Annotated in this window: 90 protein-coding genes (2 of these 90 running past the window's edge); 20 read left to right on the top strand and 70 right to left on the bottom strand. The window is 61.9% G+C overall.

Annotation, left to right across the window (positions count from 1 at the left end; all coding sequences use genetic code 11):
- From pbpC to E0L37_RS04280, 11 genes are all read right to left on the bottom strand, one after another.
- Positions 1-1,714, bottom strand: partial view of a penicillin-binding protein 1C gene (pbpC, locus tag E0L37_RS04330; protein ID WP_133490556.1) — the 5' portion only. 620 nt of this gene lie to the left of the window's left edge; 1,714 of the gene's 2,334 nt are visible here — the first part of the coding sequence; it begins with the start codon at positions 1,712-1,714; its stop codon lies off the left edge, out of view.
- 69 nt (positions 1,715-1,783) lie between these two features.
- Positions 1,784-7,354 carry an alpha-2-macroglobulin gene (locus tag E0L37_RS04325; protein ID WP_133490555.1) on the bottom strand — a complete coding sequence of 1,857 codons (5,571 nt, stop codon included), beginning with the start codon at positions 7,352-7,354 and terminating at the stop codon, positions 1,784-1,786.
- Between the two features lie 254 nt (positions 7,355-7,608).
- On the bottom strand, positions 7,609-8,979 hold the full coding sequence (gene pelG, locus E0L37_RS04320) for an exopolysaccharide Pel transporter PelG (RefSeq protein WP_097058005.1): 1,371 nt from the start codon (positions 8,977-8,979) through the stop codon (positions 7,609-7,611).
- On the bottom strand, positions 8,979-10,529 hold the full coding sequence (gene pelF, locus E0L37_RS04315; protein ID WP_097058004.1) for a GT4 family glycosyltransferase PelF: 1,551 nt from the start codon (positions 10,527-10,529) through the stop codon (positions 8,979-8,981). The genes pelG and pelF overlap by 1 nt, the downstream gene beginning before the upstream one ends.
- On the bottom strand, positions 10,526-11,521 hold the full coding sequence (locus E0L37_RS04310; protein ID WP_236563996.1) for a hypothetical protein: 996 nt from the start codon (positions 11,519-11,521) through the stop codon (positions 10,526-10,528). The genes pelF and E0L37_RS04310 overlap by 4 nt, the downstream gene beginning before the upstream one ends.
- Complete coding sequence (locus tag E0L37_RS04305) at positions 11,514-12,854, bottom strand: PelD GGDEF domain-containing protein (protein ID WP_133490554.1); 1,341 nt, start codon at positions 12,852-12,854, stop codon at positions 11,514-11,516. Before E0L37_RS04305 ends, E0L37_RS04310 begins: the two co-directional genes overlap by 8 nt.
- Positions 12,854-13,375 carry a hypothetical protein gene (locus E0L37_RS04300; RefSeq protein ID WP_133490553.1) on the bottom strand — a complete coding sequence of 174 codons (522 nt, stop codon included), beginning with the start codon at positions 13,373-13,375 and terminating at the stop codon, positions 12,854-12,856. Before E0L37_RS04300 ends, E0L37_RS04305 begins: the two co-directional genes overlap by 1 nt.
- Positions 13,376-13,386: 11 nt before the next feature.
- Positions 13,387-16,167, bottom strand: a complete 2,781-nt coding sequence (locus E0L37_RS04295) for a tetratricopeptide repeat protein (protein ID WP_133490552.1) — start codon at positions 16,165-16,167, stop codon at positions 13,387-13,389.
- Positions 16,164-17,045, bottom strand: coding sequence for a hypothetical protein (locus E0L37_RS04290; RefSeq protein ID WP_133490551.1), 882 nt, complete (start codon positions 17,043-17,045; stop codon positions 16,164-16,166). The genes E0L37_RS04295 and E0L37_RS04290 overlap by 4 nt, the downstream gene beginning before the upstream one ends.
- A complete protein-coding gene (locus tag E0L37_RS04285; protein ID WP_133490550.1) occupies positions 17,008-19,752 on the bottom strand; it encodes a bifunctional glycoside hydrolase 114/ polysaccharide deacetylase family protein in 2,745 nt (914 codons plus the stop codon). The genes E0L37_RS04290 and E0L37_RS04285 overlap by 38 nt, the downstream gene beginning before the upstream one ends.
- Before the next feature lie 154 nt (positions 19,753-19,906).
- Positions 19,907-20,467 (bottom strand): HNH endonuclease, encoded by a 561-nt coding sequence (locus tag E0L37_RS04280; protein ID WP_133490549.1) that lies wholly within the window; start codon positions 20,465-20,467, stop codon positions 19,907-19,909.
- Positions 20,468-20,909: 442 nt separating this feature from the next.
- Here E0L37_RS04280 and E0L37_RS04275 point away from each other — a divergent pair, with 442 nt between their 5' ends.
- Together E0L37_RS04275 and E0L37_RS04270 are read left to right on the top strand one after the other, a co-directional pair.
- Positions 20,910-22,505 carry a GMC family oxidoreductase gene (locus tag E0L37_RS04275; protein ID WP_133490548.1) on the top strand — a complete coding sequence of 532 codons (1,596 nt, stop codon included), beginning with the start codon at positions 20,910-20,912 and terminating at the stop codon, positions 22,503-22,505.
- Between the two features lie 267 nt (positions 22,506-22,772).
- Positions 22,773-24,362: a hypothetical protein gene (locus E0L37_RS04270; protein ID WP_133490547.1), complete on the top strand. Its 1,590-nt coding sequence runs from the start codon at positions 22,773-22,775 to the stop codon at positions 24,360-24,362.
- Positions 24,363-24,433: 71 nt separating this feature from the next.
- Here the strand turns inward: E0L37_RS04270 and E0L37_RS04265 are convergent, their stop codons facing one another.
- The 3 genes from E0L37_RS04265 to trmH all read right to left on the bottom strand — a co-directional run bounded on the left by E0L37_RS04265 (position 24,434) and on the right by trmH (position 27,294).
- Positions 24,434-25,831: a DegQ family serine endoprotease gene (locus E0L37_RS04265; protein WP_133490546.1), complete on the bottom strand. Its 1,398-nt coding sequence runs from the start codon at positions 25,829-25,831 to the stop codon at positions 24,434-24,436.
- A 99-nt stretch (positions 25,832-25,930) separates the two neighbouring features.
- Entirely contained in the window at positions 25,931-26,593 is a 663-nt protein-coding gene (locus E0L37_RS04260; RefSeq protein WP_133490545.1) for a 50S ribosomal protein L11 methyltransferase, read from the bottom strand.
- Positions 26,590-27,294 (bottom strand): tRNA (guanosine(18)-2'-O)-methyltransferase TrmH, encoded by a 705-nt coding sequence (gene trmH, locus E0L37_RS04255; RefSeq protein WP_133490544.1) that lies wholly within the window; start codon positions 27,292-27,294, stop codon positions 26,590-26,592. Before trmH ends, E0L37_RS04260 begins: the two co-directional genes overlap by 4 nt.
- Before the next feature lie 96 nt (positions 27,295-27,390).
- Between trmH and E0L37_RS04250 the strand changes: the two genes are divergently transcribed.
- Entirely contained in the window at positions 27,391-28,590 is a 1,200-nt protein-coding gene (locus E0L37_RS04250; protein ID WP_133490543.1) for a CaiB/BaiF CoA-transferase family protein, read from the top strand.
- A 147-nt stretch (positions 28,591-28,737) separates the two neighbouring features.
- On the opposite strand, the gene E0L37_RS04245 is transcribed toward E0L37_RS04250, so the two are convergent.
- A complete protein-coding gene (locus tag E0L37_RS04245; RefSeq protein ID WP_133490542.1) occupies positions 28,738-29,178 on the bottom strand; it encodes a group III truncated hemoglobin in 441 nt (146 codons plus the stop codon).
- A complete protein-coding gene (locus tag E0L37_RS04240) occupies positions 29,175-29,492 on the bottom strand; it encodes a DUF962 domain-containing protein (RefSeq protein ID WP_133490541.1) in 318 nt (105 codons plus the stop codon). The genes E0L37_RS04245 and E0L37_RS04240 overlap by 4 nt, the downstream gene beginning before the upstream one ends.
- Before the next feature lie 150 nt (positions 29,493-29,642).
- On the opposite strand from E0L37_RS04240, the gene E0L37_RS04235 reads away from it, so the two are divergent.
- The gene (locus tag E0L37_RS04235) at positions 29,643-30,878 is read left to right on the top strand and encodes a serine hydrolase (RefSeq protein ID WP_133490540.1); all 1,236 of its coding nucleotides are present in this window, start codon (positions 29,643-29,645) and stop codon (positions 30,876-30,878) included.
- Between the two features lie 152 nt (positions 30,879-31,030).
- On the opposite strand, the gene E0L37_RS04230 is transcribed toward E0L37_RS04235, so the two are convergent.
- The 6 genes from E0L37_RS04230 to xerD all read right to left on the bottom strand — a co-directional run bounded on the left by E0L37_RS04230 (position 31,031) and on the right by xerD (position 38,021).
- A complete protein-coding gene (locus E0L37_RS04230; RefSeq protein ID WP_133490539.1) occupies positions 31,031-32,167 on the bottom strand; it encodes a hypothetical protein in 1,137 nt (378 codons plus the stop codon).
- A 257-nt stretch (positions 32,168-32,424) separates the two neighbouring features.
- A complete protein-coding gene (thrC, locus tag E0L37_RS04225) occupies positions 32,425-33,519 on the bottom strand; it encodes a threonine synthase (protein WP_133490538.1) in 1,095 nt (364 codons plus the stop codon).
- A gap of 89 nt (positions 33,520-33,608) precedes the next feature.
- The gene (locus E0L37_RS04220) at positions 33,609-34,910 is read right to left on the bottom strand and encodes a homoserine dehydrogenase (protein WP_133490537.1); all 1,302 of its coding nucleotides are present in this window, start codon (positions 34,908-34,910) and stop codon (positions 33,609-33,611) included.
- A 59-nt stretch (positions 34,911-34,969) separates the two neighbouring features.
- On the bottom strand, positions 34,970-36,163 hold the full coding sequence (gene alaC / locus E0L37_RS04215) for an alanine transaminase (RefSeq protein WP_133490536.1): 1,194 nt from the start codon (positions 36,161-36,163) through the stop codon (positions 34,970-34,972).
- 144 nt (positions 36,164-36,307) lie between these two features.
- The gene (locus E0L37_RS04210; protein WP_133490535.1) at positions 36,308-37,045 is read right to left on the bottom strand and encodes a thioredoxin fold domain-containing protein; all 738 of its coding nucleotides are present in this window, start codon (positions 37,043-37,045) and stop codon (positions 36,308-36,310) included.
- A gap of 64 nt (positions 37,046-37,109) precedes the next feature.
- Positions 37,110-38,021, bottom strand: coding sequence for a site-specific tyrosine recombinase XerD (xerD, locus tag E0L37_RS04205; RefSeq protein WP_133490534.1), 912 nt, complete (start codon positions 38,019-38,021; stop codon positions 37,110-37,112).
- 255 nt (positions 38,022-38,276) lie between these two features.
- On the opposite strand from xerD, the gene E0L37_RS04200 reads away from it, so the two are divergent.
- Entirely contained in the window at positions 38,277-38,537 is a 261-nt protein-coding gene (locus E0L37_RS04200; protein ID WP_022995502.1) for a GlsB/YeaQ/YmgE family stress response membrane protein, read from the top strand.
- Positions 38,538-38,696: 159 nt separating this feature from the next.
- Here E0L37_RS04200 and rplS read toward each other — a convergent pair whose 3' ends face one another.
- From rplS to ffh, 5 genes are all read right to left on the bottom strand, one after another.
- Positions 38,697-39,053: a 50S ribosomal protein L19 gene (gene rplS, locus E0L37_RS04195; protein ID WP_133490533.1), complete on the bottom strand. Its 357-nt coding sequence runs from the start codon at positions 39,051-39,053 to the stop codon at positions 38,697-38,699.
- Between the two features lie 15 nt (positions 39,054-39,068).
- On the bottom strand, positions 39,069-39,839 hold the full coding sequence (gene trmD / locus E0L37_RS04190) for a tRNA (guanosine(37)-N1)-methyltransferase TrmD (protein ID WP_133490532.1): 771 nt from the start codon (positions 39,837-39,839) through the stop codon (positions 39,069-39,071).
- 33 nt (positions 39,840-39,872) lie between these two features.
- Entirely contained in the window at positions 39,873-40,403 is a 531-nt protein-coding gene (rimM, locus tag E0L37_RS04185) for a ribosome maturation factor RimM (RefSeq protein ID WP_133490531.1), read from the bottom strand.
- A 26-nt stretch (positions 40,404-40,429) separates the two neighbouring features.
- Positions 40,430-40,684: a 30S ribosomal protein S16 gene (gene rpsP, locus E0L37_RS04180; protein ID WP_014993775.1), complete on the bottom strand. Its 255-nt coding sequence runs from the start codon at positions 40,682-40,684 to the stop codon at positions 40,430-40,432.
- A 298-nt stretch (positions 40,685-40,982) separates the two neighbouring features.
- Entirely contained in the window at positions 40,983-42,413 is a 1,431-nt protein-coding gene (gene ffh / locus E0L37_RS04175; protein WP_133490530.1) for a signal recognition particle protein, read from the bottom strand.
- 155 nt (positions 42,414-42,568) lie between these two features.
- Between ffh and E0L37_RS04170 the strand changes: the two genes are divergently transcribed.
- Together E0L37_RS04170 and E0L37_RS04165 are read left to right on the top strand one after the other, a co-directional pair.
- The gene (locus E0L37_RS04170) at positions 42,569-43,378 is read left to right on the top strand and encodes an inner membrane protein YpjD (protein WP_236563999.1); all 810 of its coding nucleotides are present in this window, start codon (positions 42,569-42,571) and stop codon (positions 43,376-43,378) included.
- 126 nt (positions 43,379-43,504) lie between these two features.
- The gene (locus E0L37_RS04165) at positions 43,505-44,746 is read left to right on the top strand and encodes an HlyC/CorC family transporter (protein WP_370450512.1); all 1,242 of its coding nucleotides are present in this window, start codon (positions 43,505-43,507) and stop codon (positions 44,744-44,746) included.
- Between the two features lie 154 nt (positions 44,747-44,900).
- Here the strand turns inward: E0L37_RS04165 and rssA are convergent, their stop codons facing one another.
- The 4 genes from rssA to E0L37_RS04145 are packed head-to-tail and all read right to left on the bottom strand — an operon-like array spanning position 44,901 to position 47,162.
- Positions 44,901-45,821, bottom strand: coding sequence for a patatin-like phospholipase RssA (rssA, locus tag E0L37_RS04160; RefSeq protein ID WP_133490528.1), 921 nt, complete (start codon positions 45,819-45,821; stop codon positions 44,901-44,903).
- A complete protein-coding gene (locus E0L37_RS04155; RefSeq protein ID WP_166642998.1) occupies positions 45,818-46,036 on the bottom strand; it encodes a DUF1289 domain-containing protein in 219 nt (72 codons plus the stop codon). Before E0L37_RS04155 ends, rssA begins: the two co-directional genes overlap by 4 nt.
- Positions 46,020-46,553: a gamma carbonic anhydrase family protein gene (locus E0L37_RS04150; protein ID WP_133490527.1), complete on the bottom strand. Its 534-nt coding sequence runs from the start codon at positions 46,551-46,553 to the stop codon at positions 46,020-46,022. The genes E0L37_RS04155 and E0L37_RS04150 overlap by 17 nt, the downstream gene beginning before the upstream one ends.
- A gap of 24 nt (positions 46,554-46,577) precedes the next feature.
- Complete coding sequence (locus E0L37_RS04145) at positions 46,578-47,162, bottom strand: CoA pyrophosphatase (RefSeq protein ID WP_133490526.1); 585 nt, start codon at positions 47,160-47,162, stop codon at positions 46,578-46,580.
- A gap of 187 nt (positions 47,163-47,349) precedes the next feature.
- On the opposite strand from E0L37_RS04145, the gene E0L37_RS04140 reads away from it, so the two are divergent.
- Positions 47,350-47,913: an NUDIX hydrolase gene (locus E0L37_RS04140; protein WP_133490525.1), complete on the top strand. Its 564-nt coding sequence runs from the start codon at positions 47,350-47,352 to the stop codon at positions 47,911-47,913.
- 49 nt (positions 47,914-47,962) lie between these two features.
- Here the strand turns inward: E0L37_RS04140 and E0L37_RS04135 are convergent, their stop codons facing one another.
- The 3 genes from E0L37_RS04135 to purL form a co-directional block, all read right to left on the bottom strand.
- Entirely contained in the window at positions 47,963-48,289 is a 327-nt protein-coding gene (locus E0L37_RS04135; protein ID WP_133490524.1) for a YqfO family protein, read from the bottom strand.
- 20 nt (positions 48,290-48,309) lie between these two features.
- Positions 48,310-49,017 carry a PaaI family thioesterase gene (locus E0L37_RS04130; protein ID WP_133490523.1) on the bottom strand — a complete coding sequence of 236 codons (708 nt, stop codon included), beginning with the start codon at positions 49,015-49,017 and terminating at the stop codon, positions 48,310-48,312.
- 154 nt (positions 49,018-49,171) lie between these two features.
- Entirely contained in the window at positions 49,172-53,065 is a 3,894-nt protein-coding gene (gene purL / locus E0L37_RS04125; RefSeq protein WP_133490522.1) for a phosphoribosylformylglycinamidine synthase, read from the bottom strand.
- A gap of 632 nt (positions 53,066-53,697) precedes the next feature.
- Between purL and mltF the strand changes: the two genes are divergently transcribed.
- Positions 53,698-55,104: a membrane-bound lytic murein transglycosylase MltF gene (mltF, locus tag E0L37_RS04120; protein ID WP_133490521.1), complete on the top strand. Its 1,407-nt coding sequence runs from the start codon at positions 53,698-53,700 to the stop codon at positions 55,102-55,104.
- 174 nt (positions 55,105-55,278) lie between these two features.
- Here the strand turns inward: mltF and tadA are convergent, their stop codons facing one another.
- On the bottom strand, positions 55,279-55,725 hold the full coding sequence (gene tadA, locus E0L37_RS04115) for a tRNA adenosine(34) deaminase TadA (RefSeq protein ID WP_133490520.1): 447 nt from the start codon (positions 55,723-55,725) through the stop codon (positions 55,279-55,281).
- A gap of 174 nt (positions 55,726-55,899) precedes the next feature.
- Here tadA and purT point away from each other — a divergent pair, with 174 nt between their 5' ends.
- Both purT and E0L37_RS04105 read left to right on the top strand, forming a co-directional pair.
- Positions 55,900-57,081, top strand: coding sequence for a formate-dependent phosphoribosylglycinamide formyltransferase (gene purT, locus E0L37_RS04110; protein ID WP_133490519.1), 1,182 nt, complete (start codon positions 55,900-55,902; stop codon positions 57,079-57,081).
- Positions 57,078-57,488 (top strand): TM2 domain-containing protein, encoded by a 411-nt coding sequence (locus E0L37_RS04105; protein ID WP_133490518.1) that lies wholly within the window; start codon positions 57,078-57,080, stop codon positions 57,486-57,488. Before purT ends, E0L37_RS04105 begins: the two co-directional genes overlap by 4 nt.
- Before the next feature lie 219 nt (positions 57,489-57,707).
- Here E0L37_RS04105 and E0L37_RS04100 read toward each other — a convergent pair whose 3' ends face one another.
- Positions 57,708-58,091 carry a DoxX family protein gene (locus E0L37_RS04100; RefSeq protein ID WP_133490517.1) on the bottom strand — a complete coding sequence of 128 codons (384 nt, stop codon included), beginning with the start codon at positions 58,089-58,091 and terminating at the stop codon, positions 57,708-57,710.
- A 457-nt stretch (positions 58,092-58,548) separates the two neighbouring features.
- Between E0L37_RS04100 and E0L37_RS04095 the strand changes: the two genes are divergently transcribed.
- The 5 genes from E0L37_RS04095 to E0L37_RS04075 all read left to right on the top strand — a co-directional run bounded on the left by E0L37_RS04095 (position 58,549) and on the right by E0L37_RS04075 (position 64,398).
- On the top strand, positions 58,549-59,172 hold the full coding sequence (locus E0L37_RS04095; RefSeq protein WP_133490516.1) for a TetR/AcrR family transcriptional regulator: 624 nt from the start codon (positions 58,549-58,551) through the stop codon (positions 59,170-59,172).
- 3 nt (positions 59,173-59,175) lie between these two features.
- A complete protein-coding gene (locus E0L37_RS04090) occupies positions 59,176-59,625 on the top strand; it encodes a PaaI family thioesterase (protein WP_205655577.1) in 450 nt (149 codons plus the stop codon).
- A gap of 6 nt (positions 59,626-59,631) precedes the next feature.
- Positions 59,632-61,014: an MATE family efflux transporter gene (locus E0L37_RS04085; protein ID WP_097057986.1), complete on the top strand. Its 1,383-nt coding sequence runs from the start codon at positions 59,632-59,634 to the stop codon at positions 61,012-61,014.
- Positions 61,015-61,016: 2 nt separating this feature from the next.
- Complete coding sequence (locus E0L37_RS04080) at positions 61,017-62,153, top strand: thiolase family protein (RefSeq protein ID WP_133490515.1); 1,137 nt, start codon at positions 61,017-61,019, stop codon at positions 62,151-62,153.
- A gap of 676 nt (positions 62,154-62,829) precedes the next feature.
- A complete protein-coding gene (locus E0L37_RS04075) occupies positions 62,830-64,398 on the top strand; it encodes a c-type cytochrome (protein WP_133490514.1) in 1,569 nt (522 codons plus the stop codon).
- A 106-nt stretch (positions 64,399-64,504) separates the two neighbouring features.
- On the opposite strand, the gene E0L37_RS04070 is transcribed toward E0L37_RS04075, so the two are convergent.
- Together E0L37_RS04070 and E0L37_RS04065 are read right to left on the bottom strand one after the other, a co-directional pair.
- Positions 64,505-66,025 carry an AMP-binding protein gene (locus tag E0L37_RS04070; protein ID WP_133490513.1) on the bottom strand — a complete coding sequence of 507 codons (1,521 nt, stop codon included), beginning with the start codon at positions 66,023-66,025 and terminating at the stop codon, positions 64,505-64,507.
- Between the two features lie 23 nt (positions 66,026-66,048).
- Positions 66,049-66,837, bottom strand: coding sequence for a crotonase/enoyl-CoA hydratase family protein (locus E0L37_RS04065; protein ID WP_055099097.1), 789 nt, complete (start codon positions 66,835-66,837; stop codon positions 66,049-66,051).
- An 88-nt stretch (positions 66,838-66,925) separates the two neighbouring features.
- Between E0L37_RS04065 and E0L37_RS04060 the strand changes: the two genes are divergently transcribed.
- Positions 66,926-67,747: a hypothetical protein gene (locus E0L37_RS04060; RefSeq protein WP_205655576.1), complete on the top strand. Its 822-nt coding sequence runs from the start codon at positions 66,926-66,928 to the stop codon at positions 67,745-67,747.
- 75 nt (positions 67,748-67,822) lie between these two features.
- On the opposite strand, the gene E0L37_RS04055 is transcribed toward E0L37_RS04060, so the two are convergent.
- The 12 genes from E0L37_RS04055 to E0L37_RS04000 all read right to left on the bottom strand — a co-directional run bounded on the left by E0L37_RS04055 (position 67,823) and on the right by E0L37_RS04000 (position 85,614).
- Positions 67,823-70,096 (bottom strand): ATP-dependent DNA helicase, encoded by a 2,274-nt coding sequence (locus tag E0L37_RS04055; RefSeq protein ID WP_133490512.1) that lies wholly within the window; start codon positions 70,094-70,096, stop codon positions 67,823-67,825.
- On the bottom strand, positions 70,093-71,769 hold the full coding sequence (locus E0L37_RS04050) for a VRR-NUC domain-containing protein (protein WP_166642997.1): 1,677 nt from the start codon (positions 71,767-71,769) through the stop codon (positions 70,093-70,095). Before E0L37_RS04050 ends, E0L37_RS04055 begins: the two co-directional genes overlap by 4 nt.
- Before the next feature lie 40 nt (positions 71,770-71,809).
- On the bottom strand, positions 71,810-73,438 hold the full coding sequence (locus E0L37_RS04045) for a dienelactone hydrolase (RefSeq protein WP_133490510.1): 1,629 nt from the start codon (positions 73,436-73,438) through the stop codon (positions 71,810-71,812).
- Positions 73,435-73,725 carry a DUF2218 domain-containing protein gene (locus E0L37_RS04040; protein ID WP_133490509.1) on the bottom strand — a complete coding sequence of 97 codons (291 nt, stop codon included), beginning with the start codon at positions 73,723-73,725 and terminating at the stop codon, positions 73,435-73,437. The genes E0L37_RS04045 and E0L37_RS04040 overlap by 4 nt, the downstream gene beginning before the upstream one ends.
- Positions 73,725-74,537, bottom strand: a complete 813-nt coding sequence (locus E0L37_RS04035; protein ID WP_133490508.1) for an ABC transporter ATP-binding protein — start codon at positions 74,535-74,537, stop codon at positions 73,725-73,727. The genes E0L37_RS04040 and E0L37_RS04035 overlap by 1 nt, the downstream gene beginning before the upstream one ends.
- A complete protein-coding gene (locus tag E0L37_RS04030) occupies positions 74,534-75,574 on the bottom strand; it encodes an iron ABC transporter permease (RefSeq protein WP_133490507.1) in 1,041 nt (346 codons plus the stop codon). Before E0L37_RS04030 ends, E0L37_RS04035 begins: the two co-directional genes overlap by 4 nt.
- Positions 75,567-76,745 (bottom strand): ABC transporter substrate-binding protein, encoded by a 1,179-nt coding sequence (locus tag E0L37_RS04025; RefSeq protein ID WP_133490506.1) that lies wholly within the window; start codon positions 76,743-76,745, stop codon positions 75,567-75,569. Before E0L37_RS04025 ends, E0L37_RS04030 begins: the two co-directional genes overlap by 8 nt.
- Before the next feature lie 53 nt (positions 76,746-76,798).
- Entirely contained in the window at positions 76,799-78,313 is a 1,515-nt protein-coding gene (locus E0L37_RS04020; protein WP_166642996.1) for a surface lipoprotein assembly modifier, read from the bottom strand.
- Between the two features lie 54 nt (positions 78,314-78,367).
- Positions 78,368-79,165: a factor H binding protein domain-containing protein gene (locus tag E0L37_RS04015; RefSeq protein WP_133490504.1), complete on the bottom strand. Its 798-nt coding sequence runs from the start codon at positions 79,163-79,165 to the stop codon at positions 78,368-78,370.
- 264 nt (positions 79,166-79,429) lie between these two features.
- Positions 79,430-81,088, bottom strand: a complete 1,659-nt coding sequence (locus tag E0L37_RS04010) for a hypothetical protein (protein ID WP_166642995.1) — start codon at positions 81,086-81,088, stop codon at positions 79,430-79,432.
- A 42-nt stretch (positions 81,089-81,130) separates the two neighbouring features.
- Positions 81,131-83,092 carry a hypothetical protein gene (locus tag E0L37_RS04005; RefSeq protein ID WP_133490502.1) on the bottom strand — a complete coding sequence of 654 codons (1,962 nt, stop codon included), beginning with the start codon at positions 83,090-83,092 and terminating at the stop codon, positions 81,131-81,133.
- 17 nt (positions 83,093-83,109) lie between these two features.
- Entirely contained in the window at positions 83,110-85,614 is a 2,505-nt protein-coding gene (locus tag E0L37_RS04000) for a TonB-dependent siderophore receptor (RefSeq protein WP_133490501.1), read from the bottom strand.
- Positions 85,615-85,928: 314 nt separating this feature from the next.
- Here E0L37_RS04000 and E0L37_RS03995 point away from each other — a divergent pair, with 314 nt between their 5' ends.
- A complete protein-coding gene (locus E0L37_RS03995) occupies positions 85,929-86,930 on the top strand; it encodes an AraC family transcriptional regulator (protein WP_166642994.1) in 1,002 nt (333 codons plus the stop codon).
- Between the two features lie 49 nt (positions 86,931-86,979).
- On the opposite strand, the gene E0L37_RS03990 is transcribed toward E0L37_RS03995, so the two are convergent.
- From E0L37_RS03990 to E0L37_RS03970, 5 genes are all read right to left on the bottom strand, one after another.
- The gene (locus E0L37_RS03990; RefSeq protein ID WP_133490499.1) at positions 86,980-87,903 is read right to left on the bottom strand and encodes a DUF6607 family protein; all 924 of its coding nucleotides are present in this window, start codon (positions 87,901-87,903) and stop codon (positions 86,980-86,982) included.
- Positions 87,904-87,979: 76 nt separating this feature from the next.
- A complete protein-coding gene (locus E0L37_RS03985) occupies positions 87,980-89,443 on the bottom strand; it encodes a porin family protein (RefSeq protein ID WP_166642993.1) in 1,464 nt (487 codons plus the stop codon).
- 124 nt (positions 89,444-89,567) lie between these two features.
- Positions 89,568-90,368, bottom strand: a complete 801-nt coding sequence (locus tag E0L37_RS03980) for a hypothetical protein (RefSeq protein ID WP_133490497.1) — start codon at positions 90,366-90,368, stop codon at positions 89,568-89,570.
- A 121-nt stretch (positions 90,369-90,489) separates the two neighbouring features.
- Positions 90,490-93,033, bottom strand: a complete 2,544-nt coding sequence (locus tag E0L37_RS03975; RefSeq protein ID WP_133490496.1) for a PKD domain-containing protein — start codon at positions 93,031-93,033, stop codon at positions 90,490-90,492.
- A 44-nt stretch (positions 93,034-93,077) separates the two neighbouring features.
- The gene (locus tag E0L37_RS03970) at positions 93,078-95,837 is read right to left on the bottom strand and encodes a TonB-dependent receptor domain-containing protein (protein WP_133490495.1); all 2,760 of its coding nucleotides are present in this window, start codon (positions 95,835-95,837) and stop codon (positions 93,078-93,080) included.
- 187 nt (positions 95,838-96,024) lie between these two features.
- On the opposite strand from E0L37_RS03970, the gene E0L37_RS03965 reads away from it, so the two are divergent.
- Both E0L37_RS03965 and E0L37_RS03960 read left to right on the top strand, forming a co-directional pair.
- Entirely contained in the window at positions 96,025-96,519 is a 495-nt protein-coding gene (locus E0L37_RS03965) for an RNA polymerase sigma factor (RefSeq protein ID WP_159660181.1), read from the top strand.
- Positions 96,516-97,496: a FecR domain-containing protein gene (locus E0L37_RS03960; RefSeq protein WP_133490493.1), complete on the top strand. Its 981-nt coding sequence runs from the start codon at positions 96,516-96,518 to the stop codon at positions 97,494-97,496. The genes E0L37_RS03965 and E0L37_RS03960 overlap by 4 nt, the downstream gene beginning before the upstream one ends.
- Positions 97,497-97,717: 221 nt before the next feature.
- On the opposite strand, the gene E0L37_RS03955 is transcribed toward E0L37_RS03960, so the two are convergent.
- The 15 genes from E0L37_RS03955 to exbD all read right to left on the bottom strand — a co-directional run.
- Positions 97,718-99,226 carry a surface lipoprotein assembly modifier gene (locus E0L37_RS03955; RefSeq protein WP_133490492.1) on the bottom strand — a complete coding sequence of 503 codons (1,509 nt, stop codon included), beginning with the start codon at positions 99,224-99,226 and terminating at the stop codon, positions 97,718-97,720.
- A gap of 100 nt (positions 99,227-99,326) precedes the next feature.
- Positions 99,327-100,133 (bottom strand): Slam-dependent surface lipoprotein, encoded by an 807-nt coding sequence (locus tag E0L37_RS03950; protein ID WP_133490491.1) that lies wholly within the window; start codon positions 100,131-100,133, stop codon positions 99,327-99,329.
- A 267-nt stretch (positions 100,134-100,400) separates the two neighbouring features.
- Entirely contained in the window at positions 100,401-102,962 is a 2,562-nt protein-coding gene (locus E0L37_RS03945; RefSeq protein WP_133490490.1) for a PKD domain-containing protein, read from the bottom strand.
- A gap of 281 nt (positions 102,963-103,243) precedes the next feature.
- Positions 103,244-105,991 carry a TonB-dependent receptor gene (locus E0L37_RS03940; RefSeq protein WP_133490489.1) on the bottom strand — a complete coding sequence of 916 codons (2,748 nt, stop codon included), beginning with the start codon at positions 105,989-105,991 and terminating at the stop codon, positions 103,244-103,246.
- Positions 105,992-106,113: 122 nt separating this feature from the next.
- On the bottom strand, positions 106,114-107,118 hold the full coding sequence (locus E0L37_RS03935) for a FecR domain-containing protein (RefSeq protein WP_133490488.1): 1,005 nt from the start codon (positions 107,116-107,118) through the stop codon (positions 106,114-106,116).
- Between the two features lie 43 nt (positions 107,119-107,161).
- The gene (locus tag E0L37_RS03930; RefSeq protein WP_159660187.1) at positions 107,162-107,680 is read right to left on the bottom strand and encodes a sigma-70 family RNA polymerase sigma factor; all 519 of its coding nucleotides are present in this window, start codon (positions 107,678-107,680) and stop codon (positions 107,162-107,164) included.
- 127 nt (positions 107,681-107,807) lie between these two features.
- A complete protein-coding gene (locus tag E0L37_RS03925) occupies positions 107,808-108,728 on the bottom strand; it encodes a metal ABC transporter permease (protein WP_133490486.1) in 921 nt (306 codons plus the stop codon).
- Complete coding sequence (locus E0L37_RS03920) at positions 108,725-109,585, bottom strand: metal ABC transporter permease (protein ID WP_133490485.1); 861 nt, start codon at positions 109,583-109,585, stop codon at positions 108,725-108,727. The genes E0L37_RS03925 and E0L37_RS03920 overlap by 4 nt, the downstream gene beginning before the upstream one ends.
- Positions 109,582-110,481, bottom strand: a complete 900-nt coding sequence (locus tag E0L37_RS03915; RefSeq protein ID WP_133490484.1) for a manganese/iron ABC transporter ATP-binding protein — start codon at positions 110,479-110,481, stop codon at positions 109,582-109,584. The genes E0L37_RS03920 and E0L37_RS03915 overlap by 4 nt, the downstream gene beginning before the upstream one ends.
- Positions 110,478-111,386, bottom strand: coding sequence for a metal ABC transporter substrate-binding protein (locus E0L37_RS03910; protein ID WP_133490483.1), 909 nt, complete (start codon positions 111,384-111,386; stop codon positions 110,478-110,480). Before E0L37_RS03910 ends, E0L37_RS03915 begins: the two co-directional genes overlap by 4 nt.
- Positions 111,387-111,497: 111 nt before the next feature.
- Positions 111,498-112,322, bottom strand: coding sequence for a heme ABC transporter ATP-binding protein (locus tag E0L37_RS03905; RefSeq protein ID WP_133490482.1), 825 nt, complete (start codon positions 112,320-112,322; stop codon positions 111,498-111,500).
- Between the two features lie 10 nt (positions 112,323-112,332).
- The gene (locus E0L37_RS03900) at positions 112,333-113,361 is read right to left on the bottom strand and encodes an iron ABC transporter permease (RefSeq protein ID WP_133490481.1); all 1,029 of its coding nucleotides are present in this window, start codon (positions 113,359-113,361) and stop codon (positions 112,333-112,335) included.
- Positions 113,361-114,209, bottom strand: coding sequence for a hemin ABC transporter substrate-binding protein (locus E0L37_RS03895; protein WP_159660190.1), 849 nt, complete (start codon positions 114,207-114,209; stop codon positions 113,361-113,363). The genes E0L37_RS03900 and E0L37_RS03895 overlap by 1 nt, the downstream gene beginning before the upstream one ends.
- Positions 114,210-114,334: 125 nt before the next feature.
- Positions 114,335-115,159: an energy transducer TonB gene (locus E0L37_RS03890; RefSeq protein WP_133490479.1), complete on the bottom strand. Its 825-nt coding sequence runs from the start codon at positions 115,157-115,159 to the stop codon at positions 114,335-114,337.
- Positions 115,156-115,343, bottom strand: the final stretch of a protein-coding gene (gene exbD, locus E0L37_RS03885) for a TonB system transport protein ExbD (protein WP_133490478.1). 247 nt of this gene lie beyond the right edge of the window; only the last 188 of its 435 coding nucleotides appear in the window; the start codon falls outside the window, past its right edge; its stop codon occupies positions 115,156-115,158. The genes E0L37_RS03890 and exbD overlap by 4 nt, the downstream gene beginning before the upstream one ends.

The raw sequence follows: 115,343 nt of genomic DNA, 5'->3' as shown, positions 1-115,343 counted from the left end.
TGAACAGATCCAGCATCAGCGGCGCCGCGGTGGTGGCGCCACCCAGTGCCGGGGCCGGCTCACCGTTGCCGTTGCCGGCCCAGACGCCCACCGTATAGTGGCCGTTGCTGCCGATCGCCCAGGCGTCGCGCAAGCCATAGCTGGTACCGGTCTTCCAGGCGATCGCCTGGCTGGAACGGTACAGCCGCCATTGCCGGGCGGTGCCAGGCCGGGCCACGTCGCGCAGTGCTTCCAACGTCAGCCAGGCCGCCCCCGCGCCGATCGGAAACGGCTCCGGCAGCGGCTGGACATCACTTAGCAACGTAACCGGCGCCGCCTGGCCGTCGCGGGCACTGGCCATCAGCCGGGCGTACAGCGCCGTCAGTTCCATCAACTTGCCTTCGGCGCCGCCCAGCACCAGAGTCAGACCATAGTTCTCGGCATCCCTGAACAGGGTGCTCATGCCCATGGCGCGCAACCGGTCGTGAAAGCGGGCCACGCCGTACTGGCGCAGCATGCGCACGGCGGGGATATTCAGCGACTGGGCCAGGGCCTCGTGGGCCGGCACCACGCCCCGGTATTCGCGGTCGAAGTTCTCCGGACTGTAACCGCCATAGTTGGTGGGCAAATCCGGCACCAGGGTATCCGGCAGCAGCAGCCCTTCCTGCAGCATCAGACCGTACAACAGCGGCTTGAGCACACTGCCAGTGGAACGGGGACGCCCGGCGATATCCACCGCCGCGCCGTATTCGCGGCGGTTGCCATGCGTGACATTGCCCACATAGGCGCGCACCGCCAGCTGGCGATGGTCGATCACCACCACCGCCAGATTATGCACCCCCTCCTTGGCCAGACGCCGCCCATGCTGCCCGCTGAGAGCATTTACCCTCCGTTGCAGCCCGGTGTCCAGAGTGGTGTGAATCAACGGCGAGCTGGTGTTGGCCGCCAGGGTATCCAGCAGATGCGGTGCCAGCGACGGCAGCCGCGCGGTATGCGGCAAGGGTTCCAACCGCGCCAACCGCAACTCGTCCGCATCGATCAGCCCCCTCTGCCGCAGCGCGCCAAGCAGACGATCCCGCTTGGCCAGCAATTGCTGGCGCTGCCGCCCCGGGTGGATCAGCGCCGGGCTGTTGGGCAGCACCGCCAGCAGCGCCGCTTCCGCCCAGCTCAGATCGTCCGGCGCGCGCTGGAAATAGCGCCACGCCGCCGCTCTCAGTCCCACCGTGTTGCCGCCGAACGGCGCCCGGCTGGCGTATTCCACCAGAATGCGGGACTTGCCCAGGCGCCATTCCAGTTGCAACGCCAGCAACGCCTCGCGGGCTTTTTCCCACAAGGTGCGGGGCGGATCGTCCCGCAACAGCCGGGCCAGTTGCATGGTCAGGGTGGAACCGCCACTGACCACCCTGCCGGCGCGAATGTTGGCCACGGTGGCCCGGGCCAGCGCCAACGGATCGACACCAGGGTGCCAACGGAAACGGCGGTCCTCGAAGGTCAGCAAGGCTTCACGGTACTTGTCCGGCAGCGCTTCCACCGGGGCGAAACGCCATTGCTGATCCGCGGCGATACGGGCGGCCAGGGGCCGACCGCCGCGATCCAGCATCAGCACCGCATAGTCGGTCCGTTGTAGCGACGCCGGTAAGGGCGAGAACTGCAACAACGCCAGCGCCACCAGCCCTACCAGCAGCAACGCCGCCAGGACACGCCAGCGGCGGCGGGAAAGAGACGGTTTGATCATCGCATTCCAGGCATGTTCCGGCAGTGTCAGGCAAAAGAGCCGGGCCGTCCGTGGCCCGGCTCGCGGGGGCTATTCGGCCACCACTTCCACCCATTGGCCACGTTCACGGGACTGAATAAAGCCCTGATACATGGCTTCCACCTGCCAGCCCGGCAGGTAGAAGCGGCCGGCGAACGAGGCGTTCAGTTCCACATTCACGGTTCGCGTGGCGCCGGGTTTCAGGGAGAAATAGCTCAACACCCGGTCGTCGCGCACGTCCTGATAATCCAAGGGCGCGTCCTCCTCGTCCTCGGCGTCGTCCACGCCGGCGGATGACAACCGCGAGGCAATCTGCCAACCGGACGGCACGATCTGCGTCAGCGCCAGATTTTCCAGGTGGCGGTTGGTGCGGTTGGTCACCTTCACCCGGGCGCGGAAATCAGTGCCCTGGGTCAGTTGTGCCGGATCCAGCGGCGAGCCATCCATCGACAGGAAGGCCACCGACAGGTCGAGTCCCTCGGACACCGCTTTTTCCTGCCCCGGAGCCGGGGTGCCCACGGTGGTCATGGTGGCGAACAAGCGACGGTCGCTGTCGTTGCGGACCACGATGGACTCGCCATCCTGATCAATCGCCAATGGCTGCTGGAACACCGGGTTGGTGGCGTGGGTTTCCTGCCAATCGCCTTCACCCCGCCGCCAGGCCAAATCATAACCGTCCTCGGCGCTGTCGTTACCGGCAAAACGCGCCATCGCCATCAGCGACCAGGCCAGGCTCTGGGTGGAGTACCAGCGGTCGGAGGCCAGGTCATCCGCCACGACGCGGGCTTCATCCCAGGCCCGGGCCTGATCTCCGCGGGCTTCCAGAACCATCATGCTGATGGCACGGTCACGCAGGGCGGAGCCAAAGGTGGGGCCGGGCTCATCGTAGTCACCGACGTCACCATCGACGGCGATCAATTCACCAGCCACGTCGGTCAGTCCCATTTGCTGATACGCCGCCGCCAACAACCAGCGTGCCGTGTAACGGCCATGCTGGTTGCGGCTGTCACTGACCGCCAGCGCACCGCGCAGACGGTTCATGGCACCGACTTCCGGTTCCCCGGCCAGAGCCAGGGTGTAGAGCCGGTAGGCCTGGCTGGCCCATTGCCAGGCGTACTGACCGGGGTCGCTGGCCAGCCGGCGCTGATAGCTCAGCCAGCCGTCGATCATCCGCGCCGGTACCGCGTAGCCGAGACGGCGCGCTTCCACCAGGAAGTGACCGGCGTAGGAGGTGCCCCAATCGCTGGCCTGGCCGCTGCCAGGCCAGTAACTGAAGGCGCCGTCGTTCAGTTGGAAGCGGCGCAGCCGGTCAATGGCGCCGGCGATGTTGTTCTGCACTTCCTGTTTCTCGGCGTCACTGAGGCCAACCAATTGATGCAGGTACAGTTGCGGCAACACCGTGGAAGTGGTTTGCTCGACGCAGCCGTGAGGATAGCGAATCAGGTATTCCAGCCGCCGCTCCAATCCCATGGCGGGCAGACTGCTGACCGTCAGGGCGCTTTGATTGGTGCCGGGCAGACCATGGGGGCGCCAGTCCAAAGCCCAGTTGTCTCCGGGTTCCAACACCTTGCGCTGTTCCCGGCTGGTGGGCGGGTTGGCGGTCCGGATCGGCAGGTTCACCTGCTCCCCGGCCTGCTCCTTACCCGCCTTGGCCGACACCGTGACCCGGGCGACCCCCACCTGGTCACCGGCTTCCAATGACAGCGTGGCAATCTTGTCCCCGGGTTCCTTGAAGGTCAGCCTGGCGGTGTCGCGTATCACTTTCAGTGGCGGCTCGGCCCGCAGGTTCAGATCCACATCGGTAATGGTGTCATCGGTGGCGAACACATTCACCGGCACCTGCAGGGATTCTCCCGGCCCCAGCACCCGTGGCAGCGTGGACAACAGCGTCAACGGCTGGGTCACGGTGACCGGGCTGTCGGCGTTGCCATAGGCGCGCAGCTGGCCGTCGCGTTGGCCCGCCACCACCATTACCCGTACCTCGCCCATATAGGCCGGCAGTTGAACCCTGTGTTCCTGCTCCGACTTGGCTTTCAGTTCGAACGGCCCGGCGAAGTACACCACCGGCGGGAACCGGCGGCGCTGAGCCTCGGAGCCGTCCATCAGGCCCTCCGAGCCACCCACCGCCAGCATCCGCTCCAGCTCCCCACCGTAGGCACCCACCACCTGATCGAACAGGTCCCAGGTGAGCACGCCCAGTGCTTCCCGTCGGTAAAAGGCCTCATGGGGATTCGGCGTCTGGAAATTGGTCAGGCCGAGCAGACCTTCGTCCACCACCGCCAGGGTATAGGTCATCGCCCTGCCCTGCTTCTCGGACACGGTCACCGTCAGTTCGCTTTCCGGACGCACTTCCTCGGGAGCCTGGATCTCCGGCTCGAGGCGGGTGGCCGGGTCCTCCACCAATAACGGCACGATGCCATAGAGACGGATTGGACGGTCATTGTCCCGGTCCTTGTGCGCTTGCAGCAGAGTGGCGTGTACATAAACATTGGGCGTCATATCCGCGGTCACCGGAATCTCCAGGGTGAAATTCTCCTGATCCCCGGGTTTCACCCAGTAATGACGCAGAACCCGCGACCCGCTTTCCAGACTGACCAGCAAGCGGCCGGCGCCGGACACCGGCACTTTCACCCGGGCCATCTCGCCCACCTGGTAATGCTCCTTGTCAGTGGACAACGCCAGCCGGGAGGCGGCATCGCCACCGCCGCCGCGCTGACCGCTCCAGCCCAGATAGACGGTCCGGGCCGCGCAATGACCGCCCTTATCGTCACATACCCGCACCAGGTAGCGCCCCCAATCGTAGTCCGGGCCGTTCAACCGCCACTGGACCCGCCCCTTGTCATTGGTGGTGAGCTGGGAGGACTTCACCTTGCGAGTGTGTGGATTACTGATGAAATTGGCGAGATCGTTGGCGCCCCGGTCCCACCACCAGCGCCAATCGATACGATAAACGCTGAGGGTGACGGAACGGGATTCCGGCTTCCCTTCCTGATCCAGGGTAAGCAGGTCCAGGCTGTGGTTTTGATCACGTCCCAGGGCTCCGCCCCAGCCGTCGCCATCCGGAACCCGCAACCCGACCCAATGCCGGTACGGTGCCACCGGCACCCGCTGTACCTGGGTACTGTAGTCGCCGCCATTCTCGAAAATACGCGTGGTCACCAGCGCTGACGCCATGCCCGGCGGCGTCACCGCCGGCACCGCCAGATTGACAGTGGCGTCGCCGGCATCGTCCAGGCGGCCCTCAAAGGCGGTGAACGGCTCCGCCTGCAGCGTGCGTGACGGATCCTTGAAGGTGTAGCCGGCGTACCCCGGGAACGGGTCGGCGCCGTTGAGCAGGCGCACCTTCACATCGGCCTTGAGGGCGCTGGCGCGGGCGCCGTTGAGCCATTGTCCGTGCAGCGCCAGCGGTGTGCTCTGACCGGCGAAAACCTGCCCGGGCGCGGTCAACTCGATACGCAACCGGTTGGGTTTGATCGCCTCCACCCGCAACCGGGTATCGAAGTCCCGCTCACCCAGGCGCGCCACCGCCCGCCAGTTACCGGTGGGAGCACTTTCCTCGGTTTTCAGGGTAAAGGTGTAGAACCCGTTCACGGGCTCGTTGTTGGTGTAGCTGGCAACTTTGTTGCCGCGCGGATCAAACCAGTCCACCGTGACCGGGTGGTCCGCCGGCATGCGCTGCCGCGGATCGTCCAACACGAACGTCAGATGAACGTCATCGCCGGGCCGCCAGACATCCCGTTCGCCATAAAAGAAGCCTTTGAGACCATCGAGCACCCGCTCACCGCCGGTGTCGAACTGGTTGGAAGGCAAGGCCCGATTGCGGGCCACCTTGAGATAGCCTTTTTCCTTGCCGTTTTTCGCCACCAGATAGAAAGGCGTGCCGGACAGCTTCAATTCGGCGATGCCGTTGTCACCACTGCTGGCACTGCCCAGGGACTGGTGTTGATAGTTGTAGGCGGTAACCCGGGTTCCCGCCAAGGGGGTGTTGCTGTCCAGGGCGGTGGTGACCACCAGCATATGGTCGTCTTCCCCCTGCTTGGCCAGCAGCCCCAAATTGGAGGCGATGAAAGCCCGGGAGGTCTCGGCCTGATCGTTGTAGGCGTAGTAGCTGTCACTGCAGGGGTTGTCACGTTCATCCCAGCGCAGATAACCGGCATCGTGGTAATACCGCCCTACTTCGTCGTCCTGTCCCGGCCCTTCGTAGTTGTCCGGCAGTTCGTTCTCACGCCGCGGACCGCCATCGCCGCATTGGTAGCGGATGCTCCGCGGGTCCACTTTGAGGGTGAGCAGGACCAGGCCATTGGGGTGTTTGGCCATCAGCTCGGTCAAGTCGAGCCGGTAACGTTGCCAGTCCCGTTCCTCGGACGGCGGCAACTCCAGGGTCTTCTGCCAGAGATAACGACCGGAGCGGGTATCCGGGTGCGGGTTGTCCAGATCACGGGATTGCAGATAGGACGTAATGTTGTTCTCGAACACCTCGAACGCCTGCACCTGGATGGCGCCGGCCGCTGCGGCCTCGAACGGCACGCTGAGCACCTCGCCCCGTGGCAGGATGGCGCCCTCGCCGACGAACCGCACGGCGGGCTTGGACATGCTCAATACCAGGGATTGCTTATACCCCGTCTCCAGGGTGTGGCGGGCGGCGCTGACCACGCCCGGCGCGATCTGCAATACCGCCTCCTGGTCCACCTCGTCGCTGGGGTACACCAGCAACCGGGAACCGTCGATCTGCACCCGGGCGCCCTTGCCGCCCAGGGCCACCATCCCCAGGAGATCCTGCCCGGCCTGCAGGGCCTCGGAAAACTGCACCACCACATGGCGGTCGGGGAAGCTCTCGGAACGGACCGAGGTAATCGCGAACTGTCCGGGCTGAGGCACCGTGTAGCTACGCTCGCCCGATCCCGATTCACCCACCGGTTCGCCGTCCCAGGCCAGCCGGACCTCCTCTCCGACGTCACGGCGGACCCCGGTTACCTCAAAGCGATGAGTCAGACTGCCGGACGGGTGTTCCCACACCACCGGCAGTGACGTTTCGCCCTGGCGGGCGGAGAGCACGGACTCCAGCGCCTGGTTATCCACCAGGTCCAGGGTGTCGATGCGCCCCCTCAGAACCATGGTGTCGGCGCCCTCCGCCGGCGCCAGCGCCTCGACCCGGATGGTCAGTTGCTGGCGCAGTACGGTCAGCGTGGTCTCCAGCGGAGGCAGGCTGTCATCAATGCCGGAAAGCCCTTGAGGGAACAACGTGACAGTGAAACTCTGATCACTGCGCATGGGTTCCAGGGGCCGCACTTCAAGCCGGTCCCGAGCGGTGAATACCGCCGTGAAGGACCGCTCCGGACGCAATTTCACCGCATCGGTCCGCGGCTTATTGAGCTCGCTTTGCTCCACCACCGGATGGGTGAAACGGAATACCAGGGGGGAACGGGCACCGGTTTCGCCCCGTGGCCAACTGTCCAGGTGAGTACGCCAACGGGGATCGGGCTCGCTGTCGGCGGCGGCCACGGGCTCGGCCTGCTCACTGTTATCCTTGGCGCCGGGCGCCGGGTCGTCGGAAGTGTCACAAGCCCATAAACCGAACAGGAGCAGAGACACGCCAATCAGGCGTAAAACGGAGCTTTGCATTCCTTGCCTACCTTATTGGATGGTGTAATGACGCTAAATTAGCATATTTCCAAACCCGGCCCCACGCTGTCGTCTGTGCACAAGAATTGACCACTCAAGCCGAAATCCCGGGCGATAAAGCAAATGTTTTTGCATTTCAGCCGCGCCATACTCAAAGCCGTCAACGAGGTCCCATCTGTTGACATCGGAGTTGTACTCCGTGATAGCTCTCCCGAGCCAAACGATTCACGGCGCCCCATGGGCGCCGTTTTTTTTTAGTGCAGCATAAATGTCTGGTATTCCAGCCGGCCCATGCTGCGGTTCACCAGCCACAATCCCGCCACCACACATACCCCCAGTGCCAGCAGGAAACCATACCCAAAAAAGGCCGGCCCCAGCTTCAGACTGATCAGAGTGAATACCACATTCAGCACCAGGAACGTGCCCGTCAGCCACACCAGCACCCGGCGCTGGTCCAGATAGCAGAACACATTGATGATGGCCAGGAACACCACCTGAAGCCCCGCCGCCACCAACTGCACCCGCAGTAACGGTAAGTAAAGCTCGGAGATACCCAGCGCGACAAAGATGTCCGGCGCCGCCACCATGATCAACAGGGCCGCGATCGCCTGTATCTTGATGATCTGGAACACACCGAGACGAATCGTCGCCACCATTTGGTTACGCATGTCTTCGATATAGGACAGTGATCCCCCTTCACGCACCGCATCGTAGAAATTGGTGTAGTACTCCACGAAGTCAGTCTCCATACGCACCAGGAACACCGCCATGCCAGGGATCAGAGACAAATAGGCGAGGAAAACCGGGATATCGTAAATGAGCGAGGCCCGCAACGGTCCGATCACATTACCGCCGGTGGATGGCGCCACCCAGAAAATAATCTTGTCAGCCCACACTCCCGCGTTGAAGAACAGTCCCACCAGCATCAGACTCGGATACAGCCAGCGCCGGTCAAACAGGTCAAACGCCACCGAACGGCTGGTGGGATAGCCACGCACGATCAACACCAACATACCGCCAAGCAGCGAAACCTGGCCAACCAGGAAGCCCAACATGAGCCCCTCCAGGTCCATGAAACGCAGCAGGTATGCCGCTCCAACGGTCAATGCATAACCCAATGCATAAAGCAAAACGATCGATCGGTACTGCTTCAAACCGGATAAAAAAATGGTGGCGATCCAGATATTGCTGACCACTACGAAGCTGGCCACCGCGACGATCCGGAACAACACGCTTTGCTGAGGAAACAGGAACACCGATACCAGCATCGACAACACTCCGGCTGCCGCTGTGACGACCAGCGTTACCCCGCCGAAGTTGGAAAGCACCATGGATTCCCGCTGCTCGAAAATACGATCAGCACAGAAACGGGTAAAGGCCAGTTGCAGGATACCGGTAAGAATCAGGCTGAAGGCGATAATGTAGGTAACAGTGACCTGAAACTCACTGATTGCCGTCGCCGGCGACACCACCGACACGCTGATCAGACCAACGATCAAGATGCCAAGAATCGACAGCACCCAGGGTCCCGAGCCGATCACTCCGGCGTAGGCATAGGCGCGCAACATCCCCAGCAGAGTATCCCGGCGCATCAGCTTGCGCAGTTCGAAACCGATCCCCGCCATCAGCAATCCTCTCCGTTCACGGACCGGATGCCTCCGGTGGGGCTCAACAAGGAACCATAAAGCTGTCGATAAGCATCAAACATGACGTTTTGGGTATAGAATCTCTCCACTCTACGGATACCGGCCCGCTGAGCCGCCCGCCAGCGCCGCGGATCTCCCAGCAGGTCAGCCACGGCGTTTCCCAATGCCTCCGGATTGGCGATACTGACAACTTCCCCGGCTTTACCCAGCGCCCGATCCTCCTCGCCAAAACCTTCAACCAACTGCCGACAGGAACCGACGTCCGTGGATACCGCCGGCACACCAGCGGCGAACCCTTCCAGTAACACCAGCGGCAGCGCCTCACTGATGGAGCTGAGTACCACCACCCCGACCTTCGGAAGCAAATCGGCAATTTTCTGGAAACCGAGGAAATGAACGTGATTTTCCAACTGCAAGCTCTGGATCAATGCCCGGCATTCTTCCGCGTACTCCGGGTCTTCATCCTCAGGGCCGGCGATCCAGCCTTCCGCAGCGGGTAGCCGGTTCACCAGGGTACGCATGGCACGCAAGAACGTCTTCACATCCTTGATCGGCACCACCCGGCCGATCAGGCAGGCCACCGCTGGAATGGCTTCACCGCGCCGCGCCCGTATCGCCTGCAGGGCCGGCAGGTTGATGCCATTGGGGATATTGCGGGTGCGCTCCGCGGGTGCGCCATCCTGAATCTGCCGCAGCCGGTTGGCTTCATAGAGCGCGACGATCTGATCCGCCGCCTGATAGCATTCCCTGCCCAGTTCCTCGAAGAAGTGAATCCATTTTTCGCGGAAATAGGCCATTTCCGCATTATTGCGCTCCGCCAACCCACGGTTATCGCTGATCCACTCACTTTGGAACAGATCGATCTTACGCTCTTTTGTATAAATACCATGTTCGGTCAAAAGCAATGGCTTACCGGTCCGGCGCTTGAGCATCGCGCCGAGGAAACCCGCATAACCAGTGGAAATACTGTGATACATACCGGCTGGAATCAGGTTTTCAGCGATGCGCTGCAACGTCCAGATCGGCGCATGCATGATTCGCACTGTCCAGAAGTAATCAACAAAAGAAGGGTCCCTGCTATAACGCCGGTAACTGTCGGAGATCAGGTTCCAACTCGCTTCACTCCGCAAGAAGGCTTGCTCCGACAGCGCGCCATGATCCCCCAACTCTGCAATCAGCTCGGAGAATAGACGGTTCCGGTCTCGGCTTACTCTCCGGCTGCGTACCGCCCGATGGAAACGGTCGACCTTCTCGAACATCTCCGGATTCCCACGCAGCGGCGCCTTCTTGACTTCACGATGCGCGTCATGGAGATAGTGCACTTCCAGATGCACCACATTTTCCGGAAGTTCGTACTTCATTTCGCCGTAATCTTCCCTCCGGCTGCCGACAAAACAACAAGCAAACCGGTACTCCGGAAACCCGCGGATAATCTGGTTGACCCAACTGGAAACGCCGCCGCTGACGAATGGAAAGGTCCCCTCCAGTAACAGACAGATATCGGCGCTGTCAGCGTGGGGCAGCTTCATGCGCGTCTCCAGTATCGGGCTGACTGATTCAGGGACGAAGACCGTGTGTTATCCGCGATGGCCCCCATGAGCTTGCGCACACGGGTATACTGTCCCCGCCACAAGGCCAGTTCGGCCAGCCAGGGGTTGACACGTGAGGCAGGCAATCCAAGCATGCGACAGGACATGAAACTCTGTTCCGCTTCCGTCAGCCGCCCTTGCGCCAGACAAATCCGTCCCTGCAACAGCCACATACCGCCATCGTCCGACTTTTCGCTCAATGCGACATCCACATAGTGGTAAGCGCGATCCAATGCCAATTGGCGGATGTCTCCCTGTACCAGGTCCTGATACACCAATTCCCAATACAACTCGGCCAGACGGCGATACAGACGATATTTACGGGAAAGCGTGGCGGAGTCCAAAAGCCGCATGGCACGGTCGATCTGCCGGGTGATGGCTTTCTCTTTCTGGTCGAGGATGCCGTAGGCCAGCAGCCGGATGTCATCAACCTGATCATCCAGGGTGTCCCTCAGCACTTCTCCGGTGGAACGGGTGGGCATGCGCCGTACCGTCATCATGCCCTGCAGGCGCAGCTCCGTCGGTGAATCGGAAGACAGCAACAGCGTCTTGAGGTCTTCCTGCCGGAAACCGCCGCCCGCGGGCATCGGCACCGGATTGAAAGCCGGCGCGGAAACGGTTACAAATGGCTCCTTGCGAAACGCCGCGGGCAGAAAATAGCCAACCAGAACACCGCCGAGAATAGCGACCAGCCCGAAGGCCGGAACAAAAAAGGCCAGACAGAATGTCAGTACCCAGGACCAGATCCTGGGTTTACGGAATCCACTGGGCAACAGAGCCCAGGCGCCACTGGCCAGCAGTAAGGATGCCACCGCGTGCAATCCCAGATACTTGATCAGCAACAGATCGTCACTGGAGCGGGATAACAACAAAACGAAAGCACCCGCTTCCAACAGCAGAGCATAGACAATCAGAAAACGAGGCTCATGCATGGGAGGCCTCCAGCACATCCCGTATTTGTTCCCCAACCGGGCGCCCATCCAAAAAGCGGTACGAAAATGCCACACTCGCTTGTGCCAGGGACCCCACATCGTAGTCGGTCCGCAACCAGTCATCGACACGACGCTGGAAGCTCTCGAAACCGTGCACACCGGTCATCGGCATCAGCAACACCAGATGGTACCGCTCCCAGTCCACCCACCAGTACCCGTCCATGGTGCGCCGGGTTCGATTCAGCGCTTCCACGATTTGCCGGGCCTTGTCGGTCTCGTTCGGCACGAACATGACCATCGCCGTGTCCACCTTACCAGCAGCCGCCAGACGGTTCAGCGCCACCAACTCACGACCGAACACGGGCGCCAGACTGGGCCATTCGCGGCACAAGGCCTCCACCTCGGGCCCGTGTTGCACGATGTCGGCATAAAAGTTCAGTAACAACCCCATCAATTGCAGATTCTCATGCGTGATCGAGAGAAAAGGCATGCGCTCGACCACCACCACGCCAACCAGCTCACCACTGCTGTTGATAACCGGAGCACAGACCCAGTAATTGCCGTCGTAACGATCCGTGCTTTCCCCCATTTGCACGTGGGCAAGAGTGCGATTGTCCAGAGCATAACGAAGTAGCCCGTCACTCAGATCAAGCGGTTGATTATCCCCAAGAACAGCAACAGGCGTGGTCTCCAGGTGCTCCCCCGCCAACTGATATACGGCGCCGCGCTGCAGTTGACAGTATTCCGCGAGCATGTTCAGCAATTCCTCGCCGCCGGGCAGACTTTGCTCCCGGCTGCCGTCCATGACCACGGTACGCAACCGCAGTAATGCGTCGCGCACGGTGTACGGTTTAGTCAGCAGATTCTCTTCAAGACGGTCATGGGAAAGACGCAACAGCACATGCCGTTGCGTGAGGTTGCGCAAGCGTTCCAATGCGTATCCGGCTTCACTCTCGGCACGGCGCAACCGTGTTCGCCACATGTCCGCGAATTCACCCGTAATCAAGACAATGATGTAGCCGCCAAGAAAAGTCAGTTCCGGAAATTCAAGTCCCGGATACAGCCCTACCGACTTGCAGCCAAACCACACTGCCAGCAGGGTCAACATCGCCAGCGACCCAAGCAACGATCCATAACGCAGTGCCACCAGCATCGCCGCCACCAGGCTCCAACGGATCCCCCCGGTGAGAAACAACGGATCCCCCGCGCGCACCAGAAAACCAATGGCGGTGGCCGCCAGTACCACCATAGGCGCTTCCAGCCAGGCCAGCACGCCCGGCCCCGGCGGCGCCAGGAAACGGACGAAGCGGTTGTCCCGGAGTTTACCGAGCATCAGTCCAGTACCGGTGCAAGCAGTTTATCAATCACGCGTTGTCCGGTTTCACCCAGCGACTGCCGCGCCCAACCCGCCCGGGAGCCGGTACCGCTATACAACAGCGCCCCTTTACCATCACGAATCTCCAGCATCACGCCCACCGCGGGCTCACCATCAACCCCGGTCTTATAGCGCCACTCATGCACCACACCGGACACCACATAGTCACCATCGCGCTGCGAGGCCCATTGCGTCATGGCGCGCTGGCTTGCCTCGGAAGCCGCCTCGAACAACAAACCATCCCCATCTTGCTGGCGATAGCTTTCCACCTGAGAGACGCCATGTTGCGCCAGCACCGCCTCGGTGATCGCTTGAGCCCGAAGCCCGGCCTGAGGAGTGGTGGTTCGGTTCACCATCGGCAGAACCAACCAGTGGGCATCGCGGGAGAGCTGGACATCCTGGCTTCCACGCACATGGGTGGTGCCGCACCCTGTCAGCATGACCAACCCCACACACAAGGCGAGCAGTGGCAATTTCATGGCGGTTTCTCCTAATAGTAGAACTGATATTCCAGCCCCAACCGGTAGCTGTCTTCTTGACCGCCTCCGGTATTCAGGCCCCGTTCGAAATAAAGTCTCCAGGCATCCCGGCCCAGCCACGGCCCTTCCGCTCCGACTCGCGCGACAAAACCGGTGCCTGACAAGCTGTTATCGGTGACACCGAATTCGCCCCAGGCCTGTATACGGTGCGGCCGTATATGAACATCCGGCATACCCAGCAAAAACGCCAGTTCGGTCTCATGATAGCTTTGCGGCACCGCCAGTGGATTACCAGTGGCGTGTATGACATCGATTCCGGGATCAACCGGGCGCTGTCCGGAAAAACCCGCCTGGGAATGACGAAGACGCACCCCCGGTGACCAGCGCGACAACCATGGCCTCCAACTGGTATACGCGGAGACCAGAGTACCCTCGCCAAGATCCCGGTCACGCAGATCCTGATAATCGTAATGAGCCAGGGAAACACCGTTCCACCAATGCGCCATGGGACGCCAGTTCGTTTCCAAGGCAACCCCGGAACGCTGTCCCATCAGCAATAATTCAGATGTCTCATCGGTGGGAGCCCGCCACTGGGCCTCGATACGCCAGTCGATGTCACGAAAGGGTTCTCCGCTGACACTGAACTCCAAATCCTGGCGGTTATAGCCAAACAAGGAGCGATGTCCGAACCGCAGGCTCAGTGCCCGTTTCCTGCCTTGATAGGCGACAGCCACGGTGAGCCGCTGCTCGTCCTCCGCGACCTGCAATTGTTGCTGGTCGTTACTACTGAACCGGCGCCGCGAGCCCTCCCAATCCAGATGCCAGCGCTCAGCGACGGGCCATCTCTGCCCCACCTGGAACAGATCCACATCCAACGGGCCGAGGTGACGCCGCTCAACACTCGATGCCACTTTATGAGACGCGGGCAATAACAGCGATTCCTGTTGCGGATGGCGGTCCGCCACTTCGGGGGCATGGTACTGCTGCCGCGCCAACTGGGCCGCGGCCCATCGCTCCCGGCCCAGAGTGTTATCCGCTTCCAGCCGCTCGCCGGCGGTCAGGGGGTCAGCCGCGTCGTCACGCAGTGTCCTGATTGCACCATGGTCGCTATCCAGGTAAGCCAATGCCAAGGCCGAGCCCGGCGGCAACGGCCGCCCCAGTAGCCGACCTTCACGCAGATACCAGAGGCGGGCCAGCTCCGGGGCGTCCACCGATAATGCCCATTGCGCCAACCACTCCGCCCGGGCCGCCTTCATCTCAGGCGGGGTATCCGCCCAGGCCCGCTGCTGAAACCGCAGCTGTTCATCCGCGCTGGCGAAGCGGGCCGCCAACGCGGACCGCATTTCCTCGAACAACAGGGTCTCGGCGGAGGTCATGTCTTCCGAAACAGGGGGAGAACGCCACAACTCACGCATCACCGGCCAAGCCTGATCCTCACGCCCCGACGCGATCAGTGCCTGGGCGTAGGACCAGCGGCGGGTCCACTGTCGCGGCGCCCGCCCGAGCATGGCCAATTCATAACGCAGCGCCTGCTCCGGCTGATCCAGCGCCATATGGGCAGCGGCCAGTGGCATCCAGAACCGTTCATCCTGGCGGGCACTTGGTTCCCAGCGCTCAAGTAACCCGGCCAGCGCTTCATCAGTACCGTCGCTGACATTTATCCATAGCCAGGCCACCCGGGTCTGCGTATCGTCCGGGTCCAGAATCAGGGCGCGCGACAGCGCCGCCCGGGCGCCCTCCAGATCCCCCCGGCCCTGCCGATAATCGGCCAGGAACCGCAAAAACGCCGGGTTTGCCGCCAGCCGTTCGAAGTTCGTGGAATCCAGATTGTTGAAGAAGTCATCAATCGCCTGGCGCTCGCCCCGGGCCGCCAGGGCCGCCAACATACCCACGGCCATGTCCGGACGCCCGGTCCGGTTCCAGAGCCGTTCCAGAATGGCGGCCACCCGGCGCGGTGCATGGAAACGCGCCAGAGCAATGTACTGGTAATAGTCCGCCACCGAAGCATCGCCGTTATCATCCAGACGCCGGTAGGAGTGCAAAGCGGTTTCCCAATCGCCCAGATCCATCGCCATTACCGCCAGCCGCCGGGTAACCCCGGCCTCGTAGGGCAAGGCTCCGGCATCCGCGCGCAATCCCCGGTAGGCCGTTTCCCGTTTCCCCTGCAACCACAGCAAGTCCGCTAACCGCGTCGCCATCTCAGACTCCACGCCATACCGATCCATATAACGCCGGTAATAGGAGGCCGCCGCGTCATCGTGTCCGATGTGTTCCGCTATCCGCTGTAATTCCTTCAGCACCGCACGCCCCGGATGGGAACTGTACCATTGCCTCAAAAACGCGAAGCCCTCTTCCGGCCGACCCAGCAATTCGTACTCCCGCACCACCTTTCCAACCAGATCGGGATTACCCGGATCAGCGCGCAGCATACGGCGCCGGGCCTTGAGCAGCAGTTCGAAATCGAAAGTTTGCGGCGCCAGGGTCAGAACATGGCGCCAGGCCTCCGCATCATGTCCTTCCTCCGCCAAACGCAACCACGCCGCCAGAGACGCTTCGGTGTCCCCCTGCCACCCGGTCACCAGCGCCATCCGTTCAATCCAGAGCGGATCGTCTGGGCGCCAATACAACGCGTTCTCGACTACCTGTCTGGCGCGGGGCAGGTTGCCACTGCCCACGAACACCTGGTAACCGCCTTCGTAGTAGCGGTGCTCATACGGCGCCGGCGGCTGTGCACTGGCTGCCACGGACTGCATCAGCAACAGAGTGGTTGGAATCAACCAGCGTCCATTCATGGTGTTCCCAACCCTTGATCCAGTTTCAGCAACAGGATCGCGTAACGTTCCGCCAACTGATATTCGCCAGCGGCCCGAGCCATGTTCATCAGTCGATACAGCACTTTCTGGTCGTTCAGAAACGGCGCCGCCTCACGTTGCCCCAGGGCGGCGGCTTCCCTGATCAGGCCTCCACTCTCCAGGCTCGATAGCGCGGCCAGGAAATAACGGCGGCGACCATAATGGTTCTCTTGTGACGCCATTGCCAACAGGTACTCATCCGCCGCCTCCCGATACTGTCCGCGGGCAAGCAAAGCCGCCGCTCCCCGGGCATACCAGGCCCCCGGATACGCCTGCCGGGCCGCCAGTTGGCGGTAGGCCTGGACCGCCGCGTCAGGCAGGTCGAGTATCAGCGCCATTTCCGCGTATCGCTCCAGTTGTCGCAACGACAAAGTCGTGCGGTCAACGCGCTCGAGGGCAGCGCGAGACTGCCCCCAAAGCGGGTCATCGCGGCGCTGCCGGGCTGGAATTTCCATCAGCGCCACAAACGGAAGCCGTGAGCGTAACCAGGCCTGTGTCGCGAGAGTCGATGGATCGCTGGCATGGCGGGAAAGATGGTCCAGTTGTTCCTCGGCTTGCTGGAGCAACCCCAGGTCCATCAGATTGCGCGCCAGTACCAGACGCACGCCAAAATCATCAGGCTTGGCCCGCAACCAGGCGTTGGTGTAGGACAACGTCACCGCATCCATGCGGGCGCTGCGCAGCGAGCCAGCGAGATCCCTTGGGAAAACCAGCCAGCACACCACGCCGATCAACAGAACCAGCGCCAGCAGTTCCGGCGGCCCCACTATTCGCCAGCGATCACGGGCGACACTGTAGCCGTAGCTCGTTGAGCTCACTGCGGTCACTCCTGTAACGATAACGATCACCTTCGCGGGACACGGGCCTGATACGGCGTTCGTTCTGGCGCAATTCACAACCGGGGGGCTGCTGCAGAGTGAACAACAACGGCAGCGCGCTTTTCAGCGAGAAAGTGATGCCCCCCGCATCGCGTTCAAACGCCGTCAAACGTCCGTTGGCATCCCATATCCCCGGCGCCGTTCCCTCCGTTCCGGGCTGCCAGCTGGCACGGCCTCCGGACAGGTGAAGGTAGGGCCCGGTGCCGCCGCTCTGATAGCCGGCCAGCCCCTGGCTGGTTCGAAGATCGGGTAATGCCACGCCTTCCGGGAGACGCAGGGTGCGCAATTCCCCTGCCCCCAGAACCCGCCACCGGTTTCCCTGGCGCGCCACCACCATGCGATTGAAATCAAGCACCTTTTTCACGTAGTCGGACGCGAACACGGGATTGACCGGCTGACTCAACGCCCAGTCGTAAACCTTTTTCAGCGACGCCAGGGACGCCTTCTTGCTGGCGATATAGGTGTGGTAGTAGATATCGATGGGTTTGAAGCGGATCGGTTCTCCGGTCAACTCAAACGTTTCAATGACGCGTTGAAACCCGTAAAACGGGCCGAGCCACTCTCCGGTGTACAGATTCTCGTTCTGGTTCGGAGCAAACACCTGATATTCGTCACCCTTGGGCACGCCGATCCCTTTGATCAGCGTCCAGGTAGACGCGCTTTCGGTGATCACCGTGTCGCTGCCGTTCATATTCAGAAGACCGGCCTTGCGAGTCAGTTCCAACGCTTTTTCCGGCGGGTTGGTATCGCCACTCCAGAGCACCATTTCCACCCTTTTGCCCGGCGGCAACAGATTTTCCTCGATATAACGGGCGGAGCCAGCCAATTCTCGTTCCAGATCCAGGGTGTAATCCGGCACAGCCAACCGCAGTGCCCCTTCGGAGCCCTGAGTCTCCGATGGATGAGCCGCTGCTTCATACCAATAGAACGGGTGTGAATAGGTGTGAGTAGCGGCTTCCACATGCCGCAACCTGAAAATACGCCGGGCGATGTCCTCCAGTTCCTCGGCCCTCTCCGGGTAGAGTCCGGTCCGCGCCACTTCCCCCTCAACCACGGAGATGGTGGTGGGTACGGGGTAACGCTTCAGTATTTCCTGCAGCAAAACCTCGCCAGCGGCCTGATCGCGATACCCCCTCACCTCCGCCAGACTGGGGAACCCGTCGCCATCCATATGCACAAAAAACAGTCTGCGGCCGTTTTCCGTGGTGACATCGGGGATTGGCATCGGTGGTAACTTCAATGCCTGACGCAGAAAGTCCAGCGGCTGAATCACCCACCGGTCCGTCACATCCGCATCGCTGATCGTAGGGAGAATCGAGCGTACTACATAAGGATCAAGCGCGTATCCCCCCCAACCGGTGATGGCCACCGGCATATAATCCTCCCCACCCGCCCCCAGGGTCAGCCAGGGCTCGGCATTGTCAGCACTGATCGGAGATGACACTTCCAGCAGCGCCGGCAGCGGCGTTTCGAAGCCGATCCCCGGCGCTTTTGTTATCACCCTCGGACTTTCCTGAGGCTCCGGATGCTGGCGCAGCCCGAACACCTCCGCGTCGGGATCCCCCGGGTCCACCGGCAATTGCCCGACCATGGCCACCGGCACCCCGGCACGGGCCTGCCGCGCCAGCCAGTGCCGGAAGGCCGGTGGTACTCCGGTATCATCATTGAACCAAGTGATAATACCGGCGTAACGACCGTTCAGTGTACCCGCTGGCATCGGCTCGCCCATATATCGGATATCCGGGACCAAACCGAGAAACTGCACCGGCATCAGGCCATAGCGGACCATTTCCGAACGCTCCCAGAGGCCGTCCTGGGCGACGTCATGGATCATCAACACGCGGCGTGGAACAACTTCCAGGTTGCTCACGCCAAGCATGTCCAGTGCTGGATTACTGACCCAGGGCACGACACCATGGCTCTGAATCCGCTGTGCGATGCTTCTGGCCCCGGCCCTGTCCTCAGGAGGAGCGTAATCAATGGCGATGGTGGGCAGACCATAGCGCTGCCGCACCTCCTCGAAACGGGCCAGCAACCATTCACGATCCTCGCCGGACACCGGCTGATAACGCCCGCTGTCAGGGCGCCAGCGCTGGTACAGGGACTCCGCCGCCACCGCATCCACATAGCGGTGAACCACCGGCAATAATTCGAATCCGCGGTTAAGTATGAAGCGGGCCCCGGGAAATGTTTCCCCCACCCGCCGGATCAGGGTCTCCAGCCCTTCACGCTGAGCGGCCCGTTCCGTGTCCGTTTCAACACCCAGTTGGTAGCTGTCCAGAGTATCGAAAAAAAAACGCCGATATCCCTGGCGCCATAGCGGCCGGATCACCTTTTCAATCAGATAATCCCTCAGTGCCGGCTCGGCCAGATCCAAGACCCGGGTCCGCCAATCCGGATTATCACCCAGGATCCACTCCGAGCGAATGCCAGCGGCATAGTCCCGTGAGGGCAGCACTTCACCGAGGCTGACATAAGCATACACCTGGCCAACCCGATCTGGCGGAGGGACAGGAGCCTGCGCCGGCTCGACCACCGCCATGTCAAAAGCGGCCAGTTCGTCCCAGGGAACCTCTGGCCCATAATAAAACGCCGCGGATGGCACCTGCGCCCGCAAGCCCGCGGCCACCGCGCATAAAAAAACCATGAAGAAAAGCCGCGCCAACATCGGGGAAAAGAGGCTCCGTTGCACTTATTAGTATCCAGTTCCTTATAGATACCAACATACTTGCGCGCCAAAGGTAAGAGAGACGGCATGAAAAAAACGTCAGTCTGTGCGGCGAGTGGAAACCAGATGTTAATCAGAGCAGACGACTGTCCTTACCGAACTGATTCCGCAAAAACGCCATCTGGTCACCACGAATACGATGGCTGTTGATCAGCGCCAGATACTCGGCCATGTTCGGCACATAAGGCAGCGCCAGCAACTCCATGCCGATTTCCTCCGGCAGGCGACTGCCCTTGTGTTGATTGCAGCGGCGACAGGCGGCCACGACGTTGAGCCAGTGGTCGCGGCCACCACGGGAAGTGGGGCAGATGTGATCACGGGTCAGTTGGGATTCGGGAAATGACTTGCCGCAATACAGACAAACATGCTGATCCCGGCGAAACAGCGCGCGATTGGTCAGCGGCGGACGGGTACGGCGGCGCGGGCTGGCCAGGCCATCGCAGGCAATGATGGAATGCAGGGACAAACGGGACCGATCGCCAGTGACGCGGCACAGTCCACCGCGCAGGCGATAGATCACATCCCCGAGCGTCCAGGTCACCAGACCTCGCGCGTACAAAGTGGCAGCGGCCTGCCAGTCCAGCCATTCCACCGGCGTGCCGGCCTTGTCCAATCGCAGAATGCGCTCACTCATAGGCACCCTCGCCTGTTCGACAAACTTCTCCCGCTGTGGCGGGACCATGAAAGCCTGTTATCGTGACGATTCTGCGACAGGGAATGGAAAAATGTCGGCGGGTCGTGGCCCGCTCCCCTTACAGGGGATGTGCGCGGAGAACTTCCGTTACCCTGGTCTCTGCTTAACCGACCCGAATCGGCTAAGCAGAAAGCAGTGCCTCGCGGCAAGCTGCGCAAAAGTTGTACTGTTGATATAAGTTGTATTGATCATAAACAGCGCTCCGCTCCCCCGCAAGCGCGCTGTCGCTGACTTTGCCGGCCTGGCGGTGTCCGGATTCGGCCAATAACACCGAGGCGCGGCGGGACTAGTATGCGAGGATAGTGAGACAGGACGCCCCCACGGTTCACTGCCGGGGGCAGCGGACCGGTCAGAGAGCCGATAACAACCAAGGGCGAGCGGCATGCAATACGATTACGTGATTGTCGGCGGGGGTTCCGCCGGCTGTGTATTGGCCAACCGGCTGTCGGAGAACCCCAACAACCGGGTGTGCCTGTTGGAAGCCGGGCCACCGGACAACAGCCTCTTTATTCGCATCCCCGCCGGCATCATCCTGCTGATGCGTTCCAACCGCCGGAACTGGCGTTACTACACCGTGCCACAAAAGGCGCTCAACAACCGTCAGATCTACATTCCCCGTGGTAAAACCCTGGGCGGCTCCTCCGCGGTCAATGCCATGTGCTACACCCGCGGCCATCCCTGGGATTACGATCATTGGGAATCCCTCGGCAACCCGGGTTGGGGTTACCAGGATGTTCTACCTCTGTTCAAGCGCTCCGAGCACTACGAAGCCGGCGAAGACGACTTCCATGGCACCCACGGGCGTCTCAACGTGGCCGATCTGCGTTTCCGGCACCCGGTCAGCGAGGCGTTCGTCAGCGCCGCTCAGGAAGCCGGCTATCCGGCCAGTGATGATTTCAACAACGCCACCCAGGAAGGGGTCGGCTTTTATAAAGTAACGCAAAAGGACGGCGAACGCTGCGGCGTCGCCCGCGCCTATCTGCACCCCGCCCTGGAGCGCGAAAATCTGACCGTGATGACCGGCGCTCTGGTGCACCGGGTGCGCTTTGACGGCCGCACCGCCACCGGCGTGGACGTGGAGCATCAAGGGCAGGTGCAAACGCTGTCCGCCGGCCAGGTGATTCTCTGCGGCGGCACCATCAATTCCCCACAGTTGCTGAAATTGTCCGGCGTCGGTCCGCGCCAGGAACTGGAGCAGCATGGCATCGACGTGGTCCACGACCTGCCCGGCGTCGGCGAGAACCTGCAGGACCATCCGGACGTGCTGGTGGTGCACCAGAACCTGAAACGCGACACCTTGACACTGTCGCCCTGGGAATTGCCCACTTCCGGCCTGCGTGGCGTCTGGGATTTCTTCTATCGCCGCAGCGGTCAGTTGACCTCCAACGTGGCCGAAGCCGGCGGTTTCATCAAATCACGGCCGGAGGAACCGATCCCCGACCTGCAATTGCATCTCACCGCCGCCAAGCTGGATAACCATGGCCTGAACTGGACGTTCAGTATCGGGCACGGTTATTCAGGCCATGTCTGCATCCTGCGCCCCAAGAGCCGCGGCGACATCCGGCTGCGCGACGCCAACCCGCGCTCACCGGCGCTGATCGATCCACGTTTCCTGGAACATGAGGACGACATGGAAGGCATGGTACGCGGGGTCAAGGCGATGCGCGGGATCATGGCCCAGCAAGCCCTCGGCCCCTGGCGCGGCAATGAGATCTTTCCCGGTAGCCAGGTGCAGTCCGACGATCAGATCCGCGCTTTCCTGCGCGAGAAATGCGACAACATTTACCACCCGGTGGGCACCTGCAAGATGGGCGTCGACGACATGGCGGTGGTGGATCCGCGACTGCGCGTGCACGGCCTGGAAAATCTGCGGGTGGTGGATGCCTCCATCATGCCAACGCTGATCGGCGGCAACACCAATGCCCCAACGGTGATGATCGCCGAAAAGGCCGCCGACGATATCCTCGGCCTGGCGTGATACAGGAGGGCTATCGCGGCTCGTGAGCCACCGGTGCCCAAATTCGCTGGCAAGCCAGCTTCCCACAGAAGGGCCACGAAGCCGCTGTGGGAAGCTGGCTTGCCAACGAAGGCGTGTCGCGTGTAGGCCGCCCGTCCCACAACTGTGGGACAGCGGTGGTCCACGAGCCACGATACCCTCCCACGGCGCCCCTTAGCACGACTGTCATTTTTCACTTCCACACTGGCGCCTTTGGGTTGTTAAACATAAACATCTGGGGGGGCTACCATGGGCGACGACACGCCGGCTCGCGCGCGTCTGGTGGAATTGCTTTGGCAGTTAAAGCAAAACTACGACCGTGCCGGGGATACAGGTCTTGGCTTCATTCATTTCAACACCCTGCTGAACGACGCCCGCTACCGGGCGGAAATTATCGAGCGGGCATGTCACAGCCCGCACAGCCACATCCGTCATCTGGGAGAGGAACTGGCGCGCCTTGACCACGCCGACGCGGTCAATAACGCCCGTCCCCAAGCGACCTCCACGGGTTCTTCCCGTTTCACTTACCGGCGGCTGGCATGGCCTCTGGTCATTGGCACCTTGTCGCTGTTCCTGCTGCTATTCTGGTGGCTGGCTCTGTCCTACCTGCAAGGCGACCAGGTCATAACCGGGGTGATCGACCAGGACCAGACCTGGACCGCTGACCGTGATTGGGTACTGGGGGACGTGGTGTACGTAATGCCCGGCGTGCGCCTGACCATCGAGCCGGGCACCCGCATTCTCGGCCGCGCCGATTCGGCGCTGGTCGTCACTCGCGGAGCCCGTCTCCACGCCGCCGGCCGCGAGGATGCCCCCATCGTTTTCACCAGCATCCAGCCTGAAGGGAAAAGGACCGCCGGCGATTGGGGCGGGCTGGTCTTGCTGGGGGACGCTCCGGTCAACCAACCCGACGCTCAGATCGAAGGCATTGATGCCGGCGATCCGCTCGGCGCCTATGGCGGGCAGAACCCGCAAGGCAGTTGCGGCGTACTGGAATACGCCCGGATCGAGTTCGCCGGCTTCGAGGTTTACGCCAACAATGAACTGAACGGTCTCACCCTGGGTGGTTGCGGCAGCGGTACCATCGTCCGCCATGTGCAGGTGCACCGGCCCCTGGACGACGGCGTGGAAGTGTTTGGCGGCAACGTCGACCTGCGCCATATCGTCATTACCGGTGCCGGCGACGATGGCCTGGATTGGGATCTGGGCTGGCGCGGCAGAGTGCAGTTCCTGGTGGTGCAACCGCACCAGGACACCGGCGACAATGCCTTCGAGGCGGACAACAACGGCGCGCATCACCAGGCACGCCCCCGCTCCGAACCGGTCATGTACAACGTCACCCTGGTGTCGCCGCGCAGCAGCACCCGCCATCATCGTGCCATGACTCTGCGCGAAGGCACCGGTGGCCATTTCCGCAATCTGTTGATCAGCGGTTTTTCCGGTGAAGCCATCGACCTGCGCGACACCGCCACGGTGGGCAATCTGGATACCGGTGCTCTGGAGTTTCAGGGCATGCTGATGCATGGCATCGGCCCGCGCGGCCTGAGTTATTTCGAGACGGAGCAAGGAGAGGCGGACGATGATGGCGGCTTCGACGAGGACGCCTTTTTCCGGGGATTGGGCGGCATCCGTTTCGGCGAAGACCCCCATTTCAATCAGGATGTGATCAACCCATACCACCCTACTGTGACGCCCGCCTTGCGGTCACCGGCGACACGCGGCGCCGTGCCGGTGCCTCAGGGGGAATTCTGGGACGAGGCGGCCGTCTACCTCGGCGCGGTACGGCCCGGGGCCAGTGCCACCTGGCTGGATCGCTGGACCGCCTTTCCCGCACGTTAGCGAAGGCCGGGCGGGCTGCCCCTTAATGATGGGACAGCCCGTTTACAGGCCCGAACCGCGGCGGTCCTGAATCAGCGCACCACCACGAAGAACACGCCGCCGTCACGATTGACACGCAACAACAGGGCGGCATCGGCGTCGGGGACGGCCGACTCCAGTTCCTGCATGTTGACCACATTTTGGCGATTGGCATTGATAATCACGTCACCACCCCGCAGGCCGGCACGCCAGGCCGGGGAGTTACGTTCCACGGCTTCCACCAGCACGCCGCTGTCGGCGTGGCGCAGCTCGCCTTTGCGCAGATCGCGCAGGCTGGCGCCCTGCAGGAATTTCGATATGGCGTCGCCGCCGGCCTGACGCTGATCGGATTCAGTGATCACCGCCACCAGCTGGCGCTTACCGCCATCGCGAATAATGTTCAGCCGTACCTTCTCACCGACCGGTGACAACCCGACCTTGTTACGCAAATCCGCCGCCCGGGTCACCGGCTGGCCGTCCACTTCCACCACGACATCACCGGCCTTGAGACCCGCTTTGTCCGCGGCGCTGTCTTCCATCACATTGGTGACCACCACACCGCGCTGCCGTTGTTCCACCTGGAAGGCGTCCGCCAGCTCCGGTGTCAGATCCTGAATCGTCACACCCAGCACACCACGGCGCACCTCGCCATGTTCGATCAGCTGCTCCATCACATTCACCGCCATTTCCGTTGGGATGGCGAAGCCGATACCGACGTTCCCTCCTGAAGGTGCCAGGATCGCGGTGTTGATCCCGACCAGTTCACCGCGCAGATTGACCAGCGCGCCACCGGAGTTGCCGGGGTTGATGGAAGCGTCGGTTTGGATGAAGTTCTCGTAGCCTTCAATGCCAAGACCGGTGCGGCCCAGCGCGGAGACGATACCGGAGGTCACGGTCTGACCAAGGCCAAAGGGGTTACCGATCGCCAGAACATAATCCCCCACCCGCAGCCCGGTGGAATCGCCGATACGGATCTGGGTCAGATCATCGCTCTTGTCCAGTTTCAGCACCGCCAGGTCCACTTCCTCGTCCAGCCCCACCAGCTCCGCGCTCAATTCGCGACCATCGGTGAGTGTCACTTCGATTTTATCCGCGTTCTTGGCCACATGGGCATTGGTCAACACGTAGCCTTGCCTGGCGTCGACGATAACGCCGGAGCCGGCGCTGATGGCACGCCGGGTGGAAGGCTGCTGTTGTTCGGGAACATTGAAAAAACGGCGAAAGAACGGATCTTCCAACAGCGGGTTGCGGGCGGTCCGCACCCGCGTCTCGATGGCGATGTTCACCACCGCCGGCGCGGTTTTTTCCAACATCGGCGCCAGCGTCGGCAACGACTCCCCTTGCGCCACGGGCAGCGCCGCCCGGGCCGGTACCGCGACAGTCAACAACAGAGCAACGCAAAGCGCGCAAATAAAGGAATAATAGGATTTCAATGGTGCGTACAAGGCCACATCCTCCTGTACCTGGGCACTAACTTAGTCGGGCTTGAACTGGCGATCAACATGACGGCCAGGTTGCTGAATCGTGAAGCTTCGACCGCCGCCCGGCCTTCAGGGTTCCGATAAAAACAGCCTCACCTGATTGAACTCACTGGCTTCTCCCAGATCCGGCCAGGTGGTGGCATGCCAATTCCCGAGCGGACGATACCCTGGCGGCTGCAACCCGGCGATACGGGAGTCCGCCAGCAACACCGGCGCGCCAGCCCGGCGAAAACGGGCCAGCAACGGCAGGTTATCCCGGTCGTAGAGAATATCGGCGGCGGTAACGCGGTCGGCCAGGGCCAGACAGGCGTCCAGATCATCACTCAGTTCCAGACTGACGCCATTGAGGGCGGCGTTGGCTTCGCTGGCGGCCAGCGCGTCCGGGTCCAGATCGCAAGCGATGACACGGCGGGCGCCGGCCCGGGCGGCGGCCACCGCCACCACGCCGGAACCGGGCCCCACGTCCACCACGCAGCAATCCTTCACCCATTCCGGATGGGTCAGAAGATGGCGCGCCAACACCTGCCCCGAAGCCCAGCATAACGACCAGTATGGCGGTGCTTCCATCAACGCATTGGCCACCTCCTGATCCAGACGCTGATCCGCCAGCAGACGGTCGAGCAGCCATAAGGACAGCTCCGGCACCAGCGGCAACGGCGTGGCACGGAGCTGGATTTCGGGCAGCAAGGCGTTCAGACGAGCTTGCAGCGCCAGCGGCGCAGGCGCACTCACGAGGCAGCTTCCTGCCGCGCCTTGGCGGCGGATAGCTCCGCGTTGAAGCGCGTGGCATGGCGCACTTCCCCACTGTCGTTCAGCTCCGGATAGGGCACGCCATAGCGGTCGCAATAGCCCGCCAGTTTCGGATGGGCCCAACGAAACAACGTATTCCGGTAGATCTCCGGGTCCAACCGGGGCTGATCATAGAATCCAGCCGCGCGCCGCTGTTCGCAGGCCTCGGACAGAATGATCGCCGCCGCCACGCTGACATTGAACGACGCCACCATCCCCATCATCGGCACGATCACATGCCCATCCACGGCGGCGCCGGCGGCTTCGCTGACACCGAAGCGCTCGGTGCCCAGCAACAACGCCGTGGGTTTGGTGAAATCCACCTCCCGATACGGCAGCGCGGTATCGGAAAAATGGGCAGCCAGCACCTGCATGCCTTGGGCACGCGCCTGCTCGATGGCGCTCACCCCGTCCTTATGTTTGTGCAAATTAATCCAACGTTGCGAGCCCATGGCGGTACCCGCCGCCACCTTGGCCCGGTTTTCCGGCAGCACCGCATGCACATCGAGGATGCCAACGGCATCGCAGGTGCGCACCACGGCGGCGATGTTATGGGGTTTGTGCACCCCTTCCATGATCACGGTGAGATCCGGTTGGCGGCGATTCAACGTATCCAGCAACCGTCGATAGCGTTCCGGGGTCATGGGGACTCCTGTTATTGGCGAAGCGCGATTGTAGCACGGGGTTCGCCCACCCTCTGTTGTCGGGCACAATGCACCCAACAGAATAAGGATGACCCGATGAGCGAACGTTCCCTGCCCCTGGCCGGCATCCGCGTGGTGGAGCTCGGCCAACTGCTGGCCGGCCCTTTTGCCGGCACGCTACTCGCCTATTTTGGCGCCGATGTGATCAAGGTGGAGCCGCCGGGTGGCGATCCAATCCGCCGCTGGCGGTCCCTGGATGACACCGGCACGTCGTTCTGGTGGCGCAGTCTGGGCCGCAACAAACGCTCGATCACGCTGGACCTGAAGACCGACCGCGGCCGCGAGCTGGCCGGCCAATTGATCGACCGCGCCGATGTGCTGATCGAGAACTTCCGGCCCGGCACGCTGGAATCCTGGGGACTGGGCCCGGAACGCTTCCTGCAAAGCAACCCCGGGCTGGTGTACACACGCATCTCCGGCTATGGCCAGGACGGGCCCTACGCCGACAAACCCGGCTACGCTTCGGTGTGCGAAGGGGTTGGCGGCCTGCGCTACGTCAACGGCTTTCCCGGCGAACGCCCGGTGCGCCCGAACCTGTCTCTGGGCGACACCATCGCCGGCCTGCACGCGGCTCTTGGCATCGCCCTGGCCCTGCTGGAACGGCACGGCAGCCAACAGGGCCAGGTAGTGGACGTGGCTTTGTACGAGTCGGTGTTCAATCTGCTGGAAGCGGTGATCCCCGAATTCGATGGCGCCGGCCTGATTCGTGAACCGTCCGGTTCCACCGTCACCGGCATTGTCCCCACCAATACCTACCGCTGTGGCGATGGCAAATACGTCATCATCGGCGGCAATGGCGATTCCATCTTCAAACGGCTGATGCAGGCCATGGACCGTGACGATCTGGCCGATGACCCGCGTCTGGCTCACAACCCGGGGCGGGTGGAGCACGAAGCGGAGCTGGACGCCATCATCGGCGACTGGTGCGCCGGCCAGGATAGCCCCCGGGTGTTGGCGCGGCTGGAAGAGGCGCGGGTCCCCTGTGGCCCAATCTACAGCGCCGCCGATATGCTGGCGGACCCGCATTTCCAGGCGCGCGGTTTGTTCCAGCAGGTGGAGATCAACGGCAAGCCGTTGCAAATTCCCGCCATCACGCCCCGCCTTGCCGACACACCCGGCGGCACCCGCTGGCCCGGCGGCGAGGCCGGCACTCACACCGAAGCGGTACTGCGTGAGGAACTGGGACTGTCCGAGGCGGAGTTTCAGGCGCTGCGGGACGAGGGCGTGCTGGGATAACGGCGCGGGCCTGAATGCAACATAGGTTCCGCGAGACCGCTGTGGGAAGCTTGCTTGCAAGCGAATGATCTATCGGGGCAGAAGATTCGCTTGCAAGCAAGCTTCCCACAGCGGCTTCGTAGTGGAGGTCGAGAAAAGGGGAACGACTCAACGGCGCTGTGACAGCTGCTCGTAGAGATTGTCGATGATGCGCGCGGCGAGGTGCCGGGCGCGGTCGGTAAGCGGGCCTTCGAAGTGTTCATCCAGATTGGCCACGAACAACGCCAGCCAGCGCTCATGATGCGCGCCGGTGAGCGGCGCCTTGTCGTCCACCGCCCGATGTTTGGCCATCATATGCCGATTGTAACGGTCATCGCCAAGCAACAGCTTCTTCCAGAAAGCCGCGATCAGCGGCAGGTGCTCATCGAGATCAATCCGCGCCACGTCGAGAAACACCGGCGCCAACAGCGGATCCTCGAGGATCCGCTGATAGAACAGTGACACCATGCGGTCGATCCGCTCCGGGCTGTCCAGATCCGGCCTGCCGGAAGCAGCCTTCTGTTCGGCGATACCGGGCTGAAAAAGCCGTACCCGTTGCCGTTCACTCACCAGCGAATACGCCCGGTCAGGATATCCTTGAACATCACGAAATCGCCGGCCAAACTGTACCATGGATGCTTGAAGGTGGCGGGCCGATTCTTCTCGAAGAAGAAATGCCCCACCCAGGCGAACCCATAGCCCACCACCGGCAACAGCAGCAGCCCCCACCAATTACCGGAAAGCAGCACACCGAACAACAGCGCGAACAGACACAGCGTGCCGATGAAGTGCAGGCGCCGGCAGGTCGGGTTGGTATGCTCCTGCAGATAGTAGGGATAGAACTCCGCGAAGCTCTGGAAATCAGATTGTTTTACCGTCGTCATAGCGTCACCTGTTCGGTTGCGCCCGACGCCGCCGATGGCCCTGGGGTCAGGGATCCAGGGCAGCGGCGCCAAGCCATCTGATGTCTCCATTGTCCACCATAGCCGGGCACATACAACAGCCCTGATCGGGCCATCCGCGATAGGGACCCCATGACCATGCCCAGCCTTTCCCTGCTCAACGGCTTCAGCACCAGCGCCATCGCCGTTCCCGACCATCTGACACCGATCACCGACCGGGGAGCCGAGTGCGCCGCCATTGAGGCCGGGCTGCGGCCTCAACAGGTGGCCACCATTTGGCGCCATGCCCGCGGGCTTTACCGTACCGGTATGAATCCCGCCATCGCCCTGTGTCTGCGCCGCCAGGGACAAGTATTCCTGAATCGCACCCTCGGTTACGCCGATGCCGACCAACGGCGCCGCCTCACCACCGATACGCCTGTTTGTCTGTTTTCCGCCTCCAAGGCGGTCACCGCCATGCTGGTGCATCATCTGGCCGAACAAGGTGAGCTGGATCTGGACCGGCCAGTGTGTGATTACATCCCCGAATACGGCGCCATGGGCAAGCACCGGACCACGCTGATGCACGTGCTGACCCATCGTGCCGGGGTGCCGCGTATCCATGAGCCGGTGGCGGCGGAGGACCTGTTCGACTATGACCGCATCATGGCGTTGCTGTGCCGCGCCAAACCGGAAAACCCCGGGCGCCAGCAGGCTTATCACGCGATTACCGCCGGCTTCGTGCTTGGCGAGGTGATCCGGCGCGTCACCGGGGAGAGCATCAACGCCCTTTTGGACCGGGTGATCCGGCGCCCCATGGGGATGCGTTATTTCACCTTTGGACTGCGGGAGCCGGCGGTGGCGCCGGCGAAAAGCGCCGTAACCGGCCTGCAATTACCACCGGTAAACGCCTTTCTTACCCACGCCGTGGGCGCTCCGCTGGACCAGGTGGTGGACCTGTCCAACGATCCCCGTTTTCTCGACGCCACCATCCCCGCCGGCAACCTGTACGCCACCGCCGAGGAGGCCGGCCGTTTTTTCCAGATGCTGCTGGATGACGGCCGCTATCAGGGCCAGCGGTTATTCCGCCCGGAGACCGTGCGCTTCGCCACGGGACGGGCGGCCACCAAGGGCGGCCGGCTGGACCGTACCTTGATGGTACCGCTGGCATTCTCGCCGGGCTTCATGCTCGGTGCCCGCGCCCTGAGCCTGTACGGGCCCGGTACCAGCAACGCCTTCGGGCATCTGGGTTTCATCAGCATTTACTGCTGGGCGGATCGGGACCGGGATCTTGCCGGAGCCCTGCTGACCACCGGCAAGGCGGCGCTGGGCCGGCATTTCCCGGCATTGTTGAAGTTACAGATGGCGATTAACCGGCATACAGCGTAAAACGCAACACGCCGACACGCTAACACACTTTGGAGGGCGCATCGCCGCGTAGAGGAAGATGCCGGATCAAGTCCGGCATGACGTTTTTCCAAGAGCTGCAAGCAGGCGTTGGATTTGGCGTGCCAGCGTGTTGCGTGCAGGCGTACCCGCCCTCAAAAATAAAAATCAAACGCCACGTAGGCGGCGTTGAAATTACCTTCGTAGACATCACCGTTGGCGTCGATGTCACCGTCGGACCACAGGTATTCCAGATAGAGCCAGCCGGGACCGTACTTGTAACGAATACCCGGAGCGTAAAACTGGACATCACCGGCATCATTGTTACGGGTGTCGGTGCTGGCCACGCCGCCGTCCAGGTAGTACGCCCAGTTGCGATTCTGATACATCACCTCGGCCACGTGCCGCTGGGTTTTCACTTCCTCGTCCGCGGGCGCGGCATCGGAGGCCAGGAAGGCATCGAGACCGCCAAAGTCACGGCGGGCGTCGACAAAGCGGTATTTGAAGCTCCAGGGCCCGCGCTGATACAGGTAGTGAAGATCATAGGCCACGTGCTCGCCGTCGGCCTTGCGGCCGGAGGCGGTGTCCGCGGTCAGGTCCTGCATCCGTCCGTATTGCACCGACGCCCCCATGGTATGGCCTTCCAGGAAACGCCAGTCCAGATTCAGAACACCGGTTTTCAGCTTGCGGTAGCTGTCACTGGTGCCCCAGTGGCCGTTGTCGTCCAGGGTATCGGTGCTGTCCTCGCCCCAGTCGTCCTGGTGATAATAGGCGGCGTCGTAGTGAAAATCGCCGGCGTCACCGCTCAGCTTGAAGCCGACATCCATCTGATCGCCATAACCGCCCTGCAGGCCGTCGCCAGGCCAGAAGTTGCCCGTCTTCCAACCGAAAGGCACCTGGCTTTTACCCACTTTAAGTAAGGTGTGGTCGTTGAATTCGTAGCCGATCCAGGCTTTGTGCATGGCAAAGGTATCGCCACTGCTGTTGTTGTTGACGTCGGTGAAGGAACCTCGTCCGATACGGGCTTCGGCACTGAACCGCCAGGGACCGTAACCGCCGTCGTCATCGGCGTAGAGAATGAACGCCGGATCGGCGAAATTGCCGCCGGTTTCCCGGTCGAGGTCGGCGTCAAAGGCGGAATTGGGACCGCCAAAATCGGATTTGTCCACGTACTGGTACACCCACCAGACGCCAGCGCTGAGTTCAGCGCCCGCCTGCGCATTTTGCACCAGCAACAAAGGCGATATGGCGCCCAGCGCCAGGGCCGGCAGGGCCCGTTTGTTGTCTGCCATCGGCTTCTCCCCAGTCGAGTCAGAACTTTTGATTGAAGTAAGGATTCGTTCCTTGCTGCCTGTTTTTTCGGATTACGACGTGCCCGCCGCCGCTATCAGCGTCAACGCTGAAAGGCGAACCGGGGTCGAACCCCTAAGGGTGTATCACAATCAAACGGGTAAGGTCACGTCAGGCGCGTCTTGCCGGGCCGCGTGAAGGCCCCGAAAAACACAGTGAAAATCGGCGAAGGCCCTGCCCTCGCCGATTCAGGAGAAAGTTACAGATTATCCAGAATGGCTTTTTTCACCGCGTCCAGTTCGGCGTCGATAGTGACCATACGGGCACCAGAGGACAATTCCTGCTGACACTGCGCGATGGCGGTATCCGGATCCTTGAGCCCGTTACCGGTCAGGGTGCAGACGATGGTGCTGCCTTCAGCGATCTTGCCGGCTTTGATGTCACGCATGGCGCCACCAATGGAGGCGGCGGACGCCGGTTCGCAGAAGACCCCTTCTTTTTGCGCCAGCAGTTTCTGCGCGGCGAGGATTTCCTCATCAGTCAGTTCGTCGAACCAGCCTTCGGAGTCCTTCTGCGCGGTCCAGGCTTTGTCCCAGGACTGCGGGTTGCCGATGCGGATGGCGGTGGCCACGGTTTCCGGGTTTTCCACTGCCGCGCCGCGCAGGAACGGCGCCGCGCCCGTGGCCTGGTAGCCGACCATGCGCGGTACGCTGCCGGCGATACCGGCTTTGTGGTATTCGCTGTAGCCCATCCAGTAGGCGGAAATATTGCCCGCGTTGCCCACTGGCAGACAGTGATAATCCGGTGCGCGACCCAGCTCCTCGACGATTTCGAAAGCGGCGGTTTTCTGACCCTGCAGACGGAACGGGTTCACCGAGTTGACGATGGTGACCGGCGCTTTCTCGGCCACCTGCTTGACCAGTTCCATGCCCTGGTCGAAGTTGCCGCGGATCTGCATGATCATTGCGCCGTACATCATAGCCTGGGCCAGCTTGCCCATGGCGATCTTGCCTTCCGGAATCAATACGAACGCGGAAATGCCGGCCCGCGCGGCATACGCCGCCGCCGCCGCCGAGGTATTGCCGGTGGAGGCACAGATAATGGCGTTGCTGCCCTCTTCCACCGCCTTGGTCACCGCCATGGTCATGCCGCGATCCTTGAACGACCCGGTGGGGTTCAGACCTTCGTACTTGACGTAGATATCCACGTCCTTGCCGAGCAGGCGCGGGATATTCTTGAGCCGGATCAGCGGGGTGTTGCCTTCGCCCAGGCTGATGATCGGCGTGTCGTCATTCACCGGCAGGTGGTCGCGGTAACGGTTGATCAGGCCTGTGTAGCGGTCACGGAATGGCATGGTTGCTCTCTCTTTGTTTCACTAGCACGCAACACGCTTGCACGCATCACGCTGTAGCCGGCGGGCAGCAGTCCGCCGGCATTGTTCATTCAGGCGTCCAGGGTCTCGACGCGAATACGCATTATATCGTTATCCACGGTGTCCAGGGCAGCGATTCGCTTGAGTGCTTCGTTCATGTCACCCTCGCGCACCCGGTGAGTCAGGATAACGATGGGCACCAACCCTTCGTCCACTTCCTTCTGCACCATGGCCTCGATACTGATGTTGTTGTCGCTGAGAATGCGGGTCACGTCCGCCAGCACGCCGGCTTTGTCCTGGACGTGCAGCCGCAAGTAGTAACCACAGGAGATATCCTCGATGGTCAACACCGGTTCGTCGGACATCTGATCGGCATGGAAGCCCAGATAAGGTACCCGTTCGTGGTGATCCACGGTCAGTTCACGGCCCAGCTCGATGATGTCCGCCACCACCGCCGAGGCGGTGGGTTCGGCGCCGGCGCCGGCGCCATAGTAAAGGGTCGGGCCGACCGCGTCGCCGTCGATCATGACCGCGTTCATCACCCCATTGACCCCCGCCAGCATCACTTCCTGCGGGATCAGAGTGGGATGCACACGCAGCTCAATACCGCTGCCGGTGTCTTTGGCGATCCCCAAATGTTTAATGCGATAACCGAACTGGGCGGCACTATTGACGTCCTCGATGGTGATGCGGCTGATGCCCTCCATATAGACCTTGGAGAACTGCAACGGGATGCCGAACGCAACGGAGGCGAGGATCGTCAGTTTGTGAGCGGCGTCCACCCCTTCCACGTCGAAAGTGGGGTCCGCTTCCGCGTAGCCCAGCGCCTGGGCCTCCGCCAACACTTCGTCGAAACCACGGGCCCCCTGCTCCATCTCGGTGAGAATATAGTTACCGGTGCCATTGATAATGCCCGCCACCCAATTGATATGGTTGGCCGCCAAACCTTCGCCCAGTGCTTTGAGAATCGGAATACCGCCCGCCACGGACGCCTCGAAGGCCACATCCACGCCATGCTCCTGGGCAGCCTGGAAGATCTCATTACCGTGCTCGGCGATCAGCGCTTTGTTGGCGGTGACGATATGCTTGCCATTGCCGATGGCGGTGAGCACCAATTCGCGGGCGACGTCGGTGCCGCCGATCAATTCCACCAGGATATCCACGTCCGGGTCGTTGGCGACCTCGAACACATCCCGGGACACCCGGATACCGGTAATGTCGCAGGCGGGATTTTCACGCCGCGCACCAATGTGAGCGATCTCAATGGGCTGCCCCACGCGCCGGGCAATCTCGCCTGCATTGCGCTTGAGTACATTGACGGTGCCTGAGCCCACCGTGCCCAGGCCAGCGATCCCAACCTTAATCGACTTCACTTGGTCCTCTCCAGAATAGATGTAATCCAGGGTGCGCGTAGTGCACCGGGCCGACGATGTCAGCCCGTTATCAGCCCGTCGGCGCGGAACATCTTCTTGATGCCCCGCAGCGCCTGGCGGGTACGTTGCTCGTTTTCAATCAGGGCGAACCGCACATGGTCGTCGCCGTATTCGCCGAAACCGACGCCTGGAGAGACCGCCACGCCGGCCTCCGACAGCAGCTTCTTGGAGAATTCCAGCGATCCCAGCGCCCGGTAGGGTTCCGGAATACGGGCCCATACGAACATGGTGGCGCGGGGCTTTTCCACCGTCCAGCCCAGGTCATTGAGGCCATCGCAGAGCACGTCGCGGCGTTTCAGGTACAGATCGCGGATCTCGGAGACACAGCTCTGGTCGCCTTCCAGAGCGGCGATAGCAGCCACCTGGATCGGCGTGAAGGTGCCGTAATCCAGATAGGACTTGATGCGCGCCAGAGCGTGAATCAGCTCCTTGTTGCCGCAGCAGAAGCCGACCCGCCAGCCCGGCATATTGTAACTTTTGGACAGTGAGAAGAATTCCACCGCCACCTCGCGGGCGCCTTCCACCTGCAGGATCGACGGTGCCTCATAGCCGTCAAAAACGATGTCGGCATAGGCGATATCGTGCACCACCCAGATACCGTACTCCCGGGCGATCGCCACCACTTTCTCGAAGAAATCCAGCTCCACGCACTGGCCGGTGGGATTGCCGGGAAAATTCAGCACCAGCATCTTCGGCTTTGGCCAGGCCTCCTTGATCGCCCGCACCAGTTCCTCGAAGAAATCCACCCCCGGCACCAGCGGCACATGACGGATATCCGCGTTGGCGATGACAAAGCCATAGGGGTGGATCGGGTAGCTGGGATTGGGCACCATCACCGTGTCCCCGGGCCCCATGGTGGCCAGCGCCAGATGCGACAGTCCTTCCTTGGAGCCGATGGTGACGATGGCCTCGGATTCCGGGTCCAGCGCCACATTGTAGCGGCGCTGGTACCAGTCGGTGATGGCCTTGCGCAAACGGGGAATGCCACGGGACTGGGAGTAACGGTGGGTATCGCCACGCTGCACGGTTTCCACCAGCTTTTCCACGATGTGCGGCGGGGTCGGCTGGTCCGGATTGCCCATGCCGAAATCGATGATGTCCTCACCCCGCGCTCGCGCCGCTTTCTTCAGCTCTCCAACGATATTGAAGACATAAGGCGGCAAACGGCGAATACGCTGAAAATCGGCTTCCACGGCTGAATCCTTCAAAAAAGATGGCGCGGTCCGGGGCCGTACCGAAACAGGCACGTCACGGGCCGTGGCGGGGTTACTGGAAGCCGGACACATTAACGGCGCCAGGAGGCGCCGTCAATGTATCCCGGGGGCAGGAAAGCCCGCTTAAAGCTGCAGTCGCTGCAGCATTTGCGCCGGAGTCAGATAACCGCCCAGTTGGGTGCCTTCGGCGGTGTAGATCGCCGGCGTGCCGCGTACCCCGAACTCCACGCCCAGGGCGTATTCGTCGTTCACCTGGCCGGCACAGCTGCCGAGTGCATTTTCGACGATCTTGTCCTTCAGCTTGGCGTCGGTAAGGGCGGCGGCGCGGTCCTTGGCACACCAGATGTGGCGCATGTCCTCGGCCGCCTCGGACGCCGGCCCGCCGCGCGGGAAGGCCAGATAATGCACGGTGATCCCGGCCTCGTTGTACTCTTCGATGTGCTCGTGCATCTTGCGGCAGAAGCCACAGGTAATGTCGGTAAAAGCGTAGATTTCCGCCTTCTGATCATCGGCGGCATAGGTGATCATGCGTTTGCTGTCGACCTTGGCCAGGCCGGCCTTGCGCACCTTCTCGAGGCGCTCTTCCCCGAGATTCACCGGCTTGCCGTCCCGCAGCTCAAGCACATCACCGGTAAATACGAAACGGCCATCGCCGCTGGTATAGACCCACTGGCTTCCACCGCCGCCCTTGAGTTCCACCCGGGCCATGCCCTGCACTGGCGCCGGCTCGACTTTGCTGATCGTAAACTGGGGCAAGGTGCCGGCGAAGCTCTTCCTGATCGCCTTCTCATCCACCCCCGAATCCGCCACCGCCAGGGTGGCCGCGACCAATCCCAGGGCCGCCATCATTATCCTTTTCATGACATTCTCCAATGGTACGCCGCCCCCTGCGGCGACTATCGTTATTTGAGTGGCAACGGACGCCTCAAGTTCCCGCCCGGGGATGATGTTGCTCATAAAGCGTCTGTAACCGCTGCTGCGCCACATGGGTATAGATCTGCGTGGTGGACAAATCACTGTGCCCCAATAACAACTGCACCACCCGCAGGTCCGCCCCATGGTTGAGCAAATGTGTCGCGAACGCATGGCGCAGTGTATGGGGTGACAACGCCTTTTGCACCCCCGCGCTGATCGCGATCTGCTTGATCCGGTACCAGAATGCCTGGCGCGTCATCGGCTCCCCGCGCCGGCTCGGGAACACCACATCCTGATCCGGGTGAATCAGCAGGGGTCTGGCCTCCCGCAGATAACGCGACAGCCAGTACAATGCTTCCTCTCCCAGAGGCACCAGACGCTCCTTGTCCCCTTTTCCCACCACTCGCACCAAACCCTGGCGCTGATTGACCTGCCCCAGGGTCAGGCCAACCAGCTCCGACACCCTCAGGCCACAGGCGTACAGTACCTCGAGCATGGCTCGATCGCGCAGCCCCAGCGGATCGTCCAGGTCTGGCGCCGCCAGCAGCGCTTCCACATCGGCCTCGCTGAGACTCTTTGGCAGAGCCCTGCCGGTTTTCGGGCGCGCCACGTTCAAAGTGGGGTCCTCGTCGATGCGCCCTTCCCGTTTCAACCAGCGGAAAAAACTCTTCAACGCGGAAAGCTGTCGGGCCACGGACCGCGCGCCCAACCCCTGTTCATGGCGGTGAGCCAGGAACTGCAACAGCTGGTAACGCTGACACCGTTCCAGCGCGGTATGCTCTTCCCGGCCCAGCCACTCGCCGAACTGGCGCAGGTCCCGTCCATAGCTCTCCAGGGTATTGCGGCTCAGACCCCGTTCCAGCCATTGATTGTCGAGCCAGGCGTCCACTATCCGCTGTTGGGATTCGGGTAATGCATTCATGGTGTGTTTTTTCATTCCGGAATTCTGTCCGCCGGAATCGCTGCCGGCAAGCCTGTTCGCTGCCAAGGCAGCCTCCCACGGAAAGTCACGGGAGCCACTGTGGGAAGCTGCCTTGGCAGCGAATACAGCGGGAATTCACGCCTCCAAGACCAACGGACTTAGTATGGCCAGGGTTTTACTATTTATTACCAGGGCCGCGCCCTCATACGGGGCATACTCGAAGGGCTTTGAGTTACCAGAGGTAAGGAGTGCCCTATGGAAATTCTTTCGTGGATCGTACTGGGTCTGATCGCCGGAGTGATCGCAAAATGGATCATGCCGGGCAAGGATCCGGGCGGCTTCATTATTACCATTCTGATTGGTATCGCCGGTGCTTTCGTCGGCGGCTGGCTCGGTTCCCTGGTGGGAATCGGCGCGGGAGCGGCATCAAATTCGTTATCGATTGGCAGCATCATCACCGCCATCGTCGGCGCATTAGTGCTGTTGTTCCTGTACCGGTTACTAGCCAAACGCTAACCCTCCGCCGCAAAATAAAAAGGCCGCCCCGTCCGTTGGAGGGGGCGGCCTTTTTGTTTGTGCCCGGTGGGAGCATCCTTGCTCGGCCAGAGGTCGCTTCCGAATGCCCTACAGCAAAGGCTGAAGCGACAGTAGCTCGCAACCGGAGCGCATCGCGTATTACCGGATTTTTTCCTTGATACGCGCGGATTTACCGGAACGCTCACGCAGGTAGTACAGTTTGGCGCGACGAACATCACCGCGACGGATGACTTCGATGGAATCGACCAGCGGGCTGTGCAGCTGGAATACTCGCTCCACACCCACGCCGTGGGATACTTTACGGACAGTGAAATTGGAGTTCAGGCCACGATTGCGACGCGCAATCACCACGCCCTGGAACGCCTGCAGACGCTCACGGGTGCCTTCCTTCACTTTTACTTGCACGGTGACGGTGTCACCGGGACCGAACACCGGCACGTCGCTTTTCAGCTGTGCCTGTTCGATTTCCTGAATCAGGGGTTTCTTGCCGCTCATGGCGTGCTCCTTGGTTCATTGATCGCTGTATTGCTGCTCGTACTCCTCAATGTATTCATTGAGAAGCCGCTCTTCTTCCTCGCTCCAGCCGCTCTCGCGGCGGGCTTCGAGCAAGTCGGGACGCCACCGCCAGGTGCGCCCCAGTGCCTGCTTCAAACGCCAGCGACGAATCCTCTCGTGATCGCCGCTACGCAAGACTTCAGGCACCACCCGACCCTGGTATTCCTCGGGCCGCGTATAGTGCGGGCAGTCCAGCAGGTTTTCCAATTCACCGGAAAACGAATCCTGGGCCGCCGAATCCTCGTGCCCCAACACACCCGGTAACAGGCGTGCCACGGCATCCACCAGTACCAGCGCTGGCAGTTCGCCACCGCTGAGTACGTAATCACCGATGGATACCTGCTCATCCACCCATGACTCAATAAAGCGCTCATCGACCCCTTCATAGCGGCCGGCGACCAGGATCAAGGCCGGCTCGGCAGCCAGCTCCTGGGCCTTGCGCTGGGTCAGTGGCCGACCCTGTGGTGAAAGATAGATCACTCGCGCCGGCCCCACTCGCTCCCGGGCCGCGCTCAGCGCGCGCTCCAGAGGCTCCACTTTCATCACCATGCCCGGTCCGCCGCCGAAGGGGCGGTCGTCCACGGTGCGGTGGCGATCATCGGTGAAATCCCGGGGATTGACCGCTTCCAGACTCAGCCGGTCATTCTCGATGGCCCGCCGAGTCACGCCAAAGCCGGTCACCAGCCCGGTCATTTCCGGGAACAGCGTCATCAGCGCGATTCGCATTGAGCGCCTCCCTGTCCGCGATCCGCCGCGGTTCTAGAACTCCGGGTCCCAGTCCACGCGAATCTCACCACGCTCCAGGGCAACGTCGACAATCACGTCGTCCGGCACCCAGGGCAGCAGCCGTTCGCGGCGGTCCAGGCTGTCGGTATCGCCGATCACCACCAGTACATCATTGGCGCCGGTCTCCATCAGCCGATCCACCCGGCCCAGATCACGGCCGTCCGGCAGTATCACCCGCAGACCGATCAGATCCCGCCAGTAGTACTCACCTTCTCCGGAACGGGGCAGCAGGGATTCCGCCACGGCGATTTCCCGACCGACCAGCTCCCGCGCGGCCTGCTCGCGGTCACCGATACCGTCAATGGCGACGACCAGACCCTTGCCTTGGGGCCGGGCGCCGACCAGCTTCACTTCTTCCCAATCCCGGCCTTTGCTCAGATACCAGGGCTGGTACTCGAAGATGTTTTCCATGGGATCCGTATGGGAATAGACCTTTACCCAGCCTTTGATGCCGTGCACCGCCATTATGCGGCCCACCACCACCTTGTCCGATTGGGATCCCATGGATTCAGATCAGAGAGTCAGGATGCTCAAGCGCTCTCGCTCTTGCGCGCTTCCTTGACCAGGGTCTTGACCCGGTCGGACAGCTGGGCGCCTTTCTGAACCCACTGGTCCACGGCTTCCAGGTCCACTTTCAGACGGATTTCACCGCCACGGGCGATCGGGTTGAAGTACCCCAGGCGCTCGATGAAGCGGCCGTCACGGGCATTGCGGCTGTCGGTGGCAATGATTTGATAGAAAGGGCGTTTCTTGGAGCCACCACGGGCGAGACGAATAACCAGCATGTTTCAGTCCTGTTCAATCCGGTGTCCCGGCCGAGCGCTCATCGCCCGGCCATCGTATCCGCTTGAAATTCCCCCCGGAATGGGCCGGAGGGCGCGAAGGGCGCAGATTTTACGCGGGGTTGGAGGGGAAGGCAAGAACAGAGCCAGACAAAACGCGGCGCGGTTAGCAATACGCTGATTCGCTGCCAAGGCAGCTTCCCACGGACCGAACCACGAAGCCGCTGTGGGAGCTGCCTTGGCAACGAATCAGCGTGTCGGATTTGTATGGGACAGCCGTGATCCGGAGACCATCGACGTGTTACATCGGCGGCAAGCCGCCTCCGCCGCCCATGCCCCCGGGAGGCATGCCACCCGGCGGCATTCCGCCGCCGGGGCCACCCTGCCCGCCCATCATGCCTTCCAGGCCACGCATCATGTTCTTCATGCCACCCTTGGTGCGCATCTTCTTCATCATCTTCGCCATCATCTTCTGCTGCTTCATCAGGCGATTGAGGTCCTGGATCTCCAGCCCGGCGCCGGTGGCGATCCGCTTCTTGCGGGACCCCTTGATCAGATCCGGGTTGCGGCGCTCCTTGGGCGTCATGGAGTCGATCAGCGCTTCCATGTGCTTCATGTTCTTGAGCGCCGCCGGATCCTGCGCCGCCTGCATCATATTGCCCATGCCCGGCAGCTTGTCCAACAGACCGGCCATGCCACCCATATTGCGCATTTGCTGGAACTGGTCCTTGAGATCCTCGAAGTCCATCGCCTTGCCTTTCTTGAACTTCTTGGCGATCTTCTCGGCTTTCTTCTTGTCCAGCTTGCGCTCGGCCTCTTCCACCAGGGACAGCACGTCGCCCATGCCGAGAATCCGGCTGGCGATGCGGTCCGGGTGGAACGGTTCCAGGGCATCGGTCTTCTCCCCCATGCCGATGAACTTGATCGGCTTGCCGGTGAGATGACGCACCGACAGCGCCGCCCCTCCGCGGGAGTCACCGTCGGCCTTGGTCAGGATCACCCCGGTGAGCGGCAGTGCCGCATTGAACGCCTGGGCGGTGTTGGCGGCGTCCTGACCGGTCATGGCGTCCACCACGAACAGCGTTTCCGCCGGTTCGATGGCGGCGTGCAGCCGCTTGATCTCCGCCATCATGTCGTCGTCCACGTGCAGACGACCGGCGGTATCGACGATCAACACGTCCATATAGCGGCGGCGGGCCTCGGCCAGGGCGGCATTGGCGATATCCACCGGGTCCTGATCACCGGTAGAGGGGAAGAAGTGGGTCTCCACCTCCCCGGCCAGGGTTTTCAGCTGCTCGATCGCCGCCGGACGGTAGACGTCGGCGGACACCACCATGACCTTTTTCTTTTCGCGTTCCTGAAGGAAGCGCGCCAGCTTGGCCACGGAGGTGGTTTTACCGGCCCCCTGCAAGCCGGCCATCAGGATGATGGCCGGCGGCTTGGTGGCCAGATCAAGGGCGTCGTTGGCGTCGCCCATGGTGTGGACCAACTCGTCATTGACGATCTTCACGAACGCCTGGCCGGGGTTCAGGCTTTGCAGGACTTCCTGCCCCAACGCCTTCTCTTTGACCTGTTCGACGAATTCCTTGACCACCGGCAGCGCCACGTCGGCTTCCAGCAGGGCCTTGCGTACCTCGCGCAACGTATCGCGAATATTGTCCTCATTGAGCTGCCCCTGACCGGCCAGGTTCTTCAGCGACTGGCCCAGGCGCTCGGTGAGATTCTCGAACATGATCATCAACCTCCTGAATCGGGTGGCCGCTCTCCAGCCCGGAAAACGGCGACAGGGCGCGATTATAGGGCAGGCACCCCACCGCCGTCATGGCGAACGCTTCAAAAGCCGGGGCAGCTGTGCCAGACTTCGGCGGCTTTTCCCGGAAAACCACCATGGAACCTATGACTCCTGCCCTGGCCTTCGGCTTACCCGCCACCGCCCTGTACGTGTTGGCGTCCATACTGGTGTACCGCCAGTTCCGGGGGCAAGCCTCGCCTTCAAAAATGGCCATCCTGGTGCCGGGCGGCCTGGCGGTGATCGCCCATGCGCTGACCCTGTACGCTCAGATGATCACCCCGAGTGGCCTGCTGCTGGGCCTGTTCCCCGTGGCCTCGGCGGTGGCGCTGGTGGGCGCCGCCCTGGTGGTGCTGTCCAGCCTGTTCAGGCCGTTTCAGTGGGTCAGCGCCTTGGTGTTTCCGTTCGCCGCCGCCACCATCCCGGCGGCGCTGTGGCTGCATACCGGCTATGTGGCCCATCCGCTGGAACACGGCATCGGCATGCACGTACTGCTGTCTATCGTCGCCTATGCGGTGCTGGCGCTTTCCGCCTGCCAGGCGGTGCTGCTGTGGATCCAGCACCGCCAGCTCAAGGATGGCCACATCCGCGGCGTGATGCGGTTGTTCCCGCCGATCCAGATGATGGAGTCGATGCTGTTCGACGCCCTGTGGCTGGGCGAATGCCTGCTGACCCTGGCGATCCTGTTCGGTTTCCTCTACGTGGATGACCTGTTCGCCCAGCATCTGGTCCATAAAACCGTTCTGACCCTGGTGTCCTGGGTGATTTTCGCCGTGTTGCTGTTTGGCCGTCATCTGCGTGGCTGGCGTGGCCTCACCGCGGTACGCTTCACCCTGGTGGGCTTCGCCGTGCTGCTAGTGGCCTTCTTTGGCACGCAGCTGGTACTGGAAGTGATCCTGCGGCGCTGATCCCGGCGGCGCGGTTAGGGCCTGTTCACCCTAGTGCTTGACACCCCGGAACCCGGCACCGAACAATAGCGAGCCAAACAGCAACCAAACGACCGTCTCTTGGCCAGCATCCCGGATGGGTGGTTATTGACCACCCTGATCATTCTGATCCTCTTTTCCGCTTTCTTCTCCAGCAGTGAAACCGGCATGGTGGCGATTAACCGCTACCGGCTGCGTCACCTTTCCCGGCAAGGCCACAGCGGCGCCGGCCGGGTGGAAAAACTGCTGCGGCGTACCGACCGGCTGTTGTCGGTGATCCTGATTGGCAACAACTTCGTCAACAACTTCGCCGCCACGGTGGCGGCGATCCTGGCGATCCGCTGGCTGGGCGACTCCGGCGCGGCGGTGGCGCCGGTGGTGATCACTCTGGTGATGCTGGTCTTCGCCGAAATCACGCCGAAGACCTACGCCGCACTGAAACCGGAACGGGTGGCCTTCCCCGCCAGCGTTGTGTTGCAACCACTGCAATGGCTGCTGGCGCCACTGGTGTGGCTGGTTAACGGCGTCAGCGGCCTGTTCCTGCGTCTGTTCGGGGTACGCGCCGACAACGCCGAGGAGGATCACCTCAGCCCCGAGGAACTGCGCACCGTGGTCAATGAGGCCGGTGGCCTGATTCCGGAAAAGCACCAGAAGATGCTGCTGAACATCCTTGATCTGGAAAGTGTCACCGTCGAGGACATCATGATTCCGCGCAACGAAATGGTCGGTATCGATCTGGACGATGACATGAACGACATCCTCAACACATTGCGCACCAGCCAACATACCCGGCTGCCGGTCTACCGCGGCGACCCCAACAACATGTTGGGTGTGCTGCACCTGCGCAAACTGAGCCGTTTGCTGCTCAAGGAAGAAATCAACAAAGCGGAACTGATGCAGTACACGGTGGAGCCCTACTTCGTGCCCGAGGGCACCTCGCTGAACCGCCAGTTGATCCAGTTCCAGAATGCCAAGCGTCGCATCGGCATTGTCGTGGATGAATATGGTGACGTGATGGGACTGGTGACCCTGGAAGATATCCTTGAAGAGATCGTCGGCGAATTCACTTCCGACCAGGCCGCCACCACCAATCCGGACATCCTGCCCCAGGAAGACGGCAGTTTCGTCATCGACGGCTCCGCCAACCTGCGCGACATCAACCGGGCACTGCACTGGGACATGCCTATCCTCGGACCACGCACTCTCAACGGCCTGATCCTGGAACACCTGCAGTCGATTCCCGACGCCAACATTTCATTGCGGGTGGAGGACTACCTGATTGAAATCCTGCAGGTAAAGGACAATATGGTTAAGGCGGCGAGAGTCAGGAAAAAGGCAGTGGACAGTTGAAGTGGAAACAAGGGGTTTGAACTGCTGTGGGAAGCTTGCTTGCAAGCGAATATTGCTAAACGCCTGAGCGAACCCCATTCGCTTGCAAGCAAGCTTCCCACAGCGGCTAAAGATGACCTCTTTTGTTTTTCCTTTCGCTGTCAACTGTCCACTATCAACTGTCAACTGTCTTCCCCCCCAACCACGCCCGAATATCGCCGGCATGGCGCTCGACCAGGCGACGGCCTTCGTCGATGGCTTCCTTGGCGCGATGGAAGTCCATCAGGGCAAAGTCCTCCAGTAGCGGGATCAAGGTGATTTCCGGCGGGTCACCGGCCATGCGGGAGCGGGTGATACGGTCCTGCATGATGTTGACGCTGGAGGCGATGACGTCGAAGAAGCCGGGAGCCTGGCCGTCACCACTGGTGAAGTAATTCGCCATTTTCTGCCACAGGCTGTGCTCTTCCTCGGTGACGCCGTTTTCTCCCGGCGGTTTCTGCCGGGACAGGTGGGCGCCCACCAACTGAGCATTGAGATTGACGGCAATGACCACATCGGCGCCAAAGGCCCGGGCGGCGGATACCGGCACCGGATTCACCAGACCGCCGTCCAGCATCCAGCGCCCCTGATGCTCCAGCGGCGTGAACAGCCCCGGCAACGCGCAGGAAGCCCTTGCCGCCTGCAGAATCGGCCCCTTGCTGATCCAGATCTCACGACCACTCTTCATGTCCGTGGCGACGGTGACGAAACGCTGCTCCAGATCCTCGATATTGGGGTTGCTGTGCCGTTGCTCGAAGAAACCGAACAGCTTTTCGCCCTTGACCACGCCGCCGGACAGGGTGAAATCCATCAGGCCGAACACATCCTTGGTGGTCAGCGTCTTCACCCAGTCCGCCAGGTCATTGAGGGTACCGTTGACGTATGCGCTACCCACCAGCGCCCCGATGGAGGTACCGGCCACCACGTCCGGACGAATCCCCATGTCTTCCAGGGCCTGGATCACGCCAATATGCGCCCAGCCGCGCGCCGAACCACTGCCCAGCGCCAGCCCCAGACGCGGCGTCGACGACGTGCCCGGCTCCTGTTCCGCACTCATCCGGGTACCACTTCATCCATCAAACAGGACGCCGCCTCACCGGCCATACGCCGCTGACACCGGCGCAACACTTCCACCTGGCGGTCGGCATCGAGACGCCCCCAATGGCTGATTTCCTGGCCGGTGCGGAAGCAGCCGACACAGACGTCGTCACCGTCCAGCGCGCAGATCGACACGCATGGCGATACCGGCTTGGGATTATTTGAAACGCTCATCTTCTTGCAGATGCTCCGAGAAATGACGGGCATGGGCCACGTAGTGCTGGCTGCCCATGGTGATCATCGCCTTGTGGCCATCGGTGATTTCCTTCACCACCTTGGCCGGCGCGCCCATCACCAAAGAGTTGTCCGGGATTTGCATGCCTTCCGGCACCAAAGCATGGGCGCCAATAATGCAGTTGCTCCCTACCTTGGCACCGTTCAGCACCACCGCATTCATGCCGATCAGCGTGTTATCACCGATGGTGCAGCCGTGCAGCATCACTTTGTGGCCGACCGTGACGTTCTTGCCGATCTTCATCGGCACGCCCGGATCCACATGCAGCACCGAATTTTCCTGTACGTTGCTGTTGTCTCCGATTTCGATGACATCGTTATCGGCGCGGATCACCACACCGAACCAGACACTGGCGTTTTCACCCAGCACCACGGAGCCGATCAGAGTGGCGTTGGGCGCAATCCACTGCCCCCCGCCACGGAATTCCAACTGGCGGTCGTTAATCGTGTAAATCATTTTCTTATCCTTGGCTGGCCCGTCTCAGTCGTCACTGACGTCGAAACGGATATCGGTATCGTAAACGTGGTTGATGAGATCCAGGATCATGAACGCGGTCAATCCCCAGATGCGTTTGTCCTCGAAATAGTAGTTAGGCATGCGCAACCGGCGCCCATACACTTCCACCGGCGCGGTCAGATCCGGCTCCTGCTCCAGGAAGAAACGCAGCGGTACGTTGAAAATCGAATCAATCTCACCGGGCTCGGGTATCAACTCCGCCTCCGGGCGCACCACACCGACAAAAGGCGTTACCTTCATGCCAAAACGGGACGGGATCGGCGACAGGTTGCCCAGCACTTCCACCGCTTCCCGCACCAGGCCTACTTCTTCCTGACTCTCGCGCAGCGCTGTCATCATCAGATTACGGTCGGAGGGATCCCGCTTGCCGCCGGGGAAGGCCACCTCACCGGCGTGCGTGGGCATCGAACGGGAGCGCACGGTGAGTATCAATTCCGGCTCGGGCTTGTCGACAAAGGGCATCAGCACCGCCGCCTCGGGCAGATCCAGAGGCAACTCGATCAAGCGGTAGTCCGGCAGCCGCCTGCGCAAGCGTTCCAGGTCTGTCATCCGCGTTTCTCCCGCGGCCCTGTATTGATTGGACCTTCACTGCACTGCTTCACTCTCTTACTCCCCTTTCTTTACGACTCAGTTTGACCATCACCCGCGCAACGGGCAAGGGCGCGGCGCCGCTTTCGGATTGCCAGGGTTCCGGCGAGCCAGTAGGCTGGCGTACTTCACCACGGCGAGAACGATCATGAAGTATTGCAGCCATTGCGGGCAGGAAGTGTTGTATTCGGTTCCCGAAGGAGACAACCGGCCCCGCTATTGGTGCAACCATTGTGGCACCATCCACTACCAGAACCCGAAAATCGTGGTTGGCGCCATCCCGGTCTGGGAAGGCCGCATTTTGCTCTGCAAACGCTCCATCGAGCCCCGCAAGGGCTACTGGACCCTGCCCGCCGGCTTCATGGAAAACGGGGAAACCCTGCAGGAAGGCGCCGCCCGGGAAACCTGGGAAGAAGGCTGCGCCACGGTAGAGGTTGGGGATATTTATACGATTTTCAACCTGCCCCATATCAACCAGGTCTATGTCTTTTTCCTGGGCAACATGGCCAACAGTGATTATGGCGTGGGCGAGGAAAGTTCCGACGCCAGGATGTTCACGGAGGACGAGATCCCCTGGGATCAACTGGCCTTCCCCACCATCGGCCGTACCCTCAAGTTTTATTTTCAGGATCTGAGAACCGGCGACTTCCCGGTACGCACCCAGGACATTCCGCCGCTCAAGCGCAAACCGGCGCTGGATGAGAATATCTAGATTGGCGCCTATTCGCTGTTAAAGCAGCGAATAGCATCCTGGCAGTCGGTCAAACCGGCAGCGGCGCCAGTTGCCACAAATCGATGGCCGGCTCCTCGTAGGGATGGGCGTCGCGCAAGGCACGAACCGCCGGTCTCAGACAATCCGCTTCGCAGATCATCTCCACCCGGTACTCCTCCACCGTCTCCACCTGCCCCTGGCTGCCCAGATAAGGATTGCTGCCGTCCAGGGGCCTGAACTGGCCCTGGCCCAGCACCTGGAAGCTGCAACGGTCGTAGTCACCAATGCGGCCGGCCCCGGCGTCGAACACCGCCGCCTTGACGGTTTCCACGTGACTCACCGGCACATAGAAACAAAGCTTGTAGAGCGTCGTCATCGGTCCTCCTGATGATCGATTCAGGCCACGTCGCTGTCGTCGGTCAGGTGCGCATACTCCGGTTTGAGGCGGTAATCCCCCTGGGAGGAAATCCAGATGCCGTCGGCGGCCACGGTTTGCACGCCGTCGGCGAAGACTCGCGCCTCACTGAACAGCTTGCGCCCTTCCAGACGTACCAGACGTGCCTCGAAACTGACCTCGGTATGCAGCGGGGTCGGCGCCATGTAACGCACCTTGAGAGTGCCGGTCATCCCGACATTACTGACAAAATCCTGGGTCTTGGCCAGCAACATATCCAGAGCCAGTGACAGCACGCCGCCATGCACTTTGCCTGGCGGGCCCATGAAGGCGCGGCCGAAAGTGGCGCGGGCGCGCACGATATCGCCGTCGAGCCAGAAGGTCACTGGTGGCGACATGGCATTGGCCGGGCCGGACAGAATCTCGAAATCCGCCATATCCAGGGCGTCCTGACGGCTGCCCTGGCCGACGATCAGACGGCCGAGGATGTCGCGCATACTGCGATGGGAGAAGCCTTCCAGGCTCTGTCGCAACGCCCTCGCCTGTTCGGTGGCGGCGGCCAGCGCCGCTTCATCCGCATCCAGACGCACCAACTGCTCATTGATCGCCGCCAGTTCCCGGGCCAACTCCCGGCGCCGCGCCGACACCGGCGTCGGCTGCGGCAGCTCGCCGAGCGGCATATCAAAATAATGGTACTTTTCTTCCGTCATATTCGTTTCTGATCAGCCTGCTACTAATGTTTTGCCCACACGCAAATTCGCTGGCAAGCGGAGCGCCGCCCGGCCAGCTTCCCACAGCGCTTTCTTTGGCTTTTCGCTTTTGCCTTTCGCTGTCAACTGTCCACTATCAACTGTCAACTGCCTCTTACCCGACCCACTTGCGCGCATTGGCAAACATGCGGAACCAGGGAGCGTTGTCGAAGCGGCGCCAGTCGTCCGGGATCCAGCTGTTCTGCAACACCCGGAATACCCGTTCCGGGTGCGGCATCATGATGGTCACGCGGCCGTCACGGGTAGTGAAGCCGGTGGCGCCCTGGCTGGAGCCGTTGGGGTTGGCGGGGTACTGCTCGGTGGCATTGCCCATGCCGTCCACGTAGCGCAGGGCCACCAGGCGTTGTTCCACATTGCGGGCCAAATCGGCATCGCTGATCTCCACCCGCCCTTCGCCGTGAGCCACGGCGATGGGCAGGCGGGTGCCGGCCATGTCGCGCAGCAAGATGGACGGCGAATCGCCGATTTCCACCAGCGAGGTGCGGGCCTCGAACTGCTCGCTCAGATTACGTACAAAGCGCGGCCAATGTTCCGCGCCGGGCACCAGGTCCTTGAGGTGGGCCAGCATCTGACAGCCGTTGCACACGCCCAGGGCGAAAGTGTCCTCGCGGAAGAAGAAACGGTTGAAGGCGTCACGCAGGCCGTTGTGATACAGCACTGTCTTGGCCCAGCCGCCACCGGCGCCAAGCACGTCGCCATAGGAGAACCCGCCGCAGGCCACCAGGCCTTTCATGTCGTCCAGACTGGCGTCACCGGCCAGCAGGTCGCTCATGTGCACGTCCACCGCCGCGAAGCCGGCACGATCGAAAGCGGCCGCCATCTCGGTCTGCCCATTGACGCCCTGCTCGCGCAGGATCGCCACCTTGGGCCGGTTGCCACCGATGAACGGCGCCGCCACATTTTCGCTCATGTCGAAAGTGAGCCGCACATTCAAGCCCGGATCGTTGCTGTCCGGGATCGCGTCGAACTCCTGGCGGGCGCAGTCCGGGTTGTCGCGCAGCGCCTGGATCCGATAGCTGGTTTCCGACCAGAGCCGTTGCAGACCGCGACGAGGCCGTTCCATCAGGATGGCACCACCCAGACGGACCCGCACCACATCATCCACATTGAGCCGCGCCACGGCGTGCACGCAGCCGGCCAGCCCGGCCTCGGCGTAGCGTTGCCGCACCGCCTCCGCTTCGCTTTCCGGCACCTGCAGTACCGCGCCCAGTTCCTCGGCGAACAGGGCCGCCACCGCTTCCGGGCCATCACCGGCGATGTCATCCAGTACGATGTCGATACCGACCCGGCCAGCGAACGCCATTTCCACCAGGGAGGTGAACAGACCACCGTCGGAGCGATCGTGGTAGGCCATCAGCTTGCCTTCCGCCAGCAACGCCTGGGTGACGTCGAAGAACGCCTTCAGATCGGCGGCGTCATCCAGATCCGGCGGCACGTCACCGACCTTGCCGAACACCTGCGCCAGCGCCGAGCCGGCCAGCCGGTTACGACCTCGGCCCAGATCCACCAGCAGCAGCTCGCTGGCCTCGGTGGTGCGTAATTGCGGCGTCACGGTCAGATTGATGTCACTGACCTGGGCGAAGGCGGTGACGATCAGCGACAGCGGCGAGGTGACGCTCTTGTCGATGCCGCGCTCATTCCACACGGTGCGCATGGAGAGAGAGTCCTTACCCACCGGGATGGCGATGCCCAGGTCCGGGCACAGTTCCATGCCCACCGCCTTGACCGTATCGAACAGTGCCTGATCCTCACCGGGATGGCCGGCGGCGGCCATCCAGTTGGCGGACAAGCGGATCCGCCCGAAGCCGCCAATGTGGGCGCCGGCCAGATTGGTAATGGTCTCCGCCACCGCCATTCGGCCGGAAGCGGCGGCGTCCACCAGAGCCACCGGGGTGCGCTCTCCCATGGCCATGGCTTCACCGGTGGTAATGCCGGCCTGGTTGGGATTGAAACCGGTGGCGGTCACCGCGCAGTCGGCCACCGGCACCTGCCAGGGTCCCACCATCTGGTCCCGGTGAACCAGACCGGTCACCGAGCGGTCGCCGATGGTGATCAGGAAGCTCTTGGAGGCTACCGTGGGCAGCCGCAGCACCCGATCCACCGCATCGCGCAGTTCGATGTCGTCGGTGGTGAAGGTCTGGCGCTGGAAGTCTTCCCGGTCGAAGGCGCGCTGCATCTTCGGCGGCTTGCCGAACAGCAAATCCATGGGCAGATCCACCGGCGCATCGCCAAAGTGCTCGTCGGACACTTTAAGGTGCTCTTCTTCGGTGGCCTCGCCGAGCACCGCGAATGGGGCTCTTTCGCGTAGACACAACGCCTCGAAACGCGCCAGATTGTCCGGCATCACCGCCAGCACATAACGTTCCTGGGCTTCGTTGCACCAGATTTCCACCGGACTCATGCCCGGTTCGTCGCTGGGCACCCGGCGCAATTCCAGATTGGCTCCGCGATCGGCATCGTGGACCAGTTCCGGCAAGGCATTGGAGAGGCCGCCGGCACCGACGTCGTGGACGGAGACAATCGGGTTGTCGTTGCCCAGAGCCCAGCAGCGGTCGATCACTTCCTGCACCCGGCGCTCGATTTCCGGGTTACCGCGCTGCACCGAAGCAAAATCCAAAGCCTCGTCGGACTCACCGCTGGCCATGGAACTGGCGGCGCCGCCGCCGAGGCCGATCAGCAGGGCCGGTCCGCCCAGCACGATGATTTTGGCACCGGCCGGGATGCCCTCTTTCTGTACATGGCCGTCACGGATGTTGCCGAGGCCGCCCGCGATCATGATCGGCTTGTGGTAACCGCGCCGCTCATCGCCATTGATGCCCGGCGCTTCGATTTCCAGGGTGCGGAAATAGCCGCACAGATTCGGTCGGCCGAACTCGTTGTTGAAGGCGGCGCCACCCAGCGGCCCCTCGATCATGATATCCAGCGCCGAAGCGATGCGACCGGGGCGGCCGTAGTGCTCTTCCCACGGCTGCACGAAATCCGGAATGCTCAGGTTGGATACCGAAAACCCGGTGAGCCCGGCCTTGGGCTTGGCGCCGCGGCCGGTGGCGCCTTCATCGCGAATCTCGCCGCCAGCGCCGGTGGATGCCCCGGGATGGGGTGCGATGGCGGTGGGGTGGTTATGGGTCTCCACCTTCATCAGCATATGCACCGGCTCATTGATGTAGCGATACTCGGTGTCGTCCGGGCGGGTGAAGAACCGATCCGCCACCGGCCCCGCCACCACCGCGGCGTTGTCCTTGTAGGCACTGAGCACGCCGTCACTGGCGTGTTTGTAGGTGTTGCGGATCATGCCGAACAGGCTCAGTTCCTGGGCTTCACCGTCGATGGTCCAGTCGGCATTGAAGATTTTGTGCCGGCAATGCTCGGAGTTGGCCTGGGCGAACATCATCAGTTCCGCGTCACTGGGGTTGCGTCCCAGGGCGGTGAAGCGCTCCACCAGGTAATCGATCTCGTCGTCCGCCAACGCCAGACCCAGCTCACCATTGGCGGTGGCCAGCGCCTCGCGGCCGCCGCCGATCACATCCACCGTGGTCAGCGGCTTGGGCCGGTGATGGCTGAACAGGGCCTCGGCCTGTTCAGGCTGATCCAGCACTGTTTCCACCATGCGGTCGTGCAGCGGCGCCACCAGCTCCGCCCGGGCCACGTCCTGATCCGCCCGCAACTGATATTCGATGCCACGCTCCACTCGCAGCACCTTGTCAAGGCCGGCGTTGTGGCAGATATCGGTGGCTTTGGAAGACCAGGGGGAGATCGTGCCGGGGCGCGGCACCACCAGGAACCGGCGGCCTTCCACCGGTTCCTCGCTGATCGTCGGGCCATAGCTCAGCAAGCCGTCGAGTACCGCCTGTTCCTCGGCGGACAACGGCGCGGAAGTTTCCACGAAATGAACGAAACGGGCGGACAGTGCCTCCACCCGAGGCAAAGCGCGCAGCAATTTTTCCTTACGAAATGCGGAGAGAGCCGGGCTACCGGGTAGGATCAGCATGGGCTGGCTTTTCCTTTGGATCGACGGGGGATTGGAAGAAGCCGCAATGATACCGGATTCCTGGGGGGCGGCGCGAGGGCGCGAACCCGGTTTCCCGCCTTTATCACGAAAGGGTCACGACACGGTGGAAACCGTCATCAACCGGTCCGATAGCGGCAATTGTTGGACAAAAAATCGCCGGGAGCGATTTTCAACGTCGCTTCCAGCGGCGGCCCGGAGGGTGCCTGCCATGGACGGCGGGCACAAAAAACTGGCGGCCAGGGGGTTGCGAATGGTAAATTCGCCCCCAATTGTAAAAGGATCGCTTATTTTGTGTGCCCGTCCATCCATGGCGGGCACCCTGCGGGCCGTCGCGAGCGACGTCAAAAATCGTTCCCGACGATTTTTTGTGCTCCGCCGTCCACGGCGGGCACCTTTCGGACCGTCCCGGGAGCGACGTCAGAAAAACGCTCCCGGTAATTTTAAAGGTCATTCCAAGCCGTCTCAATCCCGGATCGCCAAAGCGCATTCCGGCGACGGTTTCGAATGTCCTGCTTCCGGCAACAAGGACTGTTACGGAACCGGGGAAGCCTCCTGGAATCAAGTCATGGGCGCTTCCAACCTATCTGGCGACCCCAGGAGGCAGCAAGGACATGACGATACGGTTTCACCGTAAACAGCTGGCATGGGCACCGCTGGTGCTGCTTGCCACACTGATCCTGGGACTGTTTGTGCGCCCATCCGGTACCGCCCTGGAACGGATCCAGGCCCGCGGCGAGCTGGTGGTGGTCACACGCCCGTCCCTGACCACTGTTTACGGCGATGAAAATGGTTCCACTGGCATGGAATACGAACTGGCCCAAGGCTTTGCCGAGCGGCTGGGCGTTGAGTTGCGCCTGTTGGAAGCCGATGACCTCGAAACCGTGCAGAAGCTGCTGCTGGCCGGCAAGGCCGATTTCGCCGCCGCCGGACTGGTGATCACCGAGCAGCGCCGCCAGCAGTTGCGGCTGACCACCCCCTACCAGAAAGTCGACACACTGGTGATGTACCGGCTTGGCGAGCCGCGCCCCAATGCTCTCGAGGATCTGGACGGCAAGAGCGTTGCCGTGGTGTCCGGTTCCAGCAACGCCGACCTGCTGGAGCAGGCCCGCGCCACCCAGCCCGAGTTGAAACTGGACGTCCATACCGATACCAACGTGGAGCAGACCCTGGCCCGCGTTGAGGAGGGCGAAGTCGACTACGCCCTGATCAATTCCAACGATTACGCCATCCATCGTGGTCTGTTCCCGGATCTGGCGGCCGGCTTCACCATCGGCGCGGATCAGGGGCTGGCCTGGGCCTTCGCCCCGGGCAATGATGGCAGCCTGTATCAGGCCGCCCAGCGCTACCTCACTCAGCAAAACGCCATTGGCGCCACCGAGCAGTTGGCCAAGCGCTTCTATGGCCATGTGGAACGATTCGACCTGTATTCCGCGCGCAGTTTCATCCGTCATCTGGACGACCGCCTGCCGGACTACACCAATGCCTTCCGCGATGCCGCCGAAAGCGCCGGCTTCGACTGGCGCCTGCTGGCGGCGGTGGCCTACCAGGAATCCCTCTGGGACGCCGGCGCCATCTCTCCCACTGGCGTGCAGGGACTGATGATGCTGACCAACCAGACAGCACGGGAAATGGGCGTCACTGATCGTACCGATCCGGCCCAGAGCATCCACGCCGGCGCCGCCTATCTGCGCAAGCTGCACGACCGGATGCCCGAGCGCATCGCCGAACCGGACCGCACCTGGCTGGCCCTGGCCGCCTACAATGTAGGATTCGGCCATCTGGAAGACGCCCGTGTCCTGACCCAGAAACAGGGCGGCGACCCGGATCGCTGGCAGGATGTGAAACAACGGCTGCCGCTGCTGGCGAAGCCGGCCTACGCCAGTCAGCTACGCTACGGCCCGGCCCGTGGCGGCCAGGCGGTGGCCTATGTGCGCCACGTCCGCGGCTACTACGATCTGCTGGTATGGGCGGAAAACTCCGAACGCCACCGCCCTACCCTGGTGGCAGCGGCCGAATAACCCCTCAGCGAAAAACAATCTATTCGTTCTCTGTGGGAGCTTGCCTGCAAGCGAATTCTTGTCGCACAGGGCCATTCGCTTGCAAGCAAGCTCCCACAGCGGCTAAAGATCAGGCTGTTTTGTCTTTTCACTTTTCCGCTGTCAACTGTCCACTATCAACTGTCAACTGCTCTCTCATCGTTTGCGCCGGAAAAAATCCCGCATCAGTTGCGACGCCTGGTCCGCCAGCACCCCGCCGGTGACTTCCAGGCGGTGGTTGTAGAAGTCCCTTTCCGGCAGCCCCAACTGGCTTTCACAAACCCCGGCACGGGGCTCGCGGGCACCGTACACCAGCCGCGCCACCCGGGCGTGGATCATGGCGCCAAAACACATGGTGCACGGCTCGATGGTGACGTAGAGGGTGCTGTCCGGCAGCCGGTAGTTACCGGCGCGGGCGGCGGCATCACGCAATGCGCCAATTTCCGCATGGGCGGAGGGGTCATGGCTGAGAATTGGCCTGTTGTAGCCCTCACCAATGATCTCGTCGTCACGCACCAGCACCGCGCCCACCGGCACCTCGCCCTGCTCAGCCGCGCGTTCCGCCAGGGCCAGAGCCCGCGCCATCCAATATTGATCGTCCACTTGTCCGCCCGGGGTTGATTGGGATGCTTTCGTCGCCAATGGTAGGCGCGACGGCGCCGGGGTGAAACTCTTCCCTCGCGATGGCGGCGCTTTTCGCTACAATCCTGTTCATCCAGGCGGGGTTGGCCCCCGCGGAAGCCATTGTTTCGACGATTTGTTCGATGAGGAGACGGCATGACCACCATCGGTACCCCCTATTCCGACAACGCTACCCGCGTGATGCTGCTGGGCAGCGGTGAACTGGGCAAGGAGGTGGCCATCGAGCTGATCCGCCTGGGCTGCGAGGTGATCGCCGTGGACCGCTATCCGCGGGCGCCGGCCATGCAGGTCGCGCAGCGCTGGCACGTAATCGACATGCTCGACGCTGACGCGGTGCGGGCCGTGGTGGAAGAAGAGCGCCCGGCGTTGATCGTGCCGGAAATCGAGGCCATCGCCACCGCCGAACTGGAAGCTCTGGAGCAGGAAGGGTTCACCGTGATCCCCACTGCCCGGGCAGCGCGGCTGACCATGAACCGCGAGGGCATTCGCCGCCTCGCCGCCGAGGAGCTGGGCCTGCCTACCTCGCCCTACCGGTTCGCCGGTGACCAGGACGAATACCTGGCGGCGGTGAAGGCGGTGGGCTTGCCGTGCGTGATCAAGCCGGTGATGTCCTCCTCCGGCAAGGGTCAGAGCCTGGTGAAAACCGAGGACCAGATCGACGCCGCCTGGCGGTACGCCCAATCCGGCGGCCGCGCCGGCCAGGGCCGGGTCATCGTCGAAGGGTTCGTCGAGTTCGACTACGAAATCACCCTGCTCACCGTACGGCACCGCGACGGCACCGATTTCTGCGCGCCCATCGGCCACCGCCAGGAGGACGGCGACTACCGTGAATCCTGGCAGCCGCAACCGATGAACGACACAGCCCTGGAGGAAGCCCGCCGCCAGGCCGGCGCCATCACCGCGGCGCTGGGCGGCTGGGGACTGTTCGGCGTGGAGTTCTTCGTGCGCGGGGACCAGGTCTGGTTCAGTGAAGTGTCACCACGCCCTCACGATACCGGTCTGGTAACCTTGATCTCGCAAAACCACTCCGAATTCGCGCTGCACGCCCGCGCCATTCTCGGGCTGCCGATACCGAACATCGAACAGCGGGGTCCGTCCGCGTCCTCGGTACTGCTGGTAAAAGGCGATTCGGAAACCATGCGCTATGCCAATCTGGATCAGGCACTGGCGGAGCCGGACACCGACCTGCGTCTGTTCGGCAAACCGGAAGTGCATGGCAGCCGTCGCCTTGGCGTGGCCTTGGCGAAAGCGGATAGCATCGAAAGCGCAAGAGTCAAAGCCAATACCGTGATTACCAATATCGAGGTAAGTCTATGAACCCGCGGATTGACGATACCCACAGCAAGATCATTGGCTACGCCCTCTGGATCTTCGGCTTCATGGGGTCACACCGGTTCTACTATGGCCGGCAAATCACCGGCGTGATCTGGTTCTTCACTCTGGGATTGTTTTTCATCGGCTGGATCGTCGACCTGTTCCTGATCCCGTCCATGGACCGCGATGCCGATCATCGCTATGTCTCCGGCCCGGTGGATTACAACATCACCTGGCTGCTGCTGACCTTTCTTGGCGTCTTCGGCCTGCACCGTTTCTATATGGGCAAATGGGTGACCGGGCTGATCTACCTGCTGACTCTGGGCTTGTTCGGGCTGGGGATTCTCTACGACTTCCTCACCCTCAACGAACAGATCGCCACCGCCAACAGCCGCAAGCGCTGGGCTTAACCGAACTCGCAGTTCATGCGCTACTGTTGTCCCACAGGTATGGGACAGCCCGCTGGCACACCTGAACGTCGATTCGCTGCCGAGGCAGCTTCCCACGGAGAGCGCCACGAAGCCGCTGTGGGAAGCCGCCTTGGCGGCGAATACGACACCAATTCATATCTCCAAGACCAATAGACTGGCCACCACTATGGATTCCGTGCTCATGAGCCGCGACGGGTATTAATTTTTCATCGCGTACTTGCCGGCACCGAGGAAGAACAACGCCGCGGCAGTGAACAAATAGAATCCCTGCAACTCAATCGCCCAGCCGCCATTATCGTTGATCGCGAACAGCTCGTTCATGTGCACCAGCACCAACGCCACCAGCATATTGCCAACGATCAGAGCAGCCCCGACCCGGGTGTAATAACCAACAATAATCATAAGCGGCGCGATCACCTCGCCGATAAACACCCCATAGGCAAAAAAACCGGGCATTCCCATGCTTTGCAGCGAGCCGGCAATCCAGCCCACGCCATGCAGCATTTTCGAGATCCCGTGCAATAGCAGCATGCCGCCCAGGCTCAAGCGCAGGATCAGCTTCCCCAGATCCGGATGGTTCATGGCGTTCTCCTCGTCCTCTGTTAATCGGTGATGTACCGATATTGAACGGGTTTCCCGCAACGAAGGAAAGATGCTCGTGACAAAAACCGTGACCACCGCTCGCCACGGTGCCGATGAAAAATCGTCGGGAACGATTAGTGTCCCACAATCCGCTGGCACGCTGACACGTCACACGCCGGCACGCCAAACCCAAGGCCCGCTTGCCAGCCTTGCGGACACCAATTCAACACAACCCCGTCATGCCCGAGTGTTTTCAAAGCGTGTTGGCGTGCCGGCGTGTGGCGTGTTAGCGGCCCGTTCCACAACGGTGGGACAGCAATGGTCGGGAACGACTTTTAACGTTGCTTCAGCGACGGCCCGGAGGGTAACCGCCACGGACAGCGGTCAAAAAAATCATTTACATGACACCCATCATTCATTTATAAATTATACCCATCATTAAAAAAGGAGGACCGCCATGCGTGTCAGCCGAGAACAGGCCGCCGCCAACCGGCGCCGAATCGTTACCGAGGCTTCCCGTCTGTTTCGGGAAAAAGGTTACGACGGCGTGGCCGTGGCGGACCTGATGAAAAGCGCCGGCCTCACCCACGGCGGCTTCTACGGGCACTTCGAGTCCAAGGAAGCGCTGATGGCGGAAACCTGTGCCTCCTCCGGCGATATCCGTACCCGGTGGGAGCGTCTCACCGCCAAACGCCAGCAACCGCCCTTTCAGGTGCTGGTGGAGCAATACCTGAGCCCGCGCCATCGTGACCAGCCCGGCCACGGCTGCCTGTTCGCCGCGCTCTCGGTGGATACCGCCCGACAAACGCAGGAGGTACGCCGCGCCTACACCGGCACCTTCCGCAAGTTCGTCGACATGATCGCCGACTGGGTCCCCGGCCGCCGCGCCAACCGCCGGCGCCGGGCCCTGGCCACGGCGTCCAGTCTGGTCGGCGCCCTGGTGCTGTCCCGCGCCGTGGACGACCCGGAACTGTCCAGCGAAATTCTCGACGCGGTGCGCCAGCAGTTGCTCGGCGCCACCGCTTCCGCAACCTCTTCTTCTACAACCCGGGCTTCCTCCGGGAAGCCCGCCAAGGAGTAAACCGTGAGTCAGTCCAATACCGCCATGAAAGCCATGACCGGCCTGGAAACACTGCTACTGATGATGGAGAAGGATCTGCGCGCCGGCATCGGCCAGACCATGGACTTCACACTGGTGGAGGTGGAGCGGGGACGGGTCGTGTTCGAAGGCTCGCCCAGCGAAAAAGTCTACAACCCGATCGGCACCGTCCATGGTGGTTACGCCGCTACCTTGCTGGATTCCGCTTGCGGCTGTGCCGTGCATTCCAATCTGGAGGTGGATCAGGCCTATACCACCGCGGAGCTGAAAGTGGCCTATCACAAGGCCATGACCAAGGACACCGGCCCGGTACGCGCGGAAGGCAAGATCATCACCATGGGCCGCCGCCTGGCGTTCGCCGAGGCCCGCCTCACCGACGCCGAGGGCCGCCTTTATGCCAGCGCCACCTCGACGTTGCTGGTGATGCAGCGGTAAGCGCCGATGAATCGCGCCGCCATCGCCACCGTACCACGGCCCCTTTCCCGGCCGGATGCCGGGGAGCGGGCGCGCCGGATCCTGCATGCACCGGTGCTTCCCACCTTGTTGAAGCTGGCGCTGCCCAATCTGGTGGTGATGCTGGCCCAGGCCCTGGCCAACTTTCTGGAAAGCTACTACGTCGGCCTGATCGGCGTGGACGCCCTGGCCGGGGCCGCCCTGGTGTTCCCGCTGGTGATGCTCATGATGATGATGTCCGGCGGCGGCATCGGCGGTGGGATCTCGTCGGCGGTGGCGCGCGCCCTCGGTGCCGGCGATACCGACAAGGCCAATGCCCTGGCGCTGCACGCGGTGGTCATCACTGGTGTGCTTGGCCTGCTCTGCTCACTGGTGGTGATTGGGTCCGGTCCCGCGCTCTACACCCTGCTCGGCGGCCGCGGCCAGGCCCTGGACGCCGCCCTCGCCTATTCCAACGCGCTGTTCGCCGGGGTCACCTTTCTGTGGTTGATGAATGGCCTGTCGGCGGTCATGCGTGGCGCCGGCAATATGCTGATGCCGGCGCTGGTGCTCACCGGCGGCGTGCCGCTACTGCTGGTACTGTCACCGCTGCTGATCTTCGGTATCGGCCCGCTGCCGGGCCTGGGCATCACCGGCGCCGGGCTGGCTCTGGCGGCCTACTATCTGATCGCCACGGTGATTCTTACCGTGGCCCTGTTACGCGGCCATGGCGGCGTCCGGCTGGATCCGCGCGCGCCGTTGCGCAAATCCCTGTTCGCGGAGATCCTCGGCGTCGGCTTGTGGTCCGCCCTGAACACCGTGTTCTCCAACTTAAGCGTGGTGGTGGCCACCTTCTTCGTCGCCCGCACCGGGATGACGGCGTTGGCCGGCTTCGGCCTCGGCATCCGCATCGAATATCTGCAGATCCCACTCAGCTTCGGTTTCGGCACCGCTCTGGTGGCCATGGTCGGCATGAACATGGGAGCCGGCCAGATCCAGCGTGCCCGCCGCATCGCCTGGGTCGGCGCCGCCCTCACCGCCGCCACCACCGGCACCGTGGGACTGCTCGCCGCCACCTTCCCCAACGCCTGGCTCGGCCTGTTCACCGACGATGCCGAAGCGATCGCCACCGGCGCCGTTTACCTGCGCACGGTGGCGCCGGTGTACAGCTTCTTCGGTGTCGGTATGGCGCTGTACTTCGCTTCCCAAGGCGTCGGCCGCATGCGGTGGCCGATTGCCGCCAGCCTCACCCGCCTCGCTGTTCTTGGCATCGGCGGCACCCTGACAACAACGCTGTTCCCCGGCGATCTGGTGGCCCTGTGCGCGGTCATGGCCGCCTCCCTGGTGGCACTGGCGATGGTTAACAGTATTCCCTGGCTGATCAGGAGATAATCATGAAAGCCGTTATCGCGGGCTACGCCCGTTCCCCGTTCCACTTCGCCCGCAAAGGGGCGCTCGCCGAAGTACGCCCGGATGATCTCGCCGCCCAGGTGGTGAAGGGGTTACTGGCGCGTACCGATCTGGATCCGTCGCTGCTGGAGGACGTGATTCTTGGCTGCGCCTACCCGGAGGCCGCCCAGGGCAACAACCTGGCGCGCATCGTCGGGCTGTTGTCGGGCCTGCCCCTGGAAATCGGCGGCATGACCATCAACCGCTTTTGCGGCTCGTCCATGTCCGCCATCCATATCGCCGCCGCCCAGATCGAGGCGGGTATCGGTGATGCCTATCTGTGCGTGGGCGTGGAAAGCATGACCATGGTGCCCCAGGGCGGTTTCAACTTTTCCCCCAACCCCTGGCTGCGGGAACACACCGACGCTTACGTGTCCATGGGACGCACCGCCGAGAACGTCGCGCAACGCTATGAAATCGGCCGTCCGGAGCAGGAAGAACTGGCTCTGATCTCCCACCGCAAGGCCGCCGCCGCCCGGGAAGGTGGTTTGTTGCGCGATGAAATCATCGCCATCGATGCGGGAGCGAGCGCGAACCGGATCGAGGACGACGGCTGCATCCGCCCCGGCACCTCGCTGGAAGCGCTGGCGAAGCTGCCGCCGGCGTTTGACGAAAACGGCGTGGTCACCGCCGGCTCCGCCTCGCCGCTCACCGATGGCGCCAGTGTCGTGCTGGTCACCAGCGACGACTTCGCCCAACGCCACAATCTGCCGGCCAGCGCCCGCATCCGTGCCGTGGCCACCGCCGGTTGCGATCCGGCGGTGATGGGGCTGGGTCCGATTCCCGCCACCCGCAAGGCGCTGCAACGGGCCGGTCTCAACGTCGAACAATTGGATGTGGTGGAGATCAACGAAGCGTTCTCATCCCAGGCGCTGGCCTGCATCCGCGATCTGGGACTGAACCCGGACACCGTGAACCTGGACGGCGGCGCGCTGGCTCTTGGTCATCCGCTGGGCGCCACCGGCGCGCGCATCACCGGTAAAGCCGCCGCCCTGCTGCGGCGGGAAAAGGCCCGCTACGCCCTTGCCACCCAATGCATCGGCGGCGGCCAGGGCATCGCCACCATCCTGGAGGCGCTGTAGGGCCGGCCCTTAACATTTCCTTTACTCCGACGACCCGTCGTCCCCCGCGTGTCCACTACGCGCCAGGGACAACGTCACGGTGATGGCGCCGCCATCGTCCTCTCCACGGCCGTGACATCGGGTTCGCCGGGGGCTTTTTATGGGTTCATCGCGGATTACCGGGAATGTGAGTCTCCATCGGAGGCACGGGTCCGCACGGAGGATGCCCTCCATCCCGGTGTGGGGTGGAAAGGACATCCGTCTTCCTCGGTTACCTCGAAGCGGAGCCGTGTTACGCCTTTACGGAACCTGCTTCACGGCGTTCCCGCAAAGGCGTAACACGGCTCCGCTGTCCCTGATGGAAGATAAGACCGTTTCCCGATAAGCCGCGATGAACCTTTTTTGACTGTTACCCCGTGGTCTTGGGCATCCCACTACAAGGCCGCCGTGGAAAATTACTTGCCAGCGACGGGTTCGACGCTGAAGGGCCGTATTCGTCAGCAGGCGGGCTCAACAGCGGCTCCGTAGCGCCGCGCGGAGGGAACCAGAGCCTCCCGACCCGAGTTTTGCCTCAGCTCTTATGTCCCAACTTTTTGCCTCAACACTAATGACGTTTTAATATAAGCTTATATCAATACATTCATTGTGGGCTTTTCGGTCAGGCCCTTGCCCGAACCGCCTGCCTGGGAGTTCCGCCATGCCAGCTTCATCCGTCAGCAAGCGGGCGCTACGCCGCGGCTTGATACTCTTTCTACTTGGCCTGAGCCTCGCCGGCCACGGCGCCGAGTCCGGGGAGAGCCTGGCCCGCCAGGGCGCCGGCGGCGCCCCTCCCTGCGTCACCTGTCACGGCGCCGATGGACGCGGCAACGCGGCCGGTGGTTTCCCCTCCCTGGCTGGCCTTGACGCCGACTATCAAGCCAAGCAACTGCATGACTTCGCCAGCGGCCAGCGCGCCAATCCGATCATGGCGCCAATCGCCAAGGCGCTCAGTGACGAGCAGATCCAGGCGGTGGCGACGTATTATGCTGGCCTCGACGCAGGATCCGGCCAGGATGATGACGCCAAACCCGGCGAGTTCCCCGGCCGCGACTGGGTAGTGAACGGCCACTGGCAGGCCAATCAACCCGCCTGCATCGCCTGTCACGGTGATGGTGCCCGCGGGGTGGGCGATCAGTTTCCGGCGCTGGCCGGCCAGCATGCCGGTTATCTGGAAGCCCAGCTCAAAGCCTGGCAAAGCGGACAGCGCAAGAACGACGCCAACGCTGTGATGGCGGCGGTGGCAAACGCCATGACCGAGCAACAAATCAAGGAAGTAGCGGCCTATCTCGCCGCTCTGCCCGCCACCGGGGAGGTCCCGGAGCACGCCCGGCCGGACCCGGCACCGCGTATCGCCGACGCCCTGAACGATTACTTCCAGCCGCCACTGCTGGAAGATCTGCCCGATAACGAATTCGGCGCCTCGGTGCGGCGCGGGGCGGACATTTTCCGCCACACCAGCTCCGATGCCGAAGCCGGCCGCTATGTGGGCAATAGCCAGAGCTGCGTCAACTGCCACATGAACAACGGCCGCCAGGCGAACGCCGCGCCAATGTGGGCCGCCTGGGGACAATACCCGGCCTGGCGCGGCAAGAACCATAAGGTGAATACCATGGCGGAACGCCTGCGGGGCTGCTTCACTTATTCGCAAAACGCCCAGGCCTCCGAAGCGGGACAGGCACCGGCGGCGGACAGTCAGGTCATCGTTGATTTGATGAGCTTCCTGTTCTGGCAGTCCAAAGGCACCCCCACCGGCGAAGTGTTGCCGGGCCGGGGCTATCCGGAGCTGGACGAACCAGCGCAGCCGTTCTCACCGGAGCGGGGAGCGGCCTTGTACGCGGACCATTGCGCGCTGTGTCACGGCAACGACGGCCAGGGGACGGCGTTGACGAAGCACCGCTATCAATTCCCACCGCTGTGGGGCGACCAGGCCTTCAACTGGGGAGCGGGCATGCACCGGGTCAACACCGCCGCCGCCTTTATCCACGCCAATATGCCGTTGGGCAAACCGGGCAGTCTGTCGGTGCAGCAGGCCTGGGACCTGGCCGCGTTCATCACCAGTCAGCCAAGGCCGCAGGACCCGCGCTTCAAAGGGGATCTCGAGGCCACCATTAAAGACTTTCATGGCAACCGAGCGATGGATTACTACGGAAAAACCGTGAACGGCTATCGCCTCGGGGCCCCGGGCACCCTGGAGCAATGGCAGCGGGATCTGGCCGACAAACCCTGAGGTTTCGCTGCCAGCATCGCCGAAGCCGGAGACATGCCGGCCTCGGCGATGTTGGCCGAACCTGGAACCCGGGTAGCGGAACCACCCGGGGTGGTAACAACGGGGCTCAGGCGAACTGATCCCGCAATGCCTTGCGATTGAGCTTACCCACCGCGGTCTTGGCAATGCCGTCGGTGAAAATAATACTGCGCGGTTTCTTGTAGGACGCCACTTTATCCGCCACAAACCGGATCAGTTCGTCCTCCTCGGCCCGCGCCCCGGCCTTCAGCACCACCACCGCGGTCACCGCTTCCACCCATTGCGGATCCTTGCGGCCGATCACCGCGCACTCCGCCACCGCCGGATGGGCGCTCAGCACATCTTCCACTTCCCTGGGATAAACGTTGTAGCCGCCGGTGATGATCATGTCCGAGGTGCGGTCCTTGAGGTGCAGAAAGCCGTTATCATCAAAACGGCCCACATCACGGGTACGCAGCCAGCCACCGTCCATGAACATCTCCCGATTCAGTTCCGGCGCATTGTGATAACCGGCCATCATTGAAGGGGCACGTACCGCGATCTCACCGGCCTCGCCCTCCGCGACATCGTTACCGGCATCATCCACCAGGCGGATTTCCACTTCCACGGACGGCTTGCCACAAGCGCCGAGCAGGGCCTCGGTATGATCCTCCGGCCGCAACACGGCCAGGGTCAGCGGGCATTCGGTCTGCCCGTAGTATTGCCAGAATTTTTCTCGCCCCCATAGCGCCATGGCCTGCTCAATGACCGGACGCGGCATCGGCGACGCGCCATAAATCACCTGCCGCAAACGGCTCACGTCGGTTGTCGCGAAGCGGGGGTGCCCGAGCAACATTTGCAACATGGTCGGCACCAGATTCACCATGGTGATCCGCTGTTTCTCGATCAGCGTCAGAAAAGCATCCGGGTCGAACGCCGGCATGATCACGGTGCGAGCGCCACGCAGCCAGAACGGCAGCACGAACACGCCGCTGGCGTGGATCAGCGACGCGGCATGCAGCATGGCATCGTCCTGCTCCACCGCGAGAAGATTCATCAACACGTTCTTGCAAACGGCGGCGTAGGAAGCCTGGGTGTGCTGTGCCGCCTTGAGAGTCCCGGTGGTGCCGGAGGTAAACAGGGTAAGAATGACGTCGTCGTCGGCTACCGGCACCGCCGGTTTGCTATCGCTGAGAGCAGCACAGGCCCGCAGCAAATCCTCACCGCCGCCAGCGGCACTGCCGATGCCATGTGCCCGCAGTCCCGATACGGCATCACACAGTTGTGCCGCCCGCTCCGCCAGATCCTCGCCATACAGCAGCAGCGCGCAACCGGTTTCTTCCAGCATTTTACGGTGCTCGTCCAACGACAGACGAGCGTTGAGCGGCACCCGGTTCACTCCGGCTTTCACACAGGCGAAGTCCACCGGAACACTGTACAACCCGTTATTCAACAGCAACGCCACGCGGTCTCCGCGGCGCACATTCCGTTCGATCAGCGCATGGGCAAGGCGATTGCTCAGGCTCTGGGTTTCGCCGAACGTCAGGCTCTGGTCACCGAAAACAAGGGCGGTCCGGTCCGGATAATAACCAGCGCCCCGGTGAATCAGATCCAGATACGTCGTGGTCATGCATTCTCTCCTGTGGTTTATCGTTATTGGTGGTCATCGAAGCGGCCATGACGGCCCGCTCCACCGGCGAAACGGGCGGCGCCATCAATGGCCTCGGCGAACACAATCGGGTACCCTCCCGCCCCTTCCCGTCGTAACGCTTCCGCCAGGTCGTGGTCCCACTGTTGGTAGGTGGAGATCCGGTCGGCGCGCAGACAGCGTTGCGGGAACGCGGCGATATCCCGGGCCAGCGCCTGGGCGGTGGCCAGAGCCTCGCCATCCGCCACCACCCGGTTGGCCAGCCCCATGCGCAGTGCTTCGTCGGCGGCTACCGGGCGCCCGGTCAGAATCATGTCCAGGGCTTGCCCCTGACCGATGATGCGAGCGAGCCGCACGGTGCCGCCGTCGATCAGCGGCACCCCCCAGCGACGGCAGAACACGCCGAACACCGCCGAGGTCTCCGCCACGCGCATGTCGCACAACAGGGACAGCTCCAGGCCTCCCGCCACCGCATAGCCGGACACGGCGGCGATCACCGGCTTGCTCAGCAGCATGCGCGAGGGGCCCATGGGGCCCGGGCCGGTGCCTTCAGGCTCCACCTCGTTGCGGCGCTGATCGTCGCCCATGGCGGACAGGTCCGCGCCAGCGCAGAAATTGCCGCCGGCACCGGCCAGTACCGCGGCATGGACGCTGTCGTCCTGCTCAAACGCCTCGAAAGCCGCGCGCAGGGCATCGGCGGTGGGCCGGTCCACGGCATTGCGTTTATCGGGACGGTTAATGATGATCGTGCGAACGGCACCCTCGGTATGGGTGATGACCGGTGAGTTCGACATGGGCTGCCTCCTGATTCGTGGGCTGTGCGGTACGCCATCTTGTTACAAATATGATCCATATTTGAAAAAATAGGATATATTTCTGAAAATGTCCAATAAAGACAATTGTTGTTATTTTGAGAGCACGGAACTGACGGCTTCGGATCTGGTGCTTGATCTGCTTTCCACCCACGATGCCCGGGAGCTGTCGATCGCCGCGTTGTGCCGGGCCGGCGAAGCCTGCGGCTTGCAGCCACAGAACGTGCGGGTGGCGGTGAACCGTTTGCAGCGTCAAGGCAAGGTCATCAGCCCGGCCCGTGGAATCTATGCCCTCGACGCCACGGGTAATACATTGATCGGAGACGTCCGCAACTGGCTGCGCAAGGAGCAGCAGGCGGTGGCCTGGGATGGCGGCTGGGTCGGTGTCATCGACGCCGCCGTGCCACGACGGGAAAAAGTGGCCTGGCGCCGTCATGAACGGGCCCTGACGTTGCGAGGATTTCGTGCTCTGGAAAACAGCGGGTTGTGGCTCCGTCCGGATAATCTGGTCGGCGGTGTGTCAGCGGTGCGGGAGGACCTGAAGCGTCTGGGACTGGCCCCCGCGGCGCGGGTGTTCGGCGTCAACTCGCTATCCGGGCGGGATGAAACCCGGATCCGGGCACAATGGGATACCCGGGCGATGATCCAGGCCTATCAGGACGTTGGCCGACGTTTGCAAGCCAGCGAGGCGAATCTGGACACCCTGCCGCTGGATCAAGCCGCTCGCGACAGTCTGTTGCTGGGACGCACCGCCATCCGCCTGATCATCCATGATCCCTTGCTGCCCGAGGCCCTGATGGGCGGTGATGAACGTCATCACCTGATCGATCAGGTCCGCGCCTATCAGGTCAGAGCCAAAGCGTTGTGGGCGCGGTTTCTGGAGGACGGCTGACGATCGAGCCTCCGGGCACTCCGGGACACCACCGCGCCGGAAAACGCTACTCAGCCCTGGCCCGAACGGCAAGCATCAGCCGCACCGCCACCACCGCGGCAGGAGCGCTCGCACCCTGGGGAGGGCAAAGCGGTCGTCGATCAGATGCACCACGCCTTCGTCATCACCGGTGCGGATCACCCGGCCGGCGGCCTGGACCACTTTGCGCAGCCCCGGATACAGATAGGTGTAGTCGTAGCCGTCGCCGAACAGCACCGCCAGGCGCGCTTTGAACTGTTCGTTCACCGGATTCATCTGCGGCAGCCCCAGCGTCGCCACGAAAGCGCCAATCAGGCGTCGGCCGGGCAGGTCGATGCCTTCGGCGAAGGCGCCGCCGAGCACCGCGAACCCGATCCCTTTCCCGCCTTCTTCAAAACGATCCAGAAACGCCTGACGGGCGTCTTCGTCCATGCGCCTTTCCTGGGACCAGACCGGCACGTCCGGATGGGCCCGGCGAAATACCGAGAGCACGCCTTCCAGGTACTCATAGCTGCTGAAGAACGCCAGGTAATTACCACGGCGCTGCTGGAACTGATCACCGATCAAGGCGGCGATTGGCGCCAGAGAAGCCTGGCGGTCACGATAACGGGTGGAGATGCGATGGCCGATGCGCACCTGTAATTGCTCCGCCCGGAACGGCGACGGCACATCCATCCAGGCGGTGGTGTCCGGCAGCCCGAGCAGATCGGCATAGTAACGGGGCGGGCTGAGCGTGGCGGAAAACAGCACCGCCGCCGACGCGCTTTCAAACCGCGGCGCCAGCAAGGCCGCCGGCACCACGTTACGCAAGCACAAACACGAACCGGGGCGGCCACGGGACGGGACGCGCCAATGGCTGTCAAACAGAAAGGCATCACTGTCGAACCGTTCCGCCACCCGATTGAAATGCAACGCATCGAAATAGAAACGGATCAGATCGCTGTCCAGGGCTTCCGGTTGTTCGGCCAGGAAATCGGTGATCGCCGCCACGCCCTGCTGCAAGGCGAAAAGAAACCCCTGGGGCGGATCATCATGAACGCGATAGTCGGTGTCGGGCTGGGCCTCCTCGGTCTCCTTATTAAGCGCGTTCCAGTGCCGGTGGATGCGTTCGAACGCGCCTTTCAGGGATTTCGGCACCTGCTTTTTCACGCGGCGAAAGGCGATCTGATCCAGTTCGGCGGAATACATGCCACGGGCGCGGTCCACCAGGTTATGGGCCTCATCCGCCAGCACCGCCACGCGCCACTGGTTTTCCGTGGTGAGCCCATGCAACAGCGCGGAAAGATCGAAGTAGTAGTTGTAGTCTCCCACCACCACATCACTCCAGCGGGCCATTTCCTGGCTGAGGTAATACGGGCAGACGTCATGTGCCAGGGCCACCTCGCGCAATGTCCGCCGATCCAGTATCGGGGACTCGGCAGCCGCCTGCCGGGCAGCGGGCAGACGATCATAAAAACCCGACGCCAGCGGACAGGATTCTCCATGACACGCCTTATCCGGGTGTTCACAGCTTTTCTCCCGGGCGATCATTTCCACCGTACGCAACGGAATCGTGCCGTCACTGGTAAGCGTGCGCACCGCGTCCAGCGCCAGCTTCCGCCCCGGCGTTTTGGCGCTGAGGAAAAACACCTTGTCCAACGCCTGCCCCGGCGCCGCCTTTAACAACGGGAACAGGGTCCCCAGGGTCTTGCCAATACCGGTGGGAGCCTGGGCCAACAATGGCCGGCCGGTGCAAGCGCTCTGATATACCGATTCCGCCAGTTCACGCTGGCCGGAACGGAACCGGGCATGCGGAAAAGCCAATGCGGTCAAGGCTTGATCCCGCGCCTGACGATGGGCCAGTTCACGGTCCGCCCATTTCAGGAAGCGTTCACAGTGTTGTTCAAAAAAACCGTTGAGAGCCCCTGCCTCATGAACTTCCCGCAGCGGCGTTTCCTTCTGCTTGACCACATCGAAATAAACCAGCGCCAGTTCCACCTGGTCCAGGCCGCGCTCACGACACAGCAAAGCGCCGTATATCTTCAACTGTGCCCAATGCAACGCCCTGTGGTTGGCGGGCTGCCGTTCCAGATCACCGCGAAAGGTTTTGATTTCTTCCAGGCGGTTACGCCGGGGATCGTAACCATCGGCCCGGCCACGCACACGCAAATGACGGTAGTCACCGGCCAAGAGTACTTCCCGTTGATAATGCTCACCGCGACGGCCGGTGACCGTGGTATGTCCGGCAATGCCCTCCTGAGCGGTGGGCGAGGGAGTGAAACGCAAATCCAGGTCGCCGCTTTTGGCGGTGAATTCCGCCAGGGCGCGTACCGCCACGGTGTAGCGGCTCACCCCGTCTCCCGCCAACGCACATGACACACCGCCACCGGAATATCGTGCTGCTGAAAATAGTCGAGCCAGCGCCGCTGATTATCCTGCAGGCGATCACCGGGCCCCTTTACTTCCACCATCCGATAACGGCGCTGGCGCGGCCATAGCTGAATCAGATCCGGCAATCCCGAGCGGTTGGCGCGTGGATCGGCCAGCAGGCGCTCAAAGCAGAGGCGCAGATGCTCAGCGGGAATGCAGTCCAATACCTGAGTCAGCAGTTCCGAATCGAGCGCGTCCCAAAACAGGAACGGTGACAAACGTCCCTGCTTTTCCTCGAAACGTTGCAGGATCACGGCACGATGGCTGCCATCATTCAGACAGGCCAGCGCCCGTTCAAACAGCTCCCGGCGGCGACTGAAAAAGTCACCCCGGTACAGGTCCGCCGGTCCGCTTTGAAATGGATGAAAAAAGGCACCGGGCAGAGGCGCGAACAGCGCCTCCCAGCACAACAGCCCGAACAGACTGTTGATCAGGGTGTTTTCCACGTAGTAGACCGGTTCCGAGGCGGTCCGCATATGGTTCCTCACCGCCAGCTCCACCCATGGATAATAGGGCAGCGTCAATTCGAACTCATCATGCGTCGGTATTGCCCCGGCGCGCCGCACGGGCTGTCCGAGTTTACGTTGCAGACGGGGCAGCACCCGCTGCACCTGCTGCCTCTCCGCTTCGTTACGAGGCTGTGCCTCGGCGCTCCGGGCCAATTGGTAAGCCTCGTCATAGCGGCCGGTTTTTTCCAGGACCCGCAGCTCACGGGCACGAGCCTCGGCGTAATGGCATCGCTGATACAAAGTCAGGGCGGCCTGTTCCTCGCCACGCCGCTCCCTCTCCCGCGCCACCTTGAACAACAACTTGTGTCCGCGCTCACGCAACCACGGGTTGTCCGGCAACGCTTCCAGGCGCGGCAGCAGCGCCTGTTCCAACGCCGTCAGATCGCCATCACCGTCAAACTGCTGCCGGCAAGCGGCCAGGTCGAGATAGGCATCCACCTCCTCGCGACACTGAAAGGGGCGTGAGGCGCGGGACAAGGTCACGGTTTCATACAGGAAGGTGCCTTGTTCGGCGAGCACGAACTCGGACCAGTCCTGGTGCAGATTGCCGAAAAACATCAATCGCAGGCGGTCGCACAGGGGCCGGATGCGCAACCGATAGACCGACACACCGTCCCAGCCCCACGCCTTCGCGGTGCGGGCCTGATCGCCGTCTTCCCGCAGCGCCGCCAGCCAACTCGTCTTGCGCGCCGACAGCGCCAGGCCCCGCTCCGCCAGACGCTGGCGCAAAGCCGACTTCAACTCATCACGGGTACAGAGGGCAAACAGCGTCTCCAATGTCAGGAGCGGGTCGCCATCAACCCAGCCCGCGCTGATCAGCGGCACCATGGCGACAGCCGTGTCGCCAACTTCACGGTAGCCCAGCCGGTCCCCGCGGAAATACTCGCCCTTGCGCATCACCATCCGCGCCAGCAAGGCACGGCTGGGCTCCGGCAAAGCGCGAAAGGCCTCCAGGAATTCAATTTCCTCCGGCGCCAGCAGATCGCCGTGGCGCTCCCCCACCCAATCCAGCACGGTCTGGAAGTTGTGCAGGTAGTAGAGCGGATCGGCAAGATCGGCGGTATGTGGACGAGTTGCACTGATCATTTGGCTAGCATACCAATGGACAGTAAGCAGTACCATAACCTCAGCGAATGCCAGTGGCCTTACTCGATACGATGCGTTCCCTGATCCTCGCCCGTTGCGCCTCTGATTTTGCCAGCCACCATTGGCGGACATAGCCATTGTCCAGCGGCGTCAGCCACTGGGGGTACTTCTCTATCTGAGCCTGGGGAAAGCCATTATCGGCGCCTTTCAGATAATGATCGAAGAAGCCCAGCACCAAGGCGTTCTGGCCGCCGATCATGACATTGGCCGGCGTGGTGCCAAGAAAACGGTCCCGCAGCGGGCGGTGCATGAACCAGGTGAAGTCGGAGAAACCCAGGTGCATGGCGCCGTTGAACTGTATCCGGTGCACCTGCTCCGAATCGCCGGCCTGCTCGAAACGCTGATAGGAAAACTCGTTGAAGCTGCGAGGCCGCGCCGGGATTTTGCCCGCCTTGAGCCGGTAGAATCGCTCCTGATCCGAGTGCAGCATCAAAAAGGGAACCGGCATCTCCGCATCAAAAGCACCGGGGTGATAATTGAGCCCGTCCAGGTTGACCCCGGCCGCGCAACGCGAGTCGGTCAGGCACAGCCCCCCCGTTGTCGAGCCGCCGAAGGACATGCCGATCTGTCCGGTGCGGGTGACATCACCGGCCGCCACCACGTCCGCCACGGCATCGGGCACCTCCCCGGCCGCCAAGCGATCGAGCACGAATTTCCGGTCCTCGATCCAGACCCGGGGGCTGCGTGTGGCGATGCGGGCGCCCTGCTCTCTCGAGGCTTGCCAGTAGTCGAGATGCCCTTGCAGGCGCTGATCCAGTGTTTCGCCGGTGAGCGCCGCGCTCATTCCCGCCGGCCGCTTATCGTCATGGGAACGCCGGGCCAGCTCCGCCGCCATCGGCACCACTTCCCCATTCGCAAACACCGTGGCGGACGCGTCTTCACTGTGCTGGATCGCGTACACCAGGTAACCATGGCTCGCCAGTTCTTCCATCAAGGCGGTGTTCTGGCCCAGGAATGACATATAGCCGTGACTGTAGATCACCACCGGCGGCCGGTGCGCCGTGGCGGCCAGCGGCGCCCCTTCCCGGGAGTGGGTTCGCACGTGTTTAAGCGGGCTCAATAAAAACGGCGCGCCGATCAGGCGGCCAAGTCCCTGTGCGGTGGTGCGCGCCTCGGCGTGGGAAAAGTAGCGTTGACGCTCCCCTCGAGACGTGGCGCTCGCCGGATACCAGACGCGTATCAGCAGGCGACGCGGTCCCTCCTCACCGACACCAAAAGCGTCCTGGCGCGACCGGTCCGTGAGTTCGAAGGTGCGCACGCCCACCGGGTGGGGACCGGTCGGCGCCGGCAGATCATTCAGCGGAAACAGATAAAGCAGACCGACGGCCATCACCGCCAACAGCGCGAACAGCGTGCCCGACACCCACGGCAACGCCCGGGAAGAACGCCGGCGGCGCCGTTCCAGCGGCAAGGCCAGCAGGAACAATCCAGCGGCGACAGCGCCGACGGTGGCCTGCCAGCGATCATCGAGAACACCAAACACTCCCGCCGCCAAGGCCACCAGCGCGGCCAGGCGCAACACCGGAGCGCGTGCCGGAAACACCGGTATCCACCAGGCGCCGACGAACACCAGCAGAGCCAATATCAAAACCCCGTCCGAAATCATCATCGATCCGTCTCCCGCCACTGTATTCGCGGCTGTTCCTGGCGGGCGAAGCGGCGCAGATGGTCGTCAATCACATAACGCATCCGTTCGGCGGCGGCCTGATCCATGACCCGGCCATGAATCCGCAATCGCCGCTGGTCGGCGTGCAACCGGCATTCACCGAACGGAAAATCCACCCGCGCCTGGTGCTCGTCGAACTCCACCTCGACTTTATGCTGGAAGTGCTTGCACAGCTTGGTCAGATACAACGGCGCCCGGGTCGTTTCGACCTGGCCCTCGAGTTCGATCATTAAGGGTTCTCCGGTTCACGAAGCAATTCATTGATGGGCAGGGCGCGGTCCGCCAGCGCCAGTTTGAACCCCAGCGAACAGCGTTCCACCCGCCCTTCCACCCCATAGGCACGGCGCAGAATGTCGGCGTTCAAGGCGCTATCCGGCGCTCCGGCGGCCAGTACCGCACCGTCGTGCAGCACGATCATGCGGTCACAGAAGCGCAGCGCCAGGTTCAAATCGTGCAGAGCGATCAGCGCCCCGCTGTGACGCTCGCGGCAATGGTCACGCACCGTTTCCAGCACCTTGAGCTGCCAACGCAGATCCAGCGCGCTGGTGGGTTCATCCAGTAGCAACAGCCGGGGCTGGCGCACCAGCGCCTGGACCAGCCCGATCATCTGCCGCTGGCCACCGGACAGTTCGCTCAGCGGACGCAGCCCCAGGCCCGTCAATTCCAGGCGCTCGAACAGCCCGGCGAGACGCCGCTCCAGTTGTTCGCGGTTCAGTGGTGACGGCAGCGCCCGGCTGCCGCTGAGCACCGCCTCATAGGCCAGCAAGGCGCTGCCCTGGGGCAACGCCTGAGGCACGTAGGCCAGGCACCCGGCGCGGCGGGTGGCGTTGAGAGGCTGGATGTCCTCCCCGTCCAGAACCACGCGGCCGGTACCCGGCTGCAACCCGGCCAGCGCCTTGAGCAAGGTCGATTTTCCGGTGCCATTGCCCCCCACCAGGGCCACCACCTGCCCCTCTTCAAGCGGTGGTGGGTTGAGCCCGTGCAACACACGCCGCCGGCCATAGGCCACGCGCAGGTCGTGGATTTCCAGCAACGCCGTCATCGGCACCGCCTCTGGCCCAGCACCAGGGCCATGAACAACGGCACCCCCACCAGCGCGGTGACGATGCCCACCGGAATGATCAGACCGGGAATCAGGCTCTTGCTGGCGATCGACGCCAGCGACAGCATCAGCGCCCCGGCCAGGGCACTGCCCGGCAAATAGAACCGGTGGTCCTCGCCCAGGGTGATGCGCGCGATGTGCGGCGCCACCAATCCGACGAAGCCGATGGTGCCGACGAACGCCACCGCCACCGCCGACAGCAGGCTGACCCGCAGCAGCACCCGCACCCGCAGCCGATCCACGGCGATGCCGGCACTGCGGGCCTGCTCCTCGCCGCCGCGCAGGGCGGTCATCGCCCAGGCGCCGCGCAACGAGAACGGCAGGCACAGGGCCAGCACCGCCGCCACGATGGCGACCTTGTCCCAGGTGGCCCGCCCCAGGCTGCCGAAGGTCCAGAACACGATCTGCTGCAGGGTGTCGCTGTCGGCGATGAATTGCAGCATGGCAACCATCGCCTCCAGGGCGAACACCATGGCGATGCCGAACAGCACGATGCCTTCCACGCCGTTGCCCACGCGGCGCAACAGCAGCAGGATCAGCGTCACCGAAAGCGCCGCGCACAGGAAGGCGCCGATCGGAATCAGCCAGGTGCGCGACAGCGGTGGCCAGTGAAGATCAAGCACGATCACCAGGGAGGCGCCCAGGGTGGCGGCGGCGGACACCCCCAGGGTATACGGGCTGGCCAGCGGGTTATTGAGCGCGGTCTGCATCTCGGCGCCGGCCAGCCCCAGGGCGGCGCCCACCACCAATCCGATGACGGCGTAGGGCAGCCGCACCTGCCAGAGGATCACCGCCTGGCCACGGGACAGGCTGTGCGGCGCCCACAGCGCCTGGAAAACCTGCCCCAGCCCGAGGCTGGAAGGGCCGGTGGCGGCGTCCGCCAGCAAACAGATCAGCAACACCAGCAGCAAACCCGACAACGCCAGAACGCGGCGCCGCACCCGCCGTCGGTAGCCGGCGGCCAGGGACTCATTCATCCGGTCGCTGATCCAGGCTGACCCAGTATTCACCGTCCAGCGGCAGCGGCTGGAACCGCTGGTACAAGGTGGCCAGGGTGTCCCGCGGGTTCAGATCGGCGAACACCTCCGGGTGCAGCCACTTGGCGATGGCCTGCACCGCCACCACGTTGAACGGCGAATTGTAGAAGTGGTGCCAGATGGCGTGGGCCCGCCCTTGCCGCACCGCCTCCAATCCGGCGAAGCCGGGCCGCCGCAAAACGTGTTTCAGGGAGGCCCGCGCCACCGCCTGGTCGGCGCCCACGCCAAGCACGATGCGCTCGGGCTGCTTGTCAGCGCTCGCCACGGCGCCGATGGCGGTGCCGATGTACACCCGCGGCTGCGCCTCCAGCAGGTATTCCAGACTGATCATGCCGGTTTGCCCGGGCACCTTGTCGGCGGCCAGATTCAGACCGCCGGCGGCGTCGATGTAATCGGCGAACAGCCCCCGGGCGATGGTGTGGCAACACTCCTGGATCAGGCCCACCCGGTCTTCCAGAAACACCGTCGGCCGTGCCTCGATACCCGCCACCCTTTCGGTCACCCTGCGCAATTGCTCGCGGTAATAGCGGTTGAAGCCGGTGGCGACGTCCGGCTGGCCCAGCAAGTCACCGAGCACCGTCATGCTGCGGGTGGTGTTGGTCAGCGGATGCTGACGGAAATCGATGAACACCACCGCGATGCCGGCGGCGGCGAGGCGGTCCAGCACCTCGGTGGAATGCGGCGTGGGGCCGTGCCCCTCGAGACCAAACAACGCCACCTGGGGTGTCAGCGCGATGGCCTGCTCGATGCTGAAGCTGGCCTCGTTGGAGCGCCCCACCCGGGGCACATCACGCAAGGCGGGGAAGCGTTCGGCGAAGGCGCCGTAACTGGCCGGGTCGAGCCGCTCGAACTCGCCGAACATGCCCACTACCCGCTTGACCGGGTCGTCGTGGTCGAACATGGCCAGGGTGGGCAGGTAACGGCCCTCGCCAAGCAGCAAGCGCTCCACCTTCACCGGCACCTCGACGGTACGCCCGGCCACATCGGTGATGCGATGGGTGTCGGCGGCCCGGCCCGGCGTCGCCAGGCAAGCCAGCAGGCAGAACAATAGCAGTATGCCGAGGTCGGAGTCTGGCCGGGCGGAACGGGCCCGGATGGCCGGCGTCTTCATGGTGGTCCCCTTCTGTGCTTTTCCATCGTGGTGTGTTGCAAGCGTGGTTTCTTTCAAAGACGTTTCTCGAACGTCAACAGATACTGACGAATGGTGCGCGAATAAATTTCGGGCAGGTTGCTGTCCACCTTTTCCATGCGAAAACCGAGCGAGGGCTCGATGCCCCAGAAGCGCAGCCGGGAATGGCCGATATCAAGCACCACATTGGCGCGCCGGTCCCGGCGCTGTTTGGCGAACAGGGCGTTCTCGCCCCGGTACTCCCGTTTGCCCCACTGCACATAGGCCAGGGTATCCAGGCCATTGCGCCACTGTTTCTTGATGCCCAGATTGGCGCCGCGCTGGGTAAAGGATTCGGTCTCGATGCCGAGTTTTTCCCGCTGCCAGACCAGCCCGGCGAACAGCACGGCGTTGCCCGGCAGCACCCGCAGCAGGCCGGGCGTGACATGGAAAACATCGCCGCCGAAGTCGGCCAGGCCATCGTCCACATAGTCCTTGTCGAACCAGCGGCCATGCAGCGTCGCCTGCCAGCGCGGCGACAACCAGCGCCCGTAACCGGCGCTGGCGCCCAGGGCCTCGGTGTAGCGCTCACCGTCCAGCCAGCGCCAGTCCAGCATCGGCCCGGCGTACAGCCAGGAGCGGGAATCCTGCCATTTGTACTGCAAGTTCAGGGTGGCGGCGCGCTCGTTGAACGCCTGCTCGCTGAAATAGTGCAGGCCGTCCAGTTTCAGGTCCCAGCTCAGAAAGTGGTGCCCGCCCAGGTTGCGTTCCTGATCGAACAACAACGAATAATCCGTACCCAGGGAGTCTCGCGGCATGTTCTCCCGGTTCTTGACGAACACCCAGCCGCCAATCGTCAGATAGCGCTCGTCGCTGGCCTGGTTGACGTTGTCATTGTGCACCAGGCCGACACGAACCCGCGTATTGAGGCGCTGCCGTTGTTGAATCCGCCCGAGGAATTCCTCCGCCAGCGCGCGGAAGTTTTCCGCCACCCGGGGCGTATCCCGAATGCGCAGGAACTGCCCGCGCGCCTGACGGTACTGGCGGTTCTCGAACAGCATGGCGGCCAAGTCGAAGCGCACATAGTCGAGCGCCGGGTCCGCCTCCAGCATCGCCCGATAATGGGCGATGGCCTGACCATGCCGGCCTTGCTGGCGCAGCAGGGCGCCGCTGACGTAGTGCACCAGCAGAGGATCGTGGCCGGGGGCCTGGCGGTACAGCGGCAGCACCCGCGCCAGGGTGTTCCAGTCACGGCGCTGGAGCGCGGTATTGATGATAATCTCGGCGATGCGCGGATGGCGCCGGACCTGCTCGTCGGTGAGCTCAGGCGGCCGCTCGCCCTGATCCTCGGCGCCGGGGCGGGCGCGTCCGGGCGCCGTATCCGGTTCCCGGAACCGTTGCCGGTCTTCCAGGTCGGGGGACAGCAAGCGGGAGTCTTCCAATGGCCGGCCACCCGACGGCGACGAGGGCGCTGATTGCGCCAGCCCGGCGCGGCATGCCAGGAGCAACAAAACCACCAGTGCCGCCCCCCAAAGGCGGCGGCACTGGTGGCGAAAAGAAAGATCGGGCATGGGCCGCGCGCGCCGGCCGATGCCCGGTCCCGAAAGGCTAACCAAACCCATCAGTTAGCGTACACCGGCGAAGCCATAGCCGCTCACCATGGCTTCCAGTTGCCCGCCGTAGATGCCACCAGCGACTTCTTCGGCGTTGGGGCCATACACCCCCAGGTCATAACTGGAATCCGTGTACTGGGTGGTACCCGAGGCATCGGTATAGTCAAGAGTAACGTCCCCTCCAGTGATACCGAGACGACCATCGGCCTGGGTGGTCACCGGCGTGCTTTCAAGCGTACCCGATACGGAAAACAGGCCCGTCACCGGCCGGTTGCCACTTACACCGGTGAAGGAACCGGATCCGGTGGCGCTACCGGAACCGTCCACGGTAATGGTGTAGACCAGGGTGCCATCGGCATCGTAGGTCTGCCCGCCGGTGGAGTACTGATCGATATGGTTGAACACCACGCCGCTGTAATTGTAAGTGGTGTTATTGGGTAACGACGTGGTGGGATCACCGACGATATCGCGAACGAACTGGCGGTTATGCCCGGCCGCGTTGGTGGTATTGCCCACCACGGTGGAGTACTGCTGCTTGTAGAAGCGGTAGGCCACGTTGACGGTATTGCCATCGATGGTCTGCTGGCTGGCGATCCGGGTAAATCCCGGGTCGAGGTCGTCCACATCGAAGCTGTTTACTATGGGCGAGCCACCAACACCGTACTCCACGCCATTGTAGGTGAACGTGCCCACGTAATCAGGGCTGCTGAAAGTGACGGTATCGCCATCGATAAAGCCGACATCGGCCATGGCCACCGTGGAGGTGGAGAGGGCGGCGGCGATGGCCGCGCCAAGAGTCCATTTACGCATTGTCCTTACCTCTTGATCGAGAATGGAAGTGTGTCAGCCCGTTGCCGCTCTTCCCCGGTCCGGAATACGGAGCGCAAGAGCCACTTCTCAAGATACAGAACGCAAATGAGAATTGTTTTCATAAACGGTCAAATTTGTTTGCGTATCAATCAATTTTCGTCCTGTTGGGGAACCCGAACGGAGCCTCCCGCCCCTAGAAAAAAGCGGGTGCCGATTCTCACCGACACCCGCTCCGGCCTCTCCGGGGAGACCCATCCCTCCAAGCTATTCCGGAATCGCCACCTCGGTAACGAAGGGCTGCCCGGCCTCGTCGGTGATCTGGCGGGTGCCTTCCGGCGTGCCGTCGGTCAGCCAGAAGGTCACCTCCACCTCGGAGGCCAGCAGGTAGGTACCATCGGAGCGGCTGTGGAGAAACACGGAATCGATCAACAACTGGTCGTCATCGCCATCGATTTCCCTGGGAAGGATAAAGCGACCACAGGGCGTGGGGACGCCACCCTCCCCTTCCTCCAAACACAGGTCCGGCTCGTGCTCCGGCGGCTGGCACTGCCAGCTTCCTGCCACCCGACTGCACTCTGCCTGAGCCGGCCGCAGAGTCGGATGATTCTCGGAGAGGTTGGTCAGATCGGTGCCGTCATAACTCCACAGGTTGTTGTCGTCCCCCAGGAACACCACGCGGTCGCCGGTGGCGTACAGGGAGGTGGAAACAAAGTCGATCGGGCCGGTTTCCGCTTCCAGGGTGGCCGCTGGAACGGCGGCCTCGTCGCCGGGGGTGTATTGCCAAAGCTGCAAATCATAACCGGTATAGCTGTTGCCGGTGCCTGCCAGGAAGAACAGGGCCTGCTCCGTGGCCACCAGGTCCTGAATCTGTGTATCCAGCGTGGTGAGGGCCCGGGTGCCGGCCTCGGTGCCGTCGCTGACCCACAGTTGCTGGCTGTTGTCGGTATCCTGGAAGGTCACGTAGAGCTTGCCGTCCAGCACCACATGGCGCTGCAATAGAGAACTGTACTCCGCCTGGTGCAGCAGGACCGTCTGGCCGTCCTGGTCCAGGGCGCCCAGATACGTCCTATCAAACAGGGCCACCCGATCATCACTCAACGCCTTGAGGTAGGCGGTATCCGTCAAGCCGCCAATAACTAATCCCCAGTCCGCCTCCACGTCCAGAACCTGCTCCGGCTCCGCGCCTTCGGTGGCCAGGTCCCGCCGCCAAACTTGTCGATAGCGAGGACTGTTGGACGACACCCCGAAATAAAAAAAGTCCCCCCTGGTCGCCACAAGATTGGGTCGTATATGAACCGTTTGCCCCTCCAGCTGAAGTCGGTCGCCGAGGGTCTCGCCGTCGCTGACCTGGGTATAGGACACCGATTCCGCATCCTGGCCGCTGATATAGAGCCCCTCGCCGCCCACGGCAAACAGCGTCATATACTCCGGCGGCAGGAAGTCGTCGCCGAAGGCCTTTTCGGCGCCGTCGGCATCCAGCGGCGCGCGCCAGAGGGTTTCGCTGTCCAGAACATCCAAGGCGGTGAAATAGGCCGAATCCTTGAATAAGGTCAATTGATGGTTAGTGGCAAAACTCGCTCCCAGGCTGTGCTTGACAAAGGTACTTTTTGTAATCCTGAGTTGATCGTCCGGGTCGGCCAGTGCGCGTTCGTTACTGGCGTCCTCCACCCAGCGGGCCACACCGTCATTGAGGTTCAGGTTCACCCAATATCCCTGAAGGCTCCAGGTATTGTATTGATACTGGTTGTAATCCCTGGCCAGGGTGACCAGGGCGTAAGACGGTTCGGGCTCGGGATCGCCCGGGTCACCGGGGTCCGGGCTACCGCCACCGGAACTGGAGCCGCCGCCACCGCCGCAACCGGACAGCATGGTCAGGGCAATCAACAGGCTGAACAGCCCATACAGAAAGAAGGATCGTTTCATCGCGGTTTCCTTTGGTTTGCCAATCATCGAAACGCCAGAGCCTTATTCGCCCCCAACGGTGGAATAGGGATGGCTGAACAACTGCCCGTCCTGGGCCCTTAGCCGGTAGGTGCCGGTCACGGTGCCGTCGCTGAGCCAGAACGTGAGCTCCCCTTGCTGGCCGGCCTGGCCGGCGTCCAGCACCCGCCAGGCGCGGAAAAGCAGATAGGCGCCGCCCAGAGAGATCGGCTCGAAGGCCTGACACAAGCCCAGAGCGCAGGCGGAGGCGCTGTGGATCGGGCTGCGCTCGGCGTTGGGGAACAGCCGCGCTGTGCCCTCGTCGGTGCCGTCGGTGACCCAGACCCGGTTGGTCGGGTCCCGCCCGGCGCTGTGGTTGTCGCCGAACACCACCCGGTCGCCGACCACATGCAGGCCGGTGATATAGCGAGCCCAATTGGTGGGGGGGGCGCCATTCTGTGGCTGGGTGGTGGCGGGCATAAGATCATCGCGCAGGCGGCGGGTACCGGCCTCGGTGCCGTCGCTGACGTACAGGGCGCTGACCGGGGAACGACTGACGAATTCCAGATTGACGCTGAAGAACAGGGCCTCACGGGTGGCCACCAGATCGATCACCCCCAGGTTGCTTGCGTCGGCGCCGATATCAAACAGCCGCACCAGCTCGCCGTCGCCATCGATCTTCCAAAGCTGGGCGTCATCATTTTGGCCGCCTTCCCTGGCAATGAAGTACAGCGCCCCCTGGAACGGAGTCAGGCTCTCCATAATCATGTCCGAGACTGGCCGCGTGCCGGCCACCGTGCCATCGGTGACCCAGAGCCAAAAGCCGCCAGCGTCGCGGGCTCTGAAATACATCCGCTCGCCCACGAAATAAGGAATGCCGGCCTGCGGCCCCATCGGATAGTTGGTGAAATCGGATTTCAGCGTGGTGATCTCGCCACTGTCGATGTCCTTGGCCAGCAGGGAGAAGGTCCGGCTATCACCACCGGCATTTTCCTGGGAAGCCAACACCCGGCTTCCCAAGAGAGCGTGACCGCTGGACTCACCGCCGAAATCCAGCAATTCATCGCTCCGGGTACCCTCGCTGGTGCCATCGGACACATAGGAGCCGATGTCACCAGAGTCGAAATAAGCGATGAAATACGCCAATTCCGGATCACCGAGCACGATGGATTGCCCTCTGTTAGTGACCATCAGTGCGGTTTGGTTATCCGGCGGGAAGCGCACCAGGGCACTGCCCCCATTAGTACCATCGGTGGACCAGAGCGACCTGTTCAAGGCCTGTGGGTCGGCGGGATCGACGCCATTGAACAGCACATAGCGCCCGCCAGCGTAATGGTCGTAAACCTGGTTCTGATAGCCGTTGGCATCGCGCACCCGCCCGCCGTCCGGGTCCTGGAGCCAGCGCACCCGCCCCGTGTCCACGTTGATGCGCAGCAGAGCCACGCGGTTTGTCTCGTTCCTTACCTCCGCGGGAATATCCGCGGCGCTGATATCCGTCTGACTCGCCAGCCAGGTGCGGCCGCACAGCACGGTCTGCACCTGGCCATTGGCGTCGCCGGTGATGTTCAGGCCGCCATCGCCCCCTTGTTCGGTGCCCGCCGCCGCGCCCTCGAAATCGCAGGTCACCAGGTAGCGCTGCGGGGCCGGCACCCGCGCCGCGCCGAGGCGCAGCACGTCGTCCTCGCGCAGCGCGTCCAGCGTATGGCTCAGGGTTCTTTCCCCGGTGCCGGTGAGGGTCACCGTGTCGGTCACGCCCGAGACCTGGTGAATCAGTTCCAGGGTGGCGTTTTCCGGCAGGTCGCACACCTTGAGGGTGAGGCCGCTGGCCGGGGCCTCGGCCAGCCGGCACTGCGACGGGCCACCGGTTACCGGATCGTCCTCATAACCGCCGTCGTCGCCGCGCCAGGCGCTGTCGCCGTCGCCCCCGGCACAGGCCAGCAGCAGCATCGGCAACCCCAGGGCGGCCAGAACACCGGGGCGGAATCGGGATAAACGTAATGACATCATGATCGGTTCCTTGGCGGCTAAAAGGTGGCGCTGAGCGACGCGGTGATACTTCGTGGGGCGCCGTAGTAGCTGGCGCGGTCATTGGCCAGGTAGGTCTCGTCGAACAGGTTGCCCACGTTCAGCCCCAGGGTCATGACGCGGTTGAGCCGGTAGCGCGCCATCAGGTCCACCACCGCATAGGAGCCCTGGACGTACTCGGCCACCTCGCCGGTCCAGGTGCCGCCGCCGTATTTTTTTGTCCGGCTCTTCCAGCTCACGCCGCCGCCGACGGTGAAATCCCGGTGCAGCGCGTAGCTGGTGAACAGGCTGAAGCTGTGTTTGGGGCTGTTGAAACCCTGGCGGTCGAGGGTTTCATAGGGGTCATAGCCCAACTCCTCGGAATAGCCCGGGGAATCCAGGTGCAAATAGGTGTAGCCGGCGTTGATCATCCAGCGGTCGTTGATCTGGCCGGCGATGGACAGCTCCGCCCCCATGGTGGTGAGGCCGTCGATGACCCCCGCCGGCTGGCAATCCGAATAGGGGTTGTAGGGGTTATTGCAGACCAGGTAGTAGGTTTTCTCCTCGCCATTGACGATTTCGGTGACGGTGGCCTTCCAGCTTGGCAGGCTATAGGCCACGTCCTTCTCTTCCATGCGAAACACCGCCGCCTGCAGATTGAGGCGATCGTCGTTGAGCGCGCTTTTTACCCCCAATTCCAGGGTATTGCCCTTCTTGGGCGCCACCGCGATCACCGGGATGCCGCCACCGCCCTCCTCGATCACCCTGGCGGAGATGCCCCGGGATTCCTGCTGAATCTTGTGGATGCCGGTATAGCTGGCGTACATCGAGGTGCGCGGCGTCAGCGCGAACACCAGCCCCGCGTAGGGGATATACCGTTCCGGGTAATCCACGTGCTCGTGGGAATACTGCTCGCCGACCCCGTCACACTCGTAATAAAGGCCAACGGCACCGCTGCAGCCGTTGTAGTAGTAACGGCGAATGCCCATGTCATATTTGTGATAGCGGACACCAAGGATGGCGGTGAGCCGTTCGCTGGGGTTGAACTTGGTGCTGAAGAAAGCGCCGTACTGCTCTTCCTTGGTTTTGTTGAGAATGCCATGGCCATCGACCACGTAGTAATCGGTGCCGGGCACTTTGGGTAAAGGAATATCGCCATCATTCCAGTTATCAAGGCTGATCGGGTTGCCCTCCTGGGTTTCCCGGGCAGGTTCGAGAATCTCGGAGCGGAAACCGCTGAAACCGGTGGCAATCTGGGCATCGCGACCCAGGAACCGGAATTTGCCGGTCAGGGTCACATCCACGTTGTGCACTTCGTTGTCGTTCTGGATACGCCCGTAGGTAAAGCTGGCCAGTTGATTGACGGTGTCGTAATAGTCGGCGCCGACCATGCCGTAAACCCGGTCGGGCGTGGCCTCGGTGTATTGGTAATTGACATTGAGCCGCCAGTCGTCATTGAAGTAATGGCCAATGCCGGCGAAGTACTGCTCCACCTCCTGGGAGGCGTAGGACCACTGGGTGGCGGCGTTGAAGGCACGGCCCTTGGCATCGACCAGATCATAGATGCCGCCGCTGTTGTTGGTCAGGTCGGTGCCGTGGGGGGTGGCGTCGTCCACCCATTTCTCGAACCGGTGGAAGCCCGCCCAGAGCGTGGTGTTCCAGGTCAGGTCCGCTTCCAGCATGCCGTACAGCACGCTGGTCTCGTCCTCGACCCGGTCCATCCAGTGCTCGCCCTCGGAGTAAACGCCGACAAAACGGCCCCGCAAGCGGCAGTCCTCCAGCAACGGCTGGTTCACATCCAGTTCGGTGCGGGCCCGGCTCCAGGTGCCGTAACTCAGGTTCAGGCGCCGCTTGGGATCACAATGGGGGCGCTTGCGCACGAAGTTGATGCTGGCGGAAGGGTCGCCGGTGCCGGTGGTCAGGCCGGTGGAGCCACGAATGATCTCCACCCGCTCGTAGATGGCGCTGTCCATGCTGCCCATCAAATCGGCGCCACCGAACATACTGGCCGCCGTGGGCATGCCGTCGATCTGGAAATTATCGATCTCGTAACCGCGGGCGTAGTAACTCGCCCGCCCCGCCCCGGGCACCCCGTATTCCTGCACCGAGATACCGGGGGTGACCTTGAGCACGTCGGCCACCTGGGTCAGATTCTGATCCTGAATCTGCTTTTCAGTGATAATGGTCAGACTTTGCGGCGTTTCCTTGATCGACAAGTCCAGCTTGGTGGCGTTGCTGGAACGGCGCACGGTGTAGCTGGTGGCGGCTTCCTCCTGGACGGTGGGGGCGCCGGAGTAACTGCCTTGAACGGTGACCCCCTGGAGCACATGAACATCCCCCGGTTCCACCGTTGAGCCTTCCGGGCCCCGACCCCGAGCCTGCTCCTGTTGTTCCGCGGCGGTGGCCGCCTCGGGCTCATCCGCCATCGCGGCCGTGGAGACAAGCGGCCCCAACAATCCCAACCAGGAAAAACAGACAGGCAGGAACGGCCTGGCGGCCATCCTGAACTTCACCAACTGAGACATATAGTGCAACTCTTATATACAATAACCGCGATAGTCGCCCGCCATCGCGCACGGATTGAACAAGGCAAACTCTTGATGGATTCGGAGAGCTAGGCTAGCATCCTCAAATGAGAATAGTTTTCATTAAAAATCTTTTTGTTTTTCAAAACGGTCAATATTCAGGACTCCGGCTTCTTTAACCGCAAGAAGTCCGTGGCGCCTATGTAATCAGTAAAAAATCAGAGCGCACTGCAAATTGACCTGATGCCTGGGAGCGCACGGCTGGCTTGGACCACTATCCAGGAACCGCCAGCAAAATAAGGGAGGGAATGAGGATGACGGAGAAGGTACCCCGCACAATCAGCCAGCATGATATTTCGTGCCTGTCATGGCCCCTTTGCCATTCCAATCGACTGAAAAACTCGAGCCATGAGCAGAGCCACCCCAAGCTTCTTGGCCGATTTCACGTCATACCATTACGGAAAGGGCTGGTTCTGCATACCGTGGATATCGAAGAGCTGTTCCGCAATGTCACGGAGAGTGTTGTCTATCCCGGTATCAAACTCGCGGTGGCGATCGAAGGTGCACCGGATATTCAGTTCGACCAGCAGCGCCTCCCTATTGGAGAGCAAGCGGACAACCGGAATCAGGCTTCCCTGGTGGCGCTGACCACGGCTGCACGATTCCTCAAGCGCAGCAGTCCACGACGAAGGGAGAAAGCCGTCAGCCTCACGTTCACACCGGAATGGCTATATTACAATCTGGACAATCCGGACCGGGCCTGGCCGGCGGTACACCGCTTCATCAGCACACACCTGGCAACCAAACTATGGACCCCCTCCCCTCACGCCCTGACCGTCGCCCGCCAGATCATCGACGGCGTCCCGCCACAAACCCCATTGGAGAGACTCTATCTGGAAAACCGCTGCATCACCTTAATCATGGAAGGGTTGAACAGCCTGATCGAAGATCCGGTGACTTTGCCATCCGCATCCAACATGGATATTTCCGAGCGCGAATTCGAACGGCTCGAGCGGATCCGGAATTACCTGGATACTCATTACCCGGAAGATCTGACAATCGCTGATATCGCCAAACAATTCGGTATGAGCGTCAGCACCCTGCAGCGTAACTTTCACCGCGCCTTTGGCACCAACGTCGGTGGTTATATTCGAGATGCCCGCTTGAGCCGGGCGGTGCTCGCCATTCAACGGGACGGCGTCAGTATCAGCCAGGCCGCCACCATCGCCGGGTACAGCAACACGGCCAACTTTTCCTCCGCGATTAAACGCAAGTATGGGGTTACACCAAGGCAATTGCGGATATCGGCGGGCTGAGCAATAAATCGCGCACAGCTCCACCGTTGCCGCATGACGAGGCGCTCGCTCAGGGCGCCTTGACCCACGGATCAAACAGATCCTGAATCTCCTGGTCGGTGACGGGCTTGCCCTTGCGGGCTTTTTCGGACTGCCAGTACATTTTCATGATCATCTTCATGCCGTCCACCGGGTAATCCAGACGCACGCCGTCACCAGCGGCGATGCGACGGTCCCATTCAGCCCGGATGCGGCGCCAATAATCCTGGGTATCATCCCAATACTGATAGCCCGGACGGAAGTTGTAGCCACTGATGCGCTGGTAGGTGTTCAGCCCCTTTTCGCGGGCGATACGCGACACCACCGTTTCCCCTTCACGGACCACCTTGACGTTGTCCTGCCCGTGATTCCAGCCATCGGGCAGGATGGTGTGGCTGTTGATGATCGCCAAGGCGTTGTAATCATCACGTTTGGTGTACTCGCGTCGCGGCAAGGGCCGGTAGCCTTGATCCGACGTCCAGGTAGGATACTCGCCGGCGAAATCCCACCTGCCGGTACCGCAATAGCGCGGTGCATCGCTGACTTCGTAAACACACTGCGTCCAGGCTCCCTTGGTCTTCTCGGCGGAAACCGGGCGCAGGCGCCAGGTCTGATCGGCGGTGAACCGCAAACGCCGGGGCGCTTCATAGCGCCAGTCCTGGCGCCAATGTTTGATCACGAAGCCGCTGCCACGGTGCACCAGGATGTGCTGCAGAATGATCCGGGTATCACTGTCTTCCGCCAGCAGCACCATCTCATAGGCATCGCTTTGTTTGGCGGGCTTGAGCTGGTAGCCCGAAGTGAGCGCCTCGGTTTCCTCGAACGCGAACGTGACCCGGTACTCCCCCACCATGCTGAGGATCGCCTGGCGGGCCTTTTCGAAGTCCGTGGGCGCGCTGTCGATCAGTTTGAGCCGCCATGGCTCCGGTGCGGTTTCGACTTGTGCCGTGGACATACAGGCACTGAGAAGTAGTGGAAGCAGAATTAAGCACAAACGTTGCATAAGCGGTTTCTCCATCAGGTAAAAAAATTCAGAAAATCTTGTTCAAACCGAACGTCACGCGGCTTTTCTTGTAGCGATAGACATGGGCGATACTGCTGCGGTTATCGCGATATTCGTAGCTCAGGGCCGGGGTAACTCCGTGCCAGGCCAGACGCGGCAGAGTGATGTTGAGATAGACACTGCCTTCATGGTCACGTTGCCGCCGCGCGAAAACGGCGTGGCGACCTTTGGCCACTTTTTTGCGATAGCTGTATGACAGATTCACCGTGGCCAGATCAGCGACGGCCTTGTACACCCCGAAACGGGCGATACGCTCGCGGTAGGCGAACATATCCAGGCGCGCGTCGCTGTCATGCATGATCAGGCCACCATAGATCATCAGATCACGGCGCAGGGCATGATTGGCGAACACGGAAAGACGGCGCGAGTCACCTTCCAGGCTGTCCAGCGCCGAGGAAAAGTCGCGCTCCTTATGCTCGTAACTCAGCTCAAGTTCGGTCCGTTGTCGCCATTGCCGGGCCAGCACCGCCCGCACTCCAAACGCCTGATAAATGTCGCGGCCGCCTTCGCGGTCATATTCGAATAAAGGCAGAAGTTGAAAGCGGGTCCTGACGTTGGCGTACTGATATCCCAGGTAAGTGGTGGAAACCAGGTTGTCGTAATCGTCACCATGCCGGTATTCATTGCCGTAGTTGATACTGCGCAACAGCACCGAGTGATTGCCGGGCAGCGACCAGAGTTTGTTCAGGGTGCCTTCGAAATAGGTACCGGAGGCGCTGATCTCCTTCCCGGGCCTGTTGGCAAGGCATACGCCGTGGAACACCAGAGCGCACGCATCCACCACCGTGGAAGCGCGGTTCACATTGTCTTCACGGACCGCCGAAAGGGATAAGGACAGACGGGGACGGCGGCGCTGAGCCAGCGCGCCAAGATAGTCATCGATATGATCCAGAACCTGCTCCGGCAAGGGCATATCCCGCAACGCACGGAACGACGTTTCAGCGTCCCGCAACCGATTGTCGGCATACAAGGCGCGGGCCAGATCCAGCCGTCCCCGGGTAAACCCAGGGTTGCTCTCAAGCACCTTTTTGTACCCCGCCACGGCCTCGCGATAGCGACCCTGGTCGGCCGCCCGGCCGGCTTCGACGAAATCGAACAGTGCCGGATCGTGTTGAGGAATACTGGCGTACAGGCGCAGCCAGCGCTCGGCGGCGTCCCAGTCCCTGCGATTGACGGCATTGAGAATGGCGAACAGCAATTGCTGTAACTTCAATCCCGGCGGCAAATCGATAACCGGAGCCTGCCCTTCCGGGCCTTGTTCCTGCTGCTCCAGAGGCGCCGGCTCGGCCTCTTCTTTTTGCTGCCGCCATTGACGCTCGGAGCCTTGCCACAGGCGGTCCGCCGTGTCCTGCTGCGCTTCGGCATTCAAGCGGACAAAAACCAGCAGCAGCACAATCAGGCCGCGTACGAAAAGGGAGCCAGGAACGGTCATGGGGGAAATATCCATTCAGAAGACGAAAGGAACCTGCCCGAAGGCAGGTTCGAAAGGCTTCATTAATCAAAGCAAACCCCGAATGGCTGAATGTCATGGCTTTTCGGAAAAAATGGTGCTGCTGTTATTTCTGGACGCCACCGAAGGAGGCGACGTAGTCGACAGAGTTTCCTTCGGCCACACCCGCCAGCGCACTATTGCCTGTGCTACCATTTCCAAAGAAGTGGCCGGTCACCGAACCGTTGGAGGACGGAGCCGATCCGGTACCTACGTAATAAGTAGAGGTACCGCTGAAGGCATCATTTCCGGTTGCTTGAATAAGCAGGTTGTTTTGGGTGGCACCGCTGCCATTGGTCAAGGTGCCAGACAGTGATGACGTGCCGCTAACGTTCAGCGTCAACTCACCGGTGAGAATTTCAGGTGAGTTGACGGAGGTTGTAGGCAACGCCAGCAGCGCCACGGCGGCATAATCCGTGGAGGATGTGGGCAAAACAAAACCATCCTGATCTCCTACGTACCATGCCTGATGCTGGTTCGCACTGGTACCTTCCACGCTGGCAAGGCCGAAGTATACATCCTTGCCCACGTCAGGAATCTTGATCCCGTCCATGCCGATACCCAGGGCTTCTTCTCCAGGCTGCGGGTTGGTATGAATAAATCCTGGCGCCAACTGATGGTGCGCAAAATCGACACCTTCCGAGGTCACGTAGTCATGAAAGGTAAAGGATTCAATACTTTGCAAGCTGATTAGTTCGCCACTATCGTGTACACCAATCGCGGGTGCTCCCAAGGGACCATGGAAGCCACCGATGGTGGCCCCACCGACATCCACAATATCCGGACCGGCAGTACCACTTTGCAAAGTAACAGCCTGAGCACCAGTAACGGCCACCATCAGGGCGGTCATGAGAACTGCTTTCTTCATGAGTCTTACTCCTACGAGAATGTGTGCTTTGCACACGGTTGCTGAACGCCCTCTTTCAGGCTCATGAGCCCGAAAGAGGACCATCACTTCCTTAATTCAAAGCTGCTTTTGCTTACAGGGTTTAATTCAATGGCCCTCTACGGAAGCTGTACCCCTCTCTCTCCTCGACCCGGAACACCCAAGTAAACTGGTAGGCGCTGACCAATTTCGATAACCGCGCCAGCTCCGCCCTGTACTCTTCGTCATAGCCATACTCGTCAATGACCTCTTGAAGAGCCGCATAAAGACTCGCTTCATCGGTAATTGGAGGTCGGGTCAAAGAGAATTCCACCGATTCTCCCTGTTTGATCACCTGCCCGTTACGTAGCCCAACGAAAGCGGGCCGGAATTCTTCCATCGCCGAGGCCACATTCAGATCCGTTATGGTGTAATCACGGTCATAGGCCGTAAGACGGAAAGAGTCCACCACCAAAGGAGTGGATTCCTCACCTGGGGCAACGGGCATGACCCCGTCATTACGTGTCTGATTCGTCGCTCGGAAAGGAAAAAACACCTGGCGTTCAGAGGTATAGACGTCGGAAGGAAGCCGTTCAAGCAGCAAGGACGGGTAATCCGCGCGATCAGCAACCACGTTAAAAACCAATTTTTTTGTGTCGGAATAAGCTACACCATCGCTGGCAATGGCTTCGTATTCGTATTCCCCGGGGATGAGCTCCCGACTGTCTATATCCTGAGGGTGACACGCATACCAGCCTACCTCTCCGACGGCACACGAATAAGATGGCAAATTGCTCCCTTCCGGTTGCCGAGTTACGGTGATGGCGTAGTACAGTGGTGCGTCCTGATCCGGATCAGTAAGATAACCGAAGATACCCGGCCGGAATATGTCGTTAGGAATAACCGCCTGCCCCGGTGCGGACTCACTGTTCAGATCGCCCCCAACATCAGTGCTGTTGTAATAGCCCGTTTTTTTCTGTTGTAGCGTAAAATTCGTCAGTATCGGGGGGTTATTCGTCAGCTTGGCAAAGCCATCGGTAGTGGTCGTCGTTCCCAGCCGGTTACTTACGGCACCACGAGAGTCACGCACTTCCAAAAAGACGCTGTAACGGCCTGGCTTATCGGTTACTACATAGGCGCTAGAATCATGTATGCCACCGTCCTGTTGCACCTTTGCGTCACTGCCATCAGGCCGTTCAACAAGAGTCCAGATGTACTCAAGCCGGTCTCCGTCCGCGTCCGAACTTTCGCTACCGTCAAAAGTCAGTGTTTCTCCAGCCAGAACTTTACTAACCTCCATCGTAGTCTTAGCCACCGGCTTGCGGTTGGCGGCGATCTTAATGGTCATCGTTCCTGATGTGGTCGCGCTGTCTTCCTGACCGTCGTTAACCGTCAGTTGGTAATGCCAGATTCCGACGGCGGAGGCATCGATATACACCGTACTGTCGGATGACGTCAGCCGGTTGTCCGGCTGCGCCTCATTCCAATAAACCCAGGCATAGGTCAGCGGATCACCGTCAGGGTCATAAGAGTAACTGCCGGAGATTGAGCAATAGGGCCAATACGTCGAACTGCCGCCGAGCTCGCATTCAGGATTGCCTTCTCTGCTGCTTGCCGCTACAGGCGCTGCATTTGACGTGTCGCCCTCCGCCTTTGTCACCTGAACGATGACACGTTGGGTAACTGCAACGTGGTTATCATAGACACTGAAATCCACCGGATAGCTACCGACAACGTCCGGAACAAAGCTGGCACGGGCACTGCCCGCATCCTCAATGGAAGCCATCGCACCCTGGGGCAACGAGGCATCGGCGGGAAAACGCCAGCGATAGCCGAGGGCGTCACCATCCGGGTCGCTGCTGCCACTACCGTCAAGCACCACCTGTTGATGCAAGGTTCCCGGCATCAACAGCCGCCCCTGGCTGTCATAGCTGGACCCTTCCGGCTCCTCGATTTTAATCACCGGGTGACTGTTGCCGGCGTTCACCGTGATCACTGTTTCCACCGGGGCGCTGATCCGGTCACCATGGCGCACGCTCAGGGTGGCCCGATAGATACCGATCTTGTCGGCGAAGAAACGGGCTTGCGCCTGGGCCGGATCCTCCAGTTCAGTGGCGATACTGCCTTCCTCATCCCCCTCCGGCTGCTCGGTCAATATCCATTGATAGGTCAGTTCCGCCGCGTCCAGGCCGGTGGGCGGCAGGCTGTGGCTGCCGTCCAGTGTGACCTCACTGCCCAGATACACGGTTTGCTCCAGCGGACGAATAATCGCCAGCGGGTCAGGGTTGGTAGCGGTGATGGTCACCCTGGCACTGCCGCTGGCGGTACCGTCACTGACCACCAGGTCGGCCACGTAGTCACCGGGCAGGTCCGGTGTGAACCAGGGATTCTCGGAGGTGGCATCGGAGAGCGCGGCAGTGCTGTCCAGTGGCGTACTGGACAGCGACCATTGATAATTCAACTCACCCTCGTTGGGGGTGCTGCTGCCGCTGGCATCAAGAGTGATGCGTGTACCGATGGCCACGCTGTCGGCGTCGGCGCTGGCCACCGCGGTGGGCTTGGGGGCGCTTCCGCCACCACTGCCACCACCACCACCACCGCAGGCGGCGAGTAGCACGATAGCGATGCCCATCAGGCCCGCCATGGAATGACGCAATGAGGGTTTCATGGGTAAAGAGTCCTCCAGTGTTTGAATCGTCGGCTTTATCACGGTCAGTATTGCCAGGTCAGACTTAACCGGGCGGTGCGCCCGGGCGCTGGAATCAGCCCCAACCCGAGGGCGTCCAGGTAATAGCGGTCGGTGAAGTTATCCAGATTGAAGTCCAGCCTGATCCGGTCAGTGGCCTGATAGCTGGCGAAGAAGTCGTACACCCGATAGGAATGCCAGGGCACCACCTCCAGAAAGCTGCGAGCGGTGTCGTCGTTATACTCCGGCGCTTCGTTACGCTCTCCCATGAAGGTACCGCGTACACCAAGCACCAGTGCCGGGCGTGGTAAACGCATCCCCAGAGTCAGACTGCCATGCCAGCGTGGTGGCACCATGTTGTTGATGTAGCTGGCGGCGATGCCGTAATCGTTACAGCGATGAAGACGATAGCTGCCGGTGTGGCAGATCTCGATATGGTTGTAACGGGTCACGCCGAACTCAGTGAAGAACACCCCCATGTCATAACCACCGGACAGCTCCACGCCATGGAAGCGGGCGCTATCGATATTACGCATGGTGAACTGGGAGACGATGGTGGTGTCGCCCCCCTCTTCCCACAGATTCGGTAAGGTGCGCGTCAGGTAGTCCCGGGTATGGTTACGGAAATACGACAGCTTGAGGCGCAGTTTGTCCCGTTCGAGGAAGAGGCCGTCCTTGAGGTAGTTAATCCCCACTTCCCGGTTACGGGTGTGCTCTGGTTTCAGTACCACATCCGGTGCGGTTTCGAAGGAAAAGCCACTGGAGCTTTCGAACAGGCTGGGCATGCGCAACGCTTCCGCGTAGCGGGCATAAAATTGCAACCCGGCGTTTCCCGGTTCCCAACTCAGTGTCACAATCGGTGCGGTGCCACTTCGGCGGTTGCGATTGGGCAGCGGATCGCATTCCCCATCACCGTCACCGTCCACGCAATTGGGACTGCGGGGATCATAGACAGTGATGGGTTTGTCATCACGCGACTTGAAGCGGGTATAGCGCAGGCCGGCGTCGAGTACCACGCTGGACACCGGCTTGTACTGCCAGGCAGCGAAGGCACTGTACTCATCACGCTTGCCGTTGCGCCCGGCAAGGCCACGGGTATCCTCGGTAAGCGCGGTGGTGCCCACGTCTTCCCATTGCCCGGACAAGCCATAGCGCAGTTGGCTCTCCCCCCAGGCGCCATGAAGAAAATCGGAAGTATTTTCCAGCTCCATCCCCCAGCGCTTATAGGTCTCGCGTTCATTGTTGTAGAGATTGGCCTCGGTGGCGCTGGGGCTGTTATTGGTGGAGCGGGCCCGGGTATGCCAGAGGCCGGCCTTGAAATCCAGCAAAGGCCAGGCCGCCGGGTTCCAACGATAACGGCTGGTGTACGTATCAACGGTAACGTCGCTGTCGCGTGGCTGCGAAACCGGTGAGAAGTTGGCAAAACGAATAATCTGCGACGGCATGATTTCGCTATAAACGCTTTCGTAGCGCAGATAGCTCAGTTCCAGCTCCTGGTCCTCGGGAAGGAACATTTTCGCTTTGAGCAGGCCGGATTTGCTTTCGAAGTTGGTACCGGGAATCCGTTCGCCGGCCTGAAACCGCGATGCACCGCGAATCACCGGACTAACTTCGGTATAGAAGGGCGTTTTGCGCCGGTCCGACAGGTCGACCCAGGCCGAGGGACCATGCTCTCCGGCGTAATAGTTTCCCTGACGCCGCTCCGCGTAAGCGGCCACAAGATCGACGCTTTCCAAGCGCTTGGCCAAGGCGAGGCTGCCGGCCCAGCTCTTCGCCTCATACCAGTCCGGGCGATCCATGCCATCGGGATACCCCCAATCCGATGGCATGGCCTGATCACCAGAACACAGGCTCTCGTTGACGCAGTCGGTCCGGTAGACCGGGTCGGCGCCACCAAAATCCCCGGTGAACAAGCCCGCCGGCGTGCCCGGACTGACCGCCGAACCACTGTTATTGCCAATCGCGCTGCCACGCACGCGCATGCCGAAATCACGGCCATCGCGAACGATATCCTCGGCATTGAGCGTGCGCATCGACACCAGACCACCCACCGCCCCGGTGCCTTGAGCGCTCAGACTCGGCCCCTTGATAATGTCAATGCCGCCGATCAGATCCGGATCGATGTAGCTGCGCGAGGCCACCCCGGAATAGCCGCGGTACACGGTGGTTTCCTGGCGGGCGCCGTCCACCAGCACCGGCACCCGGCCCTGCCCCTGCATGCCGCGGATATTGATGTCCAGCCCGCCACTGTTGCGGTTTTCCCCCACCAGCACGCCCGGTACTCCTTGAAAAATGTCCCCCACCGAGGTGCCGCGAAAACGTTCTATGTGTTGCTGATCAATATGGGAGGCGGACCCAGGCGTGCGGAAAGCCTTATCCACGGGTGATGCTCCGCCCTGTACGCGAATCGGTTCCAGTGACAGCACATCAGACGGCGACGACGGAGGCGGAATCAACCTGATCAGAGGATGACCCGCGTTGTCGCGAATCTCGAAACGGGTCCCCGTGCCCGCCAGCAGCCGTTGCAGGCCCCGCTCCAGCGTGTAACGCCCATAAAGAGCGTTACCGCGCAAGGCCGCCACGGCGCCATCAAGGATCACTTCGGCACTGGCCTGTTCACTAAATATCAATATCGCGCTGTCCAGGGGCAATTCCGGAATCTCGAACAGCAGCGTCGCCGACGAGGTATCTTGCGCCTGCCCCCCGGGGCCCCAGCACAGCAACACGACAAGGACAAAAAAACGGCATTGGCTAATCCGCGAAGCAGCGGACCACACAAAGGGCATAGCGGGACTCCACCCATCAAACGATAATAATTTTCATTACCTGTCCCTTAAGAACGAAGCGGAGAGAAGACCGAATATACCTTTTGGGAATAAATATACTTTTTTTATGCCTTACGTAGATTTGCAAACAATAATCATTATCAATATTATGTTGCCCACCTTTCAGGGGCGGCGGGGTCGATATCCAGTGCTTGAAGAACTATTCCGTCAATACGCCAACAGGTTGCGGCAATATCTGCAGAAGAAGACCAACGATCCCGATCTCTCCGCGGACATCGTTCAAGAGGCCTTCACGCGCATCGCTCGTCACCATGATCTGAGCGCCATCGCCAACCAACCCTCCTATTTGTTCCGCACCGCCAACAACCTGCTCATTGATCATTTACGTCAGACTCGAACGCGGGCCACCGACAGCCTCGCGCCTCTCGTTCTGGACACGGTGGTCGATCCCAACCCCGGGCCGGAGCAACTGGCGGGAAAGGAGGAGGAAATGGACCGGCTCAGGGATATACTGTTGTCTCTACCGCCCGTTACCCGGGCGGTGTTTCAGCTATCACGGATCCAGGGGCTTACGCGGGACGAAACCGCCAGCCACCTGGGAATCTCCACCAGCTCGGTGCAGAAACATCTGGTCCTGGCGATCACCGCCATTTCCCGCGGACTGGAGCAGGCCGAACCATGACAACGGACACGGAAACGCAATGGTGGATCGTGGACCACGAACAAGGCAGTGACGACTTGGACCAACGCGCGGCGGAGTGGGTGGTCCAGCAGCACCATGGCGACTGGTCGGAGGTTGATCACCAACGTCTGCGGCAATGGCTGGGACAGGATGAGGCTCATCAGCGCGCTTACCGCCGCGCCCAACGAGCCTGGCAACTGAGCGGGCAATTGGCGGATGATCCCGTCTTTCAGACACCGCCTTCAAGACGGGCGCGCCGGTTCCGGCTCACTCCCGCGCTGGCCACCGCCGCCGCACTCCTGGCTCTGGTGATGGTGTGGCGTACCGGGCCCTGGATCCAGGAGCCAGGGGATTTCGTTACCCAGGCCGGAGAAATCCGCACTCTGACGTTGGAGGATGGCAGCCAGGTGCAGTTGGCGGGCGACAGCGCCCTGGACGTTGACTATTCGGATCAGGAACGGCGGGTCCGGCTGCGGCGCGGCGAGGCGATTTTCAGCCCCGCACCCCGTGCCGGTCAGGAAAAACGCTCTTTTGTCGTGGAGGCCGGCGGAACCGAAAGCCGCGCCCTAGGAACCCGCTACGCGGTACGTCTGGACGACCCCGAGGGCGGCTGGATCGGCGTGCTGGAACACAGCATCCGGGTTTCTTCCAATGACAGAGGGCAAAATCGTGATCTGGCCGAGGGCCACAGCCTGACGTTCAATGCCGGCCAATTTTTCGCCAGCGACTTGCTCCCCTCCCAGGAAGCCGGCTGGAGCCGTGGTCTGCTGATCTTCCGCCAACAAAGTCTGGCATCCGTGGCTGAACGCCTGCGCCGCTTCGGAGCGGGACGGGCGGTCTTCCTCGACACAGAAAAGGCAAGCAGACCAATCAGCGCCGTATTCCGTCTGGACAACCTGGACCGCGCCTGGGCCACCCTGGAACAGGAACTGGATTTGCGTACTCTGCACCTGGCGGGCGTTACGCTGATTTATTAACCGCACCGTCTTGGAGAAGCACCCCAAGGCCGGAATTCGGATTTCACAGACAAACGATACGCTGGTACGCCTGCACATTGATTCGCTGCCAAGGCAGTTCCCACACAGTTTCCTGGCTCTCTCCGTCGGAAACGAGCCGGCCTCTGGATTCTTGGCAGCGCGCCTCCGGCTGATCTTGGGAATCCGCGATCGCTACGATGTGAAACGATGGTGTGCTTAGCTCAAAAACGGCGCTCTAATTTGAACCCGATGACTTTCTCATCAAAGCTGTAAAGCCAGTCCACGTTGCTTTTGACTCTGGTGTATTCCAGATTGATACCAGGAACGATTCCGGCGAAGGACCAGCGTGGAAAGCTGAAAATACCGATATAACGCTGCTCTCTATCCTCGCGGCGTTCACCCAGCAAAGCGCTGTAAGCGTCATAGCGTTTGTCACGCAGGGAAGCAAGCAGGGTCATCTCCACCCCCCTCATCAGCGGCTTCGCAAGCCCAAGTCGCACACCATACTGGCGGTAGGAACTGACTGATTCCTCGGTATTACGGTCCACGCCGTCAAGGCCGCCGAACAGGGTCCAGTCCGCGCCCAGCCGGTGCCAGGCAGTGGCGTACAGACTGCTCATGTCGCCATCGAAACGGGAATAAACTTCGCGATAACGCATGCGTTTATGACTGCCCTCGAACTTGAAGGCGGTGCGCGGCGACAGATAGTGCATCCATTCGGCACGCCCGCCCCAGGCATCGTAGAGCCCCTCGTTACCGTAACGGGCGTGTTCGAACAGCGGCGCCAGACCGTACACATCGTTGACGTCACGGAAGCGATAACCGGCACTGGCATTGAGCGTGTCCTGGTTATAGATACTGTGATCACGATAGCGATCACCATAAGCCAGTGCGCGGAAGAACAGGCCGTGATGGCCCGGCAAGAAAACATCCTTTTCCAGACTCATTTCATAGCTGAGGGTTTCGGTGCCTATCGCCTCCGGCGCCGTGCGGCGGACGTAGCACAGCCCCTCGGCAAACCAGATCAAACAGGTTTCATTCTCGGAACTCTGATTGATATTGTCACTGTAACCGGGCCCGGCGGCGATACGACCCTGCCAACCACGGCGTTCTTTCAGTGCCTCAAGAAAATTTTCCAGCGTGCTTCTGACTCCGGCGGTCTTGTCCTGATCGGGAACCGTCTCCACCCGGGCCAGAATATCGCGAAAACGGGTTTCGGCTTCGCGATTTTTCTGGTTCTCGAACAGTACCCTGGCCAGTTCCAACTGCCCCGGCAGAAACGCATCGTTCAACGCCAGCAGAGAGCGGAATTCTTGCTCCGCCCGGCTCAGATCACCACGCAGCCGGGCCAGTTTGCCTTCCGCATAGTGCAGCAGTATCGGGTCCGGATTCTCCAGCTCCCGATAGACATCGAGAAAGCGCGCCGCCGCCGTCCAGTTACGGCTACGCAGCGCCACATACAAGGCTCGGCCGAGGTCGTCGCGGTTGCGGCGCACTTCATGTTCCTGTCCATTGATGATCAGGTTCGGCAGCGCCTCATCCCTGGCACGTTCCTCCCGCAACAGCTCCTGCTCACGCTGCCGGGCGGTGCGCTCAATGCCCTGCTGCAAACGCAGCTCGGTGTCCTGATCAGCGATGGCGAAATGCGGCGACAACCCGAAAACCAGCAGGGTCAAATAAAGCAACGGGGCGTGGCGAGGAACAACACGGAATAACGCGAAAAAGCGCATGTCGGAAAGCTCGCGGGCAGACAATAGCGGAAAGATAAAAAGAGCCGGGTGGCGGTTGCCACCGCCCCCGGCTCAACTTCAAGCGTCGGAACACCACGGATCAGGGCGTGATCGCGCCGCGTTCACCGCCGAAGGAGGTGTCGTACTGGCTGTTATTGACAAAGGTGGCCATGCCGGCCAGGAAGGCCGCGTCGGCGCCGTAGAACTCGCCTTTGCTTACGCCGTTGGCATCGAGGGTGGCGGAAGTGGCTGGGTTATAGGCTTCGGCCGTGCCGGTGAATGAGGAACCGGCAATACTGGCGTCGACACTGATCCCTAGAGCACCATTCTGGAAGCCCCCTGAAAGGCTGCCGTTGCCGAAATCAGCATTCAAAGAGCCATACAACTCATCGCCAGATGCAGCAAACTGGTTCAAGCCATTGACACTATAAACCGCGGTTCCTGAACTAGGCATGGACACACCGTCCTTATCACCCACATAGAATACCGCCCGATCACTAAAGCCTGAGGGCCCACTCCAAGACCACTCTCCAAACCAGACATCATCGCTGATATCGCCCACCCCCACGAAAGTGAAATAGCCCAGACCTGTATGATCCGGATCAGGGCCGGTTCCTCTCATATCCAGTTGCCTGGCCACTTCACCATAATGAAGAGCCTGCCCCGTCGAGTCCAAACTAGCCAGGAATCGAATGTCAACGATCTGACTCTTGGTCATTCCACCAGCATCGATACCAATACCAGAAAGATTCGGTTGATGTGGCCCCCAGGGCCCTCCGGATTGACCAATTGCGATATACGTCCCATCACTGACATCGCCAGCAAAAGGCGCGGCCTGTGCCACACAGGACAGCGACAGGGAGAGCACCAGGGCACCGAAAGCTGTCTTCTTGGTTGTTACCTTCATCACTCAAACTCCTTGATCAATGAAACGTTCTGGGAAGTGGCCGAAGGTTGGGATCATCCCTGCTCCTTCCGTAGCCCATCTCCGGCCGCCGGGGTTCATCCGGCAAGAACACAAATGATTTGCGTTCTCATATAAGAAACGAGAGCGGCGACAAAAATTTTCACCGTTTTCCTTTTTTTGGAGATAAAGGCGAAAATTCCTGGCTTTCGTCTCCGCACAAACCAAAACGCCGGACCATAGGCCCGGCGTTCGGCGGAAAGAGGAAATCTAACCACCAAGGGAAATGATCCAGCCCTCCTTTTCCTGTACGCGGAAGGATCCACGGATATTGGCTTCCCTCAGCCGGGCGGCCAGGGCGTCCCGTTCGTCTTGATCCGTTGGTTCCGCTTCCCCGGAAATCTCCAGTTGATAGTGAATATCAATGGACTCACCCTCACGAATCACATAGCCCTCGGTCACTGGCTGATCGTGGGTAACGTCGTAGAAGACAGGCTGGTAGCTCGGGTTGTCCGAGTGGGTTGTCACGTCGATCAAGGTGTAATCTCCACCGTAGGCGGTAAGGCGATAAGTTCCATCCTTTTCCAGTTCCACGACACCCTCATTCCATGATCGTAAATCCCAGTTCCATCCAGTTGCCCGTGTATTTACCCAAGGGAAGGTGGCCTGAAGCGCTCCTTCACGGGGCTCCCCTTCCCAGTAGTACGTCATCGGAATTTCCAGCAACAAGCTGGGGTACTCTTCTTTAAGCACAGCGTGCACGGTGGTGGTGAAGGGGCCGGCGAATTCACTGCCGTCATAGACCTGATACTGGAACACATAGGTGCCTGGCTCAGTGGGCGCCAAGTGCAGATTCGAGCAGGGCCACTCGGTGAGAGCCGCCAAGTGGTCAAGATATTCCTGAAGGTCCTCTCCACCAACGGCATTCCACGGCTCGACACAGCTATCAGCCGTTGAATAACCAGCGCTGAATTCCCAGCGATTCCCGCTGGGCCCATCGACCAGGGACCATAGGTGACTTAAAGGGTCGCCATCCGGATCGTAACTGTCAGCACTGAGTATAAAGACATCATCTCGGGCAAAGGTTCTCCCCCATACGAGGTTTTCATCTGAACTTTTTCGTCGCTGGTTAACGATAGCGAAAGGCTGCTCCGCATCATAATGTGGCTGAGTAACGACATTAGCCTCACCAGCCCCGGTGCTCGCGACTTTGGAAATCCGTGTCAATGGGGCGTTATTGGAAGACTTCGCCATCAGCACGACCTCGGTCGCCAGTGAAGACCAGCCGTGCTCATCGGTAACCACCAATTGCACCCGGTAGGGACCGGCCTGATCCGGCGTGAGCATCGAAAAAGCGGTGTTCGCGCCCTGCAAAACCGCTTCGCTGTTATCGGGGCGATCCAACAGCGTCCACTGGTAATCGAGCCGGTTATCGTCTGGGTCAGTACTGCCTTCGCCGTCGAACGTGGCCGTCACGCCCACCAGCACCGTGGCAGCGCCCGCAATAGCGACGGAGGCGGAGGGGGGACGATTGGCCCCCAGTATGGCGGTGAAGGTTTCGGTCACGGAATGGCTGGATTCAGCATCGGAGACAGTGAGACGAACGACGTAGTCACCATCCACGGTGGGCGTAAAGCCGGGCCAGCAGGTACTGTTGGTACAGCTGTCCAGACTGCTGTTCGCTTCCGCATCAAAGCCGCCAGGCGCCGACACCAGCTCCCATTGGTAGGTCAAGGCATCGCCATCGAGGTCATAGGAACTGCCGCCACTGGTATTGACCGCGGCTCCCCGCTCCGCCTCCCAGGTCGCATTGTAGGACGGGGCGATCACCGCGACCGGCGGCGTGTTCGGTTCGTCTTCCGGCGCCGCCACGTTCACCTGAAACGGGCGGGTACAAGTTCGTGAAATACCGTTATACACACACAGTTCAAGACGGTAGTAGGCCCTGGCGGCCGAATCCACCACGAAGCGGGCCTGCGCCTGCTTGTCGCTGCCATTGAGAAACTCGCCGCTGGCGCCGAGCGGAAGACTGGTAAACCGCCAGCGGTACTGCAGCTCGCCGCCATTGGGATCCTCGCTGGGGGAGCCATCCACGGTGGCGATCTCGCCGCGCGGAACGGTCTCGTCCAGCGGCGCGATGGCCGCCACCGGCGGGGCTTTTTCCTCGACGATATTGATGCCCACCGTGGCCGGCTGGCTGGCCTTGTCGCCGTAGCGCACCACCAGTTGCGCCTGGTAGCGGCCCACCTCATCGGCGGTGAAGCGCGGGTAAGCCAGATTGCCGCTATCCAGTTCGGCGCTGCTGCCCTCGGGTTTTTGCGTCAGCGTCCAGTCATAGACCAGCAGGTTGGCATCGCCACCGTCCGGCGGCAGGCTGCGGGAGCCGTCCAGTTGCACCGTGCCCAGGATCCAATTGATTTCTTCCGTCACCACCGCCAGCGGGTTGGGGTTGAGGGCAGTGATGGTGACCCGGCTGGACGCGGTGTCGGCACTGTCAGCGGTACCATCGTTGACCACCAGTTGCACCACGTAGGTGCCGGGTAGATCCGGAGTGAAGCTGGCCCGATCGGTGTCGGCGCCGTCCAGAGCCGCTTCGCTGCCCTCCGGGACACTCAGGAAACGCCATTGCCAGGTGGTGATATCGCCGCTGGGCGAGCTGCTGGCGCTGCCGTCCAACTGAACCGTGTCTTCACCCACGTTCACTTCGGTGACATCGGCGCTGACATTCGCCTCCGGGCGCGCGACGCCGCCACCACCACCGCCTCCTCCCCCACAGGCGGCAAGCAGTAATAACATACAAAACAGGGATATCGGTCTGATCAGCACAGCCATTGGCAAGGTCTCCAGCAATAAGGCAGCCCGCCCGTGAACAGGGCGATTCTCATTCTCATTGGTACAACGATTCAGCGCCGGAAAAATTTCACGGCCGTGTCCCAGCATTCGCTTGCACGCTGACACGCAACACGCCGGCACGCTAACCCCTTCCATGGGAAGCGGCCGGGCGGCCCTTCGTTTTAGCCGCGATTGGCGTGTTAGCGTGTTGCGTGTCAGCGAACTGTGGCACAGCACCGTCTCCAGGCGATGTGGGAACCTGCATCTGCGCGCCGTCTTGTTCAGTACTGCAAGGTGAACCCAAGGCGGGCGGTGCGCCCCGGTGCCGGCACCATGCCCAGGCTGAGGGCATCCAGGTAGTACTGGTCGGTGACGTTATCCACATTGAAGTCCAGCGAGAAAGTGTCGTTGGGGCTCCAGGTCAGGAAAGCATCAAGAATGGAGTACTGGTGCCAGGGGATAGGTGTGGCGAAACGTCCCTGGGTCTGGTCGTTGTATTCCGGCACCCGGTTACGGGCTCCCATCCAGGTATTGCGCGCGCCGACTTCCAGAGTGCGGTTAAGCAAACGGAACCCCAGCGTGGCGTTGGCCTGCCAGTTGGGCGGAATCATGTTGTTGATGTAGCTATTGGCCACGCCGTAGTCGGTACAGCGTTGGCGACGGTAACTACCTTCATGGCACAGCTCGATATTGTTGTAGCGGGTGCCACCCAGTTCCGCGTAGGCCCAGCCCAGATCGTATTCCAGTGATAACTCCAGGCCGTGAAATTCCACGCTTTCCAGATTCTGCATGCGGAACAGCAGACCGTTGGAGCCGATGCTGGTGTCGTCCCAGGTGTTGGGAATGGTGCGAGTGAGATAATCCTCGGTGCGGTTTTCGAAGTACGCCAGTTTGAAGCGCAGGGCATCTCCAGCGGTGAACAGATCATCCTTCAGAATGTTCATGCCGACTTCCCGGTTCTTGGCGCGCTCCGGTTTGATGCGCTGACCAGGCACCGCCGCCACGGAAAAGCCGGCGGTGGTTTCGAACAGACTCGGCATGCGCAAGGCCTCGGCGTACTTGCCGTAAAACTGCAAACCGGACAGCGGCTCCCACAGCAAACTGACCATGGGCGCGGAGCCGGAACCGCTGAAGTCATTGAAGAGCGAGTCACAAGCACCGTCACCATTACCATCCACGCAATGAGGACTGTCCGGATCGTTCACTTCCACCGGCCTGTTATCGTCACTGCTGTAACGGGTATGGCGGATACCGGCATCCAGGGTCAGGGTCGGCACGAAGGTCCATTTCATGGCCAGGAAAGCGCTGGTTTCCTGTCGCTCGCCGTCACGCATGGCGAAGGCTTCACCGGCATTCTCATCTTTCGGTTTAACCTCTTCCCGCTGCCATGCGACACCATAACGCACTTGCAGATCACCGAAGCGCGGCAGCGAAGTGGTGTTGGTCAGATCTCCGCCCCAGCGGCGATAAATCTCGGTGCCGGGCCGGCCGCCGCCGAGCAGTTCCAGCATTTCCTCGGAATAACTGTTGTTGCGGCTCTCGGTATCGGTGTGCCAGAGGTGAAGATCCAGGTCCAGCCAGTCACTGCTCAACGGCTGCCATTGGTAGCGCCCGGTATAGGTGTTGGCGGTGACCTCGGAGGCTTCGGTCTGTTTGATGCGGCCCAGCCAGAGTAATTCCGAGGGCATTAACTCACCATACTCGCTGTCGTAGCGTAACCAGCTGAATTCCAGGATATGGTCGTCACTGGGATAAAGACGGGTCTTCAGCAGCGTGGATTCACTTTCAAAATGGGTATTGACCACTTCCTCGCCGCCACGAATGCGGGAGGCGCCGTCCACCCGGGGACGGATCTCGGTGTAGAAACCACGGTCATAGCGTTCCGAGAGATCCAGCGTGGGCGTGGGACCGTGCTCACCAGCATAGTAGTTTCCCTGTCTGCGCTGGGCGTAGGCGGCCACCAGATCGGCACCAGCCAGACGCCAGGTCATCGCCAGACTGCCGGCGTGGCCTTCGAAGTCACCGGAGCCCGGCCTGCCCATGGTCTTCGCTGTGGGATAGGCATTGTCCAGACTGTTGTTGCCATCACACAGGGTGCTGCCGGGCTGGCAGTCGGTACGATAATGGCCAGGCGTGCCCAACCCGCCCACGTTATAACCCGCCTGGGTGCCGAGATCCGCCGGCGAACCGCTGTTGTTGCCGATCAAACTGCCGCGCAACCGCAGACCATAGCTATTGCCGGGCTTGGCGATGTCATCAGCGTCTATGGTGCGCATGTTCACCAATCCACCGATGGCACCGGTACCACCGGCAGTCATGGTCGGCCCTTTGTCGATTTCCACCCCGCCGATCAGGTCCGGGTCCACGTAGCTTCGGCTGGTGACCCCCGCGTAGCCCCGGTAAACCGTGGTTTCCTGACGGGCGCCATCCACCAGCACCGGCACCCGGCCCTGCCCCTGCATACCCCGAATGTTGATATTCAGACCGCCACTGTTGCGGTTCTCCGCCACCAGCACACCAGTGGTGCCCTTGAACATATCGCCCACCGACGTCCCCCTGAAACGCTCGATCTCCTTGCGGCTGATATACGCGGCCGAACCCGCCGTGGTGTAGGGTTTGTCTTCCGCCGAAGCGCGACCCTGCACCTTGATCGGGTCCAGCACCATGGCGTCCCCGGCGGCTGGCCCCGCCTCCACCACCACGGTTTTGCCGTCGGCGATGTACCAGAGCAAGCCGGTGCCACCAAGCAGCTGATTCAACGCTTCCTGAATCGCCAGACTGCCATGAACCTCCCGGGAGTAATGCCCGCCAAACTGGCCGGCGTCGGCGGAAACCTGTAGTCCGGACTGGCGAGAAAAAGAATCCAGTGCCGTGGGCAAAGGCTGGGCGGGAATGTCGAAGTCAATCAAAGCACGACTCTCCTGCTGTGCCGTCACGGCCAAGGGCCAGGCCACCGCCAACATCATCATCAGAAACCGGAGCAAGGGCGGTACCGCCCCACGCCGGGCACGCCAACACCGTCCTGTCATTATGTCGCTTCTCCACCATTTAAATCGAAATGCCGTGCATTCCGTGGGTATCAGGGGATATAACGATCAGGCGGCAATTTTTTTTCGGAGACGCGTGAGTTGACGTTGGGAACGTAGAAAATTCAGGAGGACGGGCCGAGGACTACCCGCAAAAAAGGGGTGACATGAATAACCCGGCCATCATGGGGACGAACCAGCGCCGCCAGCGCGGCGTCCACATCGGTCAGATCGTAACTTCCGGTGACCCGGCGAGCGCCGAGGTCATCATCGGCGATAAGGATGTACCCCTTGTAATACCGCCTCAGAGTGTCCAGCAAATCGGCCACCGAGCGGTCCTGCACAAATAGCCTCCCCTCACGCCAGCCGGCGACACGGTCGATGGGAAGATGATGCAGGCGGGCTTCACCACCGTCCGGGTTTAAAACCAGTTGCTCGCCGGGAAGCACATGACGCTCAACCGCCCGCGACGAGATCACCACTTCGCCTTCCTGCACGGTGACAACGGCTTGACGTTCTCCCGCCAACACATCGAAAGCCGTACCGATATCGCGGATCTCCATACCCCGGACGGTAACGATAAAAGGGCGCGAGGCATCCGGCGCGATGTCAAAAAAAGCCTGACCACGCATCAACTCCACGCGGCGTTCCCGGCCATCGAAGTGCTCATTCAAAGCGCTGTCGGCACCGAGCTGAACACGGGTGCCATCCGGCAGGGTGAGGATATGGGACTGCGCCACCGCGGAAACATGATCCACCCACAACGGCCAACGCAGGCCCAGGCCCGGGAGAACGGCGATCATCAAACAGGCCGCCAGCGCCGTGCCCACCAGCCAGCGGACCGGAGGCCGCCGCCATCCGGTTTGCTTGGGTTCGGAAGCATCGGGCCAGGAGGCCCGGTCGACCGGCATCGTGCCCATCAGTTGCCAGGCCCGGCTGACCCGATCCCACGCTGCCTTGTGTTCACGGTTCCCCGCTACCCAGCGGCTTACTTCGCGGCGCAAACGCCGATCATCCGGCGCCGCCTCAAGCGCCAGCATCCAGTCCGTCGCCTGTTGCAACAGAAGGGAATCCGGCACGGACGACGGCTCGCGGTCCCGATCCGGGTCCTGATGGTGGAAAGTCGGCATGTTGGGTCCGGACTCGATGAACTTAAGCAGAACAGCCTCCCGTCTACTCCATTTCCGCCGCGATCCTGATCACGGCGTTACGCACCATCCGGTGCGCGGTGGGAACGGAAATACCCAGCCTGTCTGCGATTTCAGCGAAAGTATACCCACCCACCCTGTGCATTTCGACGGCAATACGTTCCTTTTCCGGAAGGTCATCCAGAATATCCGCGACTCTCTCCAGGTTTGCCCGCTGCTGTACAATTTGCTCCGGCCCCGGTATCTCCTGGGGTCTGAGCCACTCAACCATCCGTTCATTCTGATGGCGGGTTTCCATCGCCGACCGCCTCGCGAAATCAATCGCCAGATTACGGGCAATACGGTACAGGTAGCCGACCCCCGACGAAGCGGGAGACCCTTCGTTTCCTGGCACGAAACGGAAAAAAACATCCTGGACCAGATCTTCAGCCCGCGCGCGGCAACCGGTGATGCGGGCGACATAGTCCACCAGAGCGGTGCGATGGCTCAGATAGGTCTTCAACTTCCCGTCGGTGTAACCCACCGCTCTGTCAGCCGACTTCAAGCTCTCCCCCATACCACTCTTGGCGTGAATCAAACCGGTACCAAACAGTATAGATGATATCAATTCTCATTAACAAACAAGCAGCCGATCAATCCTGCCCCGCCGCCAGAATCTTCAATAGAAGCGCTCAGGAACCCTGTCGATTCTGAATCAACGGACAACACTCCGCCGCTTCCCGGCGGCGCGCCTCCCTGGTCCGTGCCCCGGTCCACTCCGACGATTGCCGGCGCCGGGTCCTGCGGCCGGCGTGCACGAAAGCGATCACGAACAGTGCCGACAGGATCAGCACAATGGTCGGCGCCGGCGCGCTGTCGATAAAAAAAGACAGGTAAACACCACTGAAAGCACCGAATACCGCCACCAGCACCGACAGCAGCAACATCGCGCTGAAAGTGCGTGTCAGCAGGAAAACGATGGCGCCGGGCGCGATCAGCAGCGCGATGGCGAGAATCACCCCCACCGCCTGCAGCGCCCCGACGATGGTCATCGAGATCAGCGCCAGCAGCCCGTAATGCAGCCAGCCGGTTTTCAATCCCACCGCCCGGGCCTGGGCCGGATCAAAGGCGTGCAGTAAAAGATCCTTCCATTTCAACCCGATCACACCGGTGGTGATCAGCGCGATCAGTGCCGCGGCAAGCAGGTCCGGGCCGGCGGCCCCCAGCAGGTCGCCGAACAGAATATGATCGAGATGGACTTCCGACTGGATCTTCACATACAGCACCAGACCCAGCCCGAACATGCCGGCGAACACCACGCCCATCACCGTGTCCTGTTTGACCCGGCTGTGATGGTCGAGAAAGCCGGTGGCCACGGCACACAACATGCCGGCGATGAAGGCGCCCACCGCGTAAGGAATACCGATCAGATAGGACACCACCACCCCGGGAAACACCGCATGGGACATGGCGTCGCCCATCAGTGACCAACCCTTGAGCACCAGAAAACAGGACAGCAGCGCCATGGGTATCGCCACCAGCATGGCGATGATCAAGGCGTTGATCATGAAATCGAACTGAAACGGCGCCAACAGCGTATCGATCAACGTCATATCGGCTCCGCGCAGGCCCGTGCCGCCCTTTTGCGCGCGGCCAGCAAACCGTGTTTCGGAGCCAACATAAACACCAGCAGAAAGATCAGCGTTTGCAGCACCACGATCACACCGCCGGTGGCGCCGTCGAGAAAATAGCTGATGTAGGCGCCGGTCAGGCTGGTGAGCGACCCAATTGCCACCGCGATCATCAACAATCGGGGAAAGCGATCGGTGAGCAAATAAGCCGTGGCGCCGGGCGTTACCACCATGCAGATCACCAGGAACGCGCCCACGGTCTGCAGCGCCGCCACCGTCGATGCCGACAGCAGGGTGAAGAACAGGATCTTGAGCCGGGCCGGGTTCAGGCCGATGGAGCGCGCGTGACTCTCGTCGAAGAAAGTCACCATCAGGTCCTTCCATTTGATCAACAGCACGGCCAGGGAGACCAGCCCGATCAGCGCCAGTTGCAGGGTATCCACTGGCGTGATGGCGAGAATGTTGCCCAGCACGATGGTCTGAATATTCACCGAAGTGGGCGACAGGGAAACCATGAACAGGCCCAACCCGAAGAACGCGGAAAAGATCAGGCCGATCACCGCATCCTCCCGCAGTTTGGTGCGTTGGTTGAGAAACAGCATGGCCGCCGCCGCCAAACCACCGGAAAAGAAAGCGCCTATAAAGATCGGCAACCCAAACAGATAGGCCCCGGCCACGCCAGGTACGATGGAATGCGACAGCGCGTCACCGATCAGTGACCAGCCTTTGAGCATCAGGAAACAGGACAGAAACGCGCAGACGCCGCCGACCAGAGCGGATACCCACATGGCGTTGACCATGTAGTGATAGCCGAACGGTTCCAGCAGCAAGGCACTCATACGTTATCGCCATTCCCTGTCGCACGGGCCGAGGCCCGGCCGTCCCTGAGAATCAGCGGCCGTTCATCGTCGCTGAAGACACCAATGGGAACCGGCACGCCGCTGCCCGCCTCATTGACAACGAAGTGCCGCAGCACACCTCCAAACGCCTGCTCCAGATTGTGCTGGGTAAACACTTCGCTGGTAGGGCCGTGGGCGAGAACAGTACGCTTGATCAAAACGGTGCGATCACAGAACTCCGGCACGCTGCCGAGATTATGCGTGGAGACCAACATCACCCGGCCTTCCTCGCGCAGTTCCCGCAGCAACGCCATGATTTGCTCCTCGGTTTTCACGTCGACACCGGTGAAGGGCTCGTCGAGCAAAATCACCTGGCCGTCCTGGGCCAGCGCGCGGGCGAGGAACACCCGTTTTTTCTGCCCCCCGGACAGCTCGCCGATCTGCCGTTGGCGGAAGTCGGCCATATTCACCCGCGCCAGCGCTGTCTCCACCGCCTGGTGGTCGGCGGCGCGGGCCCGGCGCAGCAGCCCCATATGTCCGTACCGCCCCATCATCACCACATCTTCCACCAGCACCGGAAAATTCCAGTCCACCTCTTCCGCCTGCGGCACATAGGCCACCAGATTGCGCCGCAGAGCCTGCCGGATCGGCATGCCGAGCACACGGATGTCGCCCCGGGCCAAACGCACGAAACCCATGATCGATTTGAACAGCGTGGACTTTCCCGAACCATTGACGCCGACCAGCGCCGCGATGGTGCCACGCGGGATACGGAAACTGGCATCACGCAGCGCGGTATGGCCATTGCGGTAAGTGACGGTGGCATGCTGTACGGCAATCCCCTCGCCATGCTGGTGGGCAATGCATTCGGCAAGGCTGGCGGCAACGGCGTTCATTGAGTCAGCCCTTTGGCGATGGTGGCGGCGGTGACCCGCAGCAGATCCAGATAAGAGGGCACCGGACCGTCCGGGCCGCTGAGGGAGTCCACATAGAGCACGCCGCCATAGGCCGCGCCGGTTTCCCGCGCCACCTGACGAGCCGGCGAGGCGGATACGGTGCTTTCGGAAAACACCACCGGGATATTTTCCGTCCTGACCGTATCAATCACCTTGCGGACCTGCTGGGGCGTGCCCTGCTGGTCCGCGTTGATCGGCCACAGATACAGCTCCTTCAGGCCAAAGTCACGGGCCAGATAAGAGAACGCGCCCTCGCTGGTAACCAGCCAGCGCCGGGCCTCCGGCACCGCCGCCAGTTGCTCCCGAATCGGTTCGACCAGCGCCCGGATACGGGCTTTGTATTGCTCGGCGTTGCGCCGGTAGACGTCCGCATGATCCGGGTCGTAACGCACCAGCGCATCACGGATGTTATCCACGTAAATCAGTGCCGAGTCAGGGGACATCCAGGCATGGGGATTGGGTTTACCGCTGTAGGGGCCCTCACCGATACCCAGCCGCGTGATCCCGTCCGACACCACCACGCCGGGCACATCCCGCAAATGGCGGAAGAAACGTTCGAACCACGACTCCAGATTCAAACCGTTCCAGAGAATCAGATGTGCCCCCTGGGCACGTTTGATATCACCAGGCGTGGGCTGATAGTTGTGAATCTCCGCTCCCGGTTTGACGATGGACTCCACCGTGGCGGCCTCTCCTGCCACATTGCGGGCGATGTCGGCGATCACAGTGAAGGTGGTGACCACCTTGAACCTGTCCCCGGCCAGCGCTGGCGTCACCAACGACAGCATGATCAGCGCCGCGCCGGCCACGTGAACCAAGACCGGTGGAATCGCCTTCCCAAGCATCACTCACTCCTCCAATGCCCCAAACCGGGGCCGCCCGGATCGTCCCCCTATAATGAACGCAATCGAGATTCATTTGCAAACAGGAATGCATAGCAATTAAGGAAAAGCCGCTCACCGCGTTCCCGGCGACCGTCCCGGCGGCCGTGGAGCGCGCCGCAGCGCACCATGAATGTGCAGGGAGGTACCGGTATCCAGGTCAACGCGGCAACTGTCCAGTCCATAAACCTCGGCCAACCGCCGCGGCGAAAGCACCTTGTCCGGCGTGCCGTCCGCCACCAGGACGCCATCCTGCAACATCAGTACCCGGGACGCGAAAGCGCCCGCCAGGGCCAGGTCATGACAAACCAGAACCACCAGGCAGTCGCCGCCGGCGGCCAGCGCGGAGAGCTTCTCCACGGTCAGATATTGTTGGGCCGGGTCCAGCGCCGAGGTGCTCTCATCCAACAACAACAATCGCGGCCCCTCGGCATCCCAGATCTGGGCCAGAACTCGCGCCAGTTGCACCCGCTGCTGTTCGCCACCGGACAGTGACGGGTAGGCACGCGCTCGCAAGGGGGCCACTTCCAGCCACTCCAACAACTCGCCCACCAGCGGATCGTGGAGGTTGCCGGCCCGGCGACCGGGCAATCCCAAAGCCACCACTTCATCAGCGCGAATTGGAAACGCCACCGAAGACTGCTGCGACATCACCGCGCGGAATCGCGCCAGTTCCCCGGCGGACCAGTTTTCCAACGACCGGCCTCGCAACCACACTGTATCGCGGGCCACTGGCGCGACACCGGACAACGCGCGCAGCAATGTTGATTTGCCAGCGCCATTGGGCCCGAGCAAGGCCACGCACTCACCGGCCCGCGCGCTGAAATTGACTTCACGCAACAGCGCCCGCCCCGCCGCATGCACGGATAAATTATGGATCCGCAACAAGGGTTCGTTCATTGCCCTCCCCTCACAACGGCCTCTGCCGCAACAACAAAAACAGGAAGAACGGGCCGCCGAGCAACGCCATCACCAGGCCGATGGGAAGTTCCGCCGGCACCACCAGGAGGCGCGCCAGCACATCGGCGAACACCATCAGCAATGCGCCCATGGCGGCGGAGCCGGGAATCAGCCAGCGGTGGTCCACGCCCAACAGCAAGCGCACCAGATGCGGCGCCATCAGGCCGACAAAACTGATCTGTCCGGCGGCGGCCACCGCCGCGCCCACCGACACGGCGCTCAACAGGATCGCCCCCCGCTTCACCCAGGGCACCGAAAAACCCAGATGAACGGCGGCCTCCTCCCCCAGAATCAGTGCGTTCAACGGCCGTGCCAGCAGCGGCAGCAGCACGATACCCGACAGTAGCCAGGGCGCCGCCAGTGCCACGTCCTGCCAGCGGCTGTGCGCCAGGGAACCCATGCTCCAGAACGTCAGGGTACGCAGTTGGTGATCGTCCGCCATGAACGTGAGCAGACCGGTCAGCGCCATGGCAATGGCACCTATGGCGATGCCCGCCAGCAACAGCATCGACACCTGGGTGACGCCGCCACGGCTGGCCACTCTCCAGATCAGCATGGTAGTGACCAGCGCCCCCAGAAAGGCGGCGACCGGAATCGACTGAGTCGGCAGGCGGATCTCCCAGGCGGCCGCCAAGTTGGCGCCGAGCACGATCACCGCTACCGCGCCAAGGGCGGCTCCGGCGGAGATGCCGATCAAACCGGGATCCGCCAGCGGATTACGAAACAGGCCCTGAAGCACCGCGCCGGTGGACGCCAACGCGCCCCCGACCAACGCGCCCATGACAATACGCGGTAGACGCAAATCGCGTATCACCAGATAGCCCGGCTCCGAGGAGGAGGACCACAGCCCTTGCCACAGTTGCGCCACGGACACCGTCATCGGCCCGCTCAACATCGCCAGCACCATACCGATCAACAGCAGCAGTGCCAGGCCGGTCAACGTCGGCGCCACCGGCCAGCGCCGGGGGTCCGGGCTCATCACTGCCCGTCGCCCTGGCCCTGCGCCACATCCAACACCTGGTTCAACGCTTCCGGCATGCGCGGACCGAAACCCAGCAGCAACATGGCGTCGGCCACCAGAATACGGCCGGATCGCGCCGCCCGGGTTTGCTCCAGCAGCGGCCAGTCCTGCCGGTGGAAACTGCCCGGCACGGTTTCGGCGACGATGATCAGCTCCGGATCCAGAGCGACCAGTGCCTCCGCGCTGACCGGTTTAAAACCCGTGCCGTCGGCGGCATTGGGCAGGCCGAGGTCATCCAGCAGCGCTTGCGCCTGGGTTTCCGCCCCGGCGATCTGGGTGCCACGCCGGCCGGCGGACAGGAGAAACAGGGTACGCGGCGGCGCCGCCAGCGGCAGCCTCTGATCCACCTGATCAAAACGCTGTTGCAGCGACTGCTTCAGAGACCTGGCCCGGTCGGTGTGCCCCAACACGTCACCGATCCGTTCAATGCGGGCGAACAGCCCCGCCCGGCTCCATCGCGAATCGATCGGTTCCACCCGGGCCAGCCCTTGCAACTGAGAGACCGCCTGCGGCGGACCTGCCTCGCCGGCCAGCAGAATCACATCCGGCCGCAAGCTCATGATGCCTTCCACCGGCAAGGCGCGAACGTAACCGACTTTTGGCAGGGCGGCGGCCTCGGCGGGGTAGTTGCTGGTGGTGTCCACCCCCACCAGCCGGTCCCCGGCCTCCAGCGCATAGACGATTTCGGTGATTTCCCCACCCGCCGCCACCACTCTCTGCGCCGCCGCCGTATCCTGCCGCGGTTCTCCGGCATGGGCCCAGCACGTCGCACACAGCGCCAGCCCCAAGAAAACGTTTCTCATCATGTCTTCACCTATCCGTTGATCGGCATCCCTGAAGTAAGACGAACCAGGGGGCGCGGCCCCAACAGCCCGCCCCAATGAATGATAACAATTCTCAATATTAAAAACCGAGAGACCAATACCCGCCATCAGCGATCCATGAAGAACTCCACCGGCACCGTCAGTGTGAGCTTGTCCCCTTGCACCTCCGCTGGTGGTGTCGGCAAAGGCTCGGCACGATGCACCAGAGCAAGAGTCTCCTTATCCAGAGAATCCACGCCACTGGAGCGGGCCAGCGACACGCTCAGCACCTTGCCCTCCCGGTTCATGATGAACGACACCCAGGGCACGCCCTGCTGCTGGCGCATTCGCGCTTGCCTTGGATACCGTTTGCGCCGATCCAGATGAGCCTGCAGCAGGCTCTGCCAGCGCTGGCGAGCGTTGATTTCGCTCTGGCTCGGCGCGCCAATGGACGGCGCCCCCGCCACCTCACCAGGTTGCGCGTCAGGCACCGCCACCGGGGCCGAGGTTTGCGGCGCGGCCTGCTCGGATGACTGCTGCGAGACCTTTCGCTCCGGCTGAGTCTGTTTCTTTTCCGGTTTCGGTTCCGGTTTCTCCTTCGGCGGTTCGGGTTTCTCCCGCAACGCCACTTCCGCTTTGACCTTCGGCACCGGTGGCGGCGGCTCGGGTTCGGGCTCCGGTTCCGGCTCCACCACCGGTTCCGGTTCCGAGGGTGCCGCCTCCACCTGCTTCGGACCTGGCGGCAACGCCTCCGGCGACTCTGGAGCCGCGATCAAGGTCACTTCCACCACCTGAGGTGCCGCTGCCGGCAGTACCGGCACCTCCTGACGGGGATGCCACAGCCACAGCCACACCGCCAGCCCATGCGCCAGCGCCGCCACCAGCATCGCCCCCCCCCACGCCGGCCATTGCCGCGTGGAGGCGTTCGCAACGGGTCCCGCCAACAACGTCATGGGGTAGAATCCGCGGGTTTGTCCGCGCCGATCAGGGCGATTTTCAGGTATCCGGCTTCACTGAGCCGGTTCATCACCCTCATCAATTCACCATAGGGCACGCTCTTGTCGGCGCGCAGCAGAATGCGCTGCTCCTGATCCGGCAAGGCATCGCGCAAGGCCGGAACCAGCGTATCCAGCGTCA

The organism is Alcanivorax sp. 24 (assembly GCF_004360225.1).
GTDB lineage: Bacteria > Pseudomonadota > Gammaproteobacteria > Pseudomonadales > Alcanivoracaceae > Alloalcanivorax > Alloalcanivorax xiamenensis.
This window is presented reverse-complemented; position numbering and strand designations above follow the sequence as displayed.

Excerpts from the sequence above, each read along its gene's own strand:
- E0L37_RS04230 (WP_133490539.1), bottom strand. The coding sequence starts at position 32,167 with ATGGCAGACAACAAACGGGCCCTGCCGGCCCTGGCGCTGGGCGCCATA.
- E0L37_RS04000 (WP_133490501.1), bottom strand. The coding sequence starts at position 85,614 with ATGTCTCAGTTGGTGAAGTTCAGGATGGCCGCCAGGCCGTTCCTGCCT.
- E0L37_RS03995 (WP_166642994.1), top strand. The coding sequence starts at position 85,929 with ATGACGGAGAAGGTACCCCGCACAATCAGCCAGCATGATATTTCGTGC.
- E0L37_RS04040 (WP_133490509.1), bottom strand. The coding sequence starts at position 73,725 with ATGATCGAACTCGAGGGCCAGGTCGAAACGACCCGGGCGCCGTTGTAT.
- E0L37_RS03905 (WP_133490482.1), bottom strand. The coding sequence starts at position 112,322 with ATGAACGAACCCTTGTTGCGGATCCATAATTTATCCGTGCATGCGGCG.
- E0L37_RS04035 (WP_133490508.1), bottom strand. The coding sequence starts at position 74,537 with ATGACGGCGTTGCTGGAAATCCACGACCTGCGCGTGGCCTATGGCCGG.
- E0L37_RS04140 (WP_133490525.1), top strand. The coding sequence starts at position 47,350 with ATGAAGTATTGCAGCCATTGCGGGCAGGAAGTGTTGTATTCGGTTCCC.
- ffh (WP_133490530.1), bottom strand. The coding sequence starts at position 42,413 with ATGTTCGAGAATCTCACCGAGCGCCTGGGCCAGTCGCTGAAGAACCTG.
- E0L37_RS04170 (WP_236563999.1), top strand. The coding sequence starts at position 42,569 with ATGGAACCTATGACTCCTGCCCTGGCCTTCGGCTTACCCGCCACCGCC.
- E0L37_RS03895 (WP_159660190.1), bottom strand. The coding sequence starts at position 114,209 with ATGATGAGAAACGTTTTCTTGGGGCTGGCGCTGTGTGCGACGTGCTGG.
- E0L37_RS04250 (WP_133490543.1), top strand. The coding sequence starts at position 27,391 with ATGAGCGAACGTTCCCTGCCCCTGGCCGGCATCCGCGTGGTGGAGCTC.
- E0L37_RS04305 (WP_133490554.1), bottom strand. The coding sequence starts at position 12,854 with ATGCTCGGTAAACTCCGGGACAACCGCTTCGTCCGTTTCCTGGCGCCG.
- rssA (WP_133490528.1), bottom strand. The coding sequence starts at position 45,821 with ATGAGTGCGGAACAGGAGCCGGGCACGTCGTCGACGCCGCGTCTGGGG.
- E0L37_RS03960 (WP_133490493.1), top strand. The coding sequence starts at position 96,516 with ATGACAACGGACACGGAAACGCAATGGTGGATCGTGGACCACGAACAA.
- E0L37_RS04285 (WP_133490550.1), bottom strand. The coding sequence starts at position 19,752 with ATGGTTTTTTTATGCGCGGTGGCCGCGGGCTTGCGGGCGCAGGTGCCA.
- E0L37_RS04150 (WP_133490527.1), bottom strand. The coding sequence starts at position 46,553 with ATGATTTACACGATTAACGACCGCCAGTTGGAATTCCGTGGCGGGGGG.
- E0L37_RS04300 (WP_133490553.1), bottom strand. The coding sequence starts at position 13,375 with ATGAAATTGCCACTGCTCGCCTTGTGTGTGGGGTTGGTCATGCTGACA.
- E0L37_RS04135 (WP_133490524.1), bottom strand. The coding sequence starts at position 48,289 with ATGACGACGCTCTACAAGCTTTGTTTCTATGTGCCGGTGAGTCACGTG.
- E0L37_RS04005 (WP_133490502.1), bottom strand. The coding sequence starts at position 83,092 with ATGATGTCATTACGTTTATCCCGATTCCGCCCCGGTGTTCTGGCCGCC.
- E0L37_RS03955 (WP_133490492.1), bottom strand. The coding sequence starts at position 99,226 with ATGCGCTTTTTCGCGTTATTCCGTGTTGTTCCTCGCCACGCCCCGTTG.
- E0L37_RS03910 (WP_133490483.1), bottom strand. The coding sequence starts at position 111,386 with ATGCTTGGGAAGGCGATTCCACCGGTCTTGGTTCACGTGGCCGGCGCG.
- thrC (WP_133490538.1), bottom strand. The coding sequence starts at position 33,519 with ATGCCATTCCGTGACCGCTACACAGGCCTGATCAACCGTTACCGCGAC.
- E0L37_RS03945 (WP_133490490.1), bottom strand. The coding sequence starts at position 102,962 with ATGGCTGTGCTGATCAGACCGATATCCCTGTTTTGTATGTTATTACTG.
- rpsP (WP_014993775.1), bottom strand. The coding sequence starts at position 40,684 with ATGCTGGTTATTCGTCTCGCCCGTGGTGGCTCCAAGAAACGCCCTTTC.
- E0L37_RS04210 (WP_133490535.1), bottom strand. The coding sequence starts at position 37,045 with ATGAAAAGGATAATGATGGCGGCCCTGGGATTGGTCGCGGCCACCCTG.
- E0L37_RS04025 (WP_133490506.1), bottom strand. The coding sequence starts at position 76,745 with ATGAAGACGCCGGCCATCCGGGCCCGTTCCGCCCGGCCAGACTCCGAC.
- rplS (WP_133490533.1), bottom strand. The coding sequence starts at position 39,053 with ATGAGCGGCAAGAAACCCCTGATTCAGGAAATCGAACAGGCACAGCTG.
- pelG (WP_097058005.1), bottom strand. The coding sequence starts at position 8,979 with ATGGCGGGGATCGGTTTCGAACTGCGCAAGCTGATGCGCCGGGATACT.
- E0L37_RS03925 (WP_133490486.1), bottom strand. The coding sequence starts at position 108,728 with ATGACGTTGATCGATACGCTGTTGGCGCCGTTTCAGTTCGATTTCATG.
- E0L37_RS03935 (WP_133490488.1), bottom strand. The coding sequence starts at position 107,118 with ATGCCGACTTTCCACCATCAGGACCCGGATCGGGACCGCGAGCCGTCG.
- pelF (WP_097058004.1), bottom strand. The coding sequence starts at position 10,529 with ATGAAGCTGCCCCACGCTGACAGCGCCGATATCTGTCTGTTACTGGAG.
- mltF (WP_133490521.1), top strand. The coding sequence starts at position 53,698 with ATGACGATACGGTTTCACCGTAAACAGCTGGCATGGGCACCGCTGGTG.
- purT (WP_133490519.1), top strand. The coding sequence starts at position 55,900 with ATGACCACCATCGGTACCCCCTATTCCGACAACGCTACCCGCGTGATG.
- E0L37_RS04065 (WP_055099097.1), bottom strand. The coding sequence starts at position 66,837 with ATGTCGAACTCACCGGTCATCACCCATACCGAGGGTGCCGTTCGCACG.
- E0L37_RS04080 (WP_133490515.1), top strand. The coding sequence starts at position 61,017 with ATGAAAGCCGTTATCGCGGGCTACGCCCGTTCCCCGTTCCACTTCGCC.
- E0L37_RS04085 (WP_097057986.1), top strand. The coding sequence starts at position 59,632 with ATGAATCGCGCCGCCATCGCCACCGTACCACGGCCCCTTTCCCGGCCG.
- E0L37_RS03890 (WP_133490479.1), bottom strand. The coding sequence starts at position 115,159 with ATGACGTTGTTGGCGGGACCCGTTGCGAACGCCTCCACGCGGCAATGG.
- E0L37_RS03920 (WP_133490485.1), bottom strand. The coding sequence starts at position 109,585 with ATGAGTGCCTTGCTGCTGGAACCGTTCGGCTATCACTACATGGTCAAC.
- E0L37_RS03985 (WP_166642993.1), bottom strand. The coding sequence starts at position 89,443 with ATGACCGTTCCTGGCTCCCTTTTCGTACGCGGCCTGATTGTGCTGCTG.
- E0L37_RS04095 (WP_133490516.1), top strand. The coding sequence starts at position 58,549 with ATGCGTGTCAGCCGAGAACAGGCCGCCGCCAACCGGCGCCGAATCGTT.
- trmD (WP_133490532.1), bottom strand. The coding sequence starts at position 39,839 with ATGCGAATCGCGCTGATGACGCTGTTCCCGGAAATGACCGGGCTGGTG.
- E0L37_RS04325 (WP_133490555.1), bottom strand. The coding sequence starts at position 7,354 with ATGCAAAGCTCCGTTTTACGCCTGATTGGCGTGTCTCTGCTCCTGTTC.
- E0L37_RS04280 (WP_133490549.1), bottom strand. The coding sequence starts at position 20,467 with ATGAGTGAGCGCATTCTGCGATTGGACAAGGCCGGCACGCCGGTGGAA.
- E0L37_RS04045 (WP_133490510.1), bottom strand. The coding sequence starts at position 73,438 with ATGATGATTTCGGACGGGGTTTTGATATTGGCTCTGCTGGTGTTCGTC.
- trmH (WP_133490544.1), bottom strand. The coding sequence starts at position 27,294 with ATGACCCCGGAACGCTATCGACGGTTGCTGGATACGTTGAATCGCCGC.
- E0L37_RS03900 (WP_133490481.1), bottom strand. The coding sequence starts at position 113,361 with ATGAGCCCGGACCCCCGGCGCTGGCCGGTGGCGCCGACGTTGACCGGC.
- E0L37_RS04020 (WP_166642996.1), bottom strand. The coding sequence starts at position 78,313 with ATGCCCGATCTTTCTTTTCGCCACCAGTGCCGCCGCCTTTGGGGGGCG.
- E0L37_RS03940 (WP_133490489.1), bottom strand. The coding sequence starts at position 105,991 with ATGACAGGACGGTGTTGGCGTGCCCGGCGTGGGGCGGTACCGCCCTTG.
- E0L37_RS04105 (WP_133490518.1), top strand. The coding sequence starts at position 57,078 with ATGAACCCGCGGATTGACGATACCCACAGCAAGATCATTGGCTACGCC.
- E0L37_RS04050 (WP_166642997.1), bottom strand. The coding sequence starts at position 71,769 with ATGATCAGTGCAACTCGTCCACATACCGCCGATCTTGCCGATCCGCTC.
- E0L37_RS04240 (WP_133490541.1), bottom strand. The coding sequence starts at position 29,492 with ATGACGACGGTAAAACAATCTGATTTCCAGAGCTTCGCGGAGTTCTAT.
- E0L37_RS04010 (WP_166642995.1), bottom strand. The coding sequence starts at position 81,088 with ATGAAACGATCCTTCTTTCTGTATGGGCTGTTCAGCCTGTTGATTGCC.
- E0L37_RS04270 (WP_133490547.1), top strand. The coding sequence starts at position 22,773 with ATGGGCGACGACACGCCGGCTCGCGCGCGTCTGGTGGAATTGCTTTGG.
- E0L37_RS04145 (WP_133490526.1), bottom strand. The coding sequence starts at position 47,162 with ATGACAGACCTGGAACGCTTGCGCAGGCGGCTGCCGGACTACCGCTTG.
- E0L37_RS04310 (WP_236563996.1), bottom strand. The coding sequence starts at position 11,521 with ATGCATGAGCCTCGTTTTCTGATTGTCTATGCTCTGCTGTTGGAAGCG.
- E0L37_RS04200 (WP_022995502.1), top strand. The coding sequence starts at position 38,277 with ATGGAAATTCTTTCGTGGATCGTACTGGGTCTGATCGCCGGAGTGATC.
- E0L37_RS04275 (WP_133490548.1), top strand. The coding sequence starts at position 20,910 with ATGCAATACGATTACGTGATTGTCGGCGGGGGTTCCGCCGGCTGTGTA.
- E0L37_RS04070 (WP_133490513.1), bottom strand. The coding sequence starts at position 66,025 with ATGACCACGACGTATCTGGATCTGATTCACCGGGGCGCTGGTTATTAT.
- E0L37_RS03990 (WP_133490499.1), bottom strand. The coding sequence starts at position 87,903 with ATGTCCACGGCACAAGTCGAAACCGCACCGGAGCCATGGCGGCTCAAA.
- E0L37_RS04235 (WP_133490540.1), top strand. The coding sequence starts at position 29,643 with ATGACCATGCCCAGCCTTTCCCTGCTCAACGGCTTCAGCACCAGCGCC.
- E0L37_RS03975 (WP_133490496.1), bottom strand. The coding sequence starts at position 93,033 with ATGAAACCCTCATTGCGTCATTCCATGGCGGGCCTGATGGGCATCGCT.
- E0L37_RS04295 (WP_133490552.1), bottom strand. The coding sequence starts at position 16,167 with ATGAATGGACGCTGGTTGATTCCAACCACTCTGTTGCTGATGCAGTCC.
- E0L37_RS03915 (WP_133490484.1), bottom strand. The coding sequence starts at position 110,481 with ATGAACGCCGTTGCCGCCAGCCTTGCCGAATGCATTGCCCACCAGCAT.
- E0L37_RS03950 (WP_133490491.1), bottom strand. The coding sequence starts at position 100,133 with ATGAAGGTAACAACCAAGAAGACAGCTTTCGGTGCCCTGGTGCTCTCC.
- purL (WP_133490522.1), bottom strand. The coding sequence starts at position 53,065 with ATGCTGATCCTACCCGGTAGCCCGGCTCTCTCCGCATTTCGTAAGGAA.
- E0L37_RS04060 (WP_205655576.1), top strand. The coding sequence starts at position 66,926 with ATGTCCAATAAAGACAATTGTTGTTATTTTGAGAGCACGGAACTGACG.
- rimM (WP_133490531.1), bottom strand. The coding sequence starts at position 40,403 with ATGGGATCCCAATCGGACAAGGTGGTGGTGGGCCGCATAATGGCGGTG.
- E0L37_RS04155 (WP_166642998.1), bottom strand. The coding sequence starts at position 46,036 with ATGAGCGTTTCAAATAATCCCAAGCCGGTATCGCCATGCGTGTCGATC.
- E0L37_RS04130 (WP_133490523.1), bottom strand. The coding sequence starts at position 49,017 with ATGACGGAAGAAAAGTACCATTATTTTGATATGCCGCTCGGCGAGCTG.
- E0L37_RS03970 (WP_133490495.1), bottom strand. The coding sequence starts at position 95,837 with ATGCCCTTTGTGTGGTCCGCTGCTTCGCGGATTAGCCAATGCCGTTTT.
- E0L37_RS04030 (WP_133490507.1), bottom strand. The coding sequence starts at position 75,574 with ATGAATGAGTCCCTGGCCGCCGGCTACCGACGGCGGGTGCGGCGCCGC.
- E0L37_RS04075 (WP_133490514.1), top strand. The coding sequence starts at position 62,830 with ATGCCAGCTTCATCCGTCAGCAAGCGGGCGCTACGCCGCGGCTTGATA.
- E0L37_RS04015 (WP_133490504.1), bottom strand. The coding sequence starts at position 79,165 with ATGCGTAAATGGACTCTTGGCGCGGCCATCGCCGCCGCCCTCTCCACC.
- E0L37_RS04100 (WP_133490517.1), bottom strand. The coding sequence starts at position 58,091 with ATGAACCATCCGGATCTGGGGAAGCTGATCCTGCGCTTGAGCCTGGGC.
- xerD (WP_133490534.1), bottom strand. The coding sequence starts at position 38,021 with ATGAATGCATTACCCGAATCCCAACAGCGGATAGTGGACGCCTGGCTC.
- E0L37_RS03980 (WP_133490497.1), bottom strand. The coding sequence starts at position 90,368 with ATGAAGAAAGCAGTTCTCATGACCGCCCTGATGGTGGCCGTTACTGGT.